The organism is Rahnella perminowiae (assembly GCF_019049695.1).
Taxonomy (GTDB): Bacteria; Pseudomonadota; Gammaproteobacteria; order Enterobacterales; family Enterobacteriaceae; genus Rahnella; species Rahnella perminowiae.
Genome location: NZ_JAFMOT010000166.1, coordinates 1 through 86,078 on the forward strand (window position 1 = coordinate 1; position 86,078 = coordinate 86,078).

An 86,078-nucleotide genomic window follows, 5' to 3' on the forward strand; every position below is an offset into this window, starting at 1 on the left:
GGCATATGCCCGCCTTGTTATTTCCTCAATACCTTGGTTCAATAACGCCACATTCTTTCCTGTAAACATATTAAAAAGCAGAGGATATACCATGCGTGCTTTACCTCTCTGTTTGTCGGCACTTTTGCTGGCGGGTTGTTCCCTGACTCAACACACACAGCCAACACCCCCTGCGCCTGTTGTTAAAGAAGAACCAAAACCTGTCAAACCCAAGCCGGCACCAGTGCGCCCCGCTCCTGTAAAGCTCTATAAAGATGCAGAAGCTTTAGTTGGAACCCCGTTCCGTGATCTTGGCGAAGTCTCCGGCGAATCTTGCCAGAGTGCTCAAAATGATACGCCACCAAGCCTGGCTGCGGCACGGAAGAGAATGCTGACCCGCGCATCCTATATGAAAGCCAATGCCGTGTTGTTGCATCAGTGCCAGATTATCAGCGGCGTACCTGGCTGTTTCCAGCAGGCAATTTGTCAGGGTTCTGCCCTGAACGTCACGTTTAAATGACCTCATTTTCTTTTGAGCAAATAGGGACCATTCACTCGCCCTATAAAGAGAAGTTTGCTGTTCCGCGCCAGCCCGGATTGATTCAGGACGGTGGCGGCGAATTACATCTGCATGCACCTTATAACCAGCCTGAAGCCGTCCGCGGGCTGGAAGGGTTCAGTCATTTATGGGTGATGTTTATTTTTCATCAGACGATGGAAGGCGGCTGGCGTCCGACGGTCCGCCCGCCACGTTTGGGCGGTAACGCGCGTACCGGTGTATTCGCCACCCGTTCAACTTTCCGGCCGAACCCGCTCGGAATGTCTCTGATTGAACTGAAAGGGATCCGCTGTCAGGGCCAGGATGTCATTCTGCAGCTTGGCAGTCTGGATTTAGTAGACGGCACGCCTGTCGTGGACATCAAGCCTTACCTTCCTTTTGCAGAAAGCCATCCTGATGCACGCGCAGGTTTTGCCCAGCACGCCCCCGATGCCAATATGCCGGTCGAATTTTTACCTCAGGCAGAACAGCAAATTACCCAACATACGCATCAATACCCGCATCTGCGTCGATTCATCACGCAGGTTTTAGGGCAAGATCCCCGCCCGGCTTATCGCAAGGGTGAAGCCGCAGAGCGCGATTATGCCGTTCGCTTGCTGGAGTTTAACGTCCGCTGGCGGGTCTCAGGCTCAGTGAATCAGGTATTGTCTCTCGACAAAAACTAAATTTCCTCTGCGTCTCTTTTGACAATAGCAACTCGCTGGTAAACTAAACCACTTTTCACGTTTTGGCTGCTCATGGCAGCCCGATTGCAATTTGCAGTGCTAACGGAACCAACAACATCATGCGTACTACTCAATATCTGCTCTCTACTCTGAAAGAGACGCCAGCCGACGCAGAAGTTATCAGCCACCAGCTGATGCTGCGCGCGGGAATGATTCGTAAACTGGCCTCAGGCTTGTATACCTGGATGCCGACCGGCTTACGCGTTCTCAAGAAAGTTGAAAACATCGTACGCGAAGAAATGAACAACGCGAACGCCATTGAAGTGTCGATGCCGGTAGTTCAGCCCGCCGATTTATGGCAGGAGAGCGGACGTTGGGAACAATACGGTCCGGAGTTGTTGCGTTTTGTTGACCGTGGCGATCGTCCATTTGTTCTGGGCCCGACCCATGAAGAAGTCATCACTGATTTGATCCGTAATGAAGTCAGTTCGTACAAGCAATTGCCACTGAACTTCTTCCAGATCCAGACCAAATTCCGTGACGAAGTTCGTCCGCGCTTTGGTGTGATGCGTTCCCGTGAATTCCTGATGAAAGATGCCTACTCGTTCCACACAACACAGGAATCTCTGCAGGAAACTTACGATGCAATGTACGCAGCCTACAGCCAGATCTTCAACCGCATGGGCCTAGATTTCCGTGCCGTGATGGCGGATACCGGTTCTATCGGCGGCAGCGCATCTCATGAATTCCAGGTCCTGGCACAAAGCGGCGAAGATGATGTCGTGTTCTCGGACTCTTCGGATTTCGCGGCTAACATTGAGTTCGCTGAAGCGCTGGCTCCGGCGACTCCGCGCGCTGCAGCAACCGAAGCAATGCGTGTTGTTGAAACACCCAATGCCAAAACCATCGCTGAACTGACTGAACAGTTCCAGGTGCCGGTTGAGAAAACCGTGAAAACGCTGATGGTTCACGCAACAGCGGAAAGTGGCCATAAACTGGTGGCGCTGCTGGTTCGTGGTGATCATGAGCTGAACGAAATCAAAGCGGAAAAATTACCACAAGTTGCTGTACCACTGACTTTCGCAACGGAAGCTGAAATTCGTGAAATCGTTGCTGCTGGTCCGGGTTCACTGGGTCCGGTGAACTTGCCGATGCCAGTTGTTGCTGACCGTTCCGTCGCCGCCATGAGCGATTTTAGCGCAGGTGCTAACATCGATGGTCAGCATTACTTTGGTATTAACTGGGATCGTGATGTTGCGCTGCCAGAAGTTGCCGATATCCGTAACGTCGTTGCTGGTGATCCAAGTCCGGATGGCCAGGGTACTTTAGTTATCAAACGCGGTATCGAAGTCGGTCATATCTTCCAGCTCGGAACTAAATATTCAGAAGCGATGAATGCGACCGTTCAGGGCGAAGATGGCCGTAATCAGGTAATGACCATGGGTTGTTACGGTATCGGCGTGACCCGCGTGGTCGCTGCGGCGATTGAACAGAACCATGATGACCGTGGCATTATCTGGCCGGATGCTATCGCTCCGTTCCAGGTCGCTATTTTGCCAATGAACATGCACAAATCCTTCCGCGTGAAAGATGCGGCAGAGGCGTTGTATAAAGAACTGCGTTCACACGGTATCGATGTGATCCTCGACGATCGTAAAGAACGTCCGGGCGTCATGTTTGCAGATATGGAACTGATCGGTGTGCCGCATCAGGTGGTGATTGGTGATCGTAATCTGGATGCAGAAGAGCTGGAATACAAAAACCGTCGCACCGGCGAAAAGCAGATGATCAAACAAAGCGATATCATTGAATATCTGCTGAGTCAGATCCCGCGTTAAGATCGGATAACAATTGTTTGCCATAAAAAATGCCCGCTTAAGCGGGCATTTTTATTGATGCTGTTGAGCCAGGCTTGCGTTATTAAAAAACGGTGTGCGCTATTAAGGGCAGGACTTCGTGGCGTCAAATTTGACATTTTTATCTGCCACGACAGCGTTCTGCATCTGCCCTTCTTCCATTGACGGTTCCGTCATGAAATGGCCATCCATAGAAAGGAAGACCAGCTGATTCGGTGCTTTGCGTGCCGTAAGGTAGCCTTCTTCCAGTGACTGGTTTGCCGACATCGGGAACACTTTACCGGTCACACAATCTTTAAACGAGGCAACGTCTGCGCTGTATTGCATCATTCCATTCATTGCCATCGGCGTCTGAGGCAAATGTTGCTGCACCGGCTTCAATGTATAGTTGAACTGAGAAGTTATAGGCTCACCGCTCATGTCCAGCATTTCCAGATTTTCATCTTTCGGATGGAAATAACGTTTATCACCCTTGTTGCCAGTCAGCACCAATTTGTCGGCAGTCCGTGCCCAGCGTCCATAACTGGCAAATACCTGATCGCCCTCTTTGCTGCCCTGATATTCCTCCTGAAGAATGTAAGTACCATCCTGTTGCAGGAATAACGACGTCTTCAAACCACTGCAATCAGCACACGGCAATACGCCGCTGTAACTCTGCTGCATAGCCTGCAAAGGTTTTTCATGATTGAAGGCGGCAGTATGACAACCGAACAATGATAACGCCCCGAGCGCCAGCACTGCACTAATAATGATTTTTTTCACAGTTTCTCCCCTACTGCTTTTTCCTGGTGCTGCGATAAAAATTGTCCTGCAACACGAATTTAGGGCTAACGTATTTTGCCCCGTAATGCTTTCGTCGCACCCTTGCGAACCTTACTTTCTACCCGGCGAATTTTAGACCCGCGGGTTGGTTTCGTCGCACGACGCGTTTTTTCTATCACCATCGCCTGGGAAATCAATGCTCCCAGCCGGGTCAAAGCCGCTTCACGATTCATCTCCTGACTCCGGTATTCCTGAGCCTTGATAATGACCCAGCCGTCGGCAGTAACAGAATGATGATTAAACGCCAGTAACCGCTCTTTATAGTATTCTGGCAAACTCGACGCTTTAATATCAAAGCGCAAATGGATGGCCGTTGATGTTTTATTGACGTTCTGGCCGCCGTTACCCTGAGCGCGAATCGCGGTTAATTCGATTTCGCTGTCGGGTATTTCCAGTTTTCCGGAAAGAATTAACACACTGATTACCTTGCTTCTTTAACAACAGACTCTTTCCATTCAGAAAAATGAATTTCTAAATTACTCTGAGCATCAGAAAGCCAAATAGTTCCGTCCTGCAAAGTCGCCTGTAAGTTCATGGTACGGTTGCCAAAAGCGGTCAACTGATTGAGCAACTCATCTTCTAAATAACGGATACGCAGGTTCTCAAAACCTCTGACTTTCCCCTCCATTTGTGACCACCAGACTTTTGCCGCACGCTCACCATACGCGTAAAGCACGACTTCGCGCGATTGGTTACAGGCTTTTTTCAGACGCTTCTCATCGGGTAGTCCTAATTCGACCCACAGTTCGATGCCATTGTGATCATTCTTACGCCAGATTTCGGGTTCGTCCTCTGCACTTAATCCGCGGGTAAAAGTCAGTCGTTCGTCAGCATGATAAATCCATGCCAGCAGGCGCAGCATCATGCGCTGTTCTGTTTCGGAAGGATGCTGTGCCAGAGTCAGGCTGGCGTCATGAAAGAAATTACGATCCATATCAGCGATGTTGACCGCTGCTTTATAAATGGTTGCTTTTAACGCCATGGTAAACCCCTTGATAATAGACGCACAGTGTACTTGAAAGCATCCTGCCGCGACCAGTTTTCCCCCGATGGTCATCCTCAATAATGGTTTTACACAAACGATTTACCTTTACAGGCCTGCTAATAACTCACACTCTCCTGTGCTATAGTCGGTAAATACTGAGAGCTTATCTTTCTGCGCTTTCCTCAGAGGGATACGCTTTTTAGGGAGAACTTATGCAACGATACTGTGAGTTGGTACGCCGTAAATATTCTGAAATCGCCAGCGGCGATCTCGGATATGTGCCCGATGCATTGGGCTGTGTATTGAAAGCATTGGACGAAGTCGCAGCGAATGCTGACCTTCCGTCTTCCGTTAGGGATCAGGCGGCCTACGCCGCCGCTAACTTATTGGTGAGCGATTATGTCGATGAATGATGAGTACCAACCCATCAATTGTGATGACTACGATAATCTTGAGCTCGCCTGCCAGCATCATCTGGTTTTGACGCTGAAGATGCGTAGCGGAGAAGTCGTTGAGGCAAAAGCCAACGATCTGTTAATGCGTAAAAAAGTGGAATATCTGGTGGTTGAGGTCAACGGCGAACAACGGGATCTTCGTCTGGATCACATTGAAAGCTTTAGCCACCCGGAAATTGGCACCGTTGTCGTCAGCGCTGAATAGCGATAACGATCGTCAATTTAACTCACGGGCAATCTCAGGATTGCCCGTTTGCATTTAGCCGCTTTATTTCAGTGGCGTCAGACTGGCGTAATATGCCGCCAGGTCACTGATATCCTGATCAGATAATGATGAACTAAAAGCCTGCATAATTCCCGCCTGCCCGCCACTTCTCTCGCCTTTTTTGTACGCGTGCAGTGACAGCGCCAGATAATCAGCATTTTGACCGGCAAGATTAGGGTAAATCGAATTAACGGCTTTACCCGTTGCACCGTGACATGCCGCACAACTGGCTGATTTAGATTGCCCGTCAGTCACGTTTCCGCCCGCCAGAGCAGGTGAAGCGATTAACATTAACAGCGCGATTCCTGCCACCGTTCTTTCCCCGACTTGCATCACTATTCCCTCAGGCAAATGACCACAGCCCCAATAAAGTGCTCTTTTGTTTATTACGCAGCTGACCAGACGATCCGCCATAACGCTTCGTTATTTTCAGTAAGAGACTGGCGGGTAGTAAACCAACCCGGTGCAGCCATCAGTTGATCATTATAATAAATCAAAGGAATACGATCCCGCTCCCATGGCGGTACACCTAATTCAGACCACAATTTTTTTGCCTGACGGGCACGATCCCGCCCGACCTTTTCGATAATTCCCTGTACCTGAAATCGCACAGTGATCTTTTCATCAGCACGTGGCTGGCGGATCAAACAATCAGCCGTCTGCGCGGTAAGAACATGATCCGCAATCAGACAACCCAGACCGTCTGGCAGCTCCAGTTTTTCGGCCGGATCCCAACAGAGGATCTGATCTTTAAGAGGCTGGCGTTCCGGCAATACATACAGACGCTGACGGAAACGCCGGACCATCATTTTCCCCAGCACTAACTGCGCCTGCGCATCTTCGCGACTTAAAGCGACTTCGTCCCATATTCTCTGCAATTGCTCACGCGAAGGCATTCTTGCGCCACATGCTCCCAGCCAGCGTCGTAATAACGCAGAGCGCCTCACCGCCGAGACATGTCTCAGCCCGTCTACCGACAAACTGCCTTGCTGGTCAGTGAGTGTTTTCAAAGATTCACTGAGTAATTCATCCAGCAACGCTTCCTGCTCTGCGCAAAGTAACGCGCTACGGGCTGTAGCCTGAGCAAAGTGAGGCCAGCGGGCATAAAGATCAGGCAAAATATCCAGCCGCAAAAAGTTACGATCAAAGCGTGCATCCCGGTTGCTGTCGTCTTCGATCCAGGCAAGCTGATGCTGCGTGGCGTAAGCCTCAAGCTGGTTACGACTTAGATCAAGTAAAGGCCGTAACAAACGATATCCCTGAGCCGAACTGTCCGCGCTCATCGCCGAGAGACCAGCAGGCCCGCTCCCGCGTTTAAGCGCCAGCATAAAGGTTTCGCATTGGTCATTCAGGTGCTGTGCTGTCAGTAGCACTTCACCGGCCGTCAGGCTTTCAGAGAATGCCTGATAGCGTGCCGTTCGTGCCGCCGCTTCGATCCCACCATCCTGCGCATTGACCTGCACTTTAATCACGGAGAAAGGGATATCTCGCTGCAGACAAAATGTCTGGCAGTGCGCGACCCAGTCATCAGCAAACCGGCTTAATCCGTGATGGATATGCAATGCACGCAGCCTGATCTCCGGCAACGCTTTGTCGCGTAATTCTGCCAGGCCAGCGAGCAGCACGGAAGAATCCAGCCCGCCACTGAACGCCACGCAAAGTTTTCGTGCATCACCGATTTTATTGTGCAGGTGTTGTAAAAGAAATGTCGCCGGTTTTGAATTCATAAGATTATCAGGCTTCGTACAGTTCCAGCGGCAAGCCATCAGGATCGTTGAAGAAAGTGAATTTTTTACCGGTGTGAGGATCGGTTCTCACGGGCTCACAGATAATACCCGCTTCGGTAAGTGCGGAAACGGACTGGTCAATATTTTCAACGCTGAACGCCAGATGACGTAATCCGCATGCCTCAGGATGACTTGGCCGGGCGGGTGGATGCGGGAAGCTGAATAGCTCAATGGTGTATTGACCCTGGAGCGCAAGATCGGCTTTCCAGGAATCGCGTTCCTCACGGTAAAACTCACCCAGCAACGTGAACCCGAGAATGTCACAATAGAAGTGTTTGCTGGCCTGATAATCAGCGCCAATGATGGCGATGTGGTGGATCTGGCGAAGGTTAAGCATAGTCATGTCCTGTTGATTTATGATCTGCACGTTACTCAGCGCATCCGGACACGTCAATAAAAAGCCCTCCTGAAGAGGGCAGTTTGCTAGCTGGCTTCCGGAAGCTTTAAGACTTTGACCAGATATCGTCCGTCTTCTGTGAGCCGCGTTCCATGAATATCGGTTTCAAAGCCGGGATAACGCTCGCCTATCGAGCAAAGCATGATCAGGAAATCGAGCACGGCGCGGCTTTCTTCCGTGATCACCTCTCCCGGCATCACCACCGGTACTCCCGGCGGATAAGGCAGGATCATGTTTGCTGATACTTTGCCGACCAGTTCGTCAATGTCGCATTCATCAACATGGCCACGAACCTGATGCTGGAACATTTCGTAGGGCGTCATTTTCATTTCCGGCAGCACATCAAACGCCTCCAGCATTAAGCGTGGCAAATCGTGACGAACAATCAGTTTATGGATCCCTTGCGCCAGATCCTGAATACGCATATTGCGATAAAAATCAGGATCTTCCGCATATAAATCCGGCAGCATATTTTTAATGCGCAGGTTAAGATCATAACTGCGCTTAAAATCCGTCAGGCCGCGCATCAGACTCATAGATTTGGTTTTATCAATGCCGATACTGAACAGGAAAAGCAGATTGTACGGGCCTGTTTTTTCAACAACTACCCCACGTTCATCCAGGAATTTAGCTACCAGCGCCGCCGGGATCCCCTCCTCTTCCAGCTTACCTGTTTCATCCATGCCTGGTGTCAGGATCGTCACTTTGATCGGATCCAGAAACATATGATCGGCATCTGCGTGCGCAAAACCATGCCAGTTCTGATCAGGATTCAATGGCCAGCACTCGGCCTCATCAATATGCTCAGGCTGCCAGATATCAAAGAACCAACCCTCAGTTTCTTCGCGTAACCGCTGGATCTCTTTACGGAAATGTAGTGCACGTTCAACCGAACGGTTAATGAGACGTCGTCCTGGATTACCACGCAACATCGCGGCGGCCGTTTCTGCGGAAGCCACAATACCGTAATTAGGCGATGTTGTAGTGTGCATCATATAAGCTTCATTAAAGGTACTTTCATTGTAATCGCCCTTAATGTGAATCATTGAGGCCTGCGAGAAAGCTGCCAGTAGTTTGTGCGTTGATTGTGTTTCGTAAATGACTTTCCCCGGAATGCGCTCGCCGCTCATTCCGCTTTTACCGTCATAAATCGGATGAAAATTAGTGTATGGCACCCATGCGGAATCGAAATGAATCGACGGAACATCCAGTGTGCTTTTGATGTAATCTGTGTTGTACAGCAAGCCGTCGTAGGTAGAGTTAGTGATCACGGCGTGGACAGGCCAGGTAGCGCCCGCGGTCTGCGCAATTTTCTCTTCGATACTTTCGCGGGTGAATTCACGCTTAGGAATTCCGCCAAGAATGCCATACGCGTTGCGATTGGGCCGCAAATAAACCGGTACGATATTGGTCATCATCATCAGATGGGCGAGCGATTTATGACAGTTGCGGTCAATCAGTACCGTACTGCCCGCCGGTGCCGCATACATTCCGACGATTTTATTGGCTGTTGAAGTGCCATTAGTAACGATATAACTTTGCTCGGCACCGAAAGTGCGGGCGATATATTCCTCCGCCTCGAGATGCGGCCCCGTGTGGTCAAGCAGGGAGCCAAGCTCCGTCACAGAAATCGACACATCGGCTTTCAGTGTTTTGGCCCCGAAGAAATCATAGAACAACGTTCCGACAGGGCTTTTTAAAAACGCTGTACCGGCCATATGGCCGGGCGTACAAAAAGTATATTTCCCTTCTTCAACATATGTAAATAGCGCTTTAGTCAGCGGTGGCGTAATGGTATCGATGTATTCATCAGTGTACTGGCGGATGCGTTTGGCAATATCCTCAGCCGCACTCAGGGCATATTCAAAGAAATAGAGCACCATACGCATTTCATTAACGTCCACATCAAGCGTTGAATGCGTATTGATGAAAGCGTACAGCGGCAGATATTCATTCAGCTCATTAATGGCTGTACACAGCTCTTCACTGTGCTGATCCCAGTCAAAAATTGCGCCGCAAATACGGGCATTATTTTCGATGAGTTTGAGCAGATCTGCGCGGTCACGTGGATAAATGACCTGAAAACCAAGAAGCGTCAGCGCACTATCCAGTTCACGGATCGGCTCGTCTTTGTAGTAAGCCCCTTCCGGGCGCATGATAGCGATAATATTCATCTGACAAATCCTTCTGTTGTTTATTCTCTCAGGTAATTATAGAAACACGGTTAGTACCTGCTGTGTACCCTTTACCGATGCGTTTACAGTGAATGGAGGAATATTTAAGAATGCTGGAAAGATCCAGCGATGAAAACGGACAATAAAAAAGGCCACGCTTTGCGTGGCCTTTTGAAATAACGAACAAGATCAGCAGTAGCCGTAAGTCATCAGACGCTGATAACGACGGTTACGCAGTTCTTCTGTACTCAGAACATCAAGATCACTGAGGTCAGCTTCCAGCTGTGCACGCAGGGAAGCCGCCATTGCTTCTACGTTACGGTGAGCGCCGCCCAATGGTTCAGGGATAACGGAGTCGATCAGTTTCAGTTCTTTCAGACGCGGTGCAATGATGCCCATCGCTTCCGCAGCAAGAGGGGCTTTATCCGCGCTCTTCCACAGAATTGACGCACAACCTTCCGGTGAGATAACCGAATAGGTGCTGTATTGCAGCATGTTAACTTTATCGCCCACGCCGATAGCCAGTGCGCCACCGGAACCGCCCTCACCAATAACGGTACAGATAACCGGGACGTTCAGACGAGACATTTCGCGCAGGTTACGGGCGATCGCTTCAGACTGACCACGTTCTTCAGCACCCACGCCCGGATATGCACCCGGCGTGTCGATAAAGGTGATAATTGGCAGTTTGAAACGCTCAGCCATTTCCATCAGACGTAACGCTTTGCGATACCCCTCGGGAGCGGGCATACCGAAGTTACGACGAATTTTCTCTTTCGTTTCACGGCCTTTCTGATGACCAATGATCATCACAGCACGTTCACCCAAACGGGCGATACCGCCAACGATAGCTTTATCGTCTGCGAATGCACGATCACCCGCCAGTTCATCAAAATCAGTGAAGATATGTTTGATGTAATCGAGCGTATAAGGGCGACGAGGATGGCGTGCCAGTTGGGCAATTTGCCAGGCACCCAGATCAGAGAAAATCTTACGAGTCAGTTCAACGCTTTTCTCGCGCAAGCGTGCAACTTCTTCGTCCAGATTAATATCTAATTTTTCGTCTTGACGGCTGACTGCAGTCAGCGAGTCAATTTTCGCTTCCAGTTCCGCAATCGGCTGTTCAAAATCAAGAAAATTCAGACTCATAGCATTCCTATTTTAGTCAAATTCCAGTTCCACCTGCTCTGTACCGACCAGGCCTCGCAAATCCAGCAATAGTTTGTCCGTTGGCGTAACACGCCATGACGCCCCGAATCGTAGCCGGGCTCTTGCGTTTTCTCGTTGGTAATACAGATGCACTGGTATCGTCCCCGATCGATGAGGTTCCAACGATTGGCGGAGACGGTTCAAAAGCTGGTCATCAATTTGCCTGTCAGTCAGCGAGATAGCAAGACCGCGAGCATATTTTTCCCGTGCTTCACTGATGTCCATTATATCGCGGGCCATCATTTTAAGCCCGCCACTGAAGTCATCAAAGCTGACCTGTCCTGTGGCGATAAGGATACGGTCTTTTTCCAATAAATGCTGGAATTTTTCCAATGCTTCAGTGAACAACATGACTTCAAGACGACCGGAACGGTCGTCAAGTGTACAGATCCCAATACGGTTACCCCGTTTGGTGACCATCACGCGTGCAGCAAGGACAAGCCCGACCGCGACGGTCATTTTGCCCCGTTCCGTCGGGTGCATATCTTTCAAACGCTGGCCACCGCCATAACGTTCAATTTCTTTCAAATATTGGGTAATAGGATGGCCGGTCAGATACAGACCGAGCGTCTCACGTTCGCCATCCAGAACCGTTTGTTCCGGCCATGGCATTACATTCGCGTAAGATTTCTCAACCTGCTCAGGTGCTTCTGCCAGCACACCAAACATATCAACCTGACCAATTGCCTCAGCTTTAGCATGTTGATCTGCGGCTTTCAGTGCGTCGCTTAAGGAACTCATCAGCGCGGCACGATGGGGTCCCAGACGGTCAAACGCCCCGGACATAATCAGCTTTTCGAGGATACGTTTATTAAGCTTTTTGACGTCAGCACGCGCGCAAAGATCAAACAGTTCTTTGAAATAGCCACCTTCGTTACGCGCTTCAATAATGGCTTCAATCGGGCCTTCACCCACGCCTTTAATCGCGCCGATGCCGTAAACAATTTCGCCTTCATCGTTGACGTGGAAATGATAAAGGCCGCTGTTGATATCAGGCGGCAAAATTTTCAGCCCCATACGCCAGCATTCATCCACCAGTCCGACCACCTTTTCGGTGTTATCCATATCAGCCGTCATTACCGCTGCCATGAATTCCGCCGGATAGTGCGCTTTCAGCCACAGCGTCTGATACGACACTAAAGCATAAGCCGCTGAGTGAGATTTGTTAAAACCGTAACCGGCAAATTTCTCTACCAGATCGAAGATTTTAATCGCCAGTTCGCCGTCAATACCGCGAGATTTGGCCCCTTCTTCAAAGCCACCACGCTGTTTGGCCATCTCCACCGGGTTTTTCTTACCCATCGCACGGCGGAGCATGTCCGCGCCACCCAGTGAGTAACCGGCCAGAACCTGCGCAATCTGCATAACCTGTTCCTGATACAGGATAATGCCGTAGGTCGGCTCCAGCACAGGTTTCAGCGATTCATGCTGCCACTGGATATCCGGGTAGGAAATCTCTTCGCGACCGTGTTTGCGGTCAATAAAGTTATCCACCATGCCGGACTGCAACGGGCCCGGGCGGAACAGCGCCACCAGTGCGATCATATCTTCAAAGCTGTCAGGCTTCAGACGTTTGATCAAATCCTTCATACCACGTGATTCAAGCTGGAATACCGCCGTGGTTTCCGAGCGTTGCAGCATGTCGAAGCTTTTTTTGTCATCCAGCGGGATGGCCGCAATGTCCAGCGGTGCCTCACCGGCTTTCGCCCGGCGGGCGTTGATCATCTCCAGTGCCCAGTCGATGATGGTCAGCGTGCGCAGGCCGAGGAAGTCGAATTTCACCAGTCCTGCGTATTCCACGTCATTTTTATCGAACTGCGTGACCGGATGGTTACCTTCGGCATCGCAATACAGTGGCGCAAAGTCGGTAATTTTGGTGGGCGCAATCACCACACCACCGGCATGTTTACCGGCGTTACGGGTGACACCTTCAAGCTGACGCGCCATGTCGATAAGCGACTTAACTTCTTCGTCAGCTTCGTAGATCTCTGGTAATTGCGGCTCAGCGGCAAATGCTTTTTCAAGCGTCATCCCAGGATCAGGGGGCACCAGTTTGGAAATGCGGTCAACGAAACCATAAGGATGACCCAGAACCCGGCCCACATCGCGGATTACCGCTTTGGCCGCCATCGTACCGAAAGTGATGATCTGCGAGACCGCTTCGCGGCCATACATTTCTGACACATGATCGATGACACGGTCGCGTTTTTCCATACAGAAGTCGACGTCAAAGTCGGGCATGGAAACACGTTCAGGATTAAGGAAACGTTCGAACAGCAGGTCAAACTCGAGCGGATCCAGATCGGTGATTTTCAGGGCATACGCCACGAGAGAACCTGCACCGGAACCACGCCCCGGCCCGACAGGCACGCTGTTGTCTTTCGACCACTGGATGAATTCCATTACGATCAGGAAGTAACCGGGGAAACCCATCTGGTTAATAACTTTAAGTTCGATGTCCAGACGCTCATCATATTCAGGGCGTCTTTGTGCGCGCACTTGCGGATCCGGGAATAAAAACTCAAGGCGTTCTTCCAGTCCGATTTTTGATTTTTCGACCAGAAAATCTTCGGTGGTCATATCACCGGTCGGGAACTGCGGCAGAAAATACTCACCCAGACGGATGGTCACATTACAACGTTTGGCGATTTCCACACTGTTTTGCAGCGCTTCAGGCACATCCTCAAACAACTCGCACATCTCATCTTCACTGCGCATATATTGCTGAGATGTGTAATTTCGCGGACGTTTAGGATCATCGAGCGTAAAGCCATCGTGGATCGCGACACGAATCTCATGAGCATCAAAATCACCCGGCACCATAAAGCGTACATCGTTGGTTGCCACTACTGGCAAACCACGTTCGGTCGCCAGGGCGACTGCCGCATGCAGATAGTTTTCTTCGTCTGCACGGCCGGTGCGGATCAATTCGAGATAATAGCGATCGGGGAAATACTGCTGATAGAAATCCAGGCACTGGCTGACTTGCAGATCATTTCCGCGGGTCAGAAACTTACCGACATCACCCATTCTCGCGCCGGAGAGCAGGATCAGACCTTCATTCAGTTCTGCCAGCCATTCGAGATCAACGATCGGGCCGGCGGCGCCGTAACCGCGCTGATACGCTCTGGAAATTAATAACGTCAGGTTCTGGTAGCCCTGATTATTCATCGCCAGAACCGTCAGCTGTGCCAGTTCATCACCCAGGATTTCGCTTTGGACATTCACATCTGCACCGATAATCGGTTTTATGCCCGCGCCGTGTGCCGCGCCGTAAAACTTAACCAGTCCGCACAAGTTAGTGAAATCGGTAATCGCCAGAGCAGGCATGCCGAGTGACGCTGCGCATTTCACCAGCGGGCCTACCTTCGCAAGCCCATCCACCATGGAATAGTCGCTATGTACACGCAGATGAATAAAACGAGGTTCGGCCATATCCAGAGTCCAGAAATGAGTGAATTAAGGGTTTGTGTGCCTGTCTTTTTTAGCAATAAAAACGGGCAGGGACAAATGATACGTTATGCCAGCCCGAGCGCGCGTTTCACCGGAGAGAAACTTCGGCGGTGGTGTGTAGTGGCTCCAAGACGGGCAAGACTTTCAAGGTGCACCGGCGTCGGATAGCCCTTGTGCTTCGCAAAACCATATTCGGGGAACTGAAGATCCAGTTCAACCATTTCACGGTCGCGGGTGACTTTAGCCAGAATAGAAGCGGCGCTGATTTCAGCGACTTTACTGTCCCCTTTTACTACCGCCTGGGAGGCCATCGGAAGTGCAGGACAACGGTTACCATCAATCAGCACCATATCAGGCGTAATGCATAAACCGGCAACAGCTCTTTGCATGGCCAGCATGGTGGCATGCAAAATATTCAGTTCATCGATTTCATGAGGCTCAGCGCGCCCGAGACTCCAGGCCAGTGCTTTCTCTTTGATTTCGATATATAACGCCTCGCGGCGTTTTTCGGAGAGTTTTTTTGAATCTGCCAGCCCGGTAATCGGATTCGCGGGATCAAGAATCACGGCAGCGGTGACAACGGCACCGACTAACGGGCCGCGCCCTACTTCATCCACGCCGGCGATACAAACGGCTTGTGGATAGATAAATACATCGTTCATCGGTTTGCCAGCTCCATGACAGCCTGAGCAGCCTGTTCATCTGCGTCACGACGAATACTTTCATGTAATTCAAGGAATGTCTCACGCAGTACCTGACTTTTCTCCCCCCCTGCCAGTAACGGCAGCAAGGCGGCGGAAAGCTTGTCCGGCACACATTCAGTTTGCAGTAATTCGGTGACAATTTCCCGTCGTGCCAGCAAGTTTGGCAACGAAACATAGGGCGTTTTCACCAGACGCTCAGCCAGCCAGAAAGTGAAAGGCTTCATACGGTAACCCACCACCATCGGACATTTGGCCAGCATACATTCAAGCGCTGCTGTTCCTGATGCCAGCAAAGCAGCATCACTGGCAATCATCGCTTCCCGACCTTTGCCATCCAGTAAATGCGCAGGTAAGTCAGGCGCAATCTCAGCCTTAATTCGCTCAAACTGCCCGCGACGTTTGGCATTGACCAACGGCACTACGATGTGTAAATCAGGATAGGTTTGCCGCAGCTGTAAGGCTGTTTTCAGAAAATCCGCGCTGAGCATTTCTACTTCTGCATGGCGGCTTCCCGGCAATAACGCCAGACAGTGCACATCCTCTGGAATACCGAGTGACAAACGTGCAGCCTGTTTGTCCGGATGCAACGGCATTGCATCGGCCATCGTATGACCAATGAAACGACAAGGAACATTGAATTTGTCATAAAACGCTTTTTCAAAAGGCAGAAATGCCAAAACCAGATCAGTGGCTTTCCCGATTTTGAAAACGCGCTTTTGGCGCCAGGCCCAGACGGACGGGCTGACATAATGAATAGTGCGGATACCGCGCTGCTTCAAACGCCCTTCCAGCGTGATGTTGAAATCCGGGGCATCGATGCCCACAAATACATCAGGCTTCAGCTCGCTAAAGCGTTTGGTCAGATCTTTGCGGATTTTCAACAGACGTGGCAGTCGTTCAAGAACTTCCACCACGCCCATCACCGCCAGTTCTTCCATTTCGTACCAGGCTTCGCATCCTTCCGCCTGCATCAGCGGACCCGCGACCCCAACAAAACGGGTATCAGGATGATGCTTCTTCAAGGCTCGAATCAGCCCGGCGCCAAGAATATCACCGGACGTTTCACCGGCCACCAGGCCAATTGTCAGAACAGGCTTTTGCATTGTTTTCCGTAGCGCAGATCAGCGAATAATGCCACGCGTTGAACGCGCAAAGAAGTCACTGAATGGTTTAGCTTTCGGGAATTCAGCCGCGATAGCAGCGATTTCCGGTTGTGCTTCTTCCAGTGTTTTACCACTGCGATACAGTAACTTATAAGCATTACGGATAGCATGCAGATCGGCTTTTTCGAAACCACGGCGCTTAAGCCCTTCGATATTGATGCCGAAAGGTGTCGCATGGTTACCTTGCGCAATGACAAACGGAGGAACGTCCTGAGCCACCCCGGAACATCCCCCAACCATCACATGCTCACCGATAATACAGAACTGATGTACCGCCGTCATACCGCCAATGATCGCAAAATCATCCACCTCAACGTGACCACCCAGGGTCGCGTTGTTCGCCAAAATACAGCGATTTCCAATGACACAATCATGGGCAATATGTGCGTTAACCATCAACAGGTTATCACTGCCCACTTTTGTCAGACCACCGCCCTGAACAGTACCACGATGAATGGTAACGCTCTCACGAATATTGTTGCGATCGCCAACTTCAACGCGTGTTGGTTCACCGGCATATTTCAGATCCTGGTTAATTTCACCAATAGAAACAAACTGAAAAATGCGGTTATCGCGACCAATTTTGGTCACGCCATTAAGAACTACGTGTGATTTAAGCTCGGTACCTTCACCAATTTCTACCTGAGACCCCACGTAGCAGAAAGGACCGATATGAACTCCGGCACCAATAATGGCACCGTCTTCAACAATAGCGCTTGGATGAATAAAGGCGGTATTATCAATCATGTATTAAGACTCCCGGCGACGGGCGCACATCATTGATGCCTCGCAAGCGATCTCACCATCGACTTTCGCGACACCTTTGAAACGAGCAACGCCACGACGCTCTTTAATGAATTCAACTTCCAGAACCATCTGGTCACCCGGCAAGACCGGACGTTTAAAGCGTGCATCGTCGATTGCTGCAAAATAATACAGTTCGCCAGGCTCCAGTTTTCCCACGCTTTTAAACGCCAGAATGCCAGTAGCCTGAGCCATCGCTTCCAGAATCAAAACGCCAGGGAAAATCGGTTTGCCTGGAAAGTGGCCCTGGAAGAACGGTTCATTAAAAGAAACGTTTTTCACAGCGCGCAAAAATTTCCCTTTTTCAAAATCCAACACGCGATCAACCAGCAAGAACGGGTAACGGTGTGGCAGTAAATCCAGTATCTCTTCAATACGCAGAGTATGAGTGTCAGTAGTCAAAATACTCTTCCTGTCTATAAAAACTGATGGCATCAATAACACGGCCTGCCAGACCCTAAAAGAAGGTCATCAGGCAGGCCGCAAATAGGAACGTATGTCGCAGGTTCACTCAACGAAGGGAACACAAAGCAGCACCGTAGGTGGTAATTAATCTTTTTCGATTTTACGCTCGACAGCTTTCAGGCGCTTATTCATCTCGTCGATATTCATTACCAATGCAGCCGTCTTACGCCAAACTTTATTCGGCTGTAATGGGATACCGGAGGAGTATACCCCAGGTTCAGTGATTGGTCGCATTACCATTCCCATTCCCGTCACTACAGCCTGATCACAAATCTCCATGTGACCATTGATAACACTGGCTCCGCCGATCTGGCAGTAGCGCCCAATTTTCAGGCTACCGGCCATAATAACACCGCCAGCAACTGCCGTATTGTCTCCAATCACGACGTTGTGTGCAATCTGACATTGGTTATCAATGATAACGCCATTGCTAATGATGGTGTCGTCGAGTGCACCACGGTCAATCGTGGTACAGGCACCGATTTCAACGCGGTCACCGATAATGACAGTACCCAGCTGTGGAATTTTGACCCAGTTGCCACGATCGTTGGCATAACCAAAACCATCAGCACCGATCACGGTACCTGACTGAATCAGACACTGCTCACCGATTTCAACGCGGTGATAAATAGAAACATTGGCCCACAACCGTGTGCCTGCGCCGATTTTTGCCTCTTTACCGATAAAGCAACCTGCACCGATGACAACGTTGTCACCCAATGCAACGCCTGATTCGATGACTGCATTTGCGCCAACCGAGACATTCTTACCTAGTGTTGCACTGTCTGAAATCACCGCACTCGCTGCGATATCCTGTGCCGGTGCTGGCGTGGTATCCAGCAATTGCGCCATCCGGGCGTACGTCAGGTAAGGGTTTTTAACCACTAATGCCGCTGTAGGGCAAAATGGCAGATCCGCTTCGGTCAACACTACGGCACCTGCATTGCAGGAAGCCAACTGTTCACGGTAACGGCTGTTTGATAAAAACGTGATTTGCTCAGAGTGTGCGGAATGCATTGAAGCAACGCCGGTGATGGCAATTTCGCCATCACCGTGCAATTGTGCATCCAACTGCTGTGCGAGATCAGCCAGTCGAATTGAAGACATGTTTATTTAACCTGTTTCAGCACATCAGCAGTAATGTCTTTGCTATTGTCAGCATATGCAATGGCATTAGCATCGATAACAACGTCATAACCTTCTTTACTTGCTACAGTTTTCACAGCGTCCTGAATACGGCTCAGAATTTTGTTACGTTCTTCGCCCTGACGACGACGGTTGTCTTGATCGAATTGCTGCGCTTTAGCAGAGAACGCTTCACGCTGAGCCATCACGTCTTTTTCAAGTTTAGAACGTTCACTGGCTTTCATTGTAGAGCCATCACGTTGCAGACGTTGCATTTTGGTTTGCAGATCACGTTCCTGAGATTGCAAATCTGTCGCACGGCTTTTGAACTCGTTTTCCAGTTGCTTTGCTACAGCTTCACGCGCAGGCATTTGTTGGAAAATACTTGCTACGTTAACGATAGCAATTTTATCAGCAGCCTGAACGCTAGCTGAAGAAGCCATAACTAAACCGAGGCCTGCGGCATATAACCACTTTTTCACTATAAACTCCTTCCATCACCCGTTGTGCCATGTGGCACATTAAATTACACAAAACACCTGATACGAAAACAATACACGGGCCGAAACCCGTGTATGAGATTTTTCATCAGGCCATTGCGATTCCGCTGAACAACTTCTGCCCTGACAGAACGTTACCAGGTTTTACCAATGTTAAACTGGAACTGTTCTGCCTTATCGCCTTCATATTTCTTGACCGGTTGTGCGTAGGAGAACACCAATGGTCCAAGTGGAGACATCCACTGCAACGCAAGACCTGAAGAAACACGAATATTACCTGGTTTACTGTAATCAGGAACACCAGCTGCCAATGTCTGCGGCGTATTTTCCCAACCTGTATCCCACACAGTACCGCTGTCCACGAACAGGGAAGTACGCAATGAGTTAGCGTATTTCTCACTAACAAATGGAGTAGGAACAATCAATTCCGCACTCAATACTGCCATTGCGTTACCGCCAACTGCGTCGTTTGAATTATCAATCGGACAGCCACTGTAAGACGTATTAGCCGTAGTACACTTGTAATATGCCGCTTTAGGACCAATGGTATTCGATTGGAAACCACGAACACTGCTTGAACCGCCAGCATAGAAGTTGTCGTAGAACGGAACTTCTTTACCCCCAAGACCATCTGCGTAACCTGCACGCGCACGGCCCATCAGCACCCAATCACGGTCCTGATTCAGTGGCATATAACTGGTTGAATCAAATGTAATTTTGTAGTATTCGTTATCAGAACCAGGGACAGTCACTTTACCGTTCAGGCTGGCTTTCGTCCCGGATGTCGGGAAGTAGCCGCGGTCGAGATTGTTATAACCCCAGCCGAGATTGGCAAAGAAGTCATTCGCACTGAAGTCAGCATCCGCATTGTCACTGGTGGTCACCGGCGGTTTTAGCCCGACAGAGTTCAGATAACGGAACATGGCGATCTGTGGCTCCATATTGGACAGATCGTTATGGACGTAATCTATCCCTAACCGCAATGAGTTGTTCTCATTGATTGGGAAACCAAGATTACCGCCAATACCGTAACTTCTGTTGGTATAGCTGGAGAGGTCTGCATCATCTGCTTTAAAGTCGTTATAGAAGATGCGGCCGCCCAGACTTACACCATCGACCGTGAAGTAAGGGTCAGTGATAGTGAATTCTGCATATGTCTGGTAGTCATTTTTAGTCCCGCTGATGCCAACGGAATTACCTGTACCCAGCCAGTTATCCTGCTGGACGCCTACCTGGAAGCTGACACCACTCTCAGTACCGTAACCCACACCAAAGTTAAAGCTACCCGTGTTACGTTCTTTCACTTTGTAGACGACATCAACCTGATCAGGGGAACCTGGAACACGCTGTGTATCTACATCCACGGTTTCGAAGTAGCCCAGACGGTTCAGACGCTCTTTACCTTTATCGACCAGATCGTTGCCCAACCAGGCTCCTTCCATCTGACGCATTTCACGGCGAAGTACGCTGTCCTTACTGGTGTCATTGCCTTCAAACCGGATATGACGAACGTAGAAACGGTTTCCCGCATCAACGTTGATATGCAGTTTGACGGTTTTGTCTGCATCATTAATTTCTGGCTGAGTCGTCACACGAGGATAAGCATAGCCATAACGACCCAGCATCTGCTTAATGTCGTTTTCCATTTTGGTGACTTTGGCGCCGTTATACAACTCGCCCTTATCAATTTTAGTCAGGCTTTGAACTTCTGCCGAGTGACCAGCCATGCTGCCCGTTACTTCAACGCCAGAAAGTTTGTATTGCTCACCTTCTGTAATGTTGAGCGTAATATAGATGCCTTTTTTGTCCGGCGTCAGGCTGACCTGAGTCGAATCAATGTTGAAACGGGCATAACCGCGATCCAGATAAAAACTGCGCAAGGTTTCAAGGTCACCCGCGAGTTTTTGTTTCTGATATTTACGGTCACCGACTACGTTCCACCATGGCACTTCATCACGCAGTTGGAAGCGTGAAATCAAATCATCGGTTGTGAAGGCATGGTTACCCACAATGTTGATCTGCTGAATTTTCGCAGAAACACCTTCGGTGAAGACCAGCTTCAGATCAACACGGTTACGTGGCAATGGGGTCACAACCGCTTTTACCGATGCACTGTATTTACCGACGCTGTAATAGAAGTCTTCGAGACCTTTCTCGATGCTACCGATGGTTGTACGGTCAAGAGCTTCGCCAACACGGACGCCAGAGGCCTCCAGGTTTTGCTTGAGCATGTCATCTTTCACCGATTTGTTACCGGAGAAAGTAATGCTGGCAATGGTTGGACGTTCTTTGACCTGAACAATCAGAGAATTACCATCGCGCAGGACACGAACGTCCTCAAAGTTGCCAGTGGCAAACAAAGCACGGATGGTATTACTGATATCATCGTCAGTCACCGTATCACCGACGCGAACCGGCATATTGAGTAACGCCGCACCGACGGCAACTCGCTGCAGGCCTTCGAAATGAATATCTTTCACTACGAAACCGTCTGCACCGTATACGGTGGCGCTGCCAAACAGCAGCGACGCTATGAGCAACTTTTTGATCGCCATCGTTGTTATGCGTTCTTCCTAACCTAATCTCCGGTCTTAAAGACGGGAGAAATCATTGAAAAGTGCAAGCCCCATCAACAACACCAGCAAAACTGAACCAATGCGGTAACTGAAGTCCTGAACTCGCTCGGAAACTGGCCCACCCTTAAGCTTTTCTATTGCGAGAAACAGCAGGTGTCCACCATCTAATACCGGTAATGGGAAGAGGTTGATGATCCCCAGATTGACGCTAATGAGCGCCAAAAACGTGAGATAAGACACCAAACCATATTCAGCTGACATTCCTGCGCCCTGTGCGATGGAGATTGGGCCACTCAGATTGTTCAGCTTCACATCTCCGGTAATTAACTTACCCAGCATGCTCACAGTGAGTTTCATCAGTTGCCAGGTTTTATCCCCGGCTTCATAAAACGCCACAAACGGACCATACTGACGGATTGTTTTATACTCATCAGGCAGCGGTATCACCTTCGGTACCACACCAGCAAAACCCTGTATTTTGCCTTTGCCTGCGGACTTCGTGTCCGGCGTCAGTGTTAACGTGACAGGATTTCCTGCCCTTTCAACCTCCAGCGCGATGGGTTTACCCGGATTGTCCCTTACCTGGATGACAAAAGACTGCCAACTTTCCAGAATCTGACCATCGACTTTAACGATCCTGTCCCCGGCTTGCAAACCCGCCTTTTGAGCGGCTGAATCTGGCTGCACCTCCTGCAGAACAGATTCTATCTGCGGCCCTCTCGGAATCATACCCAGAGATACCACGGGATCCTGCTTTTCAGGATCAAAGTGCCATTGACGCAGATCCAGGGTTTTCTCAACGACCTGGGACGAGCCAAATTGCGCCACGCCAACCGTCGTTTGATCATCACCAATTTCGCCCATTAACGCCATGCGAACTGAATCCCAATCAGGCGTTTCGATACCAGCAACAGATTTTAGTTCCATTCCGGGCGAAATATTGGATTGTGCGGCAACTGAATTGACAGTGACATTTGCCACGACAGGACGCACGCTCGGCACGCCGATGACGAAAACCAGCCAGTAAGCAAAAACCGCAAAAATGAAATTAGCGACAGGTCCGGCACTGATGATAGCAGCACGTTGCCAGATTTTTTTGTTATTGAAAGATTGGTGACGAAATTCAGGCGCGACTGCCTCGACACGCTCGTCGAGCATCTTAACGTAGCCCCCGAGCGGAATGATGGCCAGAACATACTCGGTCCCCTGACGGTCAGTACGGCGCCATAGCGCACGTCCAAACCCGACAGAGAAACGTTCAACACGGACACCACAACGACGAGCAACCCAGAAGTGGCCGAACTCGTGCACGGTGATAAGCACCCCCAATGCGACGATAAAGGCGGCCAGGCTCCAGAGTATGTTCATCATATGTCTAACTATTCCTTAGAAAACTTCTACCGTCATGGACGGATTAATACACTAACAGCATCAGACAGGCGAATACAGGGACTGCAGCCGTCAGGCTGTCGATACGGTCCAGTATTCCACCATGACCCGGGATCATATGACCACTGTCTTTGATACCTGCCTCGCGTTTGAACATACTTTCCGTCAGGTCACCCAGCACAGACGCCAGTGCAGCCACAACGGAACAAATTAATAAGGTTGAAGGTACCACATCAAGAGGCGCATAGCGGCCAAATAGCCAGGCTATCAGGGCTGAAGTCAGAAGACCGCCAGTAAACCCTTCCCAGGTTTTTCCCGGGGATACTTTAGGAGCAAGCTTATGCTTACCCAGTAATTTACCAAACAGGTAAGCACCGGAGTCCGCCCCCCAGACCAGTAGCATCACATATAACAACCACCATGCGCCAGTATGATGATTTTCCGCATAACCGTATTGGCGCAGTGCGACCATCCCCCAAAAGAAAGGCACAATGGTCAGTATGCCAAAGACCAAACGCAGCACACGAGAGTGGCGCCAGAAGGCTGCCGAAGCCGGATACCCAACCACCAGCACCAGGGCCAGACACCACCAGGCAAGCGCTGCCCATAAGGAGCCTGCGACTTGCAACAAATGCACGCTTTGCTGGTAAGCCGGAATGCTCAGCATCATCGCCGCCAGCAGAAAACCACATAATATAGCCAGCCATATGCGCTGATTACGGCTTGCAAAACCGGCCAGTTGTCCCCACTCCCACGCAGCCAACATGCACACAACTAACGTCACGATGGCAAAACCGACAGGCGGTAACAAAAAGAGTGCTGCAATAACAATCGGTATTAAAATCAGAGCTGTGATAATGCGATACTTCAGCAAATGTTCTCCCTAGGACGCATCAGCGCCGATAGGTGTAGTCCCTCCGAAGCGGCGCTCACGATGGGCAAAAGCCGTCAGCGCACCTTCAAAGGTATTTTCATCAAAATCAGGCCAGAGGACATCGGTAAAATAGAGCTCCGCGTAAGCAATTTGCCACAGCAAAAAGTTACTGATCCTATGTTCCCCACCGGTTCTGATCACCAAATCGACAGGTGCCAGTTCACTCATACAGACCGCTGAATTCAGCAATTCTTCGGTAATCTGTTCTGCCCGCAGTGTGCCCGCTTCAACCTGACCCGCCAGCGTTTTAACGCCTTGAATAATATCCCATCGGCCACCATAGTTCGCAGCAATGTTCAGGGTAAGTCCGTCGTTATTTTGAGTAAGTGTTTCTGAACGACGAATGCGTTCCTGCAGACGAGCACTAAAGCGACTGACATCGCCAATGACCCGAAGCCTGACATTATGTTTATGCAGGCTTTTAATTTCACTGTCTAATGCACGGACAAACAACTCCATCAATGCAGAGACTTCCTGAGCCGGACGATTCCAGTTTTCACTGCTAAAGGCATAAAGCGTGAGTGCATCGAGATGATGACTGGCAGCAAAACTCACCGCTTTGCGCACCGACTTCACTCCCGCTTTATGACCGAACACCCTCATTTTACCCTGACGTTTTGCCCAGCGTCCGTTACCGTCCATGATAATGGCAACATGGCGAGGCTGAGCGCAATACATATCAGACATCTGTTGATTTTCGAGGGACATAACGCGTACTCATTTCCTTTTATCAGAACACAACGGCTTTCTGGCTGGCATAACATTCTTCTGGCTGACGCCCGCTGGCGGCCCACCTTTCTGTCGCTGATGCGACTACACGCGCAAAAAAGCCGTGTCTCCCTTGCAGGCACGGCTTACACAGACAGATCACCGATTCCACCTTTAACATTCAGGCTCTGAAAAGCCAAATCTACTGTCAGTGTGGCGCAGACTATACCATTTCAATGTGATGCTAACAAACTGCTGCATAAGTACAAAAATAGCCTTAGAGCGCAAATCTATGAAGTTTCTCACACGCACTGGCTCTCGCCTGTGCGTCGATCTCCAACACTTCCTCAACAGAATCAGGTTCAGCACTCACTATCTGCTCCATCACCTGTCGATTCAGGAAAGCAATGTCGGTAAAACGAATCTTGCCATTGAGGAACGCAGCCACTGAAATTTCATTTGCGGCATTCAGTGCCGTCGTTGCTGCCTGACCGGTGTTGCTGGCTTCAATAGCGAGTTGCAAACAAGGATAACGGATGTAATCCGGTGCACTGAAAGTCATCGCACCCATATTACAAAAATCCAGCGCTTCGACTTCGGTTGTGACTCTGTGCGGATACGCCATCGCATGCGCAATCGGGGTGCGCATATCCGGTGAGCCCAACTGAGCCAGCACGCTACCATCGCAATAACGCACCATGGAATGGATCACAGATTGCGGATGAATAATCACTTCCATTTCAGCCGCAGAGGCATTAAATAACCAGCGGGCTTCAATATATTCCAGCCCTTTGTTCATCATGGTGGCTGAGTCGACGGAAATTTTACGTCCCATAGACCAGTTAGGATGTGCACAAGCCTGATCAGGTGTGACATCACGGAATTTATCCAACGGCAATTCGCGGAACGGGCCACCGGATCCGGTTAAAATAATGCGAGAGATCCCATGGTTTTCGAGGGAAGCATATCCCAGTTGTTTCTGAACAGATTCAGGCAAACTCTGGAAAATCGCGTTGTGCTCACTGTCGATAGGCAATAGCTGAGACTGACTCTGGCGGACTGCGTCCATAAAAATGCGCCCGCAGGTCACCAGCGATTCTTTATTCGCCAGAAGTACCTGTTTACCTGCGCGCACAGCGGCGAGTGTCGGTAACAAGCCCGCTGCACCCACTATAGCTGACAGCACCTGATCCACATCATCAAGAGCAGCCAGTTCAGCCGCAGCATCAGAGCCAGAAAGCACCTCAGTACGGCTTGCGTGTTCTGCCAGAATGGCTCTCAGCGCGCGGGCAGACGGTTCATCCGCCATCGAAGCGTATTCAGGGTGAAACTCGAGACACTGCTGCGCCATAACGTCAACATTACGCCCTGCAACCAGTGCTTTAACGGAAAAATCGTCAGGATTAGACCGGACAACGGAAAGCGTGCTGGTGCCGACAGACCCTGTCGAACCAAGAATAGTCATTTTTTTCATGAAAATGCCCGGAATAGCGCTCGTAAATTTGGAAAGTGCACAGTCTGAAACCTCTTATCTGGCTTGTCTATGAGATTGTGCGAACCAGTAAAAAATTTAAAGCCTGCTAAAAAACAAAGCGCCGCAATTGCGGCGCTTTAGGAGAGACTTAAACCGGATTAAAATTCCATTAACTCGGTTTCTTTCTCGCTCAAAGCAACGTCGATTTTCTTGATGAAAATATCAGTCAGTTTCTGAATATCGTCCTGAGAACGACGGTCTTCATCTTCACTGATTTCTTTATCTTTCAACAATGCTTTGGTTTTATCGTTCGCATCACGGCGGACGTTACGTACGGAGACACGGCCCTGCTCTGCTTCGCCACGCACGACCTTGATGAGATCCTTACGACGTTCCTCTGTCAGTGCAGGCAATGGAACACGGATTGTCGCACCCGCAGAAGACGGGTTGAGGCCCAAATCAGAAGTCATGATCGCTTTTTCAACAGCAGCGCTGATGGAGCGATCGAATACAGAGATTGCCAGAGTACGGGAATCTTCCACCGTCACCTGGGCCAGTTGACGCAGAGGCGTTGCTGAACCGTAGTATTCCACCATGATGCCATCCAGGATGCCCGGAGATGCACGGCCGGTACGGATTTTGCTGATATGGGTTTTGAATGCTTCAACGCATTTTTCCATACGAATTTCAGCGTCTTTTTTGATTTCGTTAATCACGTTGTGAACCTTTGAAAGCTGATTACCTGGCAGACCATAACATCAGTATAGTCCGTGAATACTCATGCCAGCAGAGGCTGGCTGAACGTAATGTTCAATTGTGAAGGATCATTCCGCTTTAGAAATCAGCGTTCCTTCATTTTCACCCATCACCACGCGACGCAGTGCGCCAGGCTTATTCATGTTGAAGACGCGAATTGGCAGATTGTGATCGCGGGCCAGCGTAAAGGCAGCCAGATCCATTACTTTCAATTCCTGTTCCAGCACTTCCTGATAGGTCAGTGTTTCGTAAAGTGTCGCATCCGGGTTTTTCACCGGATCAGCTGAATACACACCGTCAACTTTGGTGGCTTTTAATACCACATCAGCTTCGATTTCAATACCGCGCAGACACGCGGCTGAGTCAGTGGTAAAGAAAGGATTGCCGGTACCGGCAGAGAAAATTACCACGCGGTTATGACGCAGCAAGCTGATGGCCTCAGCCCAGCTGTAATTATCACACACACCGTTCAAAGGGATCGCAGACATCAGGCGTGCGTTAACATAGGCACGGTGTAATGCATCACGCATTGCCAGGCCATTCATGACAGTTGCCAGCATACCCATATGGTCGCCTACAACACGATTCATGCCAGCCTGTGCCAGACCCGCGCCACGGAATAGGTTACCGCCGCCGATCACAACACCTACCTGAATGCCGAGTTCGACCAGCTCTTTCACTTCCTGAGCCATGCGATCTAATACACTCGCGTCGATACCAAAACCTTCACTACCCTGCAGGGCTTCGCCACTGAGTTTGAGCAGGATACGTTGATAAACGGGTTTCGCATTGGTAGCCATGGTGTCTGTCCTAGAAGCAATGTGTCTTAATGGATAGTCGGTTTTTACATCATAGCGTTGTCTGAATGACTTCACGCACAATGTAATAGGAATTTGGGGCTGGATAAAACGGAACCGCCCTTTCGTAGCGGTTCCATTTTAGGGTGTATCAGATACTGATTAAGACTGTTTAGTCATTGCTGCAACTTCAGCAGCAAAGTCAGTCTCAACTTTCTCGATACCTTCGCCCACTTCAAAGCGGATGAAGTTAATCACGTCAGCATTGTGTTCTTTCAGAACCTGACCCACAGTTTTGCTTGGGTCGATAACGAAAGGCTGACCTGTCAGAGAAACTTCGCCGGTGAATTTCTTCATGCGGCCTTCAACCATTTTCTCTGCAATTTCTTTCGGTTTGCCAGACTGCATCGCGATGTCAAGCTGAACCTGATACTCTTTTTCTACCACTTCAGCAGACACGTCTTCAGGCTTAACGAATTCTGGTTTGCTTGCTGCAACGTGCATAGCAATTTGCTTAACCAGTTCTTCATCAGCGCCTTTAGCCGCAATCAGAACACCGATACGTGCGCCGTGCAGGTAGCTGCCCAGCACATCGCCTTCAAGAATTTGAACGCGACGAATGTTGATGTTCTCACCGATTTTAGCAACCAGCTGAATACGCTCTTCTTCGAACTGAGCTTTCAGGACTTCAACGTCAGTCACTTTGCCTGCAACAGCAGCGTCCAGCACTTTGTCAGCAAAAGCCTGGAAACCAGCATCTTTAGCCACGAAGTCAGTCTGGCAGTTAACTTCCAGAATCACGCCGAAGTTGCCTTCGATTTTAGTTTTGATCACGCCGTCAGCAGCTACGTTGCCTGCTTTTTTCGCCGCTTTGATCGCGCCAGATTTACGCATGTTTTCAATTGCCAGCTCGATGTCGCCGTTAGCTTCAACCAGAGCTTTCTTACAATCCATCATGCCAGCGCCAGTACGTTCGCGCAGTTCTTTTACCAGGGCAGCGGTAATATCAGCCATTGTATTTTCCTCGATTATCTCAGTGCAAAAAGGGTTTTTGCGGTGAGATATTTCTCGCATTTAAGATAAGCAAAGGGGGCCAATAAAGGCCCCCTAACCAACATATTTCAATACCTGGTTAATAAGGGCTCTGCTGAGCTTGCCTTATTATTCAGCTTCTACGAAGCTTTCTTCTGCCTGAACAGCCAGATCTTGCGAACGGCCTTCACGGACAGTGGCAGCAACAGCGCTCAGGTACAGATTTACTGCACGGATTGCGTCATCGTTACCTGGGATAACAAAGTCAACGCCATCCGGATCGGAGTTGGTATCAACAATGGAGAATACCGGGATACCCAGGTTGTTAGCTTCTTTGATTGCAATGTGTTCGTGATCAGCATCGATTACAAACAGAGCATCAGGAAGACCACCCATATCCTTGATACCACCCAGGCTGTTTTCCAGCTTAGCCAGTTCACGAGTACGCATCAGCGCCTCTTTCTTGGTCAGCTTCTCGAAAGTGCCGTCCTGAGACTGAATTTCCAGATCTTTCAAACGTTTGATGGACTGACGAACGGTTTTCCAGTTAGTCAGCATGCCGCCCAACCAGCGATGGTTCACGAAGAACTGGTCGCAGTTGTGTGCAGCTTCTTTTACCGCTTCGCTTGCTGCGCGTTTAGTACCAACGAACAGGATCTTACCTTTACGGGAGGAGATCTTCTGCAACTCAGCCAGAGCTTCGTTGAACATTGGAACAGTTTTCTCAAGGTTGATGATGTGAACCTTGTTACGAGCGCCGAAGATGAATGGCTTCATTTTCGGGTTCCAGTAACGGGTTTGGTGACCGAAGTGAACACCGGCCTTGAGCATATCGCGCATGGAAACAGTTGCCATGATAAAACCTCTATTAAGTAGTTGGGGTTATGCCTCCACGTATCCCATACAACCGACCCTGCAGAACGAATTCCCAAGGCACCCCGGCGTATGTGTCGATACGTGTGTGTTATTACTTACGTTAATAAGTACACAATGAGTGATTTTGGCTTTAATCCCTCAGCGTCGTAAGACTCAGAGCGGATTGCCGGCGCGCTTTATACCATAAATAACGGCCCGACAGCAACTTTTGTTCAGCAGATTGCTTCACGGGAAATGATAGTTTGGCAGCAAATATCAGGGCTGATACCATAAGTCACAGCTTATTATTGACGACATCGGTGTAGAAATAAAGCACACCTGATGCACAGAACCCGCAGGACAACACATGGCTATTTCAATCAAAACCCCCGAAGACATCGAGAAAATGCGCGTTGCTGGCCGTCTGGCCGCAGAAGTGCTGGAAATCATTGAACCTTTCGTTAAACCGGGCGTGAGCACGGGTGAGCTGGATCGCATATGTGCCGATCATATCGTGAACCAACAACAGGCGGTTTCAGCCTGCCTGGATTACCACGGTTTCCCGAAATCTGTTTGTATCTCCGTTAATGAAGTGGTGTGCCACGGTATTCCGAGCGAAGATAAGATTTTGAAAGAGGGTGACATCGTCAACATTGACGTTACGGTGATTAAAGACGGTTTCCACGGCGATACATCCAAAATGTTCATCGCGGGTAAACCGACGATTTTGGGCGAGCGTCTTTGCCGTATCACCCAGGAAAGCCTGTATATCGCCCTGCGCATGATCAAACCGGGTATCCGCTTGCGCACGCTGGGTAAAGAGATCCAGAAATTCGTGGAAGCCGAGAAATTCTCTGTGGTACGCGAATATTGCGGTCACGGCATTGGCGAAGGTTTTCACGAAGAACCTCAGGTGCTGCATTATGACGCAGATGACGGCGGTGTGGTGTTACAGGCTGGCATGGCCTTTACCGTTGAACCTATGGTCAATGCGGGTGATTACCGTATACGCACCATGAAAGACGGCTGGACAGTAAAAACTAAAGATCGCAGCTTGTCGGCTCAGTACGAGCATACTATTGTGGTCATAGATAACGGTTGTGAAATTATGACGCTGCGTAAGGATGACACCATCCCGGCTATCCTTACGCACGACTAAACAGTCACCCGCTCTGCGGAGAGGGTATAAATCTGTGAATCAAACCGGCGAAAGCCGGTTTTTTTATCTTTCACGTTTATTGGTCTCTCACGTGTAGGGCTGCGCACCCATGATTGAAAACTATTCGGCTGAAAAGAGCCTGCAACCGCAAACCACGCAGGATCTTATCCGCACTTACCCGCCACAGCCCGTCTCCCCTTCTGCCTATCCGGACGACGATTTAAACCGTCAGAGCCTGAAACAATATATGGAACAGTTTCAGGTGTGGCTGGCAGATGCCTTCAATGCCGGGCAACGGGCGGAAGATCTGGTGGATGCCCGGACGCATTACATCGATCAACTTTTGCAGCGTCTGTGGACGTTCTATGGCTTCGACAATATTCCTGAAACTGCGATGGTGGCCGTCGGTGGTTACGGGCGCGGCGAATTGCATCCTTTATCAGATATTGATGTTCTGGTGCTCAGCCAGAAACGTCTCAACGATGAACAGGCGTTGCGGATCGGTGAGCTGATTACGTTGCTGTGGGACCTTAAGCTGGAAGTCGGACACAGCGTGCGTACGCTGGAAGAGTGTCTGCTGGAGGGATTAGCTGATTTAACGGTGGCCACCAACCTGATTGAATCCCGCCTGATTTGCGGCGATGTCGCGCTGTTTCTCAGTATGCAGAAACACATTTTCAGTGACGGATTCTGGCCTTCGCCAAACTTTTTCCGCGCCAAGATCGATGAACAGAATGAACGCCATCAGCGTTATCACGGTACCAGTTATAACCTTGAGCCGGATATCAAAAGCAGCCCCGGCGGACTGCGCGACATTCACACCATTTTATGGGTGGCCCGCCGCCATTTTGGTGCCACATCGTTAGATGAAATGGTGGCCTTTGGTTTCCTGACTAAAGCCGAGCGTAACGAACTGCTGGAATGTCAAAGCTTCCTGTGGCGTATCCGTTTTGCCCTGCACTTGCTGCTGCCACGCTACGACAACCGCCTGCTGTTTGATCGCCAGCAAAGTGTGGCACAGCTGTTGCAATATCAGGGGGAAGGCAATCAGCCCGTCGAACGCATGATGAAAGATTTCTACCGCATGACCCGCCGGGTCGGTGAGCTGAATCAGATGTTATTGCAGTTGTTCGATGAAGCGATTCTGGCCATCGGCCCGAATGAAAAACCACGGCCGCTTGATGAGGATTTCCAGCTGCGTGGTGACCTGATTGACCTGCGGGACAGCACCCTCTTTGACCGCCGTCCGGAAACGATCATCGGCATGTTCCACCTGATGGTGCGCCATCGCGAAATCAAAGGCATTTACTCCACCACCGTCCGCCTGTTGCGCCATGCCCGACGCCATCTCAAAGAGCCTCTGTGTATGATCCCGCAGGCACGTGAAATGTTTATGTCGATTCTGCGCCATCCAGGGGCCGTGTCACGTGCGCTGGTGCCGATGCATCGTCACAGCGTGCTGTGGGCGTATATGCCGCAATGGGGGCAAATCGTCGGACAGATGCAGTTTGACTTGTTCCACGCTTATACGGTCGATGAACATACCATTCGTGTTTTGCAAAAACTTGAAAGCTTCGCCCATGAAGAAACCCGGCCAAAGCACCCTTTATGCGTGGAATTGTATCCGCGTCTGCCACAGCCGGAGCTGTTGCTGATGGCTGCCTTGTTCCACGATATCGCCAAAGGCCGTGGCGGCGATCACTCGATCCTCGGTGCGCAGGATGTGCTGGAATTTGCCGAACTGCACGGGCTGAATTCCCGCGAAACACAGCTGGTGGCCTGGCTGGTTCGCTGTCACCTGCTAATGTCAGTGACAGCGCAACGCCGGGATATTCAGGATCCTAATGAAATTCAGCAATTTGCTGCGGAAATGCAAAGCGAAGTGCGCCTGCGCTATCTGGTCAGTCTGACCGTGGCAGATATTTGTGCCACTAACGAAACGCTGTGGAACAGCTGGAAACAGAGCCTGATACGCGAACTGTATTTTGCCACCGAAAAGCAATTGCGTCGCGGCATGCAAAACACGCCGGATCTTCGCGAACGTGTGCGTCATCACCGTCTGCAGGCGCTGGCATTGCTGCGTATGGACAATATCGATGAAGAAGCACTGCACCGGATCTGGAGCCGCTGTCGTGCAGATTATTTCCTGCGCCACTCACCCAATCAGTTGGCCTGGCACGCAAGACATCTGCTGGAACACGACTCCGCCAAACCGCTGGTGTTGGTCAGCCGTCAGGCAACGCGTGGCGGTACCGAAATATTCATCTGGAGCCCTGACCGGCCTTATCTGTTTGCCACCGTCGCCGGTGAGCTGGACAGGCGTAACCTGAGCATTCATGACGCACAGATTTTCACTAACCGCGATGGTATGGCGATGGACACCTTTATCGTGCTGGAACCGGATGGCAGTCCGCTGGCACAAGATCGTCATGAAGCGATCCGTTATGCGCTGGAACAATCCATGACGCAGGCTTACCAGCCACCTCGGACCCGGCATCCTTCGCCGAAACTGCGCCATTTCAGCGTGCAGACAGAAGTCAGTTTCCTGCCTACCCATACGGACCGCCGGACGTATATGGAACTGGTGGCGCTGGATCAGCCCGGCCTGCTGGCACGCGTCGGGGAGGTCTTCTCTGATCTCGGCCTGTCGCTGCACGGTGCGCGCATATCAACCATCGGTGAACGCGTAGAGGATTTATTTATTCTGGCAAATGGTGAGCGTCGTGCGCTGGATAATCAAACCCGCAAGGAAATCACACGCCGGTTAACTGAGGCACTCAACCCTGGCGACAAAATGTGATACAAGTACCACTATCTTTTAAAACCAATTCAGGAAAGAGAACAGGATGCAGCAACTACAAACCGTTATTGAACAAGCCTTCGAGCGCCGTGCAGATATCACCCCGGCTAACGTTGACAGCGTAACGCGCGACGCTATCACTGAAGTTATCGGCAAAATCGACAGTGGCGAATTGCGTGTTGCTGAGAAGATTGATGGCGAATGGGTGACGCATCAATGGCTGAAGAAAGCGGTACTGCTCTCGTTCAGAATCAATGACAACCAGGTTATGGAAGGCGGTGAAAGCCGTTACTTCGATAAAGTGCCGATGAAATTCGCGGACTACGATGAAGCGCGTTTTCAGCGTGAAGGCTTCCGCGTGGTCCCCCCAGCGGCAGTGCGTAAAGGCGCATTCATCGCACGTAATACAGTGCTGATGCCTTCTTACGTCAACATCGGCGCTTACGTTGATGAAGGCACCATGGTAGATACCTGGGCGACTGTCGGTTCGTGTGCACAAATCGGTAAAAACGTTCACCTGTCTGGTGGCGTGGGTATCGGCGGCGTTCTGGAGCCACTTCAGGCTAACCCGACTATTATCGAAGATAATTGCTTCATCGGCGCACGTTCAGAAATTGTTGAAGGCGTTATCGTTGAAGAAGGCTCTGTGATTTCCATGGGCGTTTACATCGGCCAGAGCACCAAAATCTATGACCGCGAAACTGGCGAAGTACATTATGGCCGCGTACCCGCAGGCTCTGTTGTTGTTTCCGGTAACCTGCCTTCAAAAGACGGTAAGTACAGCCTGTATTGCGCGGTTATCGTGAAGAAAGTAGATGCGAAAACGCTGGGCAAAACGGGTCTGAATGAGTTATTACGCACTATCGACTAAACTTGAGAAAAGCGGGTATTAATAACCCGCTTTTTTATCTTCTAAACGGCAAAGTGTGCAATTAATCAATGATTAAAGCCGCCGTTCAGTTCATCATGACACTCTGATTTATTCTCCTAAACGAAGGTGGCGCTATGTATGACAATCTGAAAAGCCTGGGCATTAATAATCCCGACGATATTGATCGTTACAGCCTGCGTCAGGAGGCCAATAACGACATTCTGAAGATCTATTTCCGCAGAGATAAAGGCGAGTTTTTTGCTAAAAGCGTGAAATTTAAATACCCGCGCCAGCGTAAAACTATCGTTGCCGATAATGCCGGCCAGGGTTATAAAGAAATTCATGAGATCAGCCCGAATCTGCGGTATGTGATTGATGAGCTGGATCAAATCTGTCAGCGTGATCAGGTCGAAGTGGATCTGAAACGTAAAATTCTTGATGACCTGCGTCATCTCGAATCCGTCGTGGCAAATAAAATTTCCGAGATTGAATCTGATCTGGAAAAACTCACCAACGGTCGCTGATAAATTCCGGTCAGAAGATGCGAATACAAAAAAGGTCAGGCTTTCGCCTGACCTTTTGAGGGTGCGGAGAACACGTCAGGGCGTGACGTTATTTAAGCAACTGTCCCCATTTTTCCACCCACGGAATCGCAACGGTTTCCGGCTCTGCAGTTTCCATCGCATCAATTTCCAGCATTTCGCCAATGCGCGACGCACCCTGCTCCTGCAATAAATCATCCAGTTTATGCCCGCCACCACAGAAATGATCGTAGCTGATATCACCCAGCGCAATCATACCGTAACGCAACTCCGGCTGATAACCGACAGTATCGCGGATGGCAACATATAACGGCGCGATATTGTCCGGTAAATCGCCCTGACCGGTAGTGGACGTCACAATCAGCACAAAATGATGGCGATAATACTGCCAGGCTTCCAGCGTGCCTTCCTCGAACAATTTCACCTCATGCCCCTGGCCTTTCAGCACGGTTTCCGCTTCTTCTGCCACCAGTAACGCATTGCCATATACCGTACCGACAAAAATTCCGACTTCTGCCATGGGATTCACTCCTGTGTGAGGCCAATATTTCAATCAAAGGACTTAAATTTGTGGACTATCCTGACCGTAAGTTTCCGCAAACTCAACCCTTTCAAGCTGAGGGATTTTTCCCTGCCAGCCAAACTGCGTCACCACATTTTGCCAGCGATGATCCCAGCGCGCATGTAATGACAATAATTCTCCGGTCACCGGATGCGGCAGTTGCATATGGCTGGCGTGCAGCATCAGTCCTGAACAACCAAAATGCTGCGCCATGCCACGGTTTTGCTTTAAATCTCCGTGCGCGCTGTCACCGATAATCGGGTGGCGCAAATGCGACATATGCCGGCGCAACTGATGCTTGCGACCGGTTTCCGGTTTCAGTTCTACCAGGCTATAACGCGCCGTATCGTAACGACCGATAGCCACCGGCATTTCAACCTGAGCCAGGACGCGATAATGCGTGACGGCAGGCTGTGGCGCTTTATCCGGACTGGCAAATTTATCAGCGATTTTATCAAGCTCTTCCGTCAGCGCGTAATCGAGCGTACCTTCTTGCGGCACATATCCGCGAACCACCGCGTGATATACCTTGCTCATCTGATTATTTTCAAACTGCTGAGACAGCAAACGCGCCACCTCGCTGGACAGCGCCAGCAGCAACACACCGGATGTCGGCTTATCCAGCCGGTGAACCGTAAACACATGCTGACCAATCTGATCACGCAATGTTTGCATCACAAACACCGTTTCATGGCGATCCAGCCAGCTGCGGTGCACCAACATGCCCGCCGGTTTATTCACTGCGATCAGATATTCGTCCTGATACAAAATTTCCAGCATGTCAGTCTTCTATGTTCAGCAAATCGTCGAGGCGTTGCAACTGAGCCAGCAAACGTATTGCTTCAGGCATTGCCACTTCAAAATAAGGGGTGATAGCAAAACGGGTTGGCAAGGGCGCCTGGGCCTCAAGCAACGCGTACATACGGGGAACCAGTACCCATTGCAGCCATTGTTCAGCAGACAGGGTATCCACTGAAAACGGTTCTTTGCTTTCAAAGGCTTCCGCTTCCGGCGGCGTGGCATGCCACAATTTATCATCACGCATGACCTGTTCGATATCTTCTAAAATCTGGCGAACCTGGTTTTCTGTATTCATCAATGCCTCTCTTCGTTCATGGCCCCGGGCAGCCTACGCCGGGCGGCGCAAAGCATAACATTGAAGGACTGATGCCCCAACTTTCTGCATCGTAACCAATTTAACTATTCAGCCATAAGTTTTTCGTGGTAGCGATAAACGCCCGATACGGGCAAACTACCGCCACTTTTTTCTTTACAGATGTGTCCACATGTCCGCACAACACACTCAGAAAGCCCATGCAACACCCGCCAAAGCGATGCTGGCCTCCGTGACCGGGTACGCCATGGATGGTTTCGATTTACTGATCCTCGGCTTCATGCTCCCGGCCATCACTCACGAATTTAGCCTGTCGTCCTCACAAAGTGGTTCACTGGTCACCTGGACCCTGATTGGCGCCGTACTTGGCGGCGTGATTTTCGGGCCAATCAGCGATCGTTTCGGCCGCATCCGTGTACTGACCTTCACCATTGGGATGTTCTCCCTGTTCACCGGTTTATGCGCTTTCGCACAAGGCTACTGGGATTTGCTGGTCTATCGCACATTGGCCGGTGTCGGGCTGGGTGGCGAATTTGGTATTGGCATGGCGCTGATTGCAGAAGCCTGGCCCGCTGAAAAGCGTAACCGCGCCTCGGCTTACGTGGGTATGGGCTGGCAACTGGGCGTGTTAATGGCAGCCTTCCTGACGCCACTGCTGCTTGGGATTATCGGCTGGCGTGGCATGTTCCTGGTCGGTCTGCTGCCGGCACTGGCCTCTTTCCTCATACGCCGTACAATGGGCGAACCGGAAGCCTTTGTAAAAAACGCCCAGACCCGCAACGACGGCACGCTGTTTAGCCGTATCAGGCTACTGTTCCGTGATAAAGCCACCACCAAAGCCAGCATCGGCATTCTGATCTTATGTTCTGTTCAGAACTTTGGTTATTACGGTCTGATGATCTGGATGCCAAGTTATCTGTCGAAAAACTTTGGCTTCTCACTGACCAAATCTGGGCTGTGGACTGCTGTGACCGTTGTCGGTATGACCTTCGGCATCTGGCTGTTCGGCATGCTGTCCGACCGTTTCCCTCGCTGGAAAATCTTTCTGATTTATCAGATTGGCGCTGTTGTGATGGTGTTATGTTACGCACAGTTAACTGACCCGACGCTGATGTTGTTCGCAGGTGCGCTGATGGGGATGTTCGTGAATGGCATGATTGGGGGTTACGGCGGCCTTATTTCCGATCTCTATCCGGTGCGTGTCAGGGCGACGGCGCAGAATCTGTTATTTAATCTCGGGCGCGGCGTCGGCGGTTTTGGCCCGCTGGTGATCGGAATACTTGTGGCACAGGTGTCATTTACCGCAGCAATTACGTTGCTGGCGGCGATTTATCTGCTGGATATTTTTGCCACCCTATTTCTGCTGCCGAAAAAACAAGGGCAGGATGATGTGTTAGGGGCGATTGGCTGAGTCAGTGGCTGGCGCTTCCGGCGGAATAGAAGCGTTTAACGAGGCAATATCTATATCTATCATTAAAAAGTTGGGGGCACTGTTTTCACAGTGCCCCCGGTTCGTTTTATAGCAATCCAGCTACCTCAGTGCTCCCTGCTCAATCCCTGAAAACTTTTCCTGTGGTTATCCTAACCGGCTATCCTTTGCATCGTCCCACTTTCATCCTGACGGGCTATCCTAAATCATCCTGACTAAAGTCCCTTGGTCATCTGTGACCCGCTCAGCTTCCTTTGTGAGCTCTCTTCTCCGTCCTGGAGGTGTCCCTGGTTTCGTCCTGAAACATCCTGGCATAATCCGATGCCGTCCTGACTCTTCCTGAGCCGTCCCCTTCTTTTATGAATCAGCCATCATCCTGATGTTCTGCTTCATGCTTCCTTAGTGCACAACTAGAATCGTTGATTTCGCGCTTCCGGGCAAGACAGGCTGTAAGCCAAAATCAGGCCAGGTAAGCCATGCCACAAACGATTCTGCGTTTAACTTATTGATTATAAAAATTATAAGTATTTTTATCGTAAACTTACTAAGTCAAATTAACGAGATCTCTTACAGGCTTTGTGAGAGATCTCTCACACGCTTGTGAGCCATTTATGCTCTGCGGGGCGGAGTTTCAGATCATGATCAGGCGGGATAAACCGGGGTCAGCATTGTAAGGAATTCTGATAGCGATGGCGAGAGCAGCGTTCGTTTTTTACTGCCGAACTGTTCCAGCACGACATTACCGGTCACATTGCATAACGACACCATATCCAGCTCGGAATCTGTAGTCGCCAGGAAAACTGTTGGCGTCAGTTTCAGCCGCTTTTGGGTAACCAGATGCCCGATCAGATTTTCCTGCAAACGGGTGAAATCTTCCTGGCTCCAGACCTGCAACAGCGTCAGCGGATTTCCCTGCCAGCTGGCGGCCATATCCCCTGCATACTGCGTTGTGTAAAACTCATGAGCCTCAGAACGCAGTTGTAACTCCAGCGCCCGCTCCACATTTTGCAACGTCGCGTCAGGTGTAAATGTCTGCGTCAGCCAGAAAACTTTTTCATCTTCGGTTTTGATCACGCACGGCGAATCAACACCAAAAAGGGCTTCGCTGGCGGGTGGCATGCCGGTTTCCTCCTGCCAGAGTTCGACATAACGCTGAGTAAATCCTCGCAATGCTACAGAAACTTCAGACTCCATAATTCTCTCATCTTCCGGTAAGGCTGGGGTAAACTAGGGGATTATTTTCTATTGTACCTATTTCGTAAGGTGACAGCATGCCCTCATATCAGGATAACCCCGCACTGGCGCAACTGACGCTGGGCAAAAGCACGGCTTATGTCGATCAGTACGACGCCTCTTTATTGCAGGCTGTTCCGCGCAGCATGAACCGGGAGCCGCTGGGCCTCTATCCGGATAACTTACCCTTTCATGGCGCAGATATCTGGACGCTATATGAATTGTCCTGGCTGAATGCCAAAGGCCTGCCGCAGGTTGCCGTGGGTGAAATCAGTCTGAATGCCAATAGTCAGAATCTGATCGAATCCAAAAGTTTCAAACTCTATCTGAACAGTTTCAATCAGACCGTTTTCCCGGACTGGCAGGCGGTGCAGGAAACACTGACTCGTGATTTAAGTGCCTGCGCGCAAGGCGAAGCCACGGTAACCGTCAGCCGCCTGTCTGAGATTGAAGGTTCACCTGTCGGACATTTTGACGGTGTTTGCATTGATGAACAGGACATTGAAATCGACAGCTATGAGTTCAGCACCGATTATCTGGCCGGTGCCAAAGGCGACGAGATGGTTGAGGAATCGCTGGTCAGCCATTTGCTGAAATCCAACTGTCTGATCACCCATCAGCCTGACTGGGGTTCCGTTCAGATCCACTATCGTGGCCCGAAAATTGATCGTGAAGCACTACTGCGTTACCTGGTTTCTTTCCGCCATCATAACGAATTTCACGAACAGTGCGTTGAACGCATCTTCAATGATCTGCTGCGTTTCTGCCAGCCGGAAAAGCTTGCCGTTTATGCGCGCTATACACGCCGCGGCGGTCTGGACATCAATCCATGGAGATCCAACTTCCCGTTTGAACCTGCAACGGCAAGACTTGTCAGACAATAATGCGAGACGTTGCTCAAGAACTGAGCTAACGCTCTGTCAGCATTGGTAAAAGCCTGATGGCGGGGTTACTGTTAAATCGCATACGGCGCAAAAAACATGATCCGAAAATCATGCGTCGCAATCAGGTAGCAGAAAGAATCACTGCACCCGTTGGTGTCAAGGAGCAACTTTGATTACACATATCAGCCCGTTAGGCTCAATGGATTTGTTGTCACAGCTGGAAGTTGACATGCTCAAACGTACAGCGAGCAGCGACCTCTACCGTCTTTTCAGAAATTGTTCACTGGCCGTGCTTAACAGCGGCAGCCAGACTGACAGCAGTAAAGAACTTCTCGACCGTTACGAAAGCTTTGATATCAATGTGCTGCGCAGAGAGCGTGGCGTAAAACTCGAACTGGTAAACCCGCCGGAAGACGCTTTTGTTGATGGCAGGATTATCCGCTCACTCCAGGCCAATCTGTTTGCGGTCCTGCGGGATATCCTGTTCGTGAGCGGGCAAATCGACAATGCCGGTCGTTTTCAGAACCTGAATACTGAAAATTCAGCGCACCTGACCAACCTGGTGTTCTCTATCTTACGCAATGCCCGCGCCCTGCATCTGGATGAAGATCCGAACATGGTGGTGTGCTGGGGCGGACACTCAATCAATGAAATTGAATATCAGTATGCCCGCAACGTCGGCAGTCAGCTGGGTTTGCGCGAACTGAATATTTGTACCGGCTGTGGTCCGGGCGCAATGGAAGCACCGATGAAAGGTGCTGCCGTCGGCCATGCTCAACAACGCTACAAAGCGGGCCGTTTTATTGGCATGACAGAGCCGTCGATTATTGCCGCTGAGCCACCCAACCCCCTGGTCAACGAACTGATCATCATGCCGGATATCGAAAAACGGCTTGAGGCGTTCGTCCGTATTGCCCACGGGATCATTATCTTCCCGGGCGGTGTAGGTACCGCTGAGGAATTGCTGTATCTGCTGGGCATTCTGATGGATCCGGAAAATAGCGATCAGGTTTTACCGCTGATCCTCACCGGTCCGAAAGAAAGCGCCGATTACTTCCACGTTCTCGATGCCTTCATTAAAGAAACGCTGGGTGAAGAGGCCTGCAAGTTCTACACCATCATCATCGACGATCCGACAGAAGTCGCCCGCCAGATGAAACGCGCCATGCCGCTGGTGAAAGAAAACCGTCGTAACAGCGGTGATGCCTACAGTTTCAACTGGTCGATTCGCATTGCGCCCGATTTGCAGCATCCGTTCGAGCCAAACCATGAAAACATGGCGAACCTGAATCTTTATCCGAACCAGCCACCGCAGGAACTGGCCGCTGCACTGCGCCGCGCCTTCTCCGGTATTGTGGCGGGTAACGTGAAAGAATTTGGAATTCAGGCTATCGAAAAACACGGCCGCTTCAAGCTGCACGGCGATCCGGCATTAATGAAAAAAATGGACAGCCTGCTGCAAGGTTTCGTCGCACAGCACCGCATGAAATTGCCGGGCAGCGCCTATATTCCTTGCTATGAGATTTGTGCCTGATTTACCGGCCACACTTCGAAAGCAGATCTAAGGGCGACGTGAGTCGCCTTTATTATGGAGATTATCATGGCTATACATCTGCTGATTATCGATGCCCTGAACCTGATCCGCCGTATTCATGCGGTTCAGGGGTCGCCTTGTCTGATGACATGCCAAAACGCCATCGGCCAGCTGATTCAGCATACACAGCCCACACATGCCGTGGCCGTATTTGACGAAGATGACCGGGCAGACAGCTGGCGTCATCAGTGTCTGCCAGACTACAAAGCCGGGCGCTCACCGATGCCCGATAACCTGTTTGCGGAAATGCCCAGTCTGAAGGCCGGTTTTGAAGCGCAGGGGATCGCCTGCTGGCATTCTGCGGGTAATGAAGCGGACGATCTGGCGGCAACGCTTGCAGTCAAAGTGTCATCCGGTGGCCATCAGGTCACCATCGTTTCAACTGATAAAGGCTATTGCCAGCTGCTGGCACCGAATATTCAGATCCGCGATTACTTTCAGAAACGCTGGCTGGATATGCCTTTTGTGCAGGATACGTTTGGCGTATTGCCTCAGCAACTCACCGATTACTGGGGTCTCGCCGGGATCAGCAGCAGTAAAATTCCGGGTGTACCGGGAATTGGCCCGAAAACAGCGGTGACATTACTGAAACAGACCGGTTCGCTGGACGAGATTTACGACAATCTGGAGGGTGTGCCGGAAAAATGGCGTAACAAGCTTGAAGAGCATCGTGAACTGGCATATGCCTGCAAACGGGTTTCGACGCTGCAAACCGACGTCGTCCTGGACGGCAACTTACAGCAACTGCGCCTGCCATAAAATGGGGGTAAAAAGGCGCTTCTTATTAAGAAACGCCATAACCAGATACTCAAAATAATTCGAGTTGCAGGAAGGCAGCAAGTAAGTGAATCCCGATGAGCTTACATGAGTAAGTGATTCGGGTGAGCACATGCAGCCAACGCATCAGCAACTCGAAGTATGACGAGTATCAGCGATCACGCTCGTCGCGGCGCCCGCCAATAGCCGACCAGAAACGGCGGATATGTACGGTGACTTCTTCACGATCGTGATAAAGCTGTTTCGCAAAGATCTCGGCATTCACGCCATTTTCTTTCAGACGTTCGTCGATGCGCTCAAGAATGTTAGAGACTTCTTCGTAGCGCTTTTTCATCGGCAACTTAAGATTGAAGATTGCCTCACGACACCAGCCATTGACCAGCCAGTCACACATGAGTGCAGCCACTTTCGCCGGTTTTTCGACCATGTCACACACCAGCCAGTAATTCTTGGTACTGGTGGATTTATAACGAAAGCCGTCTTCACGCAGATGAATAACCTGACCGGTTTCCATCAGGCTTGGCGCCATCGGACCGTTGTCGACTGCCGTGACCATCATGCTGCGTTGTGTCAGCTGATAGGTCCACCCGCCCGGACAAGCCCCTAAATCGACCGCGTACATGCCACTTGCCAGCCGTTCATCCCACTCATCAGCCGGAATAAAGACATGGAAAGCCTCTTCAAGTTTCAGCGTCGAGCGGCTTGGCGCTTCGGAAGGGAACTTAAGGCGCGGGATACCCATATAAAACGGTGAATTGTTATTGCTGTAGGAATACCCCACATAACAGCACCCCGGCGCGATAAAGAACACATGCACGACCGGACGCAGCGCATTTTCTTTTTTGCCCAGAACCTTGCATTCGCGCATCGCAGAACGCAGCGGCACCGTCAGTTTGCGACAGAACTTGGTCAGCTCTTTACTTTCATTAGTATCCGGCACTTCAACGCGAAGTTCTCCCCCGTTGGTGATCACGTTCTGGACCATCCCGACGATCGGAGAAACACGATCTTCCGGCGGTAAATCTTTGAGTAATTCACCTACCACAATTAACTGACGGGCAAAAATCAGCTCACGGAAAGGCAGTTCTTTAGCGATGCGGTCAGCATCATCAGGCTGATAACATTCAAATAATACATAACCGCTGTTTTCTTTGACGCGGGCAAAACCGAAGATTTCCATCTTTGCGGCTTTATCGGTAATTTCTGCTGCGCATTCTTTTTCAAAACCCTGACGGCAGTAGAGAGCAACTTTATTCATGGCGTTCGGCCTTTTTCTTCAGGCGCAATGCGCCGATCAACAACAAAATCCAACCGACCAGAAACATGGTACCGCCAATCGGAGTTACAAAAACGAATAAACGGAGGTGTGACAGCGCAAGGCAATAAAGGCTGCCGCTGAATAAAACGGTTCCCAGCGCTAAAAAGGCGCTGCTCCAGTAGAACCACACATTGCGCTGGCGTTGCATCGCAACACCCAGAATCATTATCGCAAGCGTATGTATACTTTGATAAGTTAAGCCGGTATGGATCCACGTCATTTCGGCTTCGCCAAGCGACTGGCTCAATACGTGTGCGCCAAAAGCACCGAAAGCGACGTAAATAAAACCGCTGATCGCGGCGAAAATCAACATTGCACGACTGGTCATTATGCGATACCCGTTATCGTTATTTGCCGATGAAAATCCTGATTAACCCATCTCATCAGCAGACTCACGGTTTCTATCCCCGGCGATCGGGCCTCATGCCTGATCGAAACGAAAGCGCAGTTTTTCCTGCTCGCTGGCTGCACGCGCGAGGATCCACTGACGAAAGGCGGCTATTTTACCCAGTTCTGCCTGACTGTCATGACAAACCAGATAAAAAGCATTTTTACTGATTAAAACTTCACTGAACGGACACACCAGACGTCCGGCCTCAATTTCGGTCTGCGCCATAACATTATTAACCAACGCAATACCCTGACCGTGGACAGCAGCCTGAACCACCATCGCACTGTGGCTGAAGATAGGTCCCTGCTGCACGTTCACATGTTGTAACCCGAGCTGTTTGGTGTACGCCAGCCAGTCGCGACGGGAAGCATCGTGCAGCAAGGTATGATGGCTTAAATCGGCGGGTTCCTTCAGCGGATTATCCCCCATCAGCAATGAAGGGGAGCAGACCGGCAGTAAATATTCCGCATACAATCGCTCTGCCCGCAGCCCCGGCCAGTTACCCCGGCCGTGGAATATGGCGACGTCAACATCGTCGGCCAATTTATCTTCTTCACGGTCCACAGCCTGGATACGCACATCAATGCCCGGATAAGCTGAGTTAAAGCCAGACAACCGTGGCACCAGCCATTGAATCGCAAAACTTGGCGGCAAACTGACGGTCAGCGCGCCTTTGGCACTGCGTGCCTGAAGTTTACGCGTGGCTTCATTGAGAGCAGAAAATATCTCTTTAATATCCAGATAATAACTCTGCCCTTCTTCGCTCAGTAACAAAGAGCGATTGCGTCGGCGAAACAGCTTTAGCCCTAAAAAGTCCTCAAGGGACTTAATCTGGTGGCTAACCGCGGCTTGCGTGACAAATAATTCCTCGGCAGCCTTAGTAAAACTAAGGTGGCGCGCTGCGGCATCAAATACCCGCAAAGAGTTCAGAGGCGGTAAACGTTTTGACATAGAATGGATACTTCTTATTCGCCGGTTAGCGGGACGCCTGTCCGTAGGTTTTGGTATTAGTTTTTTTAATCCGAGACATTATAATTTGTCCGTTGAGGATGTACAGGCAAAAACCTATAGTGGCGCCACTTCCTGAGCCGGAACGAAAAGTAAATTGGTATGAGGATGCTGAGATACTTTTGGCTTGTGGTTGTGATGTTGTGTTTGCAATTGTCTGGCAATCCAGACGCGTAGCGTAAATGCTACTCACTTTTCACTTCCTGTACATTACCCTGTCTGTCCAAAGTGATTTTTTAGCACCGCAATTTGCGGTGCTTTTTTTTGCCCTTTTTACTGCAAAAGGGCCGCAAAGAAAGCACAATGCGGTACAAAGGCGAGCGCATAATGTGACAAAACCGGCCTCATCGCAAGAGGGGCCGGTTTTGTCATAAAGCAACGTGTGAGGTTACCTGAGCGACTGGTTCAAGGTATTCACGTCAGGGATCAATTCCCTTCTGCCATTTCTTTGATTTCAGATTTATTGATCTGCTGCTTGTTGCCATACGCATCGGTATAACTGATCATACCGGTATCACTGTCCGTGCTAGGTTTGCCTTCAGCAACAATGGTACGGCCATCATTGGTATGCATCACATAGTTGCTCGAACAGGCGGCAAGTGTTGTCGTCAGCAGTGCAGCTGAAATTACGGCGGCGATCTTCTTCATCTTAGACTCCTTGCAGATTAATATGCTTCAAATTCCTGGTAGGACTCCAGGCTAATGCTTCTAGTCTTCGTAATTCAGCATAACAAACCTCTGATAAATTTCCAGGTAACCATTCCTAAAATGAATAAGCGGCGGCTATTACAGATAAAACTGTATTCTTTCACTCAGGCCGAAGGATCTGATTTCGTATGACTGATTTTAACCCCCGGGATTTTCGTCAACAGTTTCCTGCGCTGTCTCAGGGACAATGTTATCTAGACAGCGCTGCCACGGCGCTGAAGCCACAGGCGGTGATCGAGGCCACCCTGAATTTCTACTCGCAGGAAGGAGCCACCGTTCACCGTAGTCAGCATCATGCGGCACAAACCCTCACAGATCACTACGAGCAGGCCAGAATGCTGGTGGCGCAGTGGATTAACGCCCCACTTCCTGAAAATATCGTCTGGACGCGGGGAACCACAGAGTCCGTCAATATGGTCGCGCAAGGCTGGCTGCGCCCGCGTTTACAGCCCGGCGACGAAATTATTGTCAGTCAGGCTGAACATCACGCCAACCTTATTCCGTGGCTGATGGTAGCTGAGCAGTGTCAGGCGCAGGTGATTACGTTGCCGGTGGATGAACACGGTATTGCGGATATCACCGCCCTCTCTGCCCTGCTGAACAATAAATCCCGCCTGCTGGCACTGACGCAAATGTCCAATGTCACCGGTGGCATGCCCGATATAGCCCGCGCCATTGCGCTGGCACACGCTAACGGCACCGTCGTTCTGATCGATGGCGCGCAAGGCGTTGTTCATTGCCCGCCAGACGTACAACAACTCGATATCGACTTTTACGCCTTCTCCGGCCATAAGCTGTACGGGCCGACAGGCATCGGTGTGTTATATGGCAAAACTGAATTACTCGAGAATATGGCCCCCTGGCAAGGCGGCGGCAAAATGCTGACTCAGGCCTCCATGACCGGTTTTACCCCGCAGGCTGTTCCTCACCGCTTCGAAGCGGGTACGCCCAACATTGCCGGTGTAATCGGCATGTCAGCAGCCCTGAAATGGTTAACAACCGTTGATCTGCACGCCGCGGAGAAATATACGCAAAATCTGGCGAATCTGGCTGAAGAACAACTTAAACAGATTGACGGTTTCCGCAGCTTCCGCTGTCAAAATTCATCCGTTCTGGCATTCGATATCGCCGGTGTGCATCACAGCGATCTGGTGGCATTGCTGGCTGAACAGGCCATTGCCGTGCGCGCCGGACAGCATTGCGCCCAGCCATTGATGGACGCTCTGGGCATCAGCGGAACATTACGGGCCTCATTTGCGCCGTATAATAATGAACAGGACGTTATGCGGCTGGTCAGCGCGGTAGAATATGCCCTCGACCTGTTAGCCGGTTAATTCATTTTTTTTGAGGAATACCATGTTAGCGCCACATCCTTTTGGCCATGAGATCACCGAAAACTCCCTGACCGAAAAATTCGCGTCATTCCGCCAGTGGGAAGATCGTTACCGCCAGTTAATTTTGCTGGCGAAATCTTTACCGCCGCTGGATATATCGCTGAAAACGCCCGAAAATGAGCTGAGTGGTTGCGAAAACCGTGTCTGGCTGGGCGCAGAAAAAACGGAGAATGGAACGATGCATTTCTATGGCGACAGCGAAGGGCGGATCGTTAAAGGTCTGCTGGCAGTGCTGCTGACTGCCGTGGAAGGTAAAACGCCGGCAGAGATTCTGATGCGGGATCCGCTGATGCTATTTGATGTATTGGGGTTGCGTGAGCAACTCAGTACCAGCCGTTCCAGCGGACTTAATGCGCTGGCAGAAGGCGTAATCACCCTCGCCCGTCAGGCTGCCTGAGCCTGACGCTGTGCTTTAGCCATCATTTTCTTCAGTACGTGGGATACCGCGACAAAACCAAACGTCGCGGTCACCATCGTCGCAGCACCGAAACCAGACGCGCAATCCATGCGTTTAACGCCTTCTGCGCTTGCCTTTGCAGCACATACTGTGCCATCAGCCTGCGGGTACATCAGCGGTTCGCTGGAAAATACACAGTCGATCCCAAGCTTACCTTTGCTGTTCTTCACCACCTTGAAATCATTTTTCAGACGTTCACGCAGTTTTGCCGCCAGCGGATCCTGAATTGTTTTCGCCAGATCCACCACGGAAATTTGGGTCGGATCAATTTGTCCGCCCGCCCCGCCTGTGGTCACCACCGGGATTTTAAAACGACGGCAATAGGCCAGCAGCGCAGCTTTAGGCCGGACGCTGTCAATAGCATCAATCACATAGCTAAAACCCTGATCAAGCATCTCAGCCACGTTACCGGGCGTAATAAAATCATCGATACAGGTGACTTTGCATTCCGGATTAATCGCCAGAATACGCTGTGCCATGATTTCCGTTTTTGCCTGCCCGACATTTTCACGCAACGCATGGATTTGACGGTTGGTATTGGTCACGCAAACATCATCCATATCAATCAAGGTGATCGCGCCAATGCCGGTGCGGGCCAGCGCTTCCGCCGCCCAGGAACCCACTCCGCCAATACCGATCACACAGACATGCGCCTGCGAGAACAACTCCAGCGATTGCTGACCATAAAGCCGGGCAGTTCCGCCAAAACGTTGCTGATAAGCGTCGGAGTAAGTAGCTGTCATGAAAAAATAAACCTCAGTGCGTTCGTAAACTTTGTCGTTTGAAATATTAACGGGTGAAAACTAGTTGGACGGCGCGTATGCCGTAAACAGCGGCTTGCCGTTCTGCGCTGATTTTAACACCCAGACGCGACCATAGTGATTATAAAATCCGGCTGAATGCCCGGCATCAGGGCCAATTCCCTGATACATATCGAAATGTTGTCCTTTAATCGCACCACCGACATCCAGTGCCACCATCAGACGCATATGATATTTACCGGTGAACTTGCCTTTATCGTTAAGCTCAGGCACTTCCGCCAGTAATGTTGTTCCTGCCGGGATCAGTGAACGGTCAGAAGCCACAGAGGCTTTGGCAATCAGCGGCACACCGCTGGCACCACGAACCGGAGCAAAAGGCTCTGGTTTGAAGAAAACGAATGACGGATTCTGCTCCAGCAATTCACGCACTTGTGCCGGTGTGTGGGTGTCCGCCCACTGGCGGATCGCCTGCATCGACATATTTTCGCGCGCCACTTCCCCACGATCAATCAACACTTTGCCGATGCTGCGGTAGGCATGGCCGTTTTTACCGGCATATCCGAAGAACATGAACGGGCGCCCGTCGCCGTAATCGACATAACCGCTGCCCTGCACTTCCATCATAAAGTTATCCATCAGGGAATTAGTCCAGGCAACCACGTAGTTATCGCTCAGTGCACCGGAATAAATTGAGGCGCGATCAGGCAGACGGCCGCGTTTTGGCGGCATACGATAAAGCGGATACTGGAATTCACCCTGACGGGTGTAGCGCGCCTGCACCACCGGCGTGTAATAGCCGGTCAGTTGCACATTACCAAAATTGTCAGCACCTTCCATCTGATACGCGCTGATGCCGTACTGGCTAAGGTTGCGGGTATCAGCCCCGGAGCGCAGCCATTGTTCGACAGCCTGGAATGTTGTGTTATTACGACCATATAAAGAAGAAGAGGCAATTTGTACCGCGGCGACCTGATTAGAGTAATCCAGCGCATTCACTGGTTTGCCTGTGGCATTCGGCTCATTCACATATTCGAGTGCATTATCCAGACGGCCATCTTTGTACTGCTGGCCCCGGTCAGTAGGTCGCGAAGAACAACCCGCCAGCACCGCTAACACCAAACCACCCAGCAGATATTTACTCCAACGTCCTTTCATTATTGCCGCGCTCTCTTACTTTCAGGAAAATGACTGGCGAAACGATAACAAACGCCCTATCAGAAAGGAATTGCCACAGCCGAAAAAAGTGTACTGAGCCAAATTGAACATCAAACGGCAATTTTGTGGATAAAAAGCCAGCAACTAAGTGCTTTATTTGAATAAATTCAAAAAAGGGTTGCACGAAATCTCATGGGGAGTATAGTTCGCCTCCATCGGACGCGGGGTGGAGCAGCCTGGTAGCTCGTCGGGCTCATAACCCGAAGGTCGTCGGTTCAAATCCGGCCCCCGCAACCAATTCGATTTCGATGCATAAAATGCTCAGTTGAATTGTACGATGAATTAAAGCAGTATACGGACGCGGGGTGGAGCAGCCTGGTAGCTCGTCGGGCTCATAACCCGAAGGTCGTCGGTTCAAATCCGGCCCCCGCAACCAATTCGAGACCGATGCATGAAGATGCTCAGTTCGGATAATGTGATGAAGTAAAGCTGTAAGAGTAGTGACGGACGCGGGGTGGAGCAGCCTGGTAGCTCGTCGGGCTCATAACCCGAAGGTCGTCGGTTCAAATCCGGCCCCCGCAACCAACTACTAAAAATCGGTTACAAACATCAGGCACCCTAACGGGTGTTTTTTTGTCTCTGAATTCCGCCAAGCGGCGGGAATAATCACCTCGCAGCCTCTCTGGTTATCCCCTCGCCAACATCCCACCTTCTGCAAAATATGCTTTGATCCCGGCCAGAATAGACTCTGCCACCTGCTGCTGAAAATGTGCAGTCCGCAATTTCTTCTCTTCACTGATGTTACTGATAAACGCCGTTTCCACCAGAATTGACGGGATATCCGGCGCTTTTAATACCGCGAACCCGGCCTGATCCACTTTATTTTTATGCAGATGATTAATCCTGCCCATACGCGTCAGCACTTCTTTGCCAAATTTCAGGCTATCGCTGATGGTTGCTGTCTGAACCAGATCAAACATCGTGTGATCCAGATAGCGGTCACCGCTTTTACTGACGCCGCCTATCAGGTCAGATTCATTCTGTGTTTGTGCGAGAAAACGTGCTGCGGAACTGGTTGCCCCTTTGGTCGACAGAGCGAAAACCGACGAGCCTTTTGCTGCACGGCTGGTAAATGCATCTGCGTGAATAGAGATAAAAAGGTCTGCCCGCAGTTTTCGTGCCTTTGCCACGCGGACTTTAAGCGGAATAAACACATCCTCATTGCGGGTCATATGCGCTTTCATATTGGGTTCACGCATAATCAGCTTCTGTAATCTGCGGCCGATCTGCAATACAACATCTTTCTCACGGGTCTTATATTTGCCAATCGCCCCCGGATCTTCACCGCCATGACCAGGATCAAGCATGATCACCAACGGCCGGCTTCGCCCCGCCTGACCATCTTTTGCCTTTTCCGGAGGTAGCGTTCTCGCCACATCTCCGCGGTTGTAATCTTCCAGTAACGCCAGCAGCGGATCGTCCTGAGCACTGATTTCACCCTCTTGCGGATAAAGATCGAGCACCAGCCGGTTATGGAATTCAGCGACCGGTTTCAGCGTGAAGACATGTGGATTGATTACACGCTTGAGCTCAAACACCAGGCGGACCGTTTTGGTATCAAACTGCCCCACCCGCGCCTGTCTGATATAAGGATCACTTTGCTGGACTTTTTCGCCCAACCCTTTTAACACACTGTTGAGATGCACATCTTCGATATCCACCACAACGCGCGGCGGATCGCTGAGCAGAAACTGCTTATATTTTAAGGGAGTGCGGGATTCAAGCGTAATTCGGGTATAAGTAGACGAGGGCCAGATACGTACAGCAATGACCTGTGAGCTGGCAGCAAAACCCACTTTACTCACGCTCAGTATCCAGGAAGCAGCTACGGTTTGCAGGAGGCGTCGTCTTCCGGGATTGTGGGTATCGTCAGTCATGCAGTCTCAAAAAGTGTCCAAAAGTAAAAAATAGCTGATAAAAAACTCATTTTACGAATTCTAACGAATCATATCCTGCATGTCATTCCTAAACATTTATTCGATTTATCAATTTGTTGTATGTTTGTGATGGGTGTTAAAACAAAAACAGAGATTTCTTACTTGCCACAGCGCCGCAAAAGAATAAAAATACAAAAATTACGAATAAAAATTCATACGAGGTTTTGCCGTGAAGGAACGTAGTACTGAACTGGTTCAGGGATTTCGCCACTCAGTTCCCTATATAAATGCTCACCGAGGCAAAACATTCGTTGTCATGCTCGGTGGGGAAGCCATTGAACATGAAAATTTTAGCAATATTGTCAACGATATCGGCCTGTTACACAGTTTAGGCATCCGTCTGGTCGTCGTTTATGGCGCCCGTCCGCAGATTGATGAGAACCTTTCTGAGCATAATTACGAGCCGATTTATCATAAGAATATTCGCGTCACGGATGCACGTGCGCTCGAACTGGTTAAGCAAGCCGCCGGGCTGCTGCAGCTCGATATCACGGCGCGGCTGTCAATGAGTCTGAATAATACGCCACTTCAGGGCGCGCATATCAATGTCGTCAGCGGCAATTTTATCATTGCTCAGCCGCTGGGCGTCGATGACGGTATTGATTACTGTCATAGTGGGCGTATCCGCCGTATTGATGAAGAAGCGATTCACCGTCAGCTCGACAGCAATGCGATTGTCTTGCTCGGTCCGGTTGCAGTTTCGGTTACCGGTGAAAGCTTCAACCTGACTTCCGAAGAAGTCGCAACACAACTGGCGATCAAACTGAAAGCAGAAAAAATGATCGGCTTCTGCTCTTCGCAAGGGGTAATCAACGAGGAAGGTAATATTATTTCCGAACTGTTTCCTAATGATGCACAGCAAAAAATTGATCAGATGGAATCCGGCGGCGATTATCTTTCCGGTACCGTTCGCTTCCTGCGCGGCGCGGTGAAGGCCTGCCGCAGCGGTGTACGTCGCAGTCACCTGATCAGTTATCAGGAAGACGGTGCACTGGTTCAGGAACTGTTTTCGCGCGACGGCATTGGCACGCAAATCGTGATGGAAAGTGCCGAACAAGTTCGGCGAGCAACCATCAACGACATCGGTGGCATTCTGGAACTTATTCGTCCGCTGGAACAACAGGGTATTCTGGTACGCCGTTCCCGCGAGCAGTTGGAAATGGAAATCGATAAATTTACCATTATCGAGCGGGATAACCTGACCATCGCCTGTGCGGCGCTTTATCCGTTTCATGATGAAGGGATTGGCGAAATGGCCTGCGTGGCGGTTCACCCGGACTACCGCAGCTCTTCACGGGGTGAAATGTTACTGCAACGCGTTGCCAGCCAGGCGAAACTCATGGGGCTGAACAGGCTGTTTGTACTGACGACCCGCAGCATTCACTGGTTCCAGGAGCGTGGTTTCAAACCAGCAGAAGTGGATGTGTTGCCGATTCAGAAACAGGAAATGTACAACTACCAGCGTCGTTCCAAAATACTGATCGCTGAGCTGTAACTCTCTCACTACCTGGCCTCAGTTATAAAAAGGACGCTTCCGCGCCCTTTTTATTTTGCTTTACACATCAGCGGGTTATTTATCCGTGTGCGGTTCCAGCGCCTGTTGCAACGTTGAGGTATCAGACCAGGTTTTAAAGCCCTCAGGCGCCGCGTATTGTGGCGACTTGCTGTCATTGCCTGAGACCTGTGACAACATCGCCAGACCATCCTGTTTTATTACGGCCTGATTGAAGTAATCCGCCAGCTGAGTTTGCGTCAGCCCGGCAATAACCCGGATAACATTCGTGCGGGTGTCAAATTGTGGATTTCCGCGGCTAAAATCATTTCCCAGACGGTCAGCTTCCTCATCTAACGTTTGCGGGTTTTGCTGCATTTCATTCACCAGCCCCTGTTTGTATTGCAGGAACTCGTCATCCTTCATTTCACGCAGACGTTTTTCGGCCTGCGGATAAAATGCCAGATAGCGCTGATACAGATAATCAGGTTGCCTGCTGTTACTTTGCAGCAGGAAACCAATCCCCCACTGTTTGCCTACCGGAATAGGAAAAGCAAACACTGCGTAACCCAGTTGTTCTTGTGTCCGAAGCTGACTGTAGAACCATGGCTGAATAATTTGTCCCAGCAAAGCACTGTACGCCATGCTCTGAACTTCATCATAACCGGTGGGGACATACGCCGTTGCCAGCGCAGAGTCCGAACTTGTCCCGATACGCTGAATATTCGCTTTCAGCGGTCCGGTCACTACGGCCTGCTTGCCGCGCCACCACTGTGTCCCATGCTCACCCAACTTTTGCATGATTTGCGAAGACATCGCTTTAACCTGATCAGCCGTCATATTTCCCACGACCATCACTTCTACCGCAGCATGATGAACCAGTTGTTCACGGTAGGCGTTCACCTCTTCCAGTGTGATGGCGGAAACCAGCTTTTCACGCTCGCTGCGCTCGGTATAAGGCACCCGCGAAAGCAACTGAACCGGTTGTAACGCCAGCTCAAACGCTTTCCCTTTATCTGCTGAAGCTAAACGCTCGAGATACCATGATTTCGCCTGATCAAGCTGTTCCTGTGTCGGTTTGAAATCAGGGTAGTTATCGACCAGTGCGGCCAGTAAATCAGGCAGACACTCGGTGAAACCGGTAGCAGTAAATTGTAATCCGTTATCAGGCGATGTGCCGAACGTGATCCCGCCAATGGATGCCTGATAGCTCAGCTGATCAAAAGCAACGCCGGTGAGGTAATCCGTCAGGCCATACAGCACCTGATTTTTAGCCGTGCTGAGAGACTGCTCATTGCGGAAAGAAACGGTCACATTCGCTTTAGGCTCATCAGCAAAATAGCGACTCGGCATGTAGAACACCCGCAACCCTTTATCTTCAACTAACAATTCAGGTTTCGTCGCCGTCGAATCTTTAGTGACCAGCGCAAGTGAGTCCGGAATGTACGGATTCAGCGCAGGCAGCGACAGAGAAATCCCCTGCCCCAGCGTCTTCCACTGCGAGTAGGTTTGCACGGGAACTTTATCGATCTCATACGGCGCATTAACAAAGTAGGCCACTTTATTGTGAGGCTCATTCGGGCTGATGATCCAGTAACGTGCATTTTGCGGCGTCATTTCAGTTAGCCGTGATTCAATCGCTTTAGGATCATACTGGTCAGTAAGATACGGCGAGTCGAGAACATGCCCGACAGGTACCCGCAGCATGGTATCCACCAGCCATTCGACATAATCCATATCACGCGTCAGTGCCGGATAGCGGAAGTCGAGCGCCATAACGTGGGCAATCTCATCAAAATAGGATTTCCGGATCCCCTGAGCGCGCATTTCATTGAGATAGTTGAAAATGGCGGCAATAACGGTATCGCGTTGCGCCAGCCCCTTATCCGTCAGGGAAACAGAAATATTGAATACGCCCATATTACGGTTAACCATCGGATCCGCACCTGCACTGATCCCGTCGGCATAGCCCTGCTTCTGTAACCAGTCGGATAGGGTATTCGGGCTGCGGTTACCAATAAGGTAGCTGATATAGGTATCGGTTTTACTGCGAAAATCGGCACTATTGTTATCAATGGCAAATTCAATCCGCAATTCTTTGCGCGGCTGTGCAGGAACGAAATGGATAAACTCGCCCTTTTGGTCTGCAGTTAACGTCGGGACTGTAATCGGCGGCACGGCGGCATGATGATTGGCGATCTGGCCAAAGGTTGTGGAGGCCAGTTCAGCAAGTTCAGGCAAAGGTTTATTGCTATAAATCACACCGACCATGAGGTTAGCGGAATAGTAACGCTGATAAAAAGCCGTCAGCTGGTCATGAAGCTTACTGCCCGGTTTATCTTTCAACGTATCCAGATTACCCCCTGAGAAGCGGGCTGCCGGGTGCATAGGATTTAATGTTTCTGCGCGAACTTGCGCCATCCGCATACCGTCACGCGATCGGGCCATCGTCAGTTCAGCGTTCACGGCATTACGCTCACGGTCTCCGTTGGCGGGATCTAATAGTGGTTGGCCGATAGCATCCGCCAGGCGATCTACCGCTTCTGGCAAGGCATCGTTTTCTACTTCAAGATAAAACGCGGTGCGGTAAGAAGCTGTACTGCCATTATGGCTCCCACCGTGTTTCTTAAGGAATTCAGACAGGCTTTCCGGCTGAGGATATTTCTTCGAGCCCATCAGCAACATATGCTCAGTATAATGGGCAAGGCCTAACTGAGAATCAGGATCCTCCAGCGAGCCGACAGGAAGGGCCAATGCGGCGAGAGATTTGGGCGCCTGAGGGTCAGAAACCAGCAAAACGGTCATATCATTGGCCAGTCTTATTGCCTGATAGTGACGAGGGTCGTTTTGACTTTTATTGATAGCTTGTGCAAAAGGTTGCCAGTCAGCTGCACTTGAAACAACAGGAATCCCAACGCTCAATAACAACAGTACCCCGAAAACGCGGGTAACCTGTTTTAACATTGCCACTCTCCCTCAATCGAATAAACGTGCCACGCAGGCAATAAATACACGGTTCAATAACCGATGAACCTCAACACGCTGTTTTGAGCGATTGAGTCTGTTCAGACCGCGCAGAAACAGGATAGTTGTGAAAAAAAATCGAATCGGGATTTTCTTCCTGTGCTCCGTTATGTTTTAGCCACAACACTCATGGTTCCCAATAGGGGAAAAAACACCCGGTTAAACCACTCTAAGCTGTTAACCCGCCATTGCAAGTAGCTTAACAGTATTTTTGCCCGGTAATATGCGGCTGACAGATGCCACTTCAGGGGGCAAAATCACATATCAAACGCTGCAATATGGCCTGATATTTTGTCGGCGTTTGAATTGCCGCAGTAACCAACTTGCAGGATTGTGCATATGAAGTGCCGCTAATCAGATATTCCCAATTTTTCGCAAAAGGCTCCGTCCCCTTCCCGGCTACAGAATAGGCTTCAAGCTGGGAATGCGCTTCTGCCCACGCCTGTTGAACCTGCCACTGGCGCATAAAACCGTGGCTCAGTGACTGGTAATAATTCAGGAGCCCCAGAATGGAAACTGACAAGAGCAACATGGCGATCAGCGCTTCTGTGAGGCTGAAACCTTGCTGTGCTGAGCAGCTTTCATTCATTGCAGGCCTGCGCATCAGTCTCAGGACAAAAATCCAGCCATCCTTGTTTTAGTGGCGAAAAAATCAGATCTCCGCCAACCTGCTTTTTACTACTGACTTGCTGATACTGTACAACGGGTTCATTGTCTTGAGTTAACCGGCCTTCACCACGGACCAGAAAGATATCCTCCCGAAAGGCAGGGCGGACACAGGCCCGGCCACTTCCTGAAATAATGATCCCAACCGCCACCTCCCGGCACTGCCAGTAGGGATCATGGCTGTCGCTCCATGATTGTCCTATGCCCCACGCCAATGCCGAAGCTGCATTTTCCCAGGCAACATTATAGCGATGCTGATTTGACGTCAGCGAAAGCCCGGCGGAAAGTTGCTGTTGCAGCGAATTAAGGACAATCAAGCCTAATCCCATCATCACCAGAATACTCAGGATCATGGCGCTCCCACGTTGTCTGAGTGACTCGCTTCTTTTGACTACGCTTGTCATAAAACATGGCCTGCAATCATCTCGTTAACCTGACGGTGGATAAAAGGATCTTTGCTCCAGCGGGCTTCCAGTTGCAGAGAATACAGACGGCCGGAGGCACTTTCTGCCACCTGCGTAATCGTAAATCGGGTCACGTTAACTTCAGCCGGATCAAGGAGTTTTTCCCAGCCAGAACTCCCGCAGTCATCTGTTCCGCGCTGGATTTCAATCCCCCCCCTGTCGTAAACGATAACCAAAGTATTCAGATTCCGGTGAGCTGGCTTTATCCCATATTCCGTTACGGTTCAGGTCATAGATAACAATGATGCAGGAGCCAGGCGCTTCGCCGGCAGCGTTACTTATGATAAAAGATTTGCCCTCACAGTTTCCGTTACAAAAACCGGCCCGACGGATATCTTTGCCGATAGCAGAAATACTCTGGCGCAACAGTTGTTCCAGCTGATAATGCCGGCCCAGACTCTGGCTTCTCTGGCGCATAAGCGGATAGATTTGTGCGGCACTGAGCATCAGCATGCTGCCAATACCCATCGCAATCATAACTTCGGGCAGCGTGAATCCCTGACAACGGGATGTGTTCACTGACATAGCCCGATACCCAGTAAAGGCTGAGTTTCACTACACATACGCAACCGCCCTCTGACGGAGAGAACGATTCGCACACTCCCTGCTGGATTTCTCAGCGTGATATGCCCGGCAAGTGCCGCATTCCGCAGGCCGTAAAAGCCCATATTTTTTTCAGGAACGTCGGCTAATTCAATGCCAGCTTCATGAAGGGCGAATATTTTACCCGCCGCATTACGGCAATCAGAGGGGCGGATGCCGGTTCCCACACACCCGTTTTCGCCGGAAATCCCCCATAAAACAGCAGAACGATTGTAATTATTGGCTTCGGCCTGGACTCCGTATAAATACAAACGCAGTTGCTGAGCCGATTGTTCAAGCTTCAATGCCTGCTGGTAACTGCGCCAGCTGTGGATTCCCCATAACGTACACATGGCAATCAGAGCCACAACAACCATCATTTCGATCAGCGACATTCCCTGCTCTCCTGCCCGCTCAAATGTTTTCATACCGCCAAAATAAGCGTGTAGATTTTTATCGCCACCGGCAAAGTCATTTTTTCCAGGATGTCTTCAGAGCAATCGGTGCAATAAAATACACGCGGCAAAAAATTTGCGTGATATCTCGCAGGGATAACATCAGGATAAAAATCGGAGTGGGAATCGTCAGGGAAAGGTGTAAAAAATGCAGCAAGAAACGTGAGAAGGGATAAATTACCGCCTGACCAGGCTGTCAGGCGGCACACCACAAAAAATCAGATCGCCACAGGCGCTTTGATTGCAGGATGTGGATCGTACCCTTCAATCTCGAAATCTTCGAAGTTGTAATCAAACAGGGAGGCCGGTTTGCGCTTAATCACCAGTTTTGGCAATGCACGAGGCTCACGCGTCAGCTGCAGATGTGTCTGTTCCATATGGTTGCTGTACAGATGCGTATCGCCACCGGTCCAGACAAAGTTACCGACTTCCAGATCACACTGCTGTGCCATCATATGCACCAGCAGCGCGTAGCTGGCGATGTTAAACGGCAGACCCAGGAAGATGTCGCATGAACGCTGATACAGCTGGCAAGAGAGTTTCCCGTCGGCCACATAGAACTGAAAGAAAGCGTGGCAAGGTGCCAGCGCCATCTGATCCAGCTCACCGACATTCCATGCCGACACAATAATGCGGCGTGAATCCGGATCTTTTTTTAGCTGTTCAACCACATTTGTCAACTGGTCGATTTGCCTGCCGTCAGCCGCGCCCCAGGCACGCCATTGCTTGCCATAAACCGGACCGAGGTCACCCTTTTCGTCTGCCCACTCGTCCCAGATGCTGACATTATTTTCACGCAGGTAGGCAATATTCGTTTCGCCTTTCAGAAACCATAGAAGTTCATGAATGATGGAGCGTAAATGACAACGTTTGGTGGTGACCAGCGGAAAACCTTCCTGCAAGTTGAAACGCATCTGATGGCCAAAAATCGACAACGTGCCCGTACCGGTACGGTCGGCTTTAGGGGTGCCCTCATCGAGCACTTTCTGCATTAAATCCAGATACTGTTTCATGTTACCTCACGACAATTGTTTCTGCGGACGGCGATATGCCCAGACCATCATAATCAGGCCAATGACCACCATAGGAATGGACAGAACCTGCCCCATGCTGATGATTCCATCGAACAGGCCTAGCTGGGCATCCGGCTGACGATAGTGTTCAACGATGATGCGGAATAAGCCATATCCGATCAGGAACAAACCTGATACGGCGCCCATCGGGCGTGATTTTCGGATGAACACATTCAGAATAATAAACAGTACAACGCCTTCAAGCAGCAGTTCGTACAGTTGGGAAGGATGACGCGGCAATACGCCATACTGATTCAGCAATGGCTGCCATTTAGGGTCAGCCGCAGCAATCGCGATGTCTTCCTGACGTGAGCCCGGGAACAGCATCGCCCAGGGTACATCTGTGGTCACACGCCCCCACAGTTCGCCATTGATGAAGTTACCCAAACGACCTGCGCCAAGTCCAAACGGGATCAGCGGAGCGATAAAGTCGGAAACCTGGAAGAAGTTGCGTTTGGTACGACGGGCAAAAATCAGCATGACCACGATCACGCCAATCAGGCCGCCGTGGAAAGACATGCCGCCATCCCAGACTTTGAAAAGATAAAGCGGATTATCGAGGAATAAAGGCAGGTTATAGAAGAAAACGTACCCGATACGGCCACCGAGGAATACCCCCAGGAAACCGGCGTACAGCAAGTTTTCGACTTCATCTTTTGTCCAGCCGCTGCCTGGCTTATTGGCACGGCGTACCGCCAGCCACATCGCGAAGACAAAACCGACCAGGTACATCAGTCCGTACCAGTGCAGAGATACCGGTCCGATTGAGAAAATTACCGGATCAAACTGGGGAAACGCCAGATAGCTGTTGCTCATCTATCACCACAAATTGTTTATCATTATTGCCCGTTCAGGGGCCAGCAGGGAGCGAATAGTAGCATAGCCGGAAGGTTTTCCGGGGCTAAGCTGCTGGAAAAGTTCTGTAAAAAATCATCTCATCCAGCGCCGTGAGGCGAGCAGGATGAGGGTAACCTGGGGCAAAGCGTGGTATCCGGCGCTTATTTACCCCCGCGGATCAGGCCGCCCAGACCGCGTCTTTCCATAAAAGCAGCCGTCATATGACGCACGTCCGTCGTGAAATGCGCCTGTAACACCCGGCTGGCCAGTTCCTGGGCATCATGGAGTTCAATACGGCGAAGCAGATATTTTACACGGGCAACGCTGCGTCCGTTCATGCTGAGATTGCGAAAACCCATACCGGTAAGCAGTAATGCGCCCATCGGGTCACCCGCCATCTCGCCACATAAGCTGACATCCAGCCCGGCAGCCTCAGCGGTGGTAACAATTTGTTTGAGCACCCGCAGCATCGCCGGATGCAGGCTGTCATAAAGCCCTGCAACACGGGTATTGTTACGATCAACAGCCAGCAGATATTGCGTCAGGTCGTTGGTGCCGACGGAAATAAACTCCACTCTCCCGGCCAGTGCAGGCAGCATAAAGACCATCGACGGCACTTCTATCATCACGCCCAAACGCGCGCGCGGCAGTTCATAACCCAGTTGTTCTTCCACTTCACGTCCGGCGCGATCGATTAAGCGACGGGCCTCATCAATTTCTTCCAGGCTGGTGACCATTGGCAGAAGAATGCCAAGATTTCCGGTTGCGGCATTCGCACGCAACATCGCACGGACCTGGATCAGGAAAATTTCAGGCTGATCGAGGGTAATTCGAATCCCGCGCCAACCCAGACAAGGATTTTCCTCGCTGATCGGCATATAAGGCAATTGCTTATCAGAGCCGATATCCAGCGTTCGCAGGGTCACGGGTTTTTGCGGAAACAGCTGTAACATGCCCTGATATTGCGCGACCTGCTCTTCCTCAGAAGGGAAACCGCTTTGCAACATGAACGGAATTTCGGTGCGATAAAGCCCAACGCCGTCAACGCGACTGCCAAACAATTTTTCATGATCTGCGCTCAGACCGGCATTCAGCATCACTTTCACCCGTTCGCCGCTTTTCAGCGCTGCGGGTTGCTCAACGTCATCTTCAGCCTTCTGACTCAGCTCCATTTCTTCGCTAATCAAACGCTTGTATTCTGTGACCAGTACGGCTTCCGGATCAATGAGCAACTCACCACGGTAGCCGTCAACGATCAGTTGTCTCTGGCTGAGCAGTGCAGGCTGTATATCAGCGCCCATAATGGTCGGCACGCCCATTGCGCGAACCAAAATCGCCGCATGTGAGTTAGCTGCACCATCGCGAACCACAACGCCTGCCAGACGGTCTTGCGGCATTTCAGCCAGCAAAGTGGCTGTCAGTTCATCTGCAACCAGAATAAAACGTTCTGGCCACTGCGTGTTGCCCTGGATCGTATCATCAAGATGAAACACCAGCCGCTGCCCCAGCGCCCGTAAGTCACTGCCACGCTCACGCAGATAGGTATCCTGCAAGCTGGAAAACTGCGCCGCAAATTCTTCGACAACCTTTTTGACGGCCCACTCCGCCACTGCACCCTGATCTATCTGGGCGAACAGTTCGCGTTTGAGACGGGCATCATTAAGAAGGTGAGAATAGAGGTCAAAAATCGCCGCGCTTTCTTTCTGCGCACTCGCCGCGAAACGTTTACTGAAGCGACGGAACTCCGCACCGGCGTCTTCCAGAGCGCGGGTCAGGCGCTCGCGTTCACGCACAGTATCAAGCGTAGACGCCATATAAACGTGGTCGAGCGAAGGCTGAGAGCTGTCCTGCCAGCCAACACCGATGGCCACGCCTGGAGATGCGGCAAGCGCACGAACGCGCGTCTGGCGAAAGCGTCCGTAAAGCACATTAAGCTGTGCCTGAGAAAGGATCGCCGCCAGTTGGGTGGCAAGCGTGACCATAAACGACTCTTCACTTTCGTCGAACTGCCGGTGTTCGCGTTGCTGGATAACCAGCACACCCAGCAACTGACGACGATGAATGATCGGCACACCCAGGAAGGATCGGAAAAGATCTTCTTTTACGGCAGGAATATATTTGAAGCTTGGATGGCTCTGCGCATCGGCAAGGTTGATGGGCTCGGCCAGACGCCCTACCAGACCGACAATACCCTGATCAAAAGCCAGCGTAATAGTCCGACCACGAGGTTTTTTCAAACCTCGCGTCGCCATCAGATAATAACAACGACGGTCATTGTCAGCGAGATAGACGGAACACACTTCCGTGTCCATCGCCAGGCAGGTTTCGTTGACCAGTACGTCCAGCGCATCATTGAGGCTGGACGCCATTGCTACCTTTTCAACAATTTCTCGCAAACGCGTGAGCATCTCTTCGTGACTTAGCCTCTTTTACGACGATAAGCGGGCGATATCCTGGGAAGGGAGACTTCCTGCATCGGCATAATAGTAGTGGAAAACTCTTTCATTACGCGACGATAAACATCGCGTTTAAATGACACCACCTGACGAACCGGATACCAGAAACTGACCCAACGCCAGCCATCAAATTCAGGCGTACTGCTACGCTGCATATTGATATCAGCATCGTTACACATCAGTTGCAGCAAGAACCATTTTTGCTTTTGGCCGATACAAACCGGCTTTGTGTCCCAACGCACCAAACGTTTCGGCAATTTATAACGTAACCAGTTACGGGTTGAAGCCAGAATACGTACATCTTTACGGCCAAGCCCCACTTCCTCAAACAGCTCGCGGTACATGGCCTGCTCAGCGGTTTCACCAGGGTTTATCCCCCCTTGTGGAAACTGCCAGGAGTGCTGGCCGTATCGTCTGGCCCACAATACCTGACCCTGCTTGTCACAAATTACAATACCAACATTCGGGCGGTAGCCATCATCATCGATCACCGGACTACCTCAATCGCTTAAACTCATAGATGTTCTGATTGTTTCATACTACCAACAGGCGGTAAACCACTGGTTAATGCCGATCCGCATGAATAAAAATGGGATAACTCACAGTTATACGCAAAGTTATAAACAGATTTTTGGAATCACCCGCGATTTTATGCACTTTTTCTGTGGATAGGTATGTGAAGAACTTCAGAGTAAGCGGGGTAAAACTCTTCTTAACTTATTTTTAGCGGGAAAATATATTCATATTAAATCATTTTAAAACAGTATATTACCAATAATAAATGGAGTTATCCCATGCTTAAAAATGAGAGTTATCTCACACCTGAAAGTGATCTGGTGAAAGATCCACCAATGTCGTTTTTATCCACAGCGATCGTCTAAAAGTTGACGCTATCCCGCCAAAAAATGGATAAAACCCGGGCCGTCAAGCCTGTAAATCGAACCAGTGCTCTCATTCAGACAGGGTTATCCAAGAAATCTGTGGATAAGTAGGTGGAAGATCCTGTTCATTGTCGCCTTCAACAGGTGATCAACCTCAGCGGCGATGCACTCAATACGCCAGAAACCTCAAAAAAAACTAAGGCAAATCATGCTATTATTTCATTGATCCACAGGAACAACTTTTTATTCACTGTGCATGACAAAAGCAGTACGAAATTTAATCTATCGAGTGAGCATTGTTTTTTATGTCTATTCCTTTCCCTGCCGCCCGGCCCCCGCTCAATGAACAGGAACTGTTGTTGCGCGCGCAATCGCTGGCGGGTCATACATTGGGTGAACTCGCCGCCCGGGCCGGACTGCCCATCCCTGAGAATCTTAAACGGGAGAAAGGCTGGGTTGGTATGTTGGTTGAGGTGTATCTCGGTGCGGTAGCAGGAAGCAAAGCCGAGCAGGATTTTGCTGACATTGGCATTGAGCTCAAAACAATCCCGGTTGATTCCCGGGGCAGGCCGCTGGAAACCACCTTTGTGTGCGTTGCCCCGTTAACCGGCAACAGCGGCGTGACCTGGGAAAATAGTCACGTGCGCCATAAACTGGCCCGGGTTTTGTGGATACCGGTCGAAGGTGAGCGCCAGATCCCCCTGGCCGGGCGCCACATCGGAGCACCTTTATTATGGCAACCCTCTGAGGAAGAAGATGAGCAACTGCGTCAGGACTGGGAGGAACTGATGGATTTGATCGTGCTGGGTAAAGTCGAAAGCATCACAGCACGCCATGGCGAATATCTGCAAATTCGCCCCAAAGCCGCCAACAGCAAAGCGCTGACGGAAGCGATCGGGGAATTAGGGCAACCCATTTTGACACTGCCGCGCGGCTTCTATTTGAAAAAGCGTTTTACCGCAGCGCTTCTGGCCCGTCATTTTCAGCTTTAACCGATACCATTCCACGCGGTCTGCGGGATAGTTTGCTACGCTAAATATCACTATCTTCGGTACAACAAAAAGGAACGTTAACGATGATGAAAAAAACTTTAATGGCAGCCGGTGCTGCGCTTGTGGTGCTGAGCCTCGCAGGTTGTGCCAGCGACTATGTGATCTCAACCAAAGACGGCAATATGATCCTCACTGATGGTAAACCTAAGCTGGATAAATCTACCGGACTGCTGAGTTACACCGATGAACAAGGTAACGATCGCCAGATCAATAATGACAACGTCAGCCAGGTGATGAAGCGTTAAGCAAAACGCCTCTTAACCCGTTAAAGAGCCAGTTATCAGGACTGGCTCTTTGTTATTTTATCCACCGCCCGCATCGTTCTTCCCGCACACACTGCCACTTCCCCCATCTGCCAGCCTTGTATATAGTCAGTTAAGGCGCTTTTTCTAACAGGCTGACATTCTCAGATATAAAGGAAGACCGGCAATGCAATATCACCGTATACCCCACAGTTCTTTAGAAGTGAGCTTACTGGGACTTGGCACCATGACTTTTGGTGAACAAAACAGCGAAGCCGACGCCCACCAGCAACTCGATTACGCCGTTGCGGCGGGTATCAACCTGATTGATACCGCAGAGATGTATCCCGTTCCGCCGCGTCCTGAAACTCAGGGGCTGACGGAAACCTATATCGGTAGCTGGCTGAAAGCCCGTGGCAATCGTGAAAAGATCGTTCTGGCGAGTAAAGTCTCCGGCCCTTCCCGGGGTAGTGACAACGCCATTCGCCCGGATCAGATGCTGGATCGCAAAAATATCCGCGCGGCACTGGATGCCAGTCTGAAACGTCTGAACACCGATTATCTCGATCTTTATCAAATTCACTGGCCTCAGCGCCAGACCAATTTCTTTGGCAAACTGAGCTATCAGTACACCGAAGAACAGTCTCCGGTGACTTTGCTGGAAACGCTGGAAGCGCTGAATGAACAGGTTCGCGCCGGTAAAATCCGCTATATCGGTGTTTCTAACGAAACGCCGTGGGGCGTGATGCGTTACCTGCAACTGGCTGAAAAACACGATCTGCCGCGTATTGTGTCGATTCAAAACCCGTACAGTTTGCTGAACCGCAGCTTTGAAATCGGTTTATCAGAAATCAGTCAGCACGAAGGGGTTGAACTGCTGGCCTACTCCAGCCTGGCGTTTGGCACACTGAGTGGCAAATACCTTAACGGTGCGAAACCGGCCGGGGCACGTAATACGCTGTTCAGCCGTTTCACCCGCTACTCTTCACCGCAGGCTGAAGCGGCGATTGCCGAATATGTCGCGCTGGCGAAGAAACGTAACCTGGATCCTTCGCAGATGGCGCTGGCCTTTGTGCGCCAGCAACCGTTTGTGGCCAGCACACTGCTGGGCGCAACCACGCTCGAACAGCTGAAGATCAACATCGACAGTCAGGATCTGACGCTCGATGAGGAGATCCTTGCTGATCTGGAAAATATCCACAAACGCTTCACTATTCCTGCGCCGTAAACCCTGGTCGCAGGCAGTAAAAAAGGGCGCTCAGCGCCCTTTTCTTTTTTCACCTGCCCGGTCACGCCAGGCGGCGTTTCTGCATATTCTTCCAGATCCACAACCCGGCTATCGCCAGTGCGAATACCACACCGAATCCGATGCCAATCGCCACCACTGGCGCGCCAACCATCACCACCAGCGAATACAAACCGAGCATCAGCAGCATGGCGGTGTTTTCACCCAGGTTCTGCACTGCAATCGCATTACCGGCACCAACGGAAATTTTACCGCGATGCTGCAAGAGTGCATTCAGCGGCACCACAAAGAAGCCGCCCAGAATCCCCACCACCACCAGCACAATGTAAGCACTCAGCATGCTGGTTTGCAGTGCGAAGACCACCACGGCGATACCGATAGCGACGCCTGCAGGCAGGCAGCGTTTCACGGTATCCAGACGGATTAATTTCGCCGCCGCGCCCGCACCCAACACAATCCCGACCGCCACCATCGCATTCAGCAACGTAGGGGTTTTGTTATCGGTGATGCCCAGCGCCACTGGCACCCACAGCACCAGCAGGAAACGCAGCGTCACGCCCGCGCCCCAGAACAGGCTGGTACCGACCAGCGAGAAGCGGGTTTCGCCATCCTGCCATAATGTTTTGCAGGCAGAGAAAAAAGTCCGGCTCATTTTTGCCGGATTCCATGACTGTCCCGGACGCGCAGGACTCAGCTTCGGAATAAACCAGTTTGCGACCACCGCCGCACCATACGCCAGCACGCAGATACCCAGCGCCGCCAGAATGCTCCAGTCAGCCAGCGCGCCACCGGCCACAGAACCCAGCAGAATCGCGGCAATGGTAGAGGCTTCCATCAGGCCATTGGCTTTCACCAACTGTTCACCACTGGCGATCTCGCCCAGAATGCCGTATTTGGCTGGCGAATACGCCGCTGCGCCAATACCGACCAATGTATAACCGAGGAACGGATTCAGTCCGGCGCAAATCACCGCCGCGCCTGCCAGTTTGAGCAGGTTGGCGACCATCATCACGCGGCCTTTGGAGAAACTGTCGGCAAACTGCCCGACAAACGGCGCGAGGATAATATAGGTCGCCACAAACGCCATTTGTAAAACAGGCTGACTCCAGTCGGGGTAAAGTTGCTGTTTGATCAGCGCCAGCGCGGCGAACAGCAGCGCATTGTCACCGAAAGCCGACAGGAACTGCGCCACGATCACCGCAATCATACTTTTTGACATCAGCGGCGATGCCGCCTTTACTGGCTGGATCATGCCTCAGTCTCCGGGTTTTCTGCCATCTGACGCAGGGTGACAAAATCGGGTTTACCGCTGCCGAGCAACGGTAACGCTTTAACGACACGAATATCACGCGGCACCGCCAGTTCCGGCAGCCCGAGTTCACGGGCGGCCTTGCTCAGTGCATCACGACGTAATTCAGGATCGGTGGTAAACAGCACCAGGGCCTCGCCTTTGCTGGCATCGCTGCGGGACGTCGCCGCATGCTGTTTATCCGGTGAAGCGTTGATCGCCAGTTGTTCGACGCTTTCCAGCGAGACCATTTCCCCCGCCAGTTTGGCAAAACGTTTCACGCGGCCCCGGATGGTGCAGAAACCTTTTTCATCCAGCGTGACGATATCGCCGGTGTCATACCAGCCCGCCTGCATTTCACCTGCGGCATTTTCAGCCTGCGGTGTTTCCAGCACACCCGGATTTTCAACGCGCAGGTAACCTTTCATGATGTTAGGCCCGCGCAGTTGCAGACGACCGCCCTCTTCAATGCCCGGCACGGTAATCAGACGTGACTCCATGCCCGGCAAAATCTTACCGACGGTATTCACTTTGGTCGCCATCGGTACGTTGATTGCAACCACCGGTGCGCACTCGGTCACCCCGTAGCCTTCCAGAATGCGGATACCGAATTTGTTCTGCCAGATTTCTTTGGTGCCTTCCGCCAGTTTCTCCGCTCCGGCGACCACATACCGCAACCGTGCAAAATCATACGGATGCGCAAAGCGGGCGTAATTGCCGAGGAACGTTGAGGTGCCAAACAATACGGTACAGTTCTGGTCATACACCAGTTCCGGCACAATGCGGTAATGCAGCGGGCTCGGATACAGGAAAACCCGCGCGCCGGTGATCAGCGGCGTCAGCAATCCGACCGTCAGGCCAAAGGCGTGGAACAGCGGCAGCGACGACATAAACCGGTCGCGCGGCGTGAAGTCAGCAACAGTGCGGATTTGCTCGACGTTAGCCAGCAGGCTGGCGTGCGAATGCACCACACCTTTCGGGTTACCTTCAGAACCGGAGGTGAACAGTACCAGTGCTGCGTCATCGGGCTTTTGCGGCAACATCGCGCGGCGAGGAAAGATCAGATGGAACAGGATCCACAGCTTATCCTGTGTGGTCACCGTGTCTTTCAAATCTTCCAGATAAACCCAGTTCGCCTCAGGTACATTCTCCGGCAGATGCGTCAGCTTGCCTTTTTCAAGGAACTGGCGGGAGGTAATAATGGTGTTGATCTGCGCCGCTTTCATGGCGCTTTGCAACCCTTTTGCACCCGCTGTGTAGTTGAGCAGCGCCGGAATACGGTTACGCATTGACGCGCCAAACAGCGCAGCCGCCATGATCGTCGCATTGGGTAACAGCATCCCCACATGTTCACCTTCGCGGGTAAAACGTTGCAAAATGCGACTCACGCCCAGGCATTTTTTCAGCAGGCCCTGATAGGTATCTTCTTTGAATGCGATATCAGCGATACAGGGTTTGCGACGGCCATAACGGGTTTGTGCGGATAATAATGCCTGATACAAGGTTTCCGGCTTGCGGGTATCCATACGCGCCTGCATCATAATTTTATGCAGTTGCTCACCGGCGAGAACACGGCGGTCGCGCGAGCGCGGCGCGTCCGGCATCGCAATGGTGGTCGGCGGTAAGAGGCTGATGGTAATTTTCGGGAACCAGCGGATTTTAAAGCTGCCGAACAACCGGCCAAACGGCGTGTATTCCGCGCCATCAATGCGCACCGGCATGACGGTCGCCTGTGACTTCGCCGCCACAAAGGCCGCACCGTCGTAAATCTTCATTAAAGAACCGGTAACCGTAATACGCCCTTCCGGAAATACAACCACCGGACGCCCTTTTTCCACTTCGCGGATCAGATGCTTAATCGCCATCGGTTTGGTCGGATCCAGCGGCATAAAATCCACATACGGTTTCAGCCAGCGCATAAACCAGCTGTCGGTGATGTCGGAATACACCGCAAAGACCGGTTTTATCGGCAGGAAAAGCGCCAGCAGCATGCCATCAATAAACGAGACATGATTCGGCGTGAGGATTAAACGCGGGTAATCATATTTATTGTTCGCCGGGGTCACGCTGACCCTGAACATCAGGCGGAAAAGCCACCTGAAAGTAGCGAAAAGAAAGTAATACATGTTGGCCATCTCCTTATGTGTCATCCCTGATCTTGAAGAAAAGGTTGGGGAAACAGCATACTATAAGCCGCTGAAAAATGACGACAGTCAGAGAGAGTTTAGGAGGGAACTGATCGGCGTGCCGGAGCTGAGGCAAAAAAAAACCTACGCATCCGCGTAGGTTGGTGCAAATTTAATCGGTATCAACATGCAGAGCACGTTGATGATTCACCAATCAATACCTCTGGGACGTTCAATTTAGCTGGTTTAGGAGAATCACCGCCAGCAGGCAATCGAAACATAATCCCGCAAAATGTAACCAGTGGTGAAAATAGGCCCGATTTATCATAAATCAGGCTAACTGTTTAAAAACCACCTTAAATACTTTGGACCTCGACTAAACAACTCATGGCATTTGGACCCTGCGTCAGGCGCGACGTACCGATATCCAGCGTCAGCACATTCGGATTCCCCGCCTGCTCCGTTTCCTGCCACTGGCCGCCAAAGCCCGGATCAAACCAGGCGCCGGTGGACATCAGCACCACGCCACGCGTAATGCCGTCGTTAAGCGAAACACCCGCCAGACAACTGCCGCGTGCGTTGTGCACTTTCACCCGGTCGCCGTCCTTAAGCTGACGGCTGAGGGCATCTTCCGGATGCATGAACAGAGTTTCCTTACCGGCGGTTTTGTTCGACTGCGCCAGCGGCGACTGATCAAGCTGGCTGTGCAGACGATCTTTGGGCTGAATGGAAATCAGGTGCAATGGCCACTGTCTGGCACTTTCCGCGCCCAGCCATTCTACCGGCGGCTGCCATTCCGGATGCGGTGCGAAATCTTCATAGCCGTAACCGGCGATGGTTTCGGAGAACAGTTCGATTTTGCCACTGTGTGTCCCCAGCGGATTAGCGCGCGGACTTTTGCGGAACTCCTCGAAGAATACGTAATCTTTTTCCGGTACCGGCAGTTCAACAAAACCGCGCTCCCAGAAGGTTTCAAAATCAGGCCATTCCACACCCGTGCCTTTTTGCGCTTCGCCGCACTGACGGTAAATATGGCGCAGCCACTGATCCTCATTACGCCCCTGAGTGAACTGCTCGCGGTAACCGAGACGGTCGGCAATATCCGCGAAAATATCAAAATCATTGCGCGCCTGATGTTGCGGCGCAACGGCCTGATGCATCGCCAGCACGAAGCGGTCACGCGATGAACCGCCGATATCGTTACGTTCCAGCGATGTTGTCGCAGGCAGCACGATATCGGCCATCTGCGCGGCCGGCGTCCAGACGTTATCCTGCACAATCACGGTATCCGGCTTCTGCCAGCCTTCGACCAGACGGTTAAGCTGCTGATGATGGTGGAACGGATTCCCCCCCGCCCAGTGCACCAGATGAATATCGGGATAATGCAGCGTCTCGCCCTGAAATTCATACGGCTGGCCCGGATTGAGCAACATATCGCTGATGCGCGCCACCGGGATCGACAAACCAGACGGATTCGGCCCGGCACTGACGGCAGGCCCCGGCGTGTCATAACGCGGATTACCCACGCTGTTCATCGAGCCGTGACCGAATGAGAAACCACCGCCCGGCAAACCGACCTGCCCGAGCATGGCAGAAAGGGCGATCATCATCCAGTAAGGCTGCTCGCCACGGTGAGCACGCTGTACGGAGTACGAACAGGTAATAAAGCTGCGCACACCGATCAGGTCATCCGCCAGACGCGCAATACGTTCAGCCGGCACGCCGGTTATAGCGCTCGCCCAGTCAGGCGTTTTCGGTGTGCCGTCCGTGTCGCCGCGCAGATACGCGGCAAGTTGCGGATAACCCACGCAATGGCTGGCAAGGAACGCCTCATCCTGCGCTTCTTTACGCTGAATTTCATACGCAACGGCCATCATCAGCGCCGCATCGGTGTTCGGGCGGATCGGGATCCACTCGGCATTAACGAATTCCGGACAATCGTCGCGCATCGGGCTGATATTGATGACGCGGGTGCCTTTTTTCGCCAGCTGTTCCAGCGCCGGTTTCAGGGTATGTTCCACTGCACCGCCGGAAGCGACCTGCGCATTTTTCAGCGCCAGGCCGCCAAACGCGACCAGAATGTCAGCATGTTCGACCACACTTGGCCATGAAGTAACGCGTCCGGTCAGCGGCGTAAAAGTACCGATAACATACGGCAGGAAAAATTGCGCCGAGCCCCAGCTGTAATTGCCCTGCTGATCAACCCCGCCGCCGCCGGTGAAATAAAAACGACGCACCAGAGAACGGGCGTGGTGTAAACGCCCTGCGGATGACCAGCCATAAGAACCGTTAAAGATACCGGCAGCACCGTAACGGTCGCGCACGCGTTTATTCTCTTCGGCCACCAGATCCAGCGCCAGATCCCAGTCCACTTCGACAAAATCCTCACGGCCACGCAGCGAGCGATCGCTGTTTTCGCGGTGTTTCAGCCACGAACGGCGCACTGCCGGTTTACGGATACGCTTGTCGGAATAAACCAGCGGCGCAATGGAATCCAGCAAAGGGGAAGGATCGGCATCCGCCTGATAAGGTTCACAACGGATCAACCGGCCATCTTCTACCACGGCAATATACGCGCCCCAGTGGGCCAGTTGCGGATAGCGTTTTATCGACATATTTTCTATTTTTCTCAGCGCAGATAAGTGACTTTAAAAATACCATTCACTGCGCTGATAACTCAAAGCACAAATGTGGATAAACAGAAAAGGGGATGTGCTCCCCATTATTCATCGTTTGAGACGGGATGACCGTTTCAGGCCTGTGGCTGAGCGATCACAGGCGGTAGCCAGCTGTTGTAGCCGAAAGCACGGCGGCCGATGACGATCAACATCAATCCTAATATCAGTGCAAAAATCAGAATGATGGCGATAATTTGCAACGGCATAAAGCTGCCTGCCAACGCTGTCACCGCCAGACCGCTAACGGGTACCGAACACATATTCATCAGGCCAATAAGCCCCATGGTTTTCCCCAGATGTTTCTGCGGGATAATCTGGCTGCGTAAGGTGCGCAGGTAGACGCTGAATGCACCATCAAAAGCCATCAGTAATGCGTAACCGGCCAGATACATCGCATAATCGAGTGAAAGCGACATCAGGGCACCTGACAATATCATGCCGCAAAATGACAGGGTCCCCAGCGTGGAAAGCCCAAAACGTTTGGCAATTCGCGGCACAAAGAAAAACGTAATGATGGTGACCAGCGCTGCCGAGGTCTGTAATACCCCGAAGTAACTCTCAGGCAGATGAAACTCTTTGAGGATCACCGCAGCACTCACCACCAGCGCCGCACCGTATACCAGATTCACTACCCAGGTCAGCGCACACAGATGCAGCAGGATTTTATTCTGCTTAAGCACCTGAATCGCCGTAATGTTGGATTGCACAATGGACCGCAGACTCATCTTTTCTGCAATTTCCACGTCATGAGTTTCGAGGAACAGATAGTTAATAGCAGACACAGCAAACAGCACGGCTGCACAGGCTAAAATCGCCCCGACGCCACCATAAACGGAAATTGCCACTGCCAGCGCCGGGCCGAGAACCTGCGTGGTCTGGTCGACACCCTGTAACATTGAATGGGCTTTCGGCAGAGCCTCTGCGGGGATATGGCGCGGTAACAGCGCCTCAGTGGCGACAAAGTTCAGAACATAGGCCACCGACAGCAGCGCCATCATGACCGCCAGCACCGGGAATGTGGCGCCGGGATGAAAGGTCAGGGTCAGGAAAGCGACCACCATTAACACACAGCGTCCGGCTTCCACGTTAAAGAAGATAAAGCGGGGCTTGATACGGTCAGCCAGAAAACCTGACAGCGGGAAAAACAGAATGCGCGGCAACCACTCAATCACGAATGCCAGCGAGGAAAAGGTGAGAGAACCGGTCGCTTTTAAAATCGCCAGCGGCACGGCAAACAGCAAAAACTGATCGCACAGTGACCCGGCAAAGCGGGAAAAGACGAAACGTTTTAATCCAAAACGATCACTGTTCATATCATTGCTTTCCTTAAAGGAGTTCAGGAGCCACCACAAATGAGGTGGCTCGGGGGATATCAGACCTGACGAAGGGTAAACAGCGATCGGGCGTATTGATCGGCAATCGTTAAGTGCTCGTCAAAACCCTGTTCTGCGGCACGCTGTGGCCAGAAATACTCGATAGAACCTTCACGGGTTTTCCACGACACCAGCTTTTTCGACAGATCCAGCGGCTTAGCGGTAACCTGCATATTCACCACATGCGCCGGCAGGCTGGCGGGCAATGTGATTTTCTCAATCACACCCACGTCGGCTTTAATAAAAGCAACGGCGCTCAGGCCGCGAGGTTTGAGAGTATCCGGCAGCGGTTTAAGTTTGTTCAGATGGCTGAGTACGTGTAGTTCATACGGGTTGATACCGTAGGTTCTTTCCACCAAATCCATTATGGTGTCGCCCCCTGTGCGCGCGCCCACTTCGATGATTTTGATTTCACCGGCAGGCGTAATACGTGCTTCAAAGTGCGCCACCCCGTAACGGATTCCCAGTGCATGACAGGCCCGTTCAGCTATGTCACGCAGTGATTGATTGTCACTGTGCAGCGACGGCATGCTGTGGCCGACTTCAACAAAATTCGGCTCTTCACCCAGATATTTGTCCGTAACTGCTATTGCCCGGTGATAGTCGCCCTGATTGATCACCTCAACGCTGACTTCCTGCCACGCCGGAATATATTCCTCGATCTGGAACAAGTCTTCCGGCGCAAAGGATTCACCATTGAGTGAAATCACATCGGTAACGCAACGGGCGAACACTTCTTCGATTTCCTGTTCGTGAGTGATTTTCAATACACCCAGACTCCCCGCCAGTTCACGCGGTTTAATCACCACCGGCAGACCGAACTCTGCAATCAATGTTTTCAGTTCGTTGAGCGTACGGAACGCAGCGAAGCGAGGCACCGGCAGGCCGGCGGCTTGCAGGATCTGCTTCATCACAAATTTGTCACGGCAGTGGGTGATCGTTTGGCAATCATTTCCGTAAAGCTGGTAATGCTCAGTCAGAAGGCTGGCGGCGCGCACGGTAAAATCATTCATCGGGATAACCGCCGCAGGAGTTTCACCGGTTTCCTGTTGATGGGCCTGTACGGCACGTAGCACAGCCTCTGCATCGGCCACATCTCCCGGTATAAAGCCGTCGAAAAATTTGATTGTCGGCGAGGTGCGATTTTTTGCCATCGTCAGTACCCGCATTCCGCCTGAAGCACGTAAAGCCCCCGCCAGCACACGCTCACGCAAAGCAAACTCACCGCCCAGAATCAAAATATAGGTGTTGTTCATAATAAAACTCCTGCAAGTCAGTAGTGGCCGTTATGCCGGCCATCGGATTAAAGGTCTTTACCAATCGTCCAGCCGCCATCAATAACCAGCGTGGAACCGGTCACAAATCGTGCATCGGAAGAAGTGAGATACATTGCCGCTTTTGCCACATCCTGCGTTTCGCCCAGCACAGGCAGGAACTGACCACGTTGGATCTTCTCCATCTGTGCCGGGTTGTCGTAGTAAGGTTCGGTAAGCGGTGTGCGGATAACGCCGGGCGCAATGGCATTCACCCGGATTCGATGCTTGCCGTATTCCAGCGCCAGCTGTTTCGTCAGGCCGATAACGGCGTGCTTTGATGAGACATAGGCGGTGCGATCAGGCTCGCCCATCAGGCCGGAGACCGAGGCGATATTGACGGCATTGCCCGGCAGGTTATGGCGAACCAGCTGCTGACAGAATGCACGTCCGGCAACAAAACTGGCGGTCACGTTAACGGCAAAAACACGTTCCCACAGTGACAGTGATAATTCATCGATCCGGCAGATTTCACGCGTACCGGCGCAGTTTATTAAGACATTGTTATCGCTGGCGTATTCTGCCGCTTCAAATACGCCATTCAGATGCACTGAATCGGTAATATCCAGCTGGTGGTGAACATACTCAGGTTCATTGGCGAAAACGGACGGGGAACAGTCGATACCCTCTACCGCATAGCCGGCGGCCAGATAGGCCGCCACCATCGATTGACCGATACCACTGGATGCGCCCGTGATAAACGCTTTATATTTCAGTATCATGCCGCTTCCTTCATCGTGCGCTGGAACGTCACCAGAATGATGTCACGCAGTGCCGTCTCCCCCGGCTGGCGACAGCCTATGGGTGTCACCGCATGGTATTTGTCGTGATTTACCACCAGCGTGTCGAATAACGCCTCCAGACGCAGCACCCGCTCAATATTTTTAGGGGTCGGGGCAATCAAATTATCGCCACCCAGCATGTTGGCGGAGGCATGGATCAGGTGAACAAACACCACATCCTCATCATCTTTATGCAGCCAGACGGGCGAGCTGTACGCGGGCGCATCACACTGCGCCTCATAGCGGAATAAATGAATGCCGACGGACAACTCTTCCAGCGGTCCGATACGCTTATAAGCTTCAACAAAAGCGATGTCGTCCTGCAAAATCGTCTGCATCAGGCGGTTAGCAGTAATATTTTCGGGCAGCAAAGGATAATGGCGAACAATACCGCCGGTGTCCGGATTGTATTTTTTAGTTTGCTTATATTCCGTAAATTGACCAAAACTGAGCTCACCCTGCTCATTACGCCGGCATTGCGCATAACCGCGCCAGCGATTCCCAGCAGAATAAGGATCCAGCGTCAGTTTTTCATATGCCAGTTTTAATTGCTCAAGTTCAGAAAGAAAAATATCTTTATTATCGCAATTGATATCAGGCAACGTTTGATAATAACTCCCGGGGATAAATGCATATCCCCCGGCCGCAAGATGATTAACATATTCCATATAAGACTCGTTATTAATTCAGGACAAAGAGATAAGGAACCACCATGATTAATTCGCTCCGGTTATGTCCAATACACCACTTTGCTATTATTGAGTCTGCCAATAAAGCGCCCGGCCGTAAGACGGCTTCCCTGACTGACGCTGCTGACACCGTGCAGATGACAGGCGTTCATGAAGTAAATATCCCCGGCATTCAGTCGCACTGAGAGGGATTCCACGCCCTGCAACTGGTGCGGAGGATAGGGATAACCGGTGTCCGTCACGCCAAAGCGGGCGCGGCAAGGCTCATCCGGATCGAGATTCCACATTTTCAATTCGCCACCGCCCTGCGCCGCTTCCAGGCACACATTAAACGCAGTCACCGTCATGGCATCGGCAATTTCAAAATCATCCTGTTGCGCAAACTTAAGCTGGGCGCGGTCTTCATGCGGCATCAGCGACATGACACCGTTATCCAGCCAGCGACGGAACGTGGCAAAACAGGCGTAAGAATTCTTATAACGCGCCGGACCAAAATGGATCCCTTCGTCAAGGAATAAATCTTCCAGCGTACGGTTGAGGAACAGGGATTCGGTGGCATAACTGTCCGCGACGGACATCAGTTCTGCAACACTGGCGTTTACCCGGTTCACTTCCGCCATATAGTTTTCACCGTTACGTGAAAACTGCGTGGCGCCAATCTGATTGGTCAGAACAAAACCGTCATCGGCGCGGTTTCCACCACCGTTGCGATTCACCATCTGATTAAACTTTTCTGCTACATCCTGGCAGATTTCTTTATCCGCAAAATTACGGATAATATACAGAACATTACCCTGATGATGACCGTGCAGAATAATATTTTTGATAATGCTGAAATCTACATTATCAGGCTCTGTTTCTAAATAACTAAAACCTTTTTTTACTGAACCGGACAATACCATCTTTTGCTGTTTTTCAGCCAATAACTCACTCATGACGTTCCTGCCAAAGAATATTAAAATGATAATCGTAAAAAAAATGCGTTATTAAATTAACTTGGGTAAAATAAGATGTCAGATAAATAAAGGCGAATACAGCATCCCCCCCTGAGACCATAAATTATTATCCCGACGTTCCTGATTAAGCTCTGAGTATTTACCTAAATTACGCTGGAATATTTCACCGTAATTTCCGACCTGATGAATGATCGCGCGGATAAAATCCGGACGCAGCCCCAGATTTTTACAATGCTGCTCTGACGGGTAAAGGAAAGTGCGCAGGTAACCCGTCGCCTCCTGACTCATTTCAAGAATATTTTTGCTGGTGACCTGTAAGTTTTCCGCTTCTATTAGCGTACGCATGATCCAGGTTACCGCTTTCAGCCACTGCGTGTCATGCGAGGACACTGCCGGTGACATGGCTTCCAGCGAGATACGATCCTGCAAGATAATATGCGCTTCTTTATCTTTCAGCTGAGCACGTTCGCCGGCCAGCAAATAGGAATCGAGACAGTAGATATTGCATTCGCCTAGCTGATAAGCCTGACGGGCCTGAGCCGGCGAATCAAACAGTCGGATCTCGCAAGAGAGATTTAAATTTCCAAAGTAACGCTTCAGATTCTCTTCGGTGGTGGATCCCCGCATGGCCGCTATCCGGCGCTCGCGGGTATACTTTACCTGTTCAACGGGTTCGAGCAAATTACCCGCAGGTGTCATCAGCACTTCGCCATCAAACAGCATCGGATGAACAAAACTCACTTCTGACTCAGATTCACGCTGGAAGGTTATGCTGGAATTAAATGACCCCAGGTCAATCACTCCGTCACGCAGCGCCCGAAACCGGTCACCGGACTGCAACGGCATATAATGAATTTTTCCGACATCACCTAACACCGCCACTGCTACCGCCCGGGCTAAATCAATGTCGAACCCTTCCCAGCAATTGTGTAATACATTGCGAAACGACAATCCTTTAAAACCCAGACTAACACCAACATTCAGCACATCGTGCTGGCGGATCCGTTCAATAACCGTTTGGTTCAACATAGCTAACCTGTTAATTAAATTGATTATTATGACTAATTCTCACCAGAGGTTGCCTCTGTTGAACATCATACGGCTTGATGATAATTTGGATAGATATTCCAGAAACAAAAGAGCTATGCGTGAAAAGCACAAATGAGTTAGCCGAACTCCTTCCCAGTTTGTCCGTTTTTATTCAGGTGGTTGAAAAAGGAAGTTTTTCTTCAGCAGGACGGGAGACTTCGCTGGCCCCCTCTTCTGTGAGCCGGATGATTGACCGTCTGGAGAAACGCCTCAACGTGGTGTTATTTACCCGCTCGACCCGCTCTGTCGCCATAACCGAGATCGGACTGGAAATTTACCAGCAGGCGCTGACGGTACTGTCCGCTACGCAGACACTTTTCTCCCGGGCGGATAGCTTCAGCGATACCCCTCAGGGTGTTTTGCGTATCACCGCGCCAAACACACTCGGTAAGATTCTGCTCACCCCTTTTCTGCCCGCATTTTTACGCCGCTATCCGGAAATAAACGTCGAGCTTTCGCTGACCGATCGCGTCACTAATTTGACGCAGGACGCCTACGATCTGGCACTGCGCGTAACCGAAAGTCCACCGGAGAATATGGTAGCCCGTGCCCTGATGCCTATCGATTATGTATTGGTTTGTGCTGCGGATTACGACGAAGTACTGCCCGATTTCCCGGCTGCACTCACCAAACACAACATTTTTTTCCCCGATGAACGGCAATTTCGCGGTGCCTGGCGTTTTTGGCACAATGATATAGTGGAGACTGTGACGCTGGTTCCACGGTTGATGATCAATAACAGCGACGCCATGATTGATGCCATCTTGCAGGGTGTCGGCATTGCGCTGATCCCCACTTTCATCGCCAACCGATATATCGCTAATGGTAAATTGCATCGCGTGTTGCCTGAATGGCGAGTGGAGAATCCCCTGCCGCGTAACACCTACGCAATCACCCTTCCCAATAAACTGCTGCCACTTAAAACAAGAGTGTTTATCGATGATTTTATGCAGTGGATTAAGGAGGAAGGAAGGGTGTAGTCAGAATGAAACCAGATTGACGTTTACGCCGGAAATCGTTTCCCAGCAAAATCACTTTCCCCGCCGCCGCCTGCGCAGGGGAGGCGCAAAACCTTCAGGTATTTTTCCCGTTACATCCCGCTTACATCCCAAAGTTGCGATCAGCATCCTTGCAGCCAGCGGTCTTTTCCGCAAAACTGGTCCGTGTAAACGATTACCCTCACGGAAACAGAAGTGTTATGGCAACGATTAAGGATGTAGCAAAACTGGCAGGCGTATCGGTTGCGACCGTATCACGCGTGATTAACCATTCCCCGAAAGCCAGCGACAGCTCGCGGGAAGCCGTACAGAACGCCATGCAACATCTGCAATATCATCCCAATGCCAACGCCCGTGCCCTCGCCCAGCAGGCGACCGAAACACTGGGGCTGATCGTGGCTGATGTATCCGATCCCTTTTTCGGTGCGATGGTGAAAGCGGTTGAACAAGTCGCCTATGCCACCGGTAATTTTCTGCTGATTGGTAACGGTTATCACAACGTTGAAAAAGAGCGTCAGGCCATTGAGCAATTGATCCGCCACCGCTGTGCGGCATTAGTCGTGCATGCCAAAATGCTCCCGCAAGATGAGCTGACCAGCCTGATGCAGCAAATCCCCGGAATGGTGCTGATTAACCGCACGTTACCGGGCTTCGAACAGCGCTGTATTGCACTCGATGACCGCTACGGTTCCTGGCTGGCGACGCGTCATCTGATCCAGGCCGGGCATCAGCGCATCGCGATTTTGTGTTCTAACCATGGCATTTCCGATGCCAGCGATCGCCTTCAGGGCTATATCGACGCCCTTAACGAACACAACATCCCGGTCGATGACAAGCTGATTGCATACGCCGAACCCGATGAAATCGGAGGCGAAAAAGCCATGGCGGACTTATTAGGATTGGGCAAAGGTTTTACGGCAGTGACCTGCTACAACGACCCGATGGCCGCCGGTGCATTATCAGTCTTAAGCGATAACAGTATTGATGTACCGGGCGAAATTTCGCTGATTGGCTTTGATGATGTGCTGATTTCGCGCTACCTGCGCCCGCGTCTGACCACCGTACGTTATCCGGTCGTGGCCATGGCAAGTCAGGCAGCGCAACTGGCATTAGCGCTGGCAAATGGTCAGCCGTTACCGGAAACCACTCACATGTTCAGCCCGACGCTGGTGCGGCGTCACTCGGTGAGCAGCCCGGTCAACAGCTAAAGAAGTTGATGAAAAAGATGCACCGGCTTATCCGGGTAATCCAGGGCATCGCCGATGTATTTCCAGCCAAAACGTTCGTAATAACCGGTGAAGTCGGCGTACAGATATAATTCCCCGAAGCCGCTGCGGCGGCTCTGTTCCAGCACAAACTGCTGTAACTGCTGCCCCAGTCCGCGCGAGCGGAAATGCTTATCCACGTATAACGCCGCCAGCCACGGGGTAAGATCCTGACGACTGATTAAATCGCAGCGCCATAACCCCACGGTGCCTGCCAGTCTACCTTCATCGAGTGCAATAAAAGTTTGCGGTAAGTCCGCGCCGGACAGGCTGCTTCGCACCACGCTGGCAAAAAATTCGCGACTATTTTCGCTGCCAAACGCCCGCCAAAGCCAGTCTGTCACCGCGTCCTGAAATTCAGGACGTTCATTCAGATTAATAATCTTCATGGTGTTCAGACCAGCTTTCCCTGAAAAATCGGTACAGATTCAAACAGATACCCGTCAAACTCCGGCGCATCAACATCTGACAATTCCATCAGTGTATTTTTTACATTTTCCATATGCTGCCACATCGCCTGGTACGAGCCCATGACGTCGCGGCGTCGCAGGGCAGCCAAAATATTCTGATGATCAGCCAGCCATTTCAGGCGGTAACCCCGGGTAGCAATATGGCTGTGTAACTGTTTCCACAGCGGACTGGAATCCCGGTGCATCCAGATATTTTTCACCGAATCGAGCAGCATCTGGTTTTGTGTCGCACCGGCAATCAGCAGGTGGAACAACTTGTCGTTGTCACCACTTTCATCGTTAGCCACGATAGCAGTTTGTTCCTGCTCGAGCGTGCGACGCAGATTTTCGATATCCGCTTTGGTCGCCATTTTGGCGGCAAACGCGGCAATATTACTTTCGAGCAACTGCCGCGCCTGTAAGATTTCAAAGGGCCCGATCTGCCCCTGATACATCAGCTCGTCTTCCCCTTCTTCCTGAGAAGGAATGCGGATCACATACACGCCGGAACCCTGACGGATATCGACTGTGCCCTCAAGTTCCAGCATCAGTAAGGCTTCACGCACTATCGTCCGGCTGACGCCGTAGTTTTCCGCCATATTGCGTTCGGGCGGCAGGCGGGATCCCACGGCAAAATGCCCTTGCTTGATTTGCTCACGCAGGTCGTGCCCGATTTCCTGATACTGCTTTTTGTCCTGCGAAACCACACCTTTTTCCACACAATCACCCTGATACACGAAACAAGAAAGACCGGATGTTACTGTATCAGAGATAGTGCCTGATCCAGCACTTTTGCACCGTTTAACGTGCCGTAAGCCACCATGTCGATCACTGCGATCGGAATACCGTGTTCATCGGTCAGCTTTTTATTCTCCGTCAGCTTAAAACGCACCTGCGGCCCGAGCAGCACGGCGACGATATCGCGTCCATACGCCTCAAGCTCATCGCGCAGATTGTTTTCCGGGATCGCGTAGATCTGATATTCCATACCCCGGGCAGCGGCTTCTTTTTCCATTTTGGTGACCACCAGTGACGTGGACATTCCTGCCGAACAAGCTAAAACAATTCGTTTCATGGTATTTCCTTAGGTTATTTTTCCTGGTCATCCAGCGTTAAAGACAACACACCACTTTCACTGAGCGATTTAAACCAGTGAGATGATTTCTTCTGACGGCGATCACGGTTGTTTTCCAGATCAATCTCGATCAGTCCGTAACGGTTTTTAAAGGCGTTCATTGGCGAGACATTATCGGTAAAGGCCCAGAGCATATATCCCTGACAATTGGCGCCGTCCTCCCGCGCTTTTAACGTCCAGTAAAGATGCCCGGCAATAAATTCAATACGATAGTCGTCCTGAATTTCCCCGCTGATGGCATCGCGGAACTGATCTTCATTTTCGATACCCATGCCATTTTCCGCCACAAACCACGCAATATTTCCGTATTCGGTTTTAATGCGCATCGCCATGTCATAAATAATTTTCGGGTATATTTCCCAGCCACGCGATTTATTCATCCGGCGACCGGGTAATTCAAAGTGTTCGTAGTAATACGCCGGATGGAATGGCGTGTTTTTATTCCATTCGCGGGAAGGTGCTTTCACCCGGTGCGGGTAATAGAGATTAATACCCACTTCATCCACAGTATTGTTCCGAATAACGGCCAGTTCCTCTGCGGAATAATCAAAATGCACGCCATGCTTTTGCAGTAATTCCAACAGCTCCTGCGGATATTCGCCGTTAATCATCGGATCTAAAAATACGCGGTTATAGAATAAATCATATAAATGTGCCGCCTGCTGATCATGTGCTGCTGTTGAGCGGGCGTAAGTCACTTCCGGATTTAAAATGACCCCCACCGTGCCCGAGGCGTTATAGCCTTTACGGTAGAACAGTTCGACAACGCTGGCGGTCGCCAGCACTTTGTGATGATTCCACTGCATCCATTTGGCGGTATTTTGTTCAAACGGCCAGCGAATTGCATCCAGATAGACACGGGTTTGTACCACCACCGGTTCGTTGAAGGTAAACCAACGACTGACTTTTCCGGCATAGCGCTCAAAGACTTTTTCTGCGTACAACACAAATAATTCGACAACTTTTTTCGAACTCCAGCCGTCGTATTTCTCGATCAGAAACGCCGGTAATTCATAGTGTTCCAGGCACAACATCGGTTCGATGCCGTGACGTTTCATTTCATCGAGCAGGTCGTCAATATATGCGGCATACTCTTCATCGACGGTACCCAGTTCGTAATCTGTCAGAAAGCGTGACCAGTTGACGGACGTGCGGTAGTGGCTCAGTCCGCTGGCTTTCATCAGCGCCACATCTTCCTGATAACGATTGATAAAATCGGTGGCTTTCGCCGGACCGTAGCCGTTGTGCCAGACGTGGCGATTATTTTTGTACCAGAGATCCAGATACGAATCCTGCCCGTCTTTTTTGCCGCTCCAGCCTTCGGTCTGCCATGCAGAGGCTGCTGCACCGAGAATAAATCCCTCGGGAATGGCGATTGAAACCTGACTCATAACGTTCCTCTTTGTCCGAATAGTTTTACGCCGTGGCGGCCTGTTTTTGGCTCTGCTGCGCGGCTTCCAGCTGCGCCTGATCGGCACGACGCGCGGCCACTTTCACGAACGGCAGATAGATCAGTACCGCCACCAGAATGCAGCCAATTTGGGTGATCACCGCCCCCATCGACCCGGCAGTCGACAACCAGGCATTGATCACCGGCGGTGTGGTCCACGGCACCATCACCACCGCACGTCCGGCGAATCCGAGGCTGGTGGCAAAGTAGCCGATGGTGCCGGTAATCAGCGGCGTGATGATGAACGGAATGGCGAGGATCGGGTTGAGCATGATCGGCATACCAAAAATTACCGGCTCATTGATGTTAAAGAAGCTTGGCCCAAGCGACAGTTTGGCGATTTCGCGCATTTCTTTACGGCGGGTAGCAATCATCACCGCCAGCAGCAGACCGATAGTGCACCCTGAACCACCGATACTCATATAGACATCCCAGAACGGCATGGTGATGATGTTCGGCACTTCATGGCCCTGCTCAAATGCGGTCATGTTAACCATGATGGCGCCGAGCAACAGCGGTTCACGGATCGGTTTAATCATCTGGTTGCCGTGAATACCAATCACCCAGAACAGCTGCGCGACAAACATCAGCAGCAAAATACCCGGCAGGCTTTGCATTACCGATTCCAGAGGACGCTGGATCACCTGATACACCGCGTCGTACAAATACATGCCGGTAACGCGATGGAAAACAAAGCCGAAGGTGGCAACGAGAACCACGGTAATAATGGCAGGGATCAGAGCCGAGAAGGATGCCGACACATTGGGTGGCACGCTCTCCGGCATTTTTATGCGCAGGCTGTTAACCCGCTCCAGACGGGAATAAATCTCAACCGACAAAATGGCAATAAACATGCCGAGGAACAGACTTTTCGTATCGGAGAATTGTTTTGCCAGCACATCTTTCACTTCCTGCATCTGGCCGTTAACCATCATATCGACAGTGGTTGGCGTAACGGCGATAAAACAAATCACCGCCAGCAGGCCGGGAAATAACGAACGCGAACCGTTAATTTTCCCCAGTTCAATACCAATTAAAAACACCGCACCAATGGTCAGAAAACTCAGCGTGGCATAGTTAATACTGCTCATGATGGGTTTGAGTGTTGCCAGCCAGGAGAACATTTCAAAATGTGCTAGGCCGTTTTTCGGATCCATCACCATGTTTGAAATTAAAACTGAGAATGCCCCCACAATAATGACGGGCATTAACGTGATAAAAGACGCCTTAATAGCCATGATGTATCTGAAGCTATTAAAGGTATTGGCGAACCCCCCCAGCGAATCGATAAAGCGATCTTTCAATGACATGACAGCACCTCATTTTCTTTTTTCTATACTTCACAGGTGTTGGTTTCGTCTTCACCTTTTACATGGCATGAGGAATAAAGGTGTCGTACGAAGCAGGGTCAGAGTCCGGTTCTGTATATCATCCTGTCGGCCATATTTCGGGATTACTTACGTAATGTGGCATGCCAAAAAATAGCGTAATACGAATTAATTTCTGTGACAGCGTTCTCACATGTGAATATTGGAATTCCAATATCATGAATTCACACTCATCTGGTATACCAATTTGGAGTTTTCGATGGAATTCGATCTGGAACAAACAGTAATGGAATTATTGATCAACGCCGGCGAAGCACGATCTAACGCCATGATGGCCATTCAGCACGCACGTAAAAAAGAATGGGCGCAGGCCGATGCGATGCTGAAAGCCTCTGACGACGCGGCCCGTGTCGCGCATAAAGTGCAGACACAACTGATTAGCCTGGATGAAGGCGTAGGCAAAATTCCGGTGAATTTAATCATGGTGCATTCGCAGGATCATCTGATGACCGCCATGCTGTGCCGTGATCTGGCAGAAGAGATCGTGTTACTGAGAAAAGAGATGTTTGATAAGTAAGCTCCCTGCTTTGCGAAGAAGTAAAAGCAACGCGATTGGCTCCCTCTCCTGCGAAGGGGAGGGCTGGGGT

Annotated in this window: 81 protein-coding genes and 3 tRNA genes; 25 read left to right on the forward strand and 59 right to left on the reverse strand. The window is 50.9% G+C overall.

Annotation, left to right across the window (positions count from 1 at the left end; genetic code table 11):
- Positions 1 to 91 precede the first annotated feature (91 nt).
- From rcsF to proS, 3 genes are all read left to right on the forward strand, one after another.
- Positions 92 to 499 carry an envelope stress sensor lipoprotein RcsF gene (gene rcsF, locus J1781_RS07595; RefSeq protein ID WP_129954999.1) on the forward strand — a complete coding sequence of 136 codons (408 nt, stop codon included), beginning with the start codon at positions 92 to 94 and terminating at the stop codon, positions 497 to 499.
- On the forward strand, positions 496 to 1,203 hold the full coding sequence (gene tsaA / locus J1781_RS07600) for a tRNA (N6-threonylcarbamoyladenosine(37)-N6)-methyltransferase TrmO (RefSeq protein ID WP_217233405.1): 708 nt from the start codon (positions 496 to 498) through the stop codon (positions 1,201 to 1,203). The genes rcsF and tsaA overlap by 4 nt, the downstream gene beginning before the upstream one ends.
- Positions 1,204 to 1,322: 119 nt before the next feature.
- The gene (proS, locus tag J1781_RS07605) at positions 1,323 to 3,041 is read left to right on the forward strand and encodes a proline--tRNA ligase (protein WP_129992067.1); all 1,719 of its coding nucleotides are present in this window, start codon (positions 1,323 to 1,325) and stop codon (positions 3,039 to 3,041) included.
- A gap of 102 nt (positions 3,042 to 3,143) precedes the next feature.
- Here proS and nlpE read toward each other — a convergent pair whose 3' ends face one another.
- From nlpE to J1781_RS07620, 3 genes are all read right to left on the reverse strand, one after another.
- Positions 3,144 to 3,821 (reverse strand): envelope stress response activation lipoprotein NlpE, encoded by a 678-nt coding sequence (nlpE, locus tag J1781_RS07610; RefSeq protein WP_129954996.1) that lies wholly within the window; start codon positions 3,819 to 3,821, stop codon positions 3,144 to 3,146.
- Between the two features lie 65 nt (positions 3,822 to 3,886).
- Positions 3,887 to 4,297, reverse strand: coding sequence for an alternative ribosome rescue aminoacyl-tRNA hydrolase ArfB (gene arfB / locus J1781_RS07615; RefSeq protein WP_129992066.1), 411 nt, complete (start codon positions 4,295 to 4,297; stop codon positions 3,887 to 3,889).
- Between the two features lie 5 nt (positions 4,298 to 4,302).
- Positions 4,303 to 4,863 carry a YaeQ family protein gene (locus J1781_RS07620; RefSeq protein WP_129992065.1) on the reverse strand — a complete coding sequence of 187 codons (561 nt, stop codon included), beginning with the start codon at positions 4,861 to 4,863 and terminating at the stop codon, positions 4,303 to 4,305.
- A 215-nt stretch (positions 4,864 to 5,078) separates the two neighbouring features.
- On the opposite strand from J1781_RS07620, the gene J1781_RS07625 reads away from it, so the two are divergent.
- Together J1781_RS07625 and rof are read left to right on the forward strand one after the other, a co-directional pair.
- The gene (locus J1781_RS07625) at positions 5,079 to 5,279 is read left to right on the forward strand and encodes a YaeP family protein (RefSeq protein WP_129954993.1); all 201 of its coding nucleotides are present in this window, start codon (positions 5,079 to 5,081) and stop codon (positions 5,277 to 5,279) included.
- Positions 5,266 to 5,526 (forward strand): Rho-binding antiterminator, encoded by a 261-nt coding sequence (gene rof / locus J1781_RS07630; protein ID WP_129992064.1) that lies wholly within the window; start codon positions 5,266 to 5,268, stop codon positions 5,524 to 5,526. The genes J1781_RS07625 and rof overlap by 14 nt, the downstream gene beginning before the upstream one ends.
- A 63-nt stretch (positions 5,527 to 5,589) precedes the next feature.
- Here the strand turns inward: rof and J1781_RS07635 are convergent, their stop codons facing one another.
- The 21 genes from J1781_RS07635 to rpsB form a co-directional block, all read right to left on the reverse strand.
- Positions 5,590 to 5,877, reverse strand: a complete 288-nt coding sequence (locus J1781_RS07635; protein WP_238483488.1) for a c-type cytochrome — start codon at positions 5,875 to 5,877, stop codon at positions 5,590 to 5,592.
- Positions 5,878 to 5,972: 95 nt separating this feature from the next.
- Positions 5,973 to 7,313, reverse strand: coding sequence for a tRNA lysidine(34) synthetase TilS (gene tilS, locus J1781_RS07640; RefSeq protein WP_217233407.1), 1,341 nt, complete (start codon positions 7,311 to 7,313; stop codon positions 5,973 to 5,975).
- A gap of 7 nt (positions 7,314 to 7,320) precedes the next feature.
- Positions 7,321 to 7,710 carry a VOC family protein gene (locus J1781_RS07645; protein WP_217220216.1) on the reverse strand — a complete coding sequence of 130 codons (390 nt, stop codon included), beginning with the start codon at positions 7,708 to 7,710 and terminating at the stop codon, positions 7,321 to 7,323.
- An 86-nt stretch (positions 7,711 to 7,796) separates the two neighbouring features.
- On the reverse strand, positions 7,797 to 9,944 hold the full coding sequence (locus tag J1781_RS07650; protein ID WP_129954988.1) for a lysine decarboxylase LdcC: 2,148 nt from the start codon (positions 9,942 to 9,944) through the stop codon (positions 7,797 to 7,799).
- A 189-nt stretch (positions 9,945 to 10,133) separates the two neighbouring features.
- Positions 10,134 to 11,093 carry an acetyl-CoA carboxylase carboxyl transferase subunit alpha gene (gene accA / locus J1781_RS07655; RefSeq protein WP_013574209.1) on the reverse strand — a complete coding sequence of 320 codons (960 nt, stop codon included), beginning with the start codon at positions 11,091 to 11,093 and terminating at the stop codon, positions 10,134 to 10,136.
- Positions 11,094 to 11,105: 12 nt separating this feature from the next.
- Entirely contained in the window at positions 11,106 to 14,588 is a 3,483-nt protein-coding gene (dnaE, locus tag J1781_RS07660; RefSeq protein ID WP_217156945.1) for a DNA polymerase III subunit alpha, read from the reverse strand.
- A gap of 83 nt (positions 14,589 to 14,671) precedes the next feature.
- Positions 14,672 to 15,268, reverse strand: coding sequence for a ribonuclease HII (rnhB, locus tag J1781_RS07665; RefSeq protein WP_129954986.1), 597 nt, complete (start codon positions 15,266 to 15,268; stop codon positions 14,672 to 14,674).
- Positions 15,265 to 16,413: a lipid-A-disaccharide synthase gene (gene lpxB, locus J1781_RS07670; protein ID WP_217233408.1), complete on the reverse strand. Its 1,149-nt coding sequence runs from the start codon at positions 16,411 to 16,413 to the stop codon at positions 15,265 to 15,267. The genes rnhB and lpxB overlap by 4 nt, the downstream gene beginning before the upstream one ends.
- An 18-nt stretch (positions 16,414 to 16,431) precedes the next feature.
- Complete coding sequence (lpxA, locus tag J1781_RS07675; protein ID WP_129954984.1) at positions 16,432 to 17,220, reverse strand: acyl-ACP--UDP-N-acetylglucosamine O-acyltransferase; 789 nt, start codon at positions 17,218 to 17,220, stop codon at positions 16,432 to 16,434.
- Positions 17,221 to 17,223: 3 nt separating this feature from the next.
- Positions 17,224 to 17,679: a 3-hydroxyacyl-ACP dehydratase FabZ gene (gene fabZ / locus J1781_RS07680; RefSeq protein ID WP_095923207.1), complete on the reverse strand. Its 456-nt coding sequence runs from the start codon at positions 17,677 to 17,679 to the stop codon at positions 17,224 to 17,226.
- Positions 17,680 to 17,826: 147 nt separating this feature from the next.
- Positions 17,827 to 18,849, reverse strand: coding sequence for a UDP-3-O-(3-hydroxymyristoyl)glucosamine N-acyltransferase (lpxD, locus tag J1781_RS07685; RefSeq protein WP_217137769.1), 1,023 nt, complete (start codon positions 18,847 to 18,849; stop codon positions 17,827 to 17,829).
- A gap of 2 nt (positions 18,850 to 18,851) precedes the next feature.
- On the reverse strand, positions 18,852 to 19,349 hold the full coding sequence (skp, locus tag J1781_RS07690) for a molecular chaperone Skp (protein WP_129954982.1): 498 nt from the start codon (positions 19,347 to 19,349) through the stop codon (positions 18,852 to 18,854).
- 152 nt (positions 19,350 to 19,501) lie between these two features.
- Entirely contained in the window at positions 19,502 to 21,922 is a 2,421-nt protein-coding gene (bamA, locus tag J1781_RS07695; protein WP_129954981.1) for an outer membrane protein assembly factor BamA, read from the reverse strand.
- 36 nt (positions 21,923 to 21,958) lie between these two features.
- Positions 21,959 to 23,314: a sigma E protease regulator RseP gene (gene rseP / locus J1781_RS07700; protein ID WP_129954980.1), complete on the reverse strand. Its 1,356-nt coding sequence runs from the start codon at positions 23,312 to 23,314 to the stop codon at positions 21,959 to 21,961.
- Between the two features lie 43 nt (positions 23,315 to 23,357).
- Positions 23,358 to 24,206 carry a phosphatidate cytidylyltransferase gene (gene cdsA, locus J1781_RS07705; protein ID WP_129954979.1) on the reverse strand — a complete coding sequence of 283 codons (849 nt, stop codon included), beginning with the start codon at positions 24,204 to 24,206 and terminating at the stop codon, positions 23,358 to 23,360.
- A 9-nt stretch (positions 24,207 to 24,215) separates the two neighbouring features.
- Positions 24,216 to 24,974 (reverse strand): (2E,6E)-farnesyl-diphosphate-specific ditrans,polycis-undecaprenyl-diphosphate synthase, encoded by a 759-nt coding sequence (ispU, locus tag J1781_RS07710; RefSeq protein WP_129954978.1) that lies wholly within the window; start codon positions 24,972 to 24,974, stop codon positions 24,216 to 24,218.
- Positions 24,975 to 25,251: 277 nt separating this feature from the next.
- Complete coding sequence (gene ispC, locus J1781_RS07715; RefSeq protein WP_217137770.1) at positions 25,252 to 26,448, reverse strand: 1-deoxy-D-xylulose-5-phosphate reductoisomerase; 1,197 nt, start codon at positions 26,446 to 26,448, stop codon at positions 25,252 to 25,254.
- A gap of 158 nt (positions 26,449 to 26,606) precedes the next feature.
- Positions 26,607 to 27,164, reverse strand: a complete 558-nt coding sequence (frr, locus tag J1781_RS07720) for a ribosome recycling factor (protein ID WP_129954976.1) — start codon at positions 27,162 to 27,164, stop codon at positions 26,607 to 26,609.
- 108 nt (positions 27,165 to 27,272) lie between these two features.
- Positions 27,273 to 28,004, reverse strand: coding sequence for a UMP kinase (pyrH, locus tag J1781_RS07725; protein WP_129954975.1), 732 nt, complete (start codon positions 28,002 to 28,004; stop codon positions 27,273 to 27,275).
- A gap of 159 nt (positions 28,005 to 28,163) precedes the next feature.
- Complete coding sequence (gene tsf / locus J1781_RS07730) at positions 28,164 to 29,015, reverse strand: translation elongation factor Ts (RefSeq protein ID WP_129954974.1); 852 nt, start codon at positions 29,013 to 29,015, stop codon at positions 28,164 to 28,166.
- A 147-nt stretch (positions 29,016 to 29,162) separates the two neighbouring features.
- Entirely contained in the window at positions 29,163 to 29,888 is a 726-nt protein-coding gene (gene rpsB / locus J1781_RS07735; protein ID WP_013574193.1) for a 30S ribosomal protein S2, read from the reverse strand.
- A gap of 367 nt (positions 29,889 to 30,255) precedes the next feature.
- Between rpsB and map the strand changes: the two genes are divergently transcribed.
- The 4 genes from map to J1781_RS07755 all read left to right on the forward strand — a co-directional run bounded on the left by map (position 30,256) and on the right by J1781_RS07755 (position 35,242).
- The gene (gene map / locus J1781_RS07740) at positions 30,256 to 31,047 is read left to right on the forward strand and encodes a type I methionyl aminopeptidase (protein ID WP_217233409.1); all 792 of its coding nucleotides are present in this window, start codon (positions 30,256 to 30,258) and stop codon (positions 31,045 to 31,047) included.
- Between the two features lie 109 nt (positions 31,048 to 31,156).
- Positions 31,157 to 33,847 carry a bifunctional uridylyltransferase/uridylyl-removing protein GlnD gene (gene glnD, locus J1781_RS07745; protein WP_217233410.1) on the forward strand — a complete coding sequence of 897 codons (2,691 nt, stop codon included), beginning with the start codon at positions 31,157 to 31,159 and terminating at the stop codon, positions 33,845 to 33,847.
- A gap of 46 nt (positions 33,848 to 33,893) precedes the next feature.
- Positions 33,894 to 34,718 carry a 2,3,4,5-tetrahydropyridine-2,6-dicarboxylate N-succinyltransferase gene (gene dapD / locus J1781_RS07750; protein ID WP_217233411.1) on the forward strand — a complete coding sequence of 275 codons (825 nt, stop codon included), beginning with the start codon at positions 33,894 to 33,896 and terminating at the stop codon, positions 34,716 to 34,718.
- 134 nt (positions 34,719 to 34,852) lie between these two features.
- Positions 34,853 to 35,242, forward strand: coding sequence for a DUF3461 family protein (locus J1781_RS07755; RefSeq protein WP_013574189.1), 390 nt, complete (start codon positions 34,853 to 34,855; stop codon positions 35,240 to 35,242).
- A gap of 88 nt (positions 35,243 to 35,330) precedes the next feature.
- Here the strand turns inward: J1781_RS07755 and J1781_RS07760 are convergent, their stop codons facing one another.
- From J1781_RS07760 to J1781_RS07770, 3 genes are read right to left on the reverse strand one after another with little or no spacing between them, the layout of a single operon-like run.
- Entirely contained in the window at positions 35,331 to 35,780 is a 450-nt protein-coding gene (locus J1781_RS07760; RefSeq protein ID WP_129954971.1) for a flavodoxin, read from the reverse strand.
- A gap of 42 nt (positions 35,781 to 35,822) precedes the next feature.
- Positions 35,823 to 36,602 carry a tRNA pseudouridine(65) synthase TruC gene (gene truC / locus J1781_RS07765; RefSeq protein ID WP_217233412.1) on the reverse strand — a complete coding sequence of 260 codons (780 nt, stop codon included), beginning with the start codon at positions 36,600 to 36,602 and terminating at the stop codon, positions 35,823 to 35,825.
- Between the two features lies 1 nt (position 36,603).
- Positions 36,604 to 36,918, reverse strand: a complete 315-nt coding sequence (locus J1781_RS07770; RefSeq protein WP_129954969.1) for a YqcC family protein — start codon at positions 36,916 to 36,918, stop codon at positions 36,604 to 36,606.
- A 190-nt stretch (positions 36,919 to 37,108) separates the two neighbouring features.
- On the opposite strand from J1781_RS07770, the gene J1781_RS07775 reads away from it, so the two are divergent.
- Positions 37,109 to 38,347 (forward strand): MFS transporter, encoded by a 1,239-nt coding sequence (locus J1781_RS07775; RefSeq protein WP_129954968.1) that lies wholly within the window; start codon positions 37,109 to 37,111, stop codon positions 38,345 to 38,347.
- A 660-nt stretch (positions 38,348 to 39,007) separates the two neighbouring features.
- On the opposite strand, the gene syd is transcribed toward J1781_RS07775, so the two are convergent.
- A complete protein-coding gene (syd, locus tag J1781_RS07780; RefSeq protein ID WP_129954967.1) occupies positions 39,008 to 39,559 on the reverse strand; it encodes a SecY-interacting protein in 552 nt (183 codons plus the stop codon).
- A 77-nt stretch (positions 39,560 to 39,636) separates the two neighbouring features.
- Here syd and queF point away from each other — a divergent pair, with 77 nt between their 5' ends.
- The 3 genes from queF to xni all read left to right on the forward strand — a co-directional run bounded on the left by queF (position 39,637) and on the right by xni (position 42,835).
- Positions 39,637 to 40,482: an NADPH-dependent 7-cyano-7-deazaguanine reductase QueF gene (gene queF / locus J1781_RS07785; protein ID WP_129954966.1), complete on the forward strand. Its 846-nt coding sequence runs from the start codon at positions 39,637 to 39,639 to the stop codon at positions 40,480 to 40,482.
- A gap of 169 nt (positions 40,483 to 40,651) precedes the next feature.
- On the forward strand, positions 40,652 to 42,016 hold the full coding sequence (gene ppnN / locus J1781_RS07790; RefSeq protein ID WP_129954965.1) for a nucleotide 5'-monophosphate nucleosidase PpnN: 1,365 nt from the start codon (positions 40,652 to 40,654) through the stop codon (positions 42,014 to 42,016).
- A 66-nt stretch (positions 42,017 to 42,082) separates the two neighbouring features.
- Positions 42,083 to 42,835: a flap endonuclease Xni gene (xni, locus tag J1781_RS07795; RefSeq protein WP_129954964.1), complete on the forward strand. Its 753-nt coding sequence runs from the start codon at positions 42,083 to 42,085 to the stop codon at positions 42,833 to 42,835.
- 169 nt (positions 42,836 to 43,004) lie between these two features.
- Here xni and rlmM read toward each other — a convergent pair whose 3' ends face one another.
- From rlmM to J1781_RS07815, 4 genes are all read right to left on the reverse strand, one after another.
- Entirely contained in the window at positions 43,005 to 44,111 is a 1,107-nt protein-coding gene (rlmM, locus tag J1781_RS07800) for a 23S rRNA (cytidine(2498)-2'-O)-methyltransferase RlmM (RefSeq protein WP_015696079.1), read from the reverse strand.
- Positions 44,104 to 44,499: a DUF423 domain-containing protein gene (locus tag J1781_RS07805; protein ID WP_129954963.1), complete on the reverse strand. Its 396-nt coding sequence runs from the start codon at positions 44,497 to 44,499 to the stop codon at positions 44,104 to 44,106. Before J1781_RS07805 ends, rlmM begins: the two co-directional genes overlap by 8 nt.
- A gap of 93 nt (positions 44,500 to 44,592) precedes the next feature.
- Positions 44,593 to 45,513 carry a transcriptional regulator GcvA gene (locus J1781_RS07810; protein ID WP_129954962.1) on the reverse strand — a complete coding sequence of 307 codons (921 nt, stop codon included), beginning with the start codon at positions 45,511 to 45,513 and terminating at the stop codon, positions 44,593 to 44,595.
- A gap of 483 nt (positions 45,514 to 45,996) precedes the next feature.
- Positions 45,997 to 46,218 (reverse strand): YgdI/YgdR family lipoprotein, encoded by a 222-nt coding sequence (locus J1781_RS07815; RefSeq protein WP_013574177.1) that lies wholly within the window; start codon positions 46,216 to 46,218, stop codon positions 45,997 to 45,999.
- A 188-nt stretch (positions 46,219 to 46,406) separates the two neighbouring features.
- Here J1781_RS07815 and csdA point away from each other — a divergent pair, with 188 nt between their 5' ends.
- Positions 46,407 to 47,612: a cysteine desulfurase CsdA gene (gene csdA / locus J1781_RS07820; protein ID WP_129992054.1), complete on the forward strand. Its 1,206-nt coding sequence runs from the start codon at positions 46,407 to 46,409 to the stop codon at positions 47,610 to 47,612.
- 22 nt (positions 47,613 to 47,634) lie between these two features.
- The gene (csdE, locus tag J1781_RS07825; protein WP_217137774.1) at positions 47,635 to 48,069 is read left to right on the forward strand and encodes a cysteine desulfurase sulfur acceptor subunit CsdE; all 435 of its coding nucleotides are present in this window, start codon (positions 47,635 to 47,637) and stop codon (positions 48,067 to 48,069) included.
- Here the strand turns inward: csdE and tcdA are convergent.
- Together tcdA and mltA are read right to left on the reverse strand one after the other, a co-directional pair.
- Positions 48,057 to 48,872: a tRNA cyclic N6-threonylcarbamoyladenosine(37) synthase TcdA gene (gene tcdA, locus J1781_RS07830; protein ID WP_217233413.1), complete on the reverse strand. Its 816-nt coding sequence runs from the start codon at positions 48,870 to 48,872 to the stop codon at positions 48,057 to 48,059. The genes csdE and tcdA overlap by 13 nt on opposite strands.
- A gap of 60 nt (positions 48,873 to 48,932) precedes the next feature.
- Positions 48,933 to 50,045, reverse strand: a complete 1,113-nt coding sequence (gene mltA, locus J1781_RS07835; RefSeq protein WP_129954958.1) for a murein transglycosylase A — start codon at positions 50,043 to 50,045, stop codon at positions 48,933 to 48,935.
- Positions 50,046 to 50,265: 220 nt separating this feature from the next.
- Here mltA and J1781_RS07840 point away from each other — a divergent pair.
- The 3 genes from J1781_RS07840 (at position 50,266) to J1781_RS07850 (ending at position 50,630) form a co-directional block, all read left to right on the forward strand.
- Positions 50,266 to 50,342: transfer RNA gene (locus J1781_RS07840), tRNA-Met, on the forward strand.
- Positions 50,343 to 50,404: 62 nt separating this feature from the next.
- Positions 50,405 to 50,481: transfer RNA gene (locus J1781_RS07845), tRNA-Met, on the forward strand.
- A gap of 72 nt (positions 50,482 to 50,553) precedes the next feature.
- Positions 50,554 to 50,630 (forward strand) — tRNA-Met (locus J1781_RS07850).
- 101 nt (positions 50,631 to 50,731) lie between these two features.
- Here J1781_RS07850 and amiC read toward each other — a convergent pair.
- Entirely contained in the window at positions 50,732 to 51,982 is a 1,251-nt protein-coding gene (amiC, locus tag J1781_RS07855) for an N-acetylmuramoyl-L-alanine amidase AmiC (RefSeq protein ID WP_217233414.1), read from the reverse strand.
- Positions 51,983 to 52,211: 229 nt separating this feature from the next.
- Between amiC and argA the strand changes: the two genes are divergently transcribed.
- Positions 52,212 to 53,537, forward strand: a complete 1,326-nt coding sequence (argA, locus tag J1781_RS07860; RefSeq protein ID WP_129954956.1) for an amino-acid N-acetyltransferase — start codon at positions 52,212 to 52,214, stop codon at positions 53,535 to 53,537.
- 75 nt (positions 53,538 to 53,612) lie between these two features.
- Here argA and ptrA read toward each other — a convergent pair whose 3' ends face one another.
- From ptrA to rppH, 10 genes are all read right to left on the reverse strand, one after another.
- Positions 53,613 to 56,498 carry a pitrilysin gene (gene ptrA / locus J1781_RS07865; RefSeq protein ID WP_217233415.1) on the reverse strand — a complete coding sequence of 962 codons (2,886 nt, stop codon included), beginning with the start codon at positions 56,496 to 56,498 and terminating at the stop codon, positions 53,613 to 53,615.
- A 304-nt stretch (positions 56,499 to 56,802) separates the two neighbouring features.
- Positions 56,803 to 57,147 (reverse strand): prepilin-type N-terminal cleavage/methylation domain-containing protein, encoded by a 345-nt coding sequence (locus tag J1781_RS07870; RefSeq protein ID WP_129992051.1) that lies wholly within the window; start codon positions 57,145 to 57,147, stop codon positions 56,803 to 56,805.
- Positions 57,140 to 57,628 (reverse strand): YgdB family protein, encoded by a 489-nt coding sequence (locus J1781_RS07875; protein ID WP_238483489.1) that lies wholly within the window; start codon positions 57,626 to 57,628, stop codon positions 57,140 to 57,142. Before J1781_RS07875 ends, J1781_RS07870 begins: the two co-directional genes overlap by 8 nt.
- On the reverse strand, positions 57,625 to 57,762 hold the full coding sequence (locus J1781_RS26135; RefSeq protein ID WP_238483490.1) for a hypothetical protein: 138 nt from the start codon (positions 57,760 to 57,762) through the stop codon (positions 57,625 to 57,627). The genes J1781_RS07875 and J1781_RS26135 overlap by 4 nt, the downstream gene beginning before the upstream one ends.
- Before the next feature lie 70 nt (positions 57,763 to 57,832).
- On the reverse strand, positions 57,833 to 58,213 hold the full coding sequence (locus tag J1781_RS26140; RefSeq protein WP_238483491.1) for a prepilin peptidase-dependent protein: 381 nt from the start codon (positions 58,211 to 58,213) through the stop codon (positions 57,833 to 57,835).
- Entirely contained in the window at positions 58,204 to 58,698 is a 495-nt protein-coding gene (locus J1781_RS07885; protein WP_274388853.1) for a prepilin peptidase-dependent protein, read from the reverse strand. The genes J1781_RS26140 and J1781_RS07885 overlap by 10 nt, the downstream gene beginning before the upstream one ends.
- Positions 58,699 to 58,943: 245 nt before the next feature.
- A complete protein-coding gene (thyA, locus tag J1781_RS07890; protein ID WP_217233416.1) occupies positions 58,944 to 59,738 on the reverse strand; it encodes a thymidylate synthase in 795 nt (264 codons plus the stop codon).
- A gap of 6 nt (positions 59,739 to 59,744) precedes the next feature.
- Positions 59,745 to 60,614 carry a prolipoprotein diacylglyceryl transferase gene (gene lgt, locus J1781_RS07895; protein WP_129954950.1) on the reverse strand — a complete coding sequence of 290 codons (870 nt, stop codon included), beginning with the start codon at positions 60,612 to 60,614 and terminating at the stop codon, positions 59,745 to 59,747.
- Positions 60,615 to 60,796: 182 nt separating this feature from the next.
- Complete coding sequence (gene ptsP, locus J1781_RS07900) at positions 60,797 to 63,043, reverse strand: phosphoenolpyruvate--protein phosphotransferase (RefSeq protein ID WP_129954949.1); 2,247 nt, start codon at positions 63,041 to 63,043, stop codon at positions 60,797 to 60,799.
- An 11-nt stretch (positions 63,044 to 63,054) separates the two neighbouring features.
- Entirely contained in the window at positions 63,055 to 63,582 is a 528-nt protein-coding gene (rppH, locus tag J1781_RS07905; RefSeq protein ID WP_129954948.1) for an RNA pyrophosphohydrolase, read from the reverse strand.
- Between the two features lie 695 nt (positions 63,583 to 64,277).
- On the opposite strand from rppH, the gene mutH reads away from it, so the two are divergent.
- The 3 genes from mutH (at position 64,278) to J1781_RS07920 (ending at position 66,494) form a co-directional block, all read left to right on the forward strand.
- A complete protein-coding gene (mutH, locus tag J1781_RS07910; RefSeq protein WP_129954947.1) occupies positions 64,278 to 64,964 on the forward strand; it encodes a DNA mismatch repair endonuclease MutH in 687 nt (228 codons plus the stop codon).
- 86 nt (positions 64,965 to 65,050) lie between these two features.
- Complete coding sequence (locus tag J1781_RS07915) at positions 65,051 to 65,269, forward strand: YgdI/YgdR family lipoprotein (protein WP_015689428.1); 219 nt, start codon at positions 65,051 to 65,053, stop codon at positions 65,267 to 65,269.
- A gap of 184 nt (positions 65,270 to 65,453) precedes the next feature.
- A complete protein-coding gene (locus tag J1781_RS07920; protein WP_129954946.1) occupies positions 65,454 to 66,494 on the forward strand; it encodes an NADP(H)-dependent aldo-keto reductase in 1,041 nt (346 codons plus the stop codon).
- A 61-nt stretch (positions 66,495 to 66,555) separates the two neighbouring features.
- On the opposite strand, the gene lplT is transcribed toward J1781_RS07920, so the two are convergent.
- The 9 genes from lplT to J1781_RS07965 form a co-directional block, all read right to left on the reverse strand.
- Positions 66,556 to 67,764 (reverse strand): lysophospholipid transporter LplT, encoded by a 1,209-nt coding sequence (lplT, locus tag J1781_RS07925; RefSeq protein ID WP_129954945.1) that lies wholly within the window; start codon positions 67,762 to 67,764, stop codon positions 66,556 to 66,558.
- Positions 67,761 to 69,926 carry a bifunctional acyl-ACP--phospholipid O-acyltransferase/long-chain-fatty-acid--ACP ligase gene (aas, locus tag J1781_RS07930; protein WP_217219337.1) on the reverse strand — a complete coding sequence of 722 codons (2,166 nt, stop codon included), beginning with the start codon at positions 69,924 to 69,926 and terminating at the stop codon, positions 67,761 to 67,763. The genes lplT and aas overlap by 4 nt, the downstream gene beginning before the upstream one ends.
- Positions 69,927 to 70,282: 356 nt before the next feature.
- A complete protein-coding gene (locus tag J1781_RS07935; RefSeq protein ID WP_217233417.1) occupies positions 70,283 to 72,541 on the reverse strand; it encodes a molybdopterin guanine dinucleotide-containing S/N-oxide reductase in 2,259 nt (752 codons plus the stop codon).
- Positions 72,542 to 72,678: 137 nt separating this feature from the next.
- A complete protein-coding gene (locus tag J1781_RS07940) occupies positions 72,679 to 73,917 on the reverse strand; it encodes an MFS transporter (RefSeq protein WP_129954941.1) in 1,239 nt (412 codons plus the stop codon).
- A gap of 59 nt (positions 73,918 to 73,976) precedes the next feature.
- Entirely contained in the window at positions 73,977 to 75,233 is a 1,257-nt protein-coding gene (locus tag J1781_RS07945; RefSeq protein WP_129954940.1) for an ATP-grasp domain-containing protein, read from the reverse strand.
- A 47-nt stretch (positions 75,234 to 75,280) separates the two neighbouring features.
- A complete protein-coding gene (locus J1781_RS07950; RefSeq protein WP_217219338.1) occupies positions 75,281 to 76,012 on the reverse strand; it encodes an SDR family NAD(P)-dependent oxidoreductase in 732 nt (243 codons plus the stop codon).
- Entirely contained in the window at positions 76,009 to 76,740 is a 732-nt protein-coding gene (hilB, locus tag J1781_RS07955; RefSeq protein ID WP_129954938.1) for a 3(1)-hydroxy-L-isoleucine 4-dioxygenase HilB, read from the reverse strand. Before hilB ends, J1781_RS07950 begins: the two co-directional genes overlap by 4 nt.
- A gap of 62 nt (positions 76,741 to 76,802) precedes the next feature.
- Complete coding sequence (gene hilA / locus J1781_RS07960) at positions 76,803 to 77,696, reverse strand: L-isoleucine 3(1)-dioxygenase (protein ID WP_129954937.1); 894 nt, start codon at positions 77,694 to 77,696, stop codon at positions 76,803 to 76,805.
- A gap of 78 nt (positions 77,697 to 77,774) precedes the next feature.
- Positions 77,775 to 78,746, reverse strand: coding sequence for a transporter substrate-binding domain-containing protein (locus J1781_RS07965; RefSeq protein WP_217233418.1), 972 nt, complete (start codon positions 78,744 to 78,746; stop codon positions 77,775 to 77,777).
- Between the two features lie 119 nt (positions 78,747 to 78,865).
- Here J1781_RS07965 and J1781_RS07970 point away from each other — a divergent pair, with 119 nt between their 5' ends.
- Both J1781_RS07970 and galR read left to right on the forward strand, forming a co-directional pair.
- On the forward strand, positions 78,866 to 79,786 hold the full coding sequence (locus J1781_RS07970) for a LysR family transcriptional regulator (protein ID WP_129954935.1): 921 nt from the start codon (positions 78,866 to 78,868) through the stop codon (positions 79,784 to 79,786).
- Positions 79,787 to 80,004: 218 nt separating this feature from the next.
- Complete coding sequence (gene galR / locus J1781_RS07975; protein WP_217233419.1) at positions 80,005 to 81,012, forward strand: HTH-type transcriptional regulator GalR; 1,008 nt, start codon at positions 80,005 to 80,007, stop codon at positions 81,010 to 81,012.
- On the opposite strand, the gene J1781_RS07980 is transcribed toward galR, so the two are convergent.
- The 5 genes from J1781_RS07980 to J1781_RS08000 are packed head-to-tail and all read right to left on the reverse strand — an operon-like array spanning position 81,009 to position 85,413.
- Complete coding sequence (locus J1781_RS07980) at positions 81,009 to 81,458, reverse strand: GNAT family N-acetyltransferase (protein WP_217233420.1); 450 nt, start codon at positions 81,456 to 81,458, stop codon at positions 81,009 to 81,011. The two genes, galR and J1781_RS07980, sit on opposite strands and share 4 nt — an antisense overlap.
- A 5-nt stretch (positions 81,459 to 81,463) precedes the next feature.
- Entirely contained in the window at positions 81,464 to 82,237 is a 774-nt protein-coding gene (locus J1781_RS07985; protein WP_129954932.1) for an FCD domain-containing protein, read from the reverse strand.
- 38 nt (positions 82,238 to 82,275) lie between these two features.
- Positions 82,276 to 82,593, reverse strand: coding sequence for a PTS sugar transporter subunit IIB (locus tag J1781_RS07990; RefSeq protein ID WP_129954931.1), 318 nt, complete (start codon positions 82,591 to 82,593; stop codon positions 82,276 to 82,278).
- A gap of 14 nt (positions 82,594 to 82,607) precedes the next feature.
- Positions 82,608 to 84,044, reverse strand: a complete 1,437-nt coding sequence (locus tag J1781_RS07995) for a glycoside hydrolase family 1 protein (protein WP_217233421.1) — start codon at positions 84,042 to 84,044, stop codon at positions 82,608 to 82,610.
- A 25-nt stretch (positions 84,045 to 84,069) separates the two neighbouring features.
- Positions 84,070 to 85,413 (reverse strand): PTS sugar transporter subunit IIC, encoded by a 1,344-nt coding sequence (locus J1781_RS08000; protein ID WP_129954929.1) that lies wholly within the window; start codon positions 85,411 to 85,413, stop codon positions 84,070 to 84,072.
- 277 nt (positions 85,414 to 85,690) lie between these two features.
- Between J1781_RS08000 and J1781_RS08005 the strand changes: the two genes are divergently transcribed.
- Complete coding sequence (locus J1781_RS08005; RefSeq protein WP_129954928.1) at positions 85,691 to 86,008, forward strand: PTS lactose/cellobiose transporter subunit IIA; 318 nt, start codon at positions 85,691 to 85,693, stop codon at positions 86,006 to 86,008.
- The last annotated feature ends 70 nt before the right edge of the window (positions 86,009 to 86,078 follow it).

Excerpts from the sequence above, each read along its gene's own strand:
- xni (WP_129954964.1), top strand. The coding sequence starts at position 42,083 with ATGGCTATACATCTGCTGATTATCGATGCCCTGAACCTGATCCGCCGT.
- pyrH (WP_129954975.1), bottom strand. The coding sequence starts at position 28,004 with ATGGCTACCAATGCGAAACCCGTTTATCAACGTATCCTGCTCAAACTC.
- lgt (WP_129954950.1), bottom strand. The coding sequence starts at position 60,614 with ATGAGCAACAGCTATCTGGCGTTTCCCCAGTTTGATCCGGTAATTTTC.
- galR (WP_217233419.1), top strand. The coding sequence starts at position 80,005 with ATGGCAACGATTAAGGATGTAGCAAAACTGGCAGGCGTATCGGTTGCG.
- tsaA (WP_217233405.1), top strand. The coding sequence starts at position 496 with ATGACCTCATTTTCTTTTGAGCAAATAGGGACCATTCACTCGCCCTAT.
- syd (WP_129954967.1), bottom strand. The coding sequence starts at position 39,559 with ATGGAGTCTGAAGTTTCTGTAGCATTGCGAGGATTTACTCAGCGTTAT.
- J1781_RS07945 (WP_129954940.1), bottom strand. The coding sequence starts at position 75,233 with ATGAACAACACCTATATTTTGATTCTGGGCGGTGAGTTTGCTTTGCGT.
- lpxD (WP_217137769.1), bottom strand. The coding sequence starts at position 18,849 with ATGTCTTCAATTCGACTGGCTGATCTCGCACAGCAGTTGGATGCACAA.
- lpxA (WP_129954984.1), bottom strand. The coding sequence starts at position 17,220 with ATGATTGATAATACCGCCTTTATTCATCCAAGCGCTATTGTTGAAGAC.
- J1781_RS07770 (WP_129954969.1), bottom strand. The coding sequence starts at position 36,918 with ATGAATACAGAAAACCAGGTTCGCCAGATTTTAGAAGATATCGAACAG.
- J1781_RS07990 (WP_129954931.1), bottom strand. The coding sequence starts at position 82,593 with ATGAAACGAATTGTTTTAGCTTGTTCGGCAGGAATGTCCACGTCACTG.
- lplT (WP_129954945.1), bottom strand. The coding sequence starts at position 67,764 with ATGATCCAGCCAGTAAAGGCGGCATCGCCGCTGATGTCAAAAAGTATG.
- truC (WP_217233412.1), bottom strand. The coding sequence starts at position 36,602 with ATGCTGGAAATTTTGTATCAGGACGAATATCTGATCGCAGTGAATAAA.
- J1781_RS07935 (WP_217233417.1), bottom strand. The coding sequence starts at position 72,541 with ATGTCGATAAAACGCTATCCGCAACTGGCCCACTGGGGCGCGTATATT.
- J1781_RS07915 (WP_015689428.1), top strand. The coding sequence starts at position 65,051 with ATGAAAAAAACTTTAATGGCAGCCGGTGCTGCGCTTGTGGTGCTGAGC.
- aas (WP_217219337.1), bottom strand. The coding sequence starts at position 69,926 with ATGTATTACTTTCTTTTCGCTACTTTCAGGTGGCTTTTCCGCCTGATG.
- rseP (WP_129954980.1), bottom strand. The coding sequence starts at position 23,314 with ATGATGAACATACTCTGGAGCCTGGCCGCCTTTATCGTCGCATTGGGG.
- ptrA (WP_217233415.1), bottom strand. The coding sequence starts at position 56,498 with ATGTTAAAACAGGTTACCCGCGTTTTCGGGGTACTGTTGTTATTGAGC.
- J1781_RS07995 (WP_217233421.1), bottom strand. The coding sequence starts at position 84,044 with ATGAGTCAGGTTTCAATCGCCATTCCCGAGGGATTTATTCTCGGTGCA.
- dnaE (WP_217156945.1), bottom strand. The coding sequence starts at position 14,588 with ATGGCCGAACCTCGTTTTATTCATCTGCGTGTACATAGCGACTATTCC.
- ispU (WP_129954978.1), bottom strand. The coding sequence starts at position 24,974 with ATGTCCCTCGAAAATCAACAGATGTCTGATATGTATTGCGCTCAGCCT.
- J1781_RS07625 (WP_129954993.1), top strand. The coding sequence starts at position 5,079 with ATGCAACGATACTGTGAGTTGGTACGCCGTAAATATTCTGAAATCGCC.
- J1781_RS07875 (WP_238483489.1), bottom strand. The coding sequence starts at position 57,628 with ATGACAAGCGTAGTCAAAAGAAGCGAGTCACTCAGACAACGTGGGAGC.
- J1781_RS08005 (WP_129954928.1), top strand. The coding sequence starts at position 85,691 with ATGGAATTCGATCTGGAACAAACAGTAATGGAATTATTGATCAACGCC.
- J1781_RS07650 (WP_129954988.1), bottom strand. The coding sequence starts at position 9,944 with ATGAATATTATCGCTATCATGCGCCCGGAAGGGGCTTACTACAAAGAC.
- J1781_RS07965 (WP_217233418.1), bottom strand. The coding sequence starts at position 78,746 with ATGTTGAACCAAACGGTTATTGAACGGATCCGCCAGCACGATGTGCTG.
- accA (WP_013574209.1), bottom strand. The coding sequence starts at position 11,093 with ATGAGTCTGAATTTTCTTGATTTTGAACAGCCGATTGCGGAACTGGAA.
- csdA (WP_129992054.1), top strand. The coding sequence starts at position 46,407 with ATGACTGATTTTAACCCCCGGGATTTTCGTCAACAGTTTCCTGCGCTG.
- amiC (WP_217233414.1), bottom strand. The coding sequence starts at position 51,982 with ATGACTGACGATACCCACAATCCCGGAAGACGACGCCTCCTGCAAACC.
- J1781_RS07775 (WP_129954968.1), top strand. The coding sequence starts at position 37,109 with ATGTCCGCACAACACACTCAGAAAGCCCATGCAACACCCGCCAAAGCG.
- csdE (WP_217137774.1), top strand. The coding sequence starts at position 47,635 with ATGTTAGCGCCACATCCTTTTGGCCATGAGATCACCGAAAACTCCCTG.
- mutH (WP_129954947.1), top strand. The coding sequence starts at position 64,278 with ATGTCTATTCCTTTCCCTGCCGCCCGGCCCCCGCTCAATGAACAGGAA.
- J1781_RS07950 (WP_217219338.1), bottom strand. The coding sequence starts at position 76,012 with ATGATACTGAAATATAAAGCGTTTATCACGGGCGCATCCAGTGGTATC.
- J1781_RS07870 (WP_129992051.1), bottom strand. The coding sequence starts at position 57,147 with ATGAATGAAAGCTGCTCAGCACAGCAAGGTTTCAGCCTCACAGAAGCG.
- J1781_RS07815 (WP_013574177.1), bottom strand. The coding sequence starts at position 46,218 with ATGAAGAAGATCGCCGCCGTAATTTCAGCTGCACTGCTGACGACAACA.
- rlmM (WP_015696079.1), bottom strand. The coding sequence starts at position 44,111 with ATGAATAAAGTTGCTCTCTACTGCCGTCAGGGTTTTGAAAAAGAATGC.
- hilB (WP_129954938.1), bottom strand. The coding sequence starts at position 76,740 with ATGGAATATGTTAATCATCTTGCGGCCGGGGGATATGCATTTATCCCC.
- ispC (WP_217137770.1), bottom strand. The coding sequence starts at position 26,448 with ATGAAAAAAATGACTATTCTTGGTTCGACAGGGTCTGTCGGCACCAGC.
- rcsF (WP_129954999.1), top strand. The coding sequence starts at position 92 with ATGCGTGCTTTACCTCTCTGTTTGTCGGCACTTTTGCTGGCGGGTTGT.
- rpsB (WP_013574193.1), bottom strand. The coding sequence starts at position 29,888 with ATGGCAACTGTTTCCATGCGCGATATGCTCAAGGCCGGTGTTCACTTC.
- dapD (WP_217233411.1), top strand. The coding sequence starts at position 33,894 with ATGCAGCAACTACAAACCGTTATTGAACAAGCCTTCGAGCGCCGTGCA.
- proS (WP_129992067.1), top strand. The coding sequence starts at position 1,323 with ATGCGTACTACTCAATATCTGCTCTCTACTCTGAAAGAGACGCCAGCC.
- J1781_RS07885 (WP_274388853.1), bottom strand. The coding sequence starts at position 58,698 with ATGAAAACATTTGAGCGGGCAGGAGAGCAGGGAATGTCGCTGATCGAA.
- J1781_RS07645 (WP_217220216.1), bottom strand. The coding sequence starts at position 7,710 with ATGCTTAACCTTCGCCAGATCCACCACATCGCCATCATTGGCGCTGAT.
- tsf (WP_129954974.1), bottom strand. The coding sequence starts at position 29,015 with ATGGCTGATATTACCGCTGCCCTGGTAAAAGAACTGCGCGAACGTACT.
- J1781_RS07620 (WP_129992065.1), bottom strand. The coding sequence starts at position 4,863 with ATGGCGTTAAAAGCAACCATTTATAAAGCAGCGGTCAACATCGCTGAT.
- J1781_RS07980 (WP_217233420.1), bottom strand. The coding sequence starts at position 81,458 with ATGAAGATTATTAATCTGAATGAACGTCCTGAATTTCAGGACGCGGTG.
- map (WP_217233409.1), top strand. The coding sequence starts at position 30,256 with ATGGCTATTTCAATCAAAACCCCCGAAGACATCGAGAAAATGCGCGTT.
- J1781_RS07805 (WP_129954963.1), bottom strand. The coding sequence starts at position 44,499 with ATGACCAGTCGTGCAATGTTGATTTTCGCCGCGATCAGCGGTTTTATT.
- bamA (WP_129954981.1), bottom strand. The coding sequence starts at position 21,922 with ATGGCGATCAAAAAGTTGCTCATAGCGTCGCTGCTGTTTGGCAGCGCC.
- J1781_RS07810 (WP_129954962.1), bottom strand. The coding sequence starts at position 45,513 with ATGTCAAAACGTTTACCGCCTCTGAACTCTTTGCGGGTATTTGATGCC.
- rnhB (WP_129954986.1), bottom strand. The coding sequence starts at position 15,268 with ATGAACGATGTATTTATCTATCCACAAGCCGTTTGTATCGCCGGCGTG.
- tilS (WP_217233407.1), bottom strand. The coding sequence starts at position 7,313 with ATGAATTCAAAACCGGCGACATTTCTTTTACAACACCTGCACAATAAA.
- J1781_RS07755 (WP_013574189.1), top strand. The coding sequence starts at position 34,853 with ATGTATGACAATCTGAAAAGCCTGGGCATTAATAATCCCGACGATATT.
- queF (WP_129954966.1), top strand. The coding sequence starts at position 39,637 with ATGCCCTCATATCAGGATAACCCCGCACTGGCGCAACTGACGCTGGGC.
- rof (WP_129992064.1), top strand. The coding sequence starts at position 5,266 with ATGTCGATGAATGATGAGTACCAACCCATCAATTGTGATGACTACGAT.
- glnD (WP_217233410.1), top strand. The coding sequence starts at position 31,157 with ATGATTGAAAACTATTCGGCTGAAAAGAGCCTGCAACCGCAAACCACG.
- J1781_RS07920 (WP_129954946.1), top strand. The coding sequence starts at position 65,454 with ATGCAATATCACCGTATACCCCACAGTTCTTTAGAAGTGAGCTTACTG.
- J1781_RS07635 (WP_238483488.1), bottom strand. The coding sequence starts at position 5,877 with ATGTTAATCGCTTCACCTGCTCTGGCGGGCGGAAACGTGACTGACGGG.
- ptsP (WP_129954949.1), bottom strand. The coding sequence starts at position 63,043 with ATGCTCACGCGTTTGCGAGAAATTGTTGAAAAGGTAGCAATGGCGTCC.
- J1781_RS08000 (WP_129954929.1), bottom strand. The coding sequence starts at position 85,413 with ATGTCATTGAAAGATCGCTTTATCGATTCGCTGGGGGGGTTCGCCAAT.
- lpxB (WP_217233408.1), bottom strand. The coding sequence starts at position 16,413 with ATGCAAAAGCCTGTTCTGACAATTGGCCTGGTGGCCGGTGAAACGTCC.
- thyA (WP_217233416.1), bottom strand. The coding sequence starts at position 59,738 with ATGAAACAGTATCTGGATTTAATGCAGAAAGTGCTCGATGAGGGCACC.
- mltA (WP_129954958.1), bottom strand. The coding sequence starts at position 50,045 with ATGAAAGGACGTTGGAGTAAATATCTGCTGGGTGGTTTGGTGTTAGCG.
- J1781_RS07760 (WP_129954971.1), bottom strand. The coding sequence starts at position 35,780 with ATGGCAGAAGTCGGAATTTTTGTCGGTACGGTATATGGCAATGCGTTA.
- J1781_RS07940 (WP_129954941.1), bottom strand. The coding sequence starts at position 73,917 with ATGAACAGTGATCGTTTTGGATTAAAACGTTTCGTCTTTTCCCGCTTT.
- tcdA (WP_217233413.1), bottom strand. The coding sequence starts at position 48,872 with ATGACAGCTACTTACTCCGACGCTTATCAGCAACGTTTTGGCGGAACT.
- J1781_RS26140 (WP_238483491.1), bottom strand. The coding sequence starts at position 58,213 with ATGTCAGTGAACACATCCCGTTGTCAGGGATTCACGCTGCCCGAAGTT.
- hilA (WP_129954937.1), bottom strand. The coding sequence starts at position 77,696 with ATGAGTGAGTTATTGGCTGAAAAACAGCAAAAGATGGTATTGTCCGGT.